This window comes from Modestobacter sp. I12A-02662 (assembly GCF_041028325.1).
GTDB lineage: Bacteria > Actinomycetota > Actinomycetes > Mycobacteriales > Geodermatophilaceae > Modestobacter.
In genome coordinates this window covers 285,830-398,142 of the sequence record NZ_JABGDE010000003.1, presented here as the reverse complement: position 1 = coordinate 398,142, position 112,313 = coordinate 285,830, and the positions used below count along the sequence as shown (strand labels likewise).

112 protein-coding genes, 1 tRNA gene, 1 pseudogene and 1 riboswitch (2 of these 115 running past the window's edge) are annotated in these 112,313 nt (G+C 76.0%); of the genes and pseudogenes, 56 read left to right on the top strand and 58 right to left on the bottom strand.

The window, feature by feature from the left end:
- Positions 1-385, bottom strand: partial view of a dTMP kinase gene (tmk, locus tag HL189_RS04725; protein WP_369132549.1) — the start only. 1,922 nt of this gene lie to the left of the window's left edge; 385 of the gene's 2,307 nt are visible here — the first part of the coding sequence; its start codon is at positions 383-385; its stop codon lies beyond the left edge, outside the window.
- Between the two features lie 198 nt (positions 386-583).
- Here tmk and HL189_RS04720 point away from each other — a divergent pair, with 198 nt between their 5' ends.
- Positions 584-1,387 (top strand): trans-aconitate 2-methyltransferase, encoded by an 804-nt coding sequence (locus HL189_RS04720; protein WP_369132548.1) that lies wholly within the window; start codon positions 584-586, stop codon positions 1,385-1,387.
- Here HL189_RS04720 and HL189_RS04715 read toward each other — a convergent pair.
- The 5 genes from HL189_RS04715 to HL189_RS04695 form a co-directional block, all read right to left on the bottom strand.
- On the bottom strand, positions 1,374-2,117 hold the full coding sequence (locus HL189_RS04715) for a class I SAM-dependent methyltransferase (protein WP_369132547.1): 744 nt from the start codon (positions 2,115-2,117) through the stop codon (positions 1,374-1,376). The genes HL189_RS04720 and HL189_RS04715 overlap by 14 nt on opposite strands.
- Before the next feature lie 13 nt (positions 2,118-2,130).
- Positions 2,131-4,977 (bottom strand): type I DNA topoisomerase, encoded by a 2,847-nt coding sequence (gene topA / locus HL189_RS04710; protein WP_369132546.1) that lies wholly within the window; start codon positions 4,975-4,977, stop codon positions 2,131-2,133.
- 185 nt (positions 4,978-5,162) lie between these two features.
- Positions 5,163-6,710: an alpha/beta hydrolase gene (locus HL189_RS04705; RefSeq protein ID WP_369132545.1), complete on the bottom strand. Its 1,548-nt coding sequence runs from the start codon at positions 6,708-6,710 to the stop codon at positions 5,163-5,165.
- Positions 6,707-7,030, bottom strand: coding sequence for a hypothetical protein (locus HL189_RS04700; protein WP_369132544.1), 324 nt, complete (start codon positions 7,028-7,030; stop codon positions 6,707-6,709). Before HL189_RS04700 ends, HL189_RS04705 begins: the two co-directional genes overlap by 4 nt.
- Before the next feature lie 53 nt (positions 7,031-7,083).
- Positions 7,084-9,438: a sodium-translocating pyrophosphatase gene (locus HL189_RS04695; protein WP_369132543.1), complete on the bottom strand. Its 2,355-nt coding sequence runs from the start codon at positions 9,436-9,438 to the stop codon at positions 7,084-7,086.
- Between the two features lie 194 nt (positions 9,439-9,632).
- On the opposite strand from HL189_RS04695, the gene HL189_RS04690 reads away from it, so the two are divergent.
- Positions 9,633-12,200 carry a DEAD/DEAH box helicase gene (locus HL189_RS04690; RefSeq protein WP_369132542.1) on the top strand — a complete coding sequence of 856 codons (2,568 nt, stop codon included), beginning with the start codon at positions 9,633-9,635 and terminating at the stop codon, positions 12,198-12,200.
- Between the two features lie 41 nt (positions 12,201-12,241).
- Here HL189_RS04690 and HL189_RS04685 read toward each other — a convergent pair.
- The 7 genes and pseudogenes from HL189_RS04685 to ssd all read right to left on the bottom strand — a co-directional run.
- A pseudogene (locus tag HL189_RS04685) lies at positions 12,242-12,595 on the bottom strand (Rv3654c family TadE-like protein); the annotation flags it as partial.
- On the bottom strand, positions 12,592-12,972 hold the full coding sequence (locus HL189_RS04680) for a TadE family type IV pilus minor pilin (protein WP_369132541.1): 381 nt from the start codon (positions 12,970-12,972) through the stop codon (positions 12,592-12,594). The pseudogene HL189_RS04685 and the gene HL189_RS04680, both read right to left, overlap by 4 nt.
- Positions 12,973-12,977: 5 nt before the next feature.
- Positions 12,978-13,223 (bottom strand): DUF4244 domain-containing protein, encoded by a 246-nt coding sequence (locus tag HL189_RS04675; protein WP_369132540.1) that lies wholly within the window; start codon positions 13,221-13,223, stop codon positions 12,978-12,980.
- Positions 13,224-13,367: 144 nt separating this feature from the next.
- Positions 13,368-14,096 carry a type II secretion system F family protein gene (locus tag HL189_RS04670; protein ID WP_369132539.1) on the bottom strand — a complete coding sequence of 243 codons (729 nt, stop codon included), beginning with the start codon at positions 14,094-14,096 and terminating at the stop codon, positions 13,368-13,370.
- On the bottom strand, positions 14,093-14,770 hold the full coding sequence (locus HL189_RS04665; RefSeq protein ID WP_369132538.1) for a type II secretion system F family protein: 678 nt from the start codon (positions 14,768-14,770) through the stop codon (positions 14,093-14,095). Before HL189_RS04665 ends, HL189_RS04670 begins: the two co-directional genes overlap by 4 nt.
- Before the next feature lie 101 nt (positions 14,771-14,871).
- Positions 14,872-16,029: a TadA family conjugal transfer-associated ATPase gene (locus tag HL189_RS04660; protein ID WP_369132537.1), complete on the bottom strand. Its 1,158-nt coding sequence runs from the start codon at positions 16,027-16,029 to the stop codon at positions 14,872-14,874.
- Positions 16,026-17,132: a septum site-determining protein Ssd gene (ssd, locus tag HL189_RS04655; RefSeq protein WP_369132536.1), complete on the bottom strand. Its 1,107-nt coding sequence runs from the start codon at positions 17,130-17,132 to the stop codon at positions 16,026-16,028. Before ssd ends, HL189_RS04660 begins: the two co-directional genes overlap by 4 nt.
- A gap of 125 nt (positions 17,133-17,257) precedes the next feature.
- Between ssd and HL189_RS04650 the strand changes: the two genes are divergently transcribed.
- Positions 17,258-18,103, top strand: coding sequence for an HAD family hydrolase (locus HL189_RS04650; RefSeq protein ID WP_369132535.1), 846 nt, complete (start codon positions 17,258-17,260; stop codon positions 18,101-18,103).
- 38 nt (positions 18,104-18,141) lie between these two features.
- Here HL189_RS04650 and HL189_RS04645 read toward each other — a convergent pair whose 3' ends face one another.
- Positions 18,142-19,131, bottom strand: coding sequence for an aldo/keto reductase (locus HL189_RS04645; RefSeq protein ID WP_369132534.1), 990 nt, complete (start codon positions 19,129-19,131; stop codon positions 18,142-18,144).
- A 60-nt stretch (positions 19,132-19,191) separates the two neighbouring features.
- Complete coding sequence (locus HL189_RS04640) at positions 19,192-19,989, bottom strand: oxidoreductase (RefSeq protein WP_369132533.1); 798 nt, start codon at positions 19,987-19,989, stop codon at positions 19,192-19,194.
- A gap of 76 nt (positions 19,990-20,065) precedes the next feature.
- On the opposite strand from HL189_RS04640, the gene HL189_RS04635 reads away from it, so the two are divergent.
- From HL189_RS04635 to HL189_RS04625, 3 genes are read left to right on the top strand one after another with little or no spacing between them, the layout of a single operon-like run.
- Positions 20,066-20,674, top strand: a complete 609-nt coding sequence (locus tag HL189_RS04635) for a histidine phosphatase family protein (protein ID WP_369132532.1) — start codon at positions 20,066-20,068, stop codon at positions 20,672-20,674.
- A 30-nt stretch (positions 20,675-20,704) separates the two neighbouring features.
- Positions 20,705-21,229, top strand: coding sequence for a bifunctional adenosylcobinamide kinase/adenosylcobinamide-phosphate guanylyltransferase (gene cobU, locus HL189_RS04630; protein ID WP_369132531.1), 525 nt, complete (start codon positions 20,705-20,707; stop codon positions 21,227-21,229).
- Complete coding sequence (locus tag HL189_RS04625) at positions 21,226-22,035, top strand: adenosylcobinamide-GDP ribazoletransferase (RefSeq protein WP_369132530.1); 810 nt, start codon at positions 21,226-21,228, stop codon at positions 22,033-22,035. The genes cobU and HL189_RS04625 overlap by 4 nt, the downstream gene beginning before the upstream one ends.
- Before the next feature lie 24 nt (positions 22,036-22,059).
- Here HL189_RS04625 and HL189_RS04620 read toward each other — a convergent pair whose 3' ends face one another.
- The 6 genes from HL189_RS04620 to HL189_RS04595 form a co-directional block, all read right to left on the bottom strand.
- Complete coding sequence (locus HL189_RS04620; RefSeq protein ID WP_369132529.1) at positions 22,060-22,344, bottom strand: ubiquitin-like small modifier protein 1; 285 nt, start codon at positions 22,342-22,344, stop codon at positions 22,060-22,062.
- Positions 22,341-23,420, bottom strand: coding sequence for a WD40/YVTN/BNR-like repeat-containing protein (locus tag HL189_RS04615; RefSeq protein ID WP_369132528.1), 1,080 nt, complete (start codon positions 23,418-23,420; stop codon positions 22,341-22,343). The genes HL189_RS04620 and HL189_RS04615 overlap by 4 nt, the downstream gene beginning before the upstream one ends.
- Positions 23,421-23,505: 85 nt before the next feature.
- Entirely contained in the window at positions 23,506-23,745 is a 240-nt protein-coding gene (locus HL189_RS04610) for a hypothetical protein (protein ID WP_369132527.1), read from the bottom strand.
- Positions 23,746-23,840: 95 nt separating this feature from the next.
- Positions 23,841-27,509 carry a cobaltochelatase subunit CobN gene (gene cobN / locus HL189_RS04605; protein WP_369132526.1) on the bottom strand — a complete coding sequence of 1,223 codons (3,669 nt, stop codon included), beginning with the start codon at positions 27,507-27,509 and terminating at the stop codon, positions 23,841-23,843.
- A gap of 131 nt (positions 27,510-27,640) precedes the next feature.
- Positions 27,641-28,201, bottom strand: coding sequence for an FKBP-type peptidyl-prolyl cis-trans isomerase (locus HL189_RS04600; protein ID WP_369132525.1), 561 nt, complete (start codon positions 28,199-28,201; stop codon positions 27,641-27,643).
- Positions 28,202-28,235: 34 nt separating this feature from the next.
- Positions 28,236-28,565: a tetratricopeptide repeat protein gene (locus HL189_RS04595; RefSeq protein ID WP_369132524.1), complete on the bottom strand. Its 330-nt coding sequence runs from the start codon at positions 28,563-28,565 to the stop codon at positions 28,236-28,238.
- A 154-nt stretch (positions 28,566-28,719) separates the two neighbouring features.
- On the opposite strand from HL189_RS04595, the gene HL189_RS04590 reads away from it, so the two are divergent.
- From HL189_RS04590 to HL189_RS04570, 5 genes are all read left to right on the top strand, one after another.
- Positions 28,720-29,472 (top strand): DUF4383 domain-containing protein, encoded by a 753-nt coding sequence (locus HL189_RS04590; protein WP_369132523.1) that lies wholly within the window; start codon positions 28,720-28,722, stop codon positions 29,470-29,472.
- Positions 29,473-29,550: 78 nt separating this feature from the next.
- Positions 29,551-30,384 (top strand): DUF4383 domain-containing protein, encoded by an 834-nt coding sequence (locus HL189_RS04585; RefSeq protein WP_369132522.1) that lies wholly within the window; start codon positions 29,551-29,553, stop codon positions 30,382-30,384.
- Positions 30,385-30,397: 13 nt separating this feature from the next.
- Positions 30,398-31,567, top strand: a complete 1,170-nt coding sequence (locus HL189_RS04580) for a precorrin-3B synthase (RefSeq protein WP_369132521.1) — start codon at positions 30,398-30,400, stop codon at positions 31,565-31,567.
- The gene (locus HL189_RS04575; protein ID WP_369132520.1) at positions 31,567-32,187 is read left to right on the top strand and encodes a precorrin-8X methylmutase; all 621 of its coding nucleotides are present in this window, start codon (positions 31,567-31,569) and stop codon (positions 32,185-32,187) included. The genes HL189_RS04580 and HL189_RS04575 overlap by 1 nt, the downstream gene beginning before the upstream one ends.
- Positions 32,184-33,704, top strand: a complete 1,521-nt coding sequence (locus HL189_RS04570) for a precorrin-2 C(20)-methyltransferase (protein ID WP_369132519.1) — start codon at positions 32,184-32,186, stop codon at positions 33,702-33,704. Before HL189_RS04575 ends, HL189_RS04570 begins: the two co-directional genes overlap by 4 nt.
- 10 nt (positions 33,705-33,714) lie before the next feature.
- Here the strand turns inward: HL189_RS04570 and HL189_RS04565 are convergent, their stop codons facing one another.
- A complete protein-coding gene (locus tag HL189_RS04565) occupies positions 33,715-36,825 on the bottom strand; it encodes an Ig-like domain-containing protein (RefSeq protein ID WP_369132518.1) in 3,111 nt (1,036 codons plus the stop codon).
- Between the two features lie 128 nt (positions 36,826-36,953).
- Here HL189_RS04565 and HL189_RS04560 point away from each other — a divergent pair, with 128 nt between their 5' ends.
- Positions 36,954-38,168, top strand: coding sequence for an MFS transporter (locus HL189_RS04560; protein WP_369132517.1), 1,215 nt, complete (start codon positions 36,954-36,956; stop codon positions 38,166-38,168).
- 101 nt (positions 38,169-38,269) lie between these two features.
- Here the strand turns inward: HL189_RS04560 and argG are convergent, their stop codons facing one another.
- The 5 genes from argG to HL189_RS04535 all read right to left on the bottom strand — a co-directional run bounded on the left by argG (position 38,270) and on the right by HL189_RS04535 (position 44,490).
- Positions 38,270-39,718: an argininosuccinate synthase gene (argG, locus tag HL189_RS04555; RefSeq protein WP_369132516.1), complete on the bottom strand. Its 1,449-nt coding sequence runs from the start codon at positions 39,716-39,718 to the stop codon at positions 38,270-38,272.
- 52 nt (positions 39,719-39,770) lie between these two features.
- A complete protein-coding gene (locus tag HL189_RS04550) occupies positions 39,771-41,375 on the bottom strand; it encodes a GTPase (RefSeq protein ID WP_369132515.1) in 1,605 nt (534 codons plus the stop codon).
- A complete protein-coding gene (locus tag HL189_RS04545) occupies positions 41,372-43,072 on the bottom strand; it encodes an ABC transporter (protein ID WP_369132514.1) in 1,701 nt (566 codons plus the stop codon). The genes HL189_RS04550 and HL189_RS04545 overlap by 4 nt, the downstream gene beginning before the upstream one ends.
- Positions 43,073-43,339: 267 nt before the next feature.
- Positions 43,340-43,792 carry an FAD-dependent oxidoreductase gene (locus tag HL189_RS04540; protein WP_369132513.1) on the bottom strand — a complete coding sequence of 151 codons (453 nt, stop codon included), beginning with the start codon at positions 43,790-43,792 and terminating at the stop codon, positions 43,340-43,342.
- A complete protein-coding gene (locus tag HL189_RS04535) occupies positions 43,789-44,490 on the bottom strand; it encodes an HAD hydrolase-like protein (RefSeq protein WP_369132512.1) in 702 nt (233 codons plus the stop codon). The genes HL189_RS04540 and HL189_RS04535 overlap by 4 nt, the downstream gene beginning before the upstream one ends.
- A 30-nt stretch (positions 44,491-44,520) precedes the next feature.
- On the opposite strand from HL189_RS04535, the gene HL189_RS04530 reads away from it, so the two are divergent.
- Positions 44,521-44,910, top strand: coding sequence for a hypothetical protein (locus HL189_RS04530; protein WP_369132511.1), 390 nt, complete (start codon positions 44,521-44,523; stop codon positions 44,908-44,910).
- Here HL189_RS04530 and HL189_RS04525 read toward each other — a convergent pair.
- Positions 44,873-45,637, bottom strand: coding sequence for a cobalt-precorrin-6A reductase (locus HL189_RS04525; RefSeq protein WP_369132510.1), 765 nt, complete (start codon positions 45,635-45,637; stop codon positions 44,873-44,875). The two genes, HL189_RS04530 and HL189_RS04525, sit on opposite strands and share 38 nt — an antisense overlap.
- Before the next feature lie 26 nt (positions 45,638-45,663).
- Here HL189_RS04525 and HL189_RS04520 point away from each other — a divergent pair, with 26 nt between their 5' ends.
- The gene (locus tag HL189_RS04520) at positions 45,664-46,746 is read left to right on the top strand and encodes a cobalt-precorrin-5B (C(1))-methyltransferase (protein ID WP_369132509.1); all 1,083 of its coding nucleotides are present in this window, start codon (positions 45,664-45,666) and stop codon (positions 46,744-46,746) included.
- A 62-nt stretch (positions 46,747-46,808) separates the two neighbouring features.
- Here HL189_RS04520 and cobM read toward each other — a convergent pair whose 3' ends face one another.
- The 3 genes from cobM to def all read right to left on the bottom strand — a co-directional run bounded on the left by cobM (position 46,809) and on the right by def (position 49,391).
- Positions 46,809-47,549, bottom strand: coding sequence for a precorrin-4 C(11)-methyltransferase (cobM, locus tag HL189_RS04515; protein WP_369132508.1), 741 nt, complete (start codon positions 47,547-47,549; stop codon positions 46,809-46,811).
- A gap of 70 nt (positions 47,550-47,619) precedes the next feature.
- The gene (cbiE, locus tag HL189_RS04510; protein ID WP_369132507.1) at positions 47,620-48,837 is read right to left on the bottom strand and encodes a precorrin-6y C5,15-methyltransferase (decarboxylating) subunit CbiE; all 1,218 of its coding nucleotides are present in this window, start codon (positions 48,835-48,837) and stop codon (positions 47,620-47,622) included.
- Positions 48,834-49,391, bottom strand: coding sequence for a peptide deformylase (gene def, locus HL189_RS04505; RefSeq protein ID WP_369132506.1), 558 nt, complete (start codon positions 49,389-49,391; stop codon positions 48,834-48,836). Before def ends, cbiE begins: the two co-directional genes overlap by 4 nt.
- A gap of 45 nt (positions 49,392-49,436) precedes the next feature.
- Here def and HL189_RS04500 point away from each other — a divergent pair, with 45 nt between their 5' ends.
- The 5 genes from HL189_RS04500 (at position 49,437) to HL189_RS04480 (ending at position 55,357) form a co-directional block, all read left to right on the top strand.
- Positions 49,437-50,450: a cobalamin biosynthesis protein gene (locus HL189_RS04500; protein WP_369132505.1), complete on the top strand. Its 1,014-nt coding sequence runs from the start codon at positions 49,437-49,439 to the stop codon at positions 50,448-50,450.
- 248 nt (positions 50,451-50,698) lie between these two features.
- Positions 50,699-52,141 (top strand): PLP-dependent aminotransferase family protein, encoded by a 1,443-nt coding sequence (locus HL189_RS04495; protein WP_369132504.1) that lies wholly within the window; start codon positions 50,699-50,701, stop codon positions 52,139-52,141.
- Between the two features lie 207 nt (positions 52,142-52,348).
- Positions 52,349-53,071, top strand: a complete 723-nt coding sequence (locus HL189_RS04490; protein ID WP_369132503.1) for an ANTAR domain-containing protein — start codon at positions 52,349-52,351, stop codon at positions 53,069-53,071.
- Positions 53,072-53,168: 97 nt separating this feature from the next.
- Positions 53,169-53,834 carry a lysophospholipid acyltransferase family protein gene (locus tag HL189_RS04485; RefSeq protein WP_369132502.1) on the top strand — a complete coding sequence of 222 codons (666 nt, stop codon included), beginning with the start codon at positions 53,169-53,171 and terminating at the stop codon, positions 53,832-53,834.
- Between the two features lie 2 nt (positions 53,835-53,836).
- On the top strand, positions 53,837-55,357 hold the full coding sequence (locus tag HL189_RS04480; RefSeq protein ID WP_369132501.1) for a cobyric acid synthase: 1,521 nt from the start codon (positions 53,837-53,839) through the stop codon (positions 55,355-55,357).
- On the opposite strand, the gene HL189_RS04475 is transcribed toward HL189_RS04480, so the two are convergent.
- Positions 55,344-55,733: an acyl-CoA thioesterase gene (locus HL189_RS04475; protein ID WP_369132500.1), complete on the bottom strand. Its 390-nt coding sequence runs from the start codon at positions 55,731-55,733 to the stop codon at positions 55,344-55,346. The two genes, HL189_RS04480 and HL189_RS04475, sit on opposite strands and share 14 nt — an antisense overlap.
- Positions 55,734-55,783: 50 nt before the next feature.
- On the opposite strand from HL189_RS04475, the gene HL189_RS04470 reads away from it, so the two are divergent.
- Positions 55,784-56,419: an MSMEG_1061 family FMN-dependent PPOX-type flavoprotein gene (locus tag HL189_RS04470; protein ID WP_369132499.1), complete on the top strand. Its 636-nt coding sequence runs from the start codon at positions 55,784-55,786 to the stop codon at positions 56,417-56,419.
- A 32-nt stretch (positions 56,420-56,451) separates the two neighbouring features.
- Entirely contained in the window at positions 56,452-56,877 is a 426-nt protein-coding gene (locus tag HL189_RS04465; RefSeq protein WP_369132498.1) for a VOC family protein, read from the top strand.
- 11 nt (positions 56,878-56,888) lie between these two features.
- On the opposite strand, the gene HL189_RS04460 is transcribed toward HL189_RS04465, so the two are convergent.
- A complete protein-coding gene (locus HL189_RS04460; protein WP_369132497.1) occupies positions 56,889-57,038 on the bottom strand; it encodes a hypothetical protein in 150 nt (49 codons plus the stop codon).
- 274 nt (positions 57,039-57,312) lie between these two features.
- Here HL189_RS04460 and HL189_RS04455 point away from each other — a divergent pair, with 274 nt between their 5' ends.
- Positions 57,313-57,849, top strand: a complete 537-nt coding sequence (locus tag HL189_RS04455; protein WP_369132496.1) for a type II toxin-antitoxin system PemK/MazF family toxin — start codon at positions 57,313-57,315, stop codon at positions 57,847-57,849.
- 98 nt (positions 57,850-57,947) lie between these two features.
- Here HL189_RS04455 and HL189_RS04450 read toward each other — a convergent pair whose 3' ends face one another.
- Genes HL189_RS04450 through HL189_RS04430 form a run of 5 tightly spaced genes read right to left on the bottom strand, consistent with a single transcriptional unit; the run spans position 57,948 to position 61,165 of the window.
- Complete coding sequence (locus HL189_RS04450; RefSeq protein ID WP_369132495.1) at positions 57,948-58,232, bottom strand: hypothetical protein; 285 nt, start codon at positions 58,230-58,232, stop codon at positions 57,948-57,950.
- 31 nt (positions 58,233-58,263) lie between these two features.
- On the bottom strand, positions 58,264-59,310 hold the full coding sequence (locus HL189_RS04445) for an Atu2307/SP_0267 family LLM class monooxygenase (protein WP_369132494.1): 1,047 nt from the start codon (positions 59,308-59,310) through the stop codon (positions 58,264-58,266).
- A 22-nt stretch (positions 59,311-59,332) separates the two neighbouring features.
- Positions 59,333-60,391, bottom strand: a complete 1,059-nt coding sequence (locus tag HL189_RS04440) for an AbrB family transcriptional regulator (RefSeq protein WP_369132493.1) — start codon at positions 60,389-60,391, stop codon at positions 59,333-59,335.
- Between the two features lie 34 nt (positions 60,392-60,425).
- Positions 60,426-60,719, bottom strand: coding sequence for a transcriptional regulator (locus tag HL189_RS04435; RefSeq protein WP_369132492.1), 294 nt, complete (start codon positions 60,717-60,719; stop codon positions 60,426-60,428).
- A complete protein-coding gene (locus HL189_RS04430) occupies positions 60,716-61,165 on the bottom strand; it encodes a hypothetical protein (protein WP_369132491.1) in 450 nt (149 codons plus the stop codon). The genes HL189_RS04435 and HL189_RS04430 overlap by 4 nt, the downstream gene beginning before the upstream one ends.
- 67 nt (positions 61,166-61,232) lie before the next feature.
- Positions 61,233-61,359, top strand: a riboswitch (cobalamin riboswitch).
- A gap of 38 nt (positions 61,360-61,397) precedes the next feature.
- On the opposite strand from HL189_RS04430, the gene HL189_RS04425 reads away from it, so the two are divergent.
- The 14 genes from HL189_RS04425 (at position 61,398) to hflX (ending at position 74,654) form a co-directional block, all read left to right on the top strand.
- On the top strand, positions 61,398-63,428 hold the full coding sequence (locus HL189_RS04425) for a putative cobaltochelatase (RefSeq protein WP_369132490.1): 2,031 nt from the start codon (positions 61,398-61,400) through the stop codon (positions 63,426-63,428).
- Positions 63,428-64,042, top strand: a complete 615-nt coding sequence (gene cobO / locus HL189_RS04420) for a cob(I)yrinic acid a,c-diamide adenosyltransferase (RefSeq protein ID WP_369132489.1) — start codon at positions 63,428-63,430, stop codon at positions 64,040-64,042. Before HL189_RS04425 ends, cobO begins: the two co-directional genes overlap by 1 nt.
- Before the next feature lie 79 nt (positions 64,043-64,121).
- A complete protein-coding gene (locus HL189_RS04415; protein ID WP_369132488.1) occupies positions 64,122-65,498 on the top strand; it encodes a cobyrinate a,c-diamide synthase in 1,377 nt (458 codons plus the stop codon).
- Positions 65,485-66,204 carry an energy-coupling factor ABC transporter permease gene (locus HL189_RS04410; RefSeq protein ID WP_369132487.1) on the top strand — a complete coding sequence of 240 codons (720 nt, stop codon included), beginning with the start codon at positions 65,485-65,487 and terminating at the stop codon, positions 66,202-66,204. Before HL189_RS04415 ends, HL189_RS04410 begins: the two co-directional genes overlap by 14 nt.
- Complete coding sequence (locus HL189_RS04405; RefSeq protein ID WP_369132486.1) at positions 66,201-66,497, top strand: energy-coupling factor ABC transporter substrate-binding protein; 297 nt, start codon at positions 66,201-66,203, stop codon at positions 66,495-66,497. Before HL189_RS04410 ends, HL189_RS04405 begins: the two co-directional genes overlap by 4 nt.
- A complete protein-coding gene (gene cbiQ, locus HL189_RS04400; RefSeq protein ID WP_369132485.1) occupies positions 66,494-67,231 on the top strand; it encodes a cobalt ECF transporter T component CbiQ in 738 nt (245 codons plus the stop codon). The genes HL189_RS04405 and cbiQ overlap by 4 nt, the downstream gene beginning before the upstream one ends.
- Positions 67,228-68,073: an energy-coupling factor ABC transporter ATP-binding protein gene (locus HL189_RS04395; protein ID WP_369132484.1), complete on the top strand. Its 846-nt coding sequence runs from the start codon at positions 67,228-67,230 to the stop codon at positions 68,071-68,073. Before cbiQ ends, HL189_RS04395 begins: the two co-directional genes overlap by 4 nt.
- Positions 68,070-69,458, top strand: a complete 1,389-nt coding sequence (cobC, locus tag HL189_RS04390; protein ID WP_369132483.1) for an Rv2231c family pyridoxal phosphate-dependent protein CobC — start codon at positions 68,070-68,072, stop codon at positions 69,456-69,458. The genes HL189_RS04395 and cobC overlap by 4 nt, the downstream gene beginning before the upstream one ends.
- The gene (gene cobA, locus HL189_RS04385; RefSeq protein ID WP_369132482.1) at positions 69,458-70,696 is read left to right on the top strand and encodes a uroporphyrinogen-III C-methyltransferase; all 1,239 of its coding nucleotides are present in this window, start codon (positions 69,458-69,460) and stop codon (positions 70,694-70,696) included. The genes cobC and cobA overlap by 1 nt, the downstream gene beginning before the upstream one ends.
- A gap of 76 nt (positions 70,697-70,772) precedes the next feature.
- A complete protein-coding gene (locus HL189_RS04380) occupies positions 70,773-71,327 on the top strand; it encodes a dihydrofolate reductase family protein (RefSeq protein WP_369132481.1) in 555 nt (184 codons plus the stop codon).
- A 71-nt stretch (positions 71,328-71,398) separates the two neighbouring features.
- Positions 71,399-72,328 carry an ABC transporter ATP-binding protein gene (locus tag HL189_RS04375; protein ID WP_369132480.1) on the top strand — a complete coding sequence of 310 codons (930 nt, stop codon included), beginning with the start codon at positions 71,399-71,401 and terminating at the stop codon, positions 72,326-72,328.
- Positions 72,325-73,179 carry an ABC transporter permease gene (locus tag HL189_RS04370; RefSeq protein WP_369132479.1) on the top strand — a complete coding sequence of 285 codons (855 nt, stop codon included), beginning with the start codon at positions 72,325-72,327 and terminating at the stop codon, positions 73,177-73,179. Before HL189_RS04375 ends, HL189_RS04370 begins: the two co-directional genes overlap by 4 nt.
- Positions 73,176-73,433, top strand: coding sequence for a helix-turn-helix transcriptional regulator (locus tag HL189_RS04365; protein WP_369132478.1), 258 nt, complete (start codon positions 73,176-73,178; stop codon positions 73,431-73,433). Before HL189_RS04370 ends, HL189_RS04365 begins: the two co-directional genes overlap by 4 nt.
- 102 nt (positions 73,434-73,535) lie before the next feature.
- Positions 73,536-74,654, top strand: a complete 1,119-nt coding sequence (gene hflX, locus HL189_RS04360) for a GTPase HflX (protein WP_369132477.1) — start codon at positions 73,536-73,538, stop codon at positions 74,652-74,654.
- 6 nt (positions 74,655-74,660) lie between these two features.
- Here hflX and soxR read toward each other — a convergent pair whose 3' ends face one another.
- The gene (soxR, locus tag HL189_RS04355; protein ID WP_369132476.1) at positions 74,661-75,128 is read right to left on the bottom strand and encodes a redox-sensitive transcriptional activator SoxR; all 468 of its coding nucleotides are present in this window, start codon (positions 75,126-75,128) and stop codon (positions 74,661-74,663) included.
- Between the two features lie 48 nt (positions 75,129-75,176).
- Between soxR and HL189_RS04350 the strand changes: the two genes are divergently transcribed.
- From HL189_RS04350 to HL189_RS04335, 4 genes are all read left to right on the top strand, one after another.
- The gene (locus HL189_RS04350; RefSeq protein WP_369132475.1) at positions 75,177-75,932 is read left to right on the top strand and encodes an SDR family NAD(P)-dependent oxidoreductase; all 756 of its coding nucleotides are present in this window, start codon (positions 75,177-75,179) and stop codon (positions 75,930-75,932) included.
- Complete coding sequence (locus HL189_RS04345) at positions 75,929-76,957, top strand: S-adenosylmethionine:tRNA ribosyltransferase-isomerase (RefSeq protein WP_369132474.1); 1,029 nt, start codon at positions 75,929-75,931, stop codon at positions 76,955-76,957. Before HL189_RS04350 ends, HL189_RS04345 begins: the two co-directional genes overlap by 4 nt.
- 21 nt (positions 76,958-76,978) lie before the next feature.
- A complete protein-coding gene (locus HL189_RS04340; RefSeq protein ID WP_369132473.1) occupies positions 76,979-77,554 on the top strand; it encodes a hypothetical protein in 576 nt (191 codons plus the stop codon).
- A gap of 134 nt (positions 77,555-77,688) precedes the next feature.
- A complete protein-coding gene (locus HL189_RS04335; RefSeq protein WP_369132472.1) occupies positions 77,689-78,504 on the top strand; it encodes a serine hydrolase domain-containing protein in 816 nt (271 codons plus the stop codon).
- A 174-nt stretch (positions 78,505-78,678) separates the two neighbouring features.
- Here the strand turns inward: HL189_RS04335 and HL189_RS04330 are convergent, their stop codons facing one another.
- Positions 78,679-79,404 carry a (2Fe-2S)-binding protein gene (locus HL189_RS04330; protein ID WP_369132471.1) on the bottom strand — a complete coding sequence of 242 codons (726 nt, stop codon included), beginning with the start codon at positions 79,402-79,404 and terminating at the stop codon, positions 78,679-78,681.
- A gap of 131 nt (positions 79,405-79,535) precedes the next feature.
- Here HL189_RS04330 and acs point away from each other — a divergent pair, with 131 nt between their 5' ends.
- The 3 genes from acs (at position 79,536) to HL189_RS04315 (ending at position 83,199) form a co-directional block, all read left to right on the top strand.
- Positions 79,536-81,515, top strand: a complete 1,980-nt coding sequence (acs, locus tag HL189_RS04325) for an acetate--CoA ligase (protein WP_369132470.1) — start codon at positions 79,536-79,538, stop codon at positions 81,513-81,515.
- Positions 81,516-81,755: 240 nt separating this feature from the next.
- The gene (locus tag HL189_RS04320) at positions 81,756-82,259 is read left to right on the top strand and encodes a phage holin family protein (protein ID WP_369132469.1); all 504 of its coding nucleotides are present in this window, start codon (positions 81,756-81,758) and stop codon (positions 82,257-82,259) included.
- 13 nt (positions 82,260-82,272) lie between these two features.
- Positions 82,273-83,199: an alpha/beta fold hydrolase gene (locus HL189_RS04315; RefSeq protein WP_369132468.1), complete on the top strand. Its 927-nt coding sequence runs from the start codon at positions 82,273-82,275 to the stop codon at positions 83,197-83,199.
- Positions 83,200-83,246: 47 nt separating this feature from the next.
- On the opposite strand, the gene HL189_RS04310 is transcribed toward HL189_RS04315, so the two are convergent.
- Genes HL189_RS04310 through nth form a run of 5 tightly spaced genes read right to left on the bottom strand, consistent with a single transcriptional unit; the run spans position 83,247 to position 87,090 of the window.
- Positions 83,247-84,428 (bottom strand): MarP family serine protease, encoded by a 1,182-nt coding sequence (locus tag HL189_RS04310; protein WP_369132467.1) that lies wholly within the window; start codon positions 84,426-84,428, stop codon positions 83,247-83,249.
- Positions 84,429-84,435: 7 nt separating this feature from the next.
- Positions 84,436-84,915, bottom strand: coding sequence for a plastocyanin/azurin family copper-binding protein (locus tag HL189_RS04305; RefSeq protein WP_369132466.1), 480 nt, complete (start codon positions 84,913-84,915; stop codon positions 84,436-84,438).
- Positions 84,912-85,679, bottom strand: a complete 768-nt coding sequence (locus tag HL189_RS04300) for a CoA pyrophosphatase (RefSeq protein WP_369132465.1) — start codon at positions 85,677-85,679, stop codon at positions 84,912-84,914. The genes HL189_RS04305 and HL189_RS04300 overlap by 4 nt, the downstream gene beginning before the upstream one ends.
- Positions 85,676-86,284: a TlpA family protein disulfide reductase gene (locus tag HL189_RS04295; RefSeq protein ID WP_369132464.1), complete on the bottom strand. Its 609-nt coding sequence runs from the start codon at positions 86,282-86,284 to the stop codon at positions 85,676-85,678. Before HL189_RS04295 ends, HL189_RS04300 begins: the two co-directional genes overlap by 4 nt.
- Entirely contained in the window at positions 86,281-87,090 is an 810-nt protein-coding gene (gene nth, locus HL189_RS04290; RefSeq protein WP_369132463.1) for an endonuclease III, read from the bottom strand. Before nth ends, HL189_RS04295 begins: the two co-directional genes overlap by 4 nt.
- A gap of 158 nt (positions 87,091-87,248) precedes the next feature.
- On the opposite strand from nth, the gene HL189_RS04285 reads away from it, so the two are divergent.
- Positions 87,249-87,533, top strand: a complete 285-nt coding sequence (locus HL189_RS04285) for a hypothetical protein (protein WP_369132462.1) — start codon at positions 87,249-87,251, stop codon at positions 87,531-87,533.
- 164 nt (positions 87,534-87,697) lie between these two features.
- A complete protein-coding gene (locus HL189_RS04280; RefSeq protein WP_369132461.1) occupies positions 87,698-88,372 on the top strand; it encodes a Crp/Fnr family transcriptional regulator in 675 nt (224 codons plus the stop codon).
- A 91-nt stretch (positions 88,373-88,463) separates the two neighbouring features.
- On the opposite strand, the gene HL189_RS04275 is transcribed toward HL189_RS04280, so the two are convergent.
- From HL189_RS04275 to HL189_RS04265, 3 genes are all read right to left on the bottom strand, one after another.
- Positions 88,464-89,282 (bottom strand): NUDIX hydrolase, encoded by an 819-nt coding sequence (locus HL189_RS04275; RefSeq protein ID WP_369132460.1) that lies wholly within the window; start codon positions 89,280-89,282, stop codon positions 88,464-88,466.
- Positions 89,283-89,417: 135 nt separating this feature from the next.
- On the bottom strand, positions 89,418-89,888 hold the full coding sequence (locus HL189_RS04270) for a RidA family protein (protein ID WP_369132459.1): 471 nt from the start codon (positions 89,886-89,888) through the stop codon (positions 89,418-89,420).
- Between the two features lie 10 nt (positions 89,889-89,898).
- A complete protein-coding gene (locus tag HL189_RS04265; protein ID WP_222262339.1) occupies positions 89,899-90,072 on the bottom strand; it encodes a DUF4177 domain-containing protein in 174 nt (57 codons plus the stop codon).
- A gap of 61 nt (positions 90,073-90,133) precedes the next feature.
- On the opposite strand from HL189_RS04265, the gene HL189_RS04260 reads away from it, so the two are divergent.
- The 3 genes from HL189_RS04260 (at position 90,134) to HL189_RS04250 (ending at position 94,694) form a co-directional block, all read left to right on the top strand.
- A complete protein-coding gene (locus tag HL189_RS04260; protein ID WP_369132458.1) occupies positions 90,134-91,141 on the top strand; it encodes an ArsA-related P-loop ATPase in 1,008 nt (335 codons plus the stop codon).
- Entirely contained in the window at positions 91,138-92,346 is a 1,209-nt protein-coding gene (locus HL189_RS04255) for an ArsA family ATPase (protein WP_369132457.1), read from the top strand. Before HL189_RS04260 ends, HL189_RS04255 begins: the two co-directional genes overlap by 4 nt.
- 110 nt (positions 92,347-92,456) lie before the next feature.
- The gene (locus tag HL189_RS04250; protein ID WP_369132456.1) at positions 92,457-94,694 is read left to right on the top strand and encodes a transglycosylase domain-containing protein; all 2,238 of its coding nucleotides are present in this window, start codon (positions 92,457-92,459) and stop codon (positions 94,692-94,694) included.
- 23 nt (positions 94,695-94,717) lie between these two features.
- On the opposite strand, the gene HL189_RS04245 is transcribed toward HL189_RS04250, so the two are convergent.
- Positions 94,718-95,170, bottom strand: coding sequence for a GatB/YqeY domain-containing protein (locus HL189_RS04245; protein WP_369132455.1), 453 nt, complete (start codon positions 95,168-95,170; stop codon positions 94,718-94,720).
- A gap of 69 nt (positions 95,171-95,239) precedes the next feature.
- Here HL189_RS04245 and HL189_RS04240 point away from each other — a divergent pair, with 69 nt between their 5' ends.
- From HL189_RS04240 to HL189_RS04220, 5 genes are all read left to right on the top strand, one after another.
- A complete protein-coding gene (locus HL189_RS04240) occupies positions 95,240-96,151 on the top strand; it encodes a metallophosphoesterase (protein WP_369132454.1) in 912 nt (303 codons plus the stop codon).
- Between the two features lie 183 nt (positions 96,152-96,334).
- Positions 96,335-96,411: transfer RNA gene (locus HL189_RS04235), tRNA-Pro, on the top strand.
- A gap of 85 nt (positions 96,412-96,496) precedes the next feature.
- Entirely contained in the window at positions 96,497-97,852 is a 1,356-nt protein-coding gene (locus HL189_RS04230; protein ID WP_369132453.1) for a hemolysin family protein, read from the top strand.
- Complete coding sequence (locus HL189_RS04225) at positions 97,849-98,931, top strand: hemolysin family protein (protein WP_369132452.1); 1,083 nt, start codon at positions 97,849-97,851, stop codon at positions 98,929-98,931. The genes HL189_RS04230 and HL189_RS04225 overlap by 4 nt, the downstream gene beginning before the upstream one ends.
- Positions 98,932-98,935: 4 nt before the next feature.
- Positions 98,936-100,738, top strand: coding sequence for a prolyl oligopeptidase family serine peptidase (locus HL189_RS04220; RefSeq protein ID WP_369132451.1), 1,803 nt, complete (start codon positions 98,936-98,938; stop codon positions 100,736-100,738).
- 9 nt (positions 100,739-100,747) lie between these two features.
- On the opposite strand, the gene HL189_RS04215 is transcribed toward HL189_RS04220, so the two are convergent.
- Together HL189_RS04215 and HL189_RS04210 are read right to left on the bottom strand one after the other, a co-directional pair.
- Positions 100,748-101,818, bottom strand: a complete 1,071-nt coding sequence (locus HL189_RS04215; RefSeq protein WP_369132450.1) for an aspartate-semialdehyde dehydrogenase — start codon at positions 101,816-101,818, stop codon at positions 100,748-100,750.
- Positions 101,815-103,083: an aspartate kinase gene (locus tag HL189_RS04210; protein WP_369132449.1), complete on the bottom strand. Its 1,269-nt coding sequence runs from the start codon at positions 103,081-103,083 to the stop codon at positions 101,815-101,817. The genes HL189_RS04215 and HL189_RS04210 overlap by 4 nt, the downstream gene beginning before the upstream one ends.
- Before the next feature lie 112 nt (positions 103,084-103,195).
- On the opposite strand from HL189_RS04210, the gene HL189_RS04205 reads away from it, so the two are divergent.
- From HL189_RS04205 to leuA, 3 genes are all read left to right on the top strand, one after another.
- Entirely contained in the window at positions 103,196-104,800 is a 1,605-nt protein-coding gene (locus tag HL189_RS04205) for a phospholipase D family protein (RefSeq protein WP_369132448.1), read from the top strand.
- Positions 104,801-105,008: 208 nt separating this feature from the next.
- Entirely contained in the window at positions 105,009-105,638 is a 630-nt protein-coding gene (locus HL189_RS04200) for a helix-turn-helix domain-containing protein (RefSeq protein ID WP_369132447.1), read from the top strand.
- A gap of 218 nt (positions 105,639-105,856) precedes the next feature.
- A complete protein-coding gene (gene leuA, locus HL189_RS04195) occupies positions 105,857-107,542 on the top strand; it encodes a 2-isopropylmalate synthase (RefSeq protein WP_369132628.1) in 1,686 nt (561 codons plus the stop codon).
- Between the two features lie 18 nt (positions 107,543-107,560).
- Here leuA and HL189_RS04190 read toward each other — a convergent pair whose 3' ends face one another.
- The 7 genes from HL189_RS04190 to HL189_RS04160 form a co-directional block, all read right to left on the bottom strand.
- Entirely contained in the window at positions 107,561-108,496 is a 936-nt protein-coding gene (locus HL189_RS04190; protein WP_369132446.1) for an LppW family protein, read from the bottom strand.
- Positions 108,497-108,562: 66 nt separating this feature from the next.
- A complete protein-coding gene (mnhG, locus tag HL189_RS04185; protein WP_369132445.1) occupies positions 108,563-108,937 on the bottom strand; it encodes a monovalent cation/H(+) antiporter subunit G in 375 nt (124 codons plus the stop codon).
- Positions 108,934-109,260: a monovalent cation/H+ antiporter complex subunit F gene (locus tag HL189_RS04180; protein WP_369132444.1), complete on the bottom strand. Its 327-nt coding sequence runs from the start codon at positions 109,258-109,260 to the stop codon at positions 108,934-108,936. Before HL189_RS04180 ends, mnhG begins: the two co-directional genes overlap by 4 nt.
- Entirely contained in the window at positions 109,257-109,808 is a 552-nt protein-coding gene (locus tag HL189_RS04175; RefSeq protein ID WP_369132443.1) for a Na+/H+ antiporter subunit E, read from the bottom strand. Before HL189_RS04175 ends, HL189_RS04180 begins: the two co-directional genes overlap by 4 nt.
- Complete coding sequence (locus tag HL189_RS04170) at positions 109,805-111,517, bottom strand: Na+/H+ antiporter subunit D (RefSeq protein ID WP_369132442.1); 1,713 nt, start codon at positions 111,515-111,517, stop codon at positions 109,805-109,807. The genes HL189_RS04175 and HL189_RS04170 overlap by 4 nt, the downstream gene beginning before the upstream one ends.
- On the bottom strand, positions 111,514-112,014 hold the full coding sequence (locus HL189_RS04165; protein WP_369132441.1) for a Na(+)/H(+) antiporter subunit C: 501 nt from the start codon (positions 112,012-112,014) through the stop codon (positions 111,514-111,516). Before HL189_RS04165 ends, HL189_RS04170 begins: the two co-directional genes overlap by 4 nt.
- Positions 112,011-112,313 carry the end of a Na+/H+ antiporter subunit A gene (locus tag HL189_RS04160; protein WP_369132440.1) on the bottom strand. The gene runs 2,574 nt beyond the window's last position, so the window shows 303 of its 2,877 coding nt (coding positions 2,575-2,877); its start codon lies beyond the right edge, outside the window; its stop codon occupies positions 112,011-112,013. The genes HL189_RS04165 and HL189_RS04160 overlap by 4 nt, the downstream gene beginning before the upstream one ends.

The window sequence follows — 112,313 nt, the reverse complement described above, 5'->3', positions numbered from 1 at the left end:
GCAGCACCGCGCCGAGGGCGTAGTTCTGCCCGGCGAAGCCGTCCACGAGCGAGGTGGCCGTGGCGGTGATCGCCAGCAGGCCGAGCCAGTCGCCGAAGCTCGACAGCGCCATCGACAGCCAGAGCTTGCGGAAGTCACGGACCCGCAGGACCGCGCGGATCTTCGCGGCGAGGCCGACGCTGCCGTCGGCGTGCGTGTGCTCCTCGCGCTCGTCGACCGCCGGCTCGCCGGGTGCGCGGGACCCGGCCGGATCGGTCAGCGGCACACCGGCGCCACCAGGCGTGGGCGTCCCGGCGGAGGGCAGCCCGTCGGCCGGTACCGCCTGCGACGGCGTCGTCCCGGCCGCGTCAGCCGGGGGACCACCGGACCCGGCACCGGGCAGCACGGCGCCTCCGTCGGCGGAGGACCGGTCCGCTGACGGGCCGTGGCGGGACGGCGGGTCCGTCGGGTCGGAGCTGATCGGAACTCCCGGGTGGTGTTGCGCGGTGCGGTGGAACCGGAAGGGTCACCGTACCGGGCGCCACCGACGGGACGGCGCCATCCGGACCACCCGGGCGGGCGTCGTCGCGGCACGATGACGACCGTGACCGCGGCCGCTGACTGGGATCCCTCCACCTACCTGCGGTTCGCCGGCGAGCGGGCCCGTCCTTTCGCCGACCTGCTCGGCCGGGTCGGAGCCGTGGACCCGCGCGTCGTCGTGGACCTCGGCTGCGGCGACGGCTCGATGACCGCGGCGCTGCACCGGCGGTGGCCGCGGGCCCGCGTCATCGGGGTGGACAGCTCGGCGTCGATGCTGGCGGCCGCCGCGGAGCACGCCGTCCCGGGCCACCTCACGTTCGTCGCCGGCGACGTCCGGGACTGGCGGCCGGAGGAACCGGTCGACGCCATCGTCAGCAACGCGGTGCTGCACTGGGTCCCCGGGCACGCGGCCCTCGTCACCCGCTGGGCGGCGGACCTGACCCCGAACGGGTGGTTGGCCCTGCAGGTGCCCGGCAACCAGGCCGCACCGACCCACGCCCTGCTCGCCGAGCTGACCAGCTCGCCCCGCTGGGCACACCAGCTGGACGGACCGGACGACGTCCTCGACCGGGCGGCCGTCCTCGACCCGGTCGGCTACCTGGACCTCCTGACCGGCGCCGGACTGTCCGCCGACGTCTGGGAGACCACCTACCTGCACGTGCTCACCGGTGAGGACCCCGTGCTGCGCTGGGTCACCGGGACCGTCCTGCGCCCGGTGCTGGCCCGACTGCCCGACGGCGACGCTGCCGCGCTCACCGCCGAGTACGCCGCTGCCTTGCGGGCGAGCTACCCGGCGCGGCCGGACGGGACCACGGTGCTCCCCTTCCGGCGGGTGTTCGCCGTCGGGCACCGGCTCAGTGCGGCGTGAGCCGGTACGCCCGCGTGCGGTAGGGCAGCTCGAGGACGTCCCGGCCGCGGGTGTCCGGGTGCTCGGCCAGCAGCGCCCCGACCCGGCCCAGGAAGTCGGCGCGGCGGGCGTCGTCCATGGTGGCGACGTAGCTGCGGGTGCCGATCCCGCCGACCACCTGCTCCGGGGTGACCCGCTGGGCCACGGCGGAGCCGAGGACGGCCACCTCCGCGCGCAGCTCCGCGGCGAACCGCGCGACGACGCCCTGGTCGGCCTCGTGGTCCCGGGACTCGGCGGCGAGCACCCGCCCCAGCGCCGCGACCCAGGGCACCCGCTCGTCGCGGGTGTTCCAGGCGAACCCCACCACACCCCCGGGCCGCAGCACCCGGCGCAGCTCGACGGCGGCGGGCGCCGGGTCGAACCAGTGCGCGGCCTGGCCGGCGACGACGGCGTCGACACCCGCGTCCGGCAGCGGGATCCGCTCGGCGGCCCCGACCGCCGCCTCGACCCGCGGCAGCCGGGCACGCAGCTGGGCCAGCATCCCCGGGGACGGGTCGACGGCCACCACCTCGTGCCCCGCCGCGAGCAGCGCATCGGTGAGCAGGCCGGTGCCCGCACCGAGGTCGAGCACCCGCCGTGGCCGGTCCCCCAGGAGGAAGGCGACCGCCTCGGCGGGGTAGCCGGGGCGCAGCACGGCGTAGTCGGCCGCGACCGAGCCGAACGACGCCCGGCGCTCCTGCCAGCCCTCCACCGCGCTGCCCGGCTCAGCTGCCCGCGGGCACCGGCTCGGCGACGTCGGCCGCCTCCGTGGTCGCCTTCGTGGTCGCCTTCTTCGCGGTGCCCTTGGTTGCCTTCTTCGCCGGCGCCTTCTTCGCGGCCGTCTTCTTGGCCGCCTTCTTCTTCATCGGCGCCCGCTCCCGGCGGTCGGCCAGCAGCTCGGCCGCCCGCTCCAGGGTGATCGTCTCGACGTCGTCACCCTTGCGCAGGCTGGCGTTGACCTCGCCGTCGGTGACGTACGGACCGAAGCGGCCCTCCCGCACCGTGACCTGGCCCTGGCTGACCGGGTCGGCCCCGAGCTCCTTCAGCGGGGCCTTGGCCGCGGCGCGGCCACGCTGCTTGGGCTGGGCGAAGACCGCGAGCGCCTCGTCGAGGGTGACGGAGAACAGCGCGTCCTCGCTCTCCAGCGAGCGGGAGTCGGTGCCCTTCTTGACGTAGGGCCCGTAGCGGCCGTTGAGCGCCTGCACCTCCTCACCGTCGGGCGCGGTGCCGAGCGTGCGCGGCAGGGTGAGCAGCCGCAGCGCCTGCTCGAGCGTGATGGTCTCCGGGGACATCGACTTGAACAGGCTCGCGGTCCGCGGCTGCTCCTTGCTGTCCTCGGGCACCACCGTGGTGACGTAGGGGCCGTAGCGGCCGGCCTTCACCGCCACCGGGTGCCCGGTCTCCGGGTCGGTGCCCAGGGTCCGGTCGCTCGACGGCGCATCGAGCAGCTCGACGACCCGCTCGCTGGTCAGCTCGTCCGGCGCGATCTCGTCGGGGATGCTGATCCGGGCGCCGTCCTCGCCGCCGGCCTGCAGGTAGGGCCCGTACCGGCCGACCCGCACGACCACCGGCTCGCCGGCCGGGCCGGTGGCGCGCAGCGGGATGGAGTTGATGCCGCGGGCGTCGATCTCCTCCAGCCGTTCCCCGATGACCTGCTTGAGGCCACCGGAGCGGGCGATGGCGCCGGCGTGCCGGCCCTCCCCGCCGAAGTAGAACTCCGTGAGCCAGTCGACCCGGCCCAGCCCGCCGTTGGCGATCTCGTCGAGCTCGTTCTCCAGGGACGCGGTGAAGTCGTAGTCGACCAGCTGGGCGAAGTGCTGCTCCAGCAGGTTGACCACCGCGAAGGCGATGAAGGAGGGCACCAGCGCGGAGCCCTTCTTCCAGACGTACCCGCGGTCCTGGATGGTCTGCATGATCGACGCGTAGGTCGAGGGCCGGCCGATGCCCAGCTCCTCCAGCCGCGCGACGAGGCTCGGCTCGGTGTAGCGGGCCGGCGGGCTGGTGCTGTGACCGCGGGGGTCCAGGGCCACCGTGTCCAGCTGCTGGCCGCGCTCCACCCGGGGCAGCCGGCGCTCGGCGTCGTCGCTGCCGTGGTCGTCGTCCGCACCGGCGGAGCCCTCGTCGCGGGACTCGACGTAGGCCCGCATGAAACCGGGGAAGGTGATCGTGCGACCGCTGGCGGTGAACTCGACGGCCTCGTCGGTGGTCGAGCGGCCGGCCAGCCGGATGCTCACCGTCTGGCCGACCGCGTCGGCCATCTGCGAGGCCACCGTGCGCTGCCAGACCAGCTCGTAGAGCCGGAACTCGTCGCGGCCCAGCTGGCCGGCGAGCTGGCCGGGGGTCCGGAAGGAGTCACCGGCCGGGCGGATCGCCTCGTGCGCCTCCTGCGCGCCCTTCGCCTTGCTCTTGTAGCGCCGCGCCTCGGCGGGCACGTAGGCGTCGCCGTACAGCTCGCGGGCCTGCCGCCGGGCGGCGTTGATCGCCTCGTCGGACAGGTTCGTCGAGTCGGTCCGCATGTAGGTGATGTGACCGTTCTCGTACAACCGCTGCGCGACGCGCATCACCTGGGCGGAGGACCAGCCGAGCTTGCGGCCGGCCTCCATCTGCAGCGTGGAGGTGGTGAACGGCGCGTAGGGACGGCGCCGGTAGGGCTTCTCGTCGACCCGGGTCACCGCGACCTGACGCCCCTCGAGTCGGGCGGCGAGCCCGCGGGCACCGGCCTCGTCGAGGTGCACGACGTCCCCGGTGACGCGGCCGGTGGTCGGCTCGAAGTCCCGGCCGGTCGCCACCCGGCTGTCGTCGACGCTGACCAGGCGCGCCCGGAGCGTCGTCGGCTCGCCCTCGTCCGCACCGGCCGGCCGCGGCACCGCGAAGGTGCCTTCCAGGGACCAGTAGTCGGCGGAGGTGAACGCCATCCGCTCCCGCTCCCGCTCGACGACGATGCGGGTCGCCACCGACTGGACCCGGCCGGCCGAGAGCTTTGGCAGGACCTTCTTCCACAGCACCGGGGAGACCTCGTAGCCGTAGAGCCGGTCGAGGATGCGGCGGGTCTCCTGGGCGTCCACCAGCGCGGTGTCCAGCTCGCGCGGGTTGGCGACCGCGCGGGCGATCGCCTCGGGGGTGATCTCGTGGAAGACCATCCGGCGCACCGGGACCGTCGGCTTGAGGGTGTCGACCAGGTGCCAGGCGATCGCCTCGCCCTCGCGGTCCTCGTCGGTCGCGAGGTACACCTCGCTGGCGTCCTTGACCAGCTGCTTGAGCCGGCTGACCTGCTGCTTGCGGTCGGGGCTGACGACGTACAGCGGCTCGAAGCCGTTGTCCACGTCCACCCCGAGCCGCGCCCAGGACTCGCCTTTGTGCGCGGCCGGCACGTCGGCGGCGTTGCGCGGAAGGTCCCGGATGTGACCCACACTGGCCTCGACGACGTAGCCGCTGCCGAGATAGCCGGCGATCTTGCCCGCCTTGGTGGGCGACTCCACGATGACCAGCGGCCGGGAGCCGGCCGCGGCGGCCCGCTTGCGGGGCGCGGTGGTGCCGGTACGGGTGGCTGACTTCGTGGTCTTCGGCGGCACGGTGCTCCTGTCGGGGTACTGGTGCAGGCGGCCGGGACGGGACCCGGTCGCACGCGGGGCAGGGTCATGTGCACCCGCTCGGCGACGCCACGGTAGGCCACCGCCCGGCGGAGGGGCCGGGTGGCGAGCCGGAACGGGCGCGCCGTCGTCGGCACAACGGCTGGCGGCGGCTGCTGTTCCCGGCCTCACCCGGGCTCCTCCCCGGGCCGCCGTGTCCCCGCCACGACCTCGCCGATCGCGGCCAGCGTCGGCCGGTCCGGGTCCAGGTACTCGACGTGGCCCTGGGTGAGCTCGGTCGGCAGCGGCGCGTCGCCGAACGACTGGTCCATCGGGCTGTCGCCGAACCACTGGACCCAGGACACCGGATCGGCGACGGACCAGGCGCCGTGCACCTCGCCAGCCTCCAGGTCCTCCGCCGCTCCCCCGGTCAGCCCCGGGCTGCCGAGCAGGACCAGCGCGTCGGCGGCGATCCGTCCGGGGGCCTGCACCGCCTCACCGGTGACCACGGTGCCGTAGCTGTGCGCGACCACCGTGGTGCGCGGCCGGGGTGGCGTGCCCGGCGTGCCGCGGGCGGCGGCCAGCCCGTCCAGCGCCCGGTCCAGGTCCACGCCCCCACGCCGGGCCAGCTGGGGAGAGGCCATGCTCGGGACGCGCGGGGTCCGGTAGCCCAGCCAGGCGACCGCGGCGACCGCCGGCCCGGCGCCGGCCGCCGCGGCCACGGCCAGCGCGTCGACGAGGACGTCGTCCAGGTCGTCCTCGGCGGTGGTCAGGATGCCGGGCACCAGGACGGCGACCGCGTCGGCGGTGTCCAGGTCGCCGACCGCCACGGCAACGCGGTCTCCGGCGGGGTCGAACTGCAGCAGCTGGCCGGGCCGGCCGTCGTCCTCCAGGGCCGCCAGCCGGCCGGCGACCGCGACGGCCGTGGCGTGCTCCGCGGAGCCCTCCGGCAGCCGGCGCAGCGCCTCGGCGAGGACCAGCCGGTTGGCCTGATCGCGGGCCCAGGCCGGCAGACCGTCGAGCGCGCCGACCTCCGCCGGGGAACCGCGCACCGCCGCGAGCTGGTCGGCGGCGGAGAGGGCCGACCACCAGGAGGCGGCGGCCCGCGGGTCGACGGCGGGGACCGCGGGGGGCTGCACCGGGCCCGGCGGCGCCCACCGGGCGGCCAGCGCGGCGAAGGTCGGCGCCGTGCCCACCGGGACCCGGACCCCGGCCAGCGGCTCCCCCGCGGCCTCCGCTGCCTGCAGCGCCCGCGCGCCGGCCGCCGCCGCGTCCTCGGCGAACGCGTTTGCGAAGGCGGCTGCGCGCTCCGCGGCCACCCGTCGCGCCAGCACCTCCCCCAACTGGTCGGGCGCCATGCTGCTGACCGGTGCCACCGGGAGCCCGGCGGCCCGGCCGTGCTCGTCCCAGACGAGGCCCGCGGCAGCGGCCACCGCGAGCGCCCGGGCGGCCTCCTCCTGCGCGACAGCGGCCTCGCGGGTGAGCACCTGCAGGCTCTCGAGGGACGCGCTCAGCGCCGCGGATGCGCGGGCGGCGACCGTGGCCAGCTCGACGACCGCCTCGGCCGCCACCTCACCGGCCGGCCCCGACCAGCACTCGGCACCACCCAGCCGCCGGCCCACCGCCTCCACCCGCACCCGCCAGCCGGTCACCCGGTCCGGGGTCCCGGCGCGCGCACCGACCGTGGCCCGCAGCAGGTCGACGTCCCAGCCGGCCACCTGCTCGGGCGCGGTCACCGGGGCACCGCCACGCCGGGCACCCAGGCCCGGGACAGCTGGTCACCCAGGCCCTCGTCGGCGGCCCGGTAGGCCGACAGCGCGGCGTCCAGGGTGGCCGCCACGGCCAGGCAGCGCGCGGCGAGCGCCGCCAGGACGTCGGTCCACCCGGCGACCACCGTCCCCGCCGCGTCGCCGACCGGGCCCGGCAGCGCCGTGCCCGGTGAGGCCCGGCAGGCCGCGGTCCAATCGGCTTCCTCCTGCAGCTCGGCACCGAGAGCGACCAGGTCTTCCAGCAGGACCCGCAGGGCGTCGAGCTGGACCGAGATCAGGTGGGACACGCGGGGCCTCCGTCGCGCGGCAGCGGCCCCCGGGCGGGACCGACGCGGCGACGCTAGGGAGACGGGCGGACCTGCGGCCGCTCGCCGTCCACACCGGCCGACCCCGTCCACAGGGTGGTGGCGTCGGGCGCCTCCTCGGCCGGGCGCGGGGGCGGAGCGGCGGTCAACGCGCCCGCCGTCGTGTCGTCGTCCCCGCCGACGACGGTCGACCGGCGCTTGCTGACCACGACCGCGGCGACGATGACCAGCGTCGCACCCAGCGCGATGAGCACGCGCACCGTGGTGTTCTCGCTGTCCCCGACGGACAGCCCGACCACCGCCGGCGCGATGAGCAGGGCCACGAGGTTCATGACCTTGAGCAGCGGGTTGATGGCCGGGCCGGCGGTGTCCTTGAACGGGTCACCGACCGTGTCGCCGATGACGGTGGCCGCGTGCGCCTCGCTGCCCTTCCCGCCGTAGGCGCCGTCCTCGACCATCTTCTTGGCGTTGTCCCAGGCACCACCGGAGTTGGCGAGGAACACCGCCATCAGCGTGCCGGTCGCGATCGCGCCCACCAGGTAGGCGGCCAGCGGACCGAACCCGAGCCCGAAGCCGACCGCGACCGGCGCCAGGACGGCCAGCAGACCCGGCGTGGCCAGCTCGCGCAGCGAGTCGCGGGTGCAGATGTCCACCACGCGGCTGTAGTCGGGGCGCTCGGTGAAGTCCATGATCCCCGGGTGGGACCGGAACTGTTCCCGGACCTCGAAGACCACCCGGCCGGCGGCCCGCGAGACGGCGTTGATCGCCAGGCCGCTGAACAGGAAGACGACGGCCGCACCGATGACGGCGCCGACCACGTTGTTCGGCGAGACGAGGGTGAAGGCGTCCCCGAGCGTGGCCCCGGCGTCGTCCAGGGCGTCGACGATGCTGGCGTTGTAGGAGCCGAACAGCGCCGTGGCGGCGAGGACCGCGGTGGCGATCGCGATGCCCTTGGTGATCGCCTTGGTGGTGTTGCCGACGGCGTCGAGGTCGGTGAGCACCTGAGCGCCCTCGGCGTCGATGTCCCCGGACATCTCCGCGATGCCCTGCGCGTTGTCGCTGACCGGGCCGAAGGTGTCCATGGCGACGATCACGCCAGCAGTGGTGAGCAGCCCGCACCCGGCGAGGGCGACCGCGTACAGCGCGGCGGCGCCGCCGATGAGGAAGGCGCCGTACACGGCGGCGCCGATCAGCAGCGCGGCGTAGACCGCCGACTCCAGGCCGAGGGAGATCCCGGAGAGGATCACGGTGGCCGGGCCGGTCAGCGAGCTGCGGCCGACGTCCCGGACCGGCCGCCGCGCCGTCTCGGTGAAGTAGCCGGTGAGCTGCTGGATCGCGGCCGCCAGCAGGATGCCGACGAACACCGAGACGAACCCGAGCACCTGGGGGCTGACCGACGCGTCGAGGCCGTCGGAGACCGCCGGGAGGATGGTGAACGCCGCCGCGGCGACGAGCACCAGGGACACCACCGCCGAGGCGAAGAAGCCCCGGTTGATCGGCGCCATCCACGACCGGTCGTTGGAGCCGGGGTTGCTGGCCAGGATGCCGACGACCGAGGAGATCACCCCGATCGCTGCGACGACCAGCGGGAAGACCATGCCGACCGCGCCGAAGAAGACCTGGCCGAGGATCAGCGCCGCGACCAGCGTGACCGCGTAGGACTCGAACAGGTCGGCGGCCATCCCGGCGCAGTCGCCCACGTTGTCGCCCACGTTGTCGGCGATCGTGGCGGCGTTGCGGGGGTCGTCCTCGGGGATGCCGGCCTCGACCTTGCCCACGAGGTCGGCGCCCACGTCGGCGGCCTTGGTGAAGATGCCGCCGCCCACGCGCATGAACATGGCCAGCAGGGCGCCGCCGAAGCCGAATCCCTCCAGGACGATCGGCGCGGTGTCCCGGAACAGCAGCAGCGCGAGCGCGGCGCCGAAGAGGCCGAGCCCCACGGTGATCATCCCGACCACGCCGCCGGTGCGGAACGCGATCCGGAAGGCGGGCCGGTGCCCGCCGGCGGCCGCCGCGGCGGCGACCCGGACGTTCCCGCGGGTCGCCAGCGTCATCCCGATGAACCCGACCGAGGCGGAGAAGCTGGCGCCGACCAGGAAGAACACCGCGCGCCCGAGGCGGGTGCCGAACCCGCCGTCGGTCACCGGCAGGAGCAGGAGGAGCAGGAACACGACGACGGCGAAGACCGCCAACGTGCGGAACTGCCGTCTGAGGTAGGCACCTGCTCCCTCCTGGACCGCCCGCGCGATCTCCTGCATCGACGTCGTCCCCTGGTCGGCCGCGAGGACGGCACGGACCAGCCAGGCGGCGAAGGCGAGGGCGGCGAGCGAGATGAGGAGGACGACGGCCACGAGGGCCAGGTCCCCTCCGGAGAGATCGGTGTCCGGCATGGGTCCTCCGCTGCGAGGTGGGCGCGCACGCGCCGAGCCCCTGCCCCGACTGCGGCGGGGTGGACCCGGCGTGGGTGGCACTGTGCCGTAGGACCGGCCCGCGCACCAGTGCCTGCTGTGATCCCGTTCACACTTCCTGTCATCGCCACCGGTGCCGTGGTGACCGGCTTGCCACGCGGTGTGACAGTGGTGGGGTGACGTCCCTGCCCACCGCCCGAGCGGCGGCCGGAGCACCGGCGGGTGACCCGCTCCCGGGCGCCGACCTGCTCGAGGCACTCCTGGCGCACGCGGACCCGGATGAGGACCCGATCACCCACGTCCACCATCTGGCTGCACGACCGAGCCGGCCGGCCGACTGGCCCGACTGGGTCCCGGCGGGGCTGCGCTCCCGCCTGGCCGAGCGCGGCGTGCTGACTCCGTTCGGTCACCAGGTGACTGCGGCCGAGCTGGCCCGCAGCGGCATGCACGTCGTCGTCGCGACCGGCACCGCGTCGGGGAAGTCGCTGGCCTACCAGCTGCCCGCGCTGACCGCGCTGACCGAGGACCCCCGCGCCTGCGTGCTCTACCTCGCGCCGACCAAGGCCCTGGCCCGCGACCAGCTGGCCTCGGTGTCGGCGCTGGCCGACCCCTCGGTGCGGCCGGCCGCCTACGACGGCGACACCCCGGCCGAGGAGCGGGAGTGGGTGCGGCGGCACTCCCGCTGGATCGTGACCAACCCGGACATGCTCCACCGGGGGATCCTGCCCTCCCACCAGAGGTGGGCGAGCACGCTGCGCCGGGTGGCCTACGTCGTCATCGACGAGTGCCACGCCTACCGGGGCGTCTTCGGCTCGCACGTGGGCCACGTGCTGCGCCGGCTGCGGCGGGTCTGCCGCCGCTACGGCGCCGAGCCGGTGTTCGTGCTCGCCTCGGCCACCGTGGCCGACCCCGCCGGTGCCGCGAGCCGGCTGGTCGGCGCGCCCGTGCAGGCGGTCACGGAGGACGGCTCCCCGCGCCCGGGGGCCACCTTCGCGCTCTGGGAGCCGCCGCTGACCGAGCGGACCGGCGAGCACGGCGCTCCGCTGCGGCGGTCCGCCGCCTCGGACGCCGCGGGGCTGCTCGCCGACCTCGTCGAGCAGCACGCCCGAACGCTGGCGTTCGTGCGGTCCCGCCGCGGAGCGGAGTCGGTGGCCGAGCAGGCCCGGGCCGTCCTGCGGTCGCGGGGACGCGCCGACCTGGCCGCCCGGGTGGACTCCTACCGCGGCGGCTACCTGCCCGAGGAGCGGCGCGAGCTGGAGCGCGCGCTGTCGGCCGGTGACCTGCTGGGCGTCGCGACGACCAACGCCCTCGAGCTCGGCATCGACATCGCCGGCCTGGACGCCGTCGTTCTCGCCGGGTACCCCGGGACCCTCGCGTCGATGTGGCAGCAGGCCGGCCGCGCCGGGCGGGCGCAGCGGGAGTCGCTCGTGGTGTTCGTCGCCCGCGACGACCCGCTGGACCACTACCTGGCGCACCACCCGCGCGCGGTGTTCGGCCGCCCGGTCGAGGCCACCGTGACCGACCCGACGAACCCCTACGTCCTCGGTCCCCAGCTGTGCTGCGCCGCGGCGGAGCTGCCCCTGCGCGCCGAGGAGCTGGCCGACTTCGGCGGCCCGGTCGCCGAGGCGCAGATCGCCGAGCTGGTGGCCTCCGGGGAGCTCCGTGCCCGCCCGACCGGCTGGTACTGGGCGGGGCGGGGCCGGCCGGACGTGGACATCCGGGGGAGCGGCGAGGCACCGGTGGCGATCATCGAGGGAGCCACCGGCCGGCTGCTGGGCACCGTCGACGGCGACTCCGCGCACGCGACCGTGCACGACGGCGCGCTGTACGTGCACCGCGGCGAGACCTACGTCGTCGACGAGTTCGACGTCGAGGAGGCCTGCGCGGTGGTGCACCCGGAGAGCCCGGAGTGGACGACGGTCGCCCGGGACACGGTGGACATCTCGATCGTCTCCATCGAGCGCACCCGGCCGCTGGGGACCGTCACCGCGCACACCGGCGTCGTCGACGTGACCAACCAGGTGGTGGCCTACCAGAGGCGGCGGCTGGGGACCGGCGAGGTGCTGGCCGAGTTCCCGCTGGACCTGCCACCCCGGCAGCTGCGCACGCGCGCGGTGTGGCTGACCCTGGACGACCGGGCGGTGGCCCGCGCCGAGGTGGACGACGCCGCGCTCCCCGGATCGCTGCACGCCGCCGAGCACGCCTCGATCGGGATCCTGCCGCTGCTGTCCACCTGCGACCGGTGGGACCTCGGCGGTGTCTCCACCGCGCTGCACCCGGACACCGGTGCCGCGACGATCGTCGTGTACGACGGTCACCCCGGTGGCGCGGGCTTCGCCGAGCGCGGTTTCGCGGTGCTGCAGGAGTGGCTGCAGGCGACCCGGGCCACGGTGGCCACGTGCGAGTGCGAGTCCGGCTGCCCGTCGTGCGTGCAGTCGCCCAAGTGCGGCAACGGCAACGAGCCGCTGGACAAGGCCGGTGCGGTGCGGGTGCTGGACGTGGTGCTCGACGAGCTCGCCGCCGCCCCGCAGCCGGACCCGGTCGGGGGCTCCACCGAAGGTGACCGCGCGGGGACCGGCGGCCCCGACGTCCCCGAGGTCGGGAGCCGGCGTCCCGGGGACCCGCCCCGGCACGGCCGCTCGGCCCGCCGCACCGCCCCGACCCGGGGCGCCGCTCCGCCGACCCGGCCCGCCGCGCCGGAGCCCGGCCCCGGGGACGACCGCTCGGACGACATCGTCTTCTGAGGCCGGCACTGCGGGGCCCCGGGCGGCACCGGCCCCGCCCGGGCACGCGCCCGGGCCTGCAGGACACCCAGCGGGCCGAGCCGGACCGGCACGGCCACGTGCACCTCGACGACGGTTCCCTCGCCGACCGCGCAGGACTCGACCGCCGCTCCGTTCGCGCCCGCCACCTCCTCCGCGACCGTGCACGCCCCGGGGTCGCCCAGCACGGCCCGCCCGGCAGCGGCAAGGGCGGCGAGATCCGCCGCGGTGGTGGCCCGGTGCCGTGCGACCACCGCCGCGCCGACGAGCACCGCCGCGACCCCGACGGCAGCCAGGAGGCCCGCGAGGGCGAGCAGCCACACCGTCGCCGAGCCCTGCTCGCCGTTCCGGCCAGGCGGCTCCGGCGGACGGCTCACGACGTCGTCCCGTCGCCCGTGCCGGGCTCGCGCAGCCCCGTCGCGCTGGCCGACACCTCGACGTGCCACGGCAGCGGTTCCAACGGCGAGACCGCGGCGGTCACGGTGACGGTGACCCGGTCGCCGTCGGTGGTCAGCCGTGCCTCCGCGCCGGCCGGGGCGGCTCGGCCGGCCAGCTCGTGCACCACGGCCACCGGTTCCCCGCGCGCGGCGGCGCGGGTGCCCTCCCGCGCCGCGTCGACGCACCGCAGCTGGGCGCCCACGACGACCACCGCCGCGACGGCCGCGGCCAGCACCACCAGGAGGACGGGCAGCACCACCGCCGTCTCGGCGGTGACCATGCCGGCCTCCCGGTCGGCGGCGGGGTGGGCGCGCACGGCGGTCAGGACAGCGTGGTCAGCGCGGACTGGACGAGGTCGCCGAGCGCGGCGACCACCGAGCCGCCGGTGACCACCTGGTAGAGGACCGCGGCGAAGGCGCAGGCGGCGACCGTCCCGACGGCGTACTCCGCGGTGCTCATCCCCTCCTCGCCGTCGCCCGCCGCCGACCAGCGACGTGCCACGGCCCGTCGCCACCCGCGCGGCTCCGCTGCGCGGCCGCTGCCGCCGTTCCGTCCCGCTCCGGTCATGAGGCCCTCCTCGTCCATCGGGCCGCCGACCGGCCCGCCACCTCGACCTTCCCGCTGCCCCCGGCCACCGGCGCCGTCGCGGACCAGGATGTGGAGAGGGCCGCCCGCTGTGGACGACCCGGGGCGGCGAGGGTCCGCGTGTGCTCAGAAGACGTCGGCGGCGATGCCCAGGACGAGCGGGACGACGCCGAGGCAGAGGAAGGCCGGGAGGAAGCACAGCCCGAGCGGCGCCAGCACCCACACCCCGGCGCTGCGCACGGCCGCCTCGGTGCGGCTGCGGTCGGTGGCGCGCAGGTCCGCGGCGAGCCGCTGCAGCGCGGGCACGACCGCGGAGCCGGACTCCCCGGCGCGCACCAGCGCGCGGGCGAGGGCGTCGGCCGGCGGCGGCGTCCCCGCCCAGGCGCGCCGCGGCGACGCCCCCAGTCCGTACAGCCCGCCGACGCGGACCAGGTGGTCGCCGAGCGGACCGGCCACCGCATCGGCCACCACCGTGAGGGCGGCGCCCACCGGGGTGCCCGCGGCCAGGCACACGGCCAGCAGGTCGCAGGCCACGGGCAGGTCCCGGTGCAGCCGCGCACCGGTGTCGGGCGCCGCCCCGGTGCGGCGCAGGAGCCGCTCGACGCCGACGACGACGCCTGCGGCCAGCACCGCGGCGGCCGGTCCGGCGTCGAGCAGGCCGAACAGCGCGAGCCCCGCCATCCCGGCCAGGGACCACCGCCGGCGCGGTCCCGGTGGTGGAGGACGATCCGCCGGCACCGGGTCCCCCCGCGGCGGGCGGGGCAGCAGCGAGGCCAGGCGCTGGTGCCGCGCCGCCCCGGGCGGGACCCACAGCAGCAGCGCACCAGCCAGCGCCAGCAGTGCCGGCGCGGTCACCGGTCGACCGCGCGGCGGACGAGCCGGGCGGTCCACGCCAGGCCGGTCAGCTCGAGCAGGACGCCTGCGACCAGCAGCAGCGTGCCGGGCAGGGTGGTGGTGAGCACCCGCCACGGATCGGCGCCCACCCCGCCGCCCATCAGCAGCCCGAGCACCGGCAACGCGGCGAGCACGGCCGCACTGGCGCGGGGGCCGGCGACCGCCGAGCGCAGCTCGTCCTCGGCGTGCAGCCGGGCCCGCAGGTCGTCCTCGACGGCGGTCACCACTCCCGCGAGCGAGCAGCCGGTGGTGCCGCTGAGCCGGACGGCCGCGGCCACCCGGACCAGCGCCCGGCCAGCCTCGTCACCGGGCACGCCGGGCGGGGGCTCGCCGAGCCGGAGCGCCGGCGTGAGCTCCCGGGCCGTCGCCGGGTCGGGGCAGCCGTCGACGGCCGCGCCGGTCGCCTCGGCCAGCGGGCGCCCCGCGCGCACCTCGGCGGCCAGGACACCCAGCGCCTCGACCAGTGCCCTGCTCCGGCTCCGCGCCGCGGACGCCGCCGCGCGACGCCGCAGCACCAGCCCGGCCGCCGCCGCGCAGACTGCGGCCAGCGCGCCGACCACGGGCGTCGCCACCACGGCCGCCACCCCGCCGGCTCCGGCAGCGAGCAGCAGCGGGCCGCTCGCGGCACGACGCACGGCCGGTCGGAGCGGCCACCGGCGTGCTCGGGGTGACGACGGCCGCCTCGACCGGGCCGGCCACACCGCCAGCGCCGCCGCCACGCAGAGCAGGGCCGTGCTCATCCGGGCACCCGGCAGTCCAGCAGCGCGGCGAGCTCGGCCCGGGCCGGGCAGGGACCGCCGTCGGCGCGCCAGCCGGCGACGACCTCGACCAGGTCACCGGTGCGGCGGACCACCCCCAGCTCGGCGACGTGCCGGCCGGCGGCGCCCCGGCGCAGGTGCACGACGACGGCCAGCGCGGCGGCGGCCTGGCTGTGCACCGCGGCCCGGCCCAGCCCCGCGGCGCCGCCCAGCGCCTCCAGCCGAGCGGGCAGGTCCGCGGCCCGGTTGACGTGGACGGTGCCGCAGCCGCCGTCGTGCCCGGTGTTGAGCGCGGCCAGCAGGTCGACCACCTCTGCGCCCCGGACCTCGCCCACGACCAGCCGGTCCGGGCGCATCCGCAGCGCCTGGCGGACGAGGTCCCGCAGCACCACCGCGCCGGCTCCTTCCACGTTGGGCGGCCGGGTGAGCAGCCGGACGACGTGCGGGTGCTCCGGCGCGAGTTCGGGGGCGTCCTCGCACAGCAGCAGCCGCTCCCCCGGGCCGACCAGGCCGAGCAGCGCGGAGAGGACGGTGGTCTTGCCGGTGCCGGTGCCCCCGGTGACCAGGAAGGCCAGCCGGCGTCGCACCAGGGCGGCGAGCAGCTCGGCCGCAGCGCCGGGCAGCGCGCCCCGGTCGGCCAGGTCGGAGAAGGACAGCGCGGCCCGCCGGAGCACGCGGAGGGACAGCGCGGCGCCCGACGCCGACACCGGGGGCAGGACGGCGTGCAGGCGGGTGCCGTCGGGCAGGCCGGCGTCGACCCACGGGGCGGCGTCGTCCAGCCGCCGGCCGGCCGCGGCGGCGAGCCGGACGGCGAGCCGGCGGACCGCGGCCTCGTCGGGGAACCGGACGTCGACCTGCTCCAGCCCCGCCCCACGGTCGATCCAGACCGAGTCCGGGCCGTTGACGAGCACGTCGGTCACTCCGGGGCGGCGCAGGAGGGGTTCGAGGACGCCCGCGCCGGCCAGCTCGTCGGTGGCCGCGCGGACCGCGGCCAGCACCGCCCGGTCACCCAGCAGGCCACCGGACTCCTCCCGGACCAGCGCCGCGACCGCGGCCGGGGTCGGCGCTCCCTGGCCAGTGGCCAGCCGGGCCCGGACGCGCTCGACCAGCGGCTCGGGAGCCGGCTGCCGGCTCACGTGCCGGTCCGGCGGAGCTGGTCCAGGAGCCGGCGGCTGACCTGACCGAGCGGGGACCGGGCGGACACCGTGGGCGGCTCGCCGCGCTCGCTGCGGGCCACCGCCGCCCGGTCGGGGGCCAGCTCCGCCAGGACCGGGCGGCCCACCACGTCGGCGACCTCAGCACGGGAGAGCCCACCGGGCACCGGACGGGTGACCACCTGCGCCACCGACCAGGGCCCCGCCTGCGCCGGGTCCCCGTGCAGCAGGACCCGGGCGGCGGCCGCGGCCCGCAACCGGGCGGGTACCAGCAGCACGGCGAGGTCCGCCTCCGCGAGCAGCGCCTCCGCCGCACCGCTGCTGCGGGGCAGGTCGACGACGACGCCGCAGCCGCTCTCCCGGGCTCCGGTGGCCACGGCGAGCAACGCCTCCGGCGGGACCTCGTGCGCCACCTCGCGCGACGCCGAGAGCACCGGGACGCCGTGGGCCTCGGGCAGCGCGGCGAGCAGCGCCGCTCCGGAGACCCGGCCGCTGAGCCCGGACAGCTCGGGCCAGCGCACCCCCTGCGCACGCTCGGCGCCCAGCAGCAGGTCGAGCCCGGCGGCGCACCCGTCGCCGTCGACCAGCAGCACCCCGTCGGGCATGGCCGGACGGGCGGTGAGGGCCAGCGCCGTCGCCAGTGTGCTCGCCCCGGCGCCGCCGCAGGCGCCGGTGACCACGGCGAGCCATCCCGGCCGCGCCGGTGCCCGGACCGCCGCGGCGACCCGCTCGACGAGCCACGTCTCGTCCCGCGGCAGGACGACCACCCGTTCGGCGCCGACCTCGACGGCCGCCGCCCACACCTCGGTACCCGGCTCGCCGACGGCGGTCACCAGTACCCCGGGACGCCGCGGCAGGCTGCGCACCGGGGCCCGGGCCAGCACGTCGGCGCCCAGCAGCACCAGTGGGGCGTCCCGGTGCGCCCGCCGCAGCGCACCGCTGCCGGAGGTCAGCTCGGCGGTGGCGCCGGCGGCGGCGAGCAGCCGCAAGAGGTCGTCGAGGAGGGCGTCATCGGAGCTGACGACCAGGGGGCGCGGTGGCGTGACCGACGCGGCGGCCGGTGCACGGGAGGTGGGGACGGACACCGCACCAGCGCACCGCGCGCCACCGGCGCCGGCCAGGCCGCGGGGCGATCTGTGGACGACCCGTCCGGGTGTGGACGACGGTGCGCACGACCGCCCGCACTGCCGATCCTCTTACCGTGTGGGACGTGACCCGCGCTGCGGCGTTCTTCGACCTCGACAAGACGGTCATCGCGAAGTCCAGCACCCTGGCCTTCGGTCGGCCGTTCTTCCAGGGTGGCCTGATCAACCGACGGGCGGTGCTCAAGGGCGCCTACGCCCAGTTCGTCTTCTCCCTGGCCGGCGCCGACGCCGCGCAGATGGAGCGGATGCGCAGCCAGATCACCGCGATGACGACCGGCTGGGACGTCGCCGTGGTGCACGACATCGTCCGGGAGACGCTGCACGACATCGTCGACCCGCTGGTCTACGCCGAGGCCGCGGACCTGATCGAGTCGCACCGGGCGGCCGGCCGCGAGGTCGTCATCGTCTCCAGCAGCGGCGCGGAGATGGTGGGGCCGATCGGCGAGATGCTCGGCGCGGACCGGGTGGTCGCCACCCGGATGGTGACCCGGGACGGCCGGTACACCGGCGAGGTCGAGTTCTACGCCTACGGGGAGAACAAGGCCGTCGCGATGCGGGAGGTCGCCGCCGAGCGCGGCTGGGACCTCGCCGACTGCTTCGCCTACAGCGACTCCGTCACCGACCTGCCGATGCTCGAGGCCGTCGGACACCCGACGGCGGTGAACCCCGACCGGGCGCTGCGCAAGGCGGCGACCGAGCGCGGCTGGCCGGTGCTCGCGTTCAGCCGCCCGGTGTCGTTGCGCGCGCGCTTCAGCGGCGCGCGGACGCCGGTGGTCACCAGCGCCGCCGTGGGGGCGGCGGTGGCCGGGCTGGCCTGGTACGCCCGCCGCAGGACGCTGCGGCCGCTGCCCGCGGTCGTCGACGTCCCCGTCGTCCCGTTGTCCGGCCGCCGGCGGCGCCGGGGCGCCTGAGCCCCGCGCCGCCGACCCCGGTCCTGCGGGAACGCGGCTCAGCCGGTGAACCGGCTGCGCAGCCGGTCCACCTGCTCGCGGACCGTGTCGCCGATCGTGCGGACGGCGGACACCGGCGTGAACGCCCGCGCCGCCGCGGTGAGCGCGGCCTGCTCGTCGGCGGCGAGCTCCAGGTCGGCGGCGGCCACGTTGGCCTCCAGCTGCTCGACGCTGGAGGCTCCCGGGATGACGACCACCTGCGGCTGGCCGATCAACCAGGCCAGCGCGACCTGCGCCGGCGGTACCCGGTGCGCGTCGGCCACCTCCCGCAGGGTGGCCAGCAGCGGCTCGACCCGGCGCAGGTTCTCCGTTCCGAACAACGGGTTCGCCGCCCGCACCCCACCCGGCCGGTGGTCGGCCGAGTAGCGGCCGCCGAGCAGTCCCTGGGCCAGCGGGCTGTAGGCGATCACCAGCCGGCCCTCCCGGGCGGCGAACGGAACGAGCTCCTCCAGCGGTCCGGCGTGGGCGAGGGAGAAGTCGACCTGGTTGCTGACGACCGGGCGGCCGAGCGCCGCGTCGGCGTCCCGCCAGCGGCTCAGGGAGTAGTTGGAGACGCCGACGGCGCCGATGCGGTCCTCGTCCAGCAGCGCCCGCAGGCCGGGCATGGTCACCGAGTCCGGCACCACGGGATTGGGCTGGTGCACCTGGTAGAGCGGGATGCGCGGCAGCTGCAGCCGCCGGGCGCTGCCCTCCAGGCTCCGGCGCACGACCGCAGGGAACGGCGCGACCGGGAAGACCTTGGTGGCGACGACGACGTCCCCGCGGTCCTGCCCCAGCGCCTCACCCAGGATCCGTTCGCTCCGGCCGAACCCGTAGACCTCCGCGGTGTCGAAGAGCGTGACGCCGAGCTCGCGCGCACGGCGCACGATGTCGCGGGCCGCCCCCTCGGCGTAGCCCTGCCCGTAGCCCCACTCGCGGGAGCCGAACTGCCACGTGCCCAGCCCGACCCGGCTGACCTGCCCCAGACCGTCGACCTCGAGGAATCTCATGCCGGGAGTCTGGTCCCGCGCCGAAGTCCCCCGGCACCCGGGCACACCGGCCGACTCAGCTCAGCCGCGCAGCAGGCTCTCGCAGACGGCCAGGCCCTCCGCTGCTCCGTGCTCCGCGGCGCGGCAGCAGTGCACCAGCCAGCCGGCCAGCCCAGCCGGCCCGCCCGAGCGGTAGCCCTCCAGCGCGGCGTCGTAGGCTGGCCGGCCCAGCTCGACGAAGCCGACCTCGGGCACCGACACCGCCTTCGGGTCCAGTCCCCGGGTGATGCCGACCAGCCGGCCCGCGGCCCGGGCCACCACACCGTCCTGCGTGCCGAAGGGCGCGAGCGCCGCGAGCTCCCCGTGGACGACGCCGGCCAGCACCACCGCGGGCACGGTGGTCGCACCGGTGATGATCGAGAACAGTGCCCCCAGCCGCGGTCCGGCCGCGCCGGATGGACGCCCCAGGTCGTCCCGCGCGGCGAGGTCGGCGGCCGCCAGCACGTGCAGCCGCGCGAGGACCTGCCCCGGCGCCCGGTCCCACGTCCCCACCATGGACCCGAGGCCCACCGAGACGCGCAGCGCGCCCTGCACCACCGGATCGCCGACCTGCCCGGCACGCAGCTCGGCGAGCGGCACGTCGACGCCCTCCAATGCGGCCGAGGCCCGGGCGCCCCGCAACGCGGACTCGGCGCTGACCCCGGCCGACTCCCGGCGCAGCACCCGGTGCCCGAGGAGCCGGTCGACCGCCGTCCGCGCGCCCTCGGCCGCGTCGGCCACGCCGGGCAGGTCGAGCAGGGGGGCCAACGGGCCCGGTCCGGTCGGGCGCGGAGCCGGCCGGGCGGCTCGGCCGGCGCCGGGGCGCAGCGGGATGGTCACGGCAGCGACGGTACGAGGACGACGGCGGCGCACCTGCGGGAGCCCGCCCTCCGGTTGCGCCTAGGCTGCCGGGACCATGGCCTCCCCGTTGACCCTGCTGCTCGTCCGGCACGGCCAGAGCGAGTGGAACGCCGCCGGCCGCATGCAGGGGCAGACGGCCCACGTGCCGCTCACCGAGCTCGGGCACCGGCAGGCCGCCCAGGCGGCCGCGGAGCTGGCCGCGCTGGCCGAGCAGGGCCGTGGCCCTGGTGCCCTGTTCTCCAGCGACCTGCGACGCGCGCTGCAGACCGCCGAGCACTGCGCGGCGGCGACCGGGCTGCCGGTGCGGACGACGCCCGCGCTGCGCGAGCAGGGCTACGGCGTGCTGGAGGGCCGCCCCTCCCGCGAGCTCTGGGACGTCGTCGACTGGACCGACCCGCACTGGGCCGCCGAGGGTGGGGAGAGCCTGGCCGACCTGCACCTCCGGATCGGCTCGTTCCTCGACGGGCTGCGCGCGGACCCCCCGGCCGAAGTGGTCGCGCTGGTGACCCACGGGGACACCATCCGGGCCGCGCAAGCGGTGGCCGCCGGCCTGGCCCCGGCGGAGATGCCGGCGTTGACGCCGCACAACGGCACGGTGACCGTCCTGGAGCTGGCCGGGTGCCGCGGTGAGCCGGGTGCTGCGGTGAGCCGGGTGCTGCGGTGAGCCGGGTGCTGCGGTGAGCCGGGTGCTGCGGTGAGCCGGGTGCTGGTGCTCGGCGGGTCGCGGTCGGGCAAGTCGGCTCACGCGGAGCAGCTGCTCGCCGGGCGGGACGACGTCGTCTACCTCGCGACCTCGCGGCGTGACGCCGCGGACGCCGAGTGGACGGCGCGGATCGCGGCGCACCGGGCCCGCCGCCCGGCCGGGTGGACGACGCTGGAGAGCACCGCGCCCTCCGAGCTCGTGCGCGGCGGCAGCGTGCTGGTCGACAGCATCACGACCTGGATCGCCGCCCTCATGGACGAGACCGGGGTGTGGGACGAGACCGACCCCGGAGCCCTCGACCGGCTGGCGCGACGGTGCGACGCGCTGGTCGACAACTGGGTGATGACCCCGGCGCACGTGGTCGCGGTCAGCGACGAGGTCGGCCTGGGCGTCGTCCCGGAGACCCGGGCGGGGCGGCTGTTCCGCGACACCCTCGGCACGGTGAACCAGCGGCTGGCCGCCACGTCCGACGAGGTGTGGTTCGTGGTGGCCGGACTCCCCCAGCGGCTCCGGTGAAGGACGAGCTCGACCGGCGACGGTGGTGGTCGGGGCCGGCCGAGTCGTTCGCCTGGCTGACCACGGCCCGGGTGCCGGCGGCCCGGACCGCGCGCGGCGTCCTGCCGTGGGCGCCGCTGGTCGGGGTGGTGCTGGGCACGGTGGCGACGGCCGTCGCGTGGGCGGCCGCCCGCGCCGCGAGCCCGCTGGTCGGCGCCGTGCTGGGCATCGCGGTGCTCGCTGCGCTCACCCGCGGCCTGCACCTCGACGGTCTGGCCGACACCGCCGACGGGCTGGGCCCGCTGCGCGGCCGGGACCGCGCCCTGGAGGTCATGCGGGCCGGGGACGTCGGGCCCTTCGGCGTGGTCACCCTGGTGCTCACCCTGCTGCTCCAGGTCGCCTGCCTGGCGCAGCTGCTGGCCACCGACGGCGGTTGGCCGGTGCTGATCGTCGCCACCGTCGCCGCGCGGGTGGCGATGGCCCGCACCGGGCTGCCCGGGGTGCCGGTGGCCGAGGGGTCGTCGCTGGGCAGCGCCGTCGCGGGCAGCGTCTCCCGGCGCTGGCTGGCCGGCACGGCGGTCCTGCTGCTCGCCGGGAGCGTGGCGGCCGGGCTGTCGATGAGCGGCGGGGACATGAGCGGCGGGGACATCGGGGGCGGGCCGGCGCTGGCGCTGCCGGCTGCGGTCGCGCTCGGACTCCTCGCATCCGAGGCGCTCCACAGCCGCGCCACCCGGCGGCTCGGCGGGGTGAACGGCGACGTCATGGGCGCGATGGGCGAGGTCAGCACCGCCGTCACGCTGCTCGTCGCCGCCCTGTTGCTGGCCTGACGACCAGGGTCGAGCAGTGCCGGATCAGCCGCCCGCCACCGACTGCACCACCATCACCTCCGCGCCCGGCGGCACCGGCGTGGCCAGGCCGTCGAGCCGGCGGACCTCCTCCCCGTCCACGTAGACGTTCACGTGGCGGCGCAGCTCCCCGGTCTCGTCCCGCACCCGCCGGTCGAACACCGGGTGCTCGGTGGCCAGGGCGTCCAGCAGGGCGCGCACGGTCGCCGGGTCGGCCAGGTCGACGTCCACCGTCGTGCGGCCGCCGGTGCAGTCGCTCAGCAGCCGCGGCAGCAGCACCCGCACGCTCACGGCAACACCGCCGCGCGCACGCACAGCACGTCCGGCAGGTGGGAGGCGACCGTGCTGAACGTCCGGCCCTCGTCGGCGCTGGCGTAGACCTCGCCCCCGCGGGTGCCCAGGTACACGCCCACCGGGTCCGCGGTGTCCACGGCCGCGGCGTCGCGGAGCACGGCGTTGTACTCGTGGTCCGGCAGCCCGCCGTCCAGCCGCTGCCAGGTCTCGCCCGCGTCGTCGCTGCGGTGCACGGCCAGCTGCCCGCCCGGCGGGACCCGCTCGCCGTCGGCCACCAGCGGCACCACCCAGATCGTCCCGGCGCGGGAGGGGTGGGCGAGCATCACGAAGCCGAAGTCCGACGGCAGCCCGTCGGCGATCGACGTCCAGCTGTCGCCGTCGTCGTCGGACCGGTACACGCCGTGGTGGTTCTGCGCGTACAGCCGGGTCGGCACGACGGCGTCGCGGGCGATCTTGTGCACGCACTGCCCGAACTCCGGCGCGGGGCCGGGCAGGAAGTACGCGGAGATCCCGGCGTTGCGGGGCTCCCACGACGTCCCGCCGTCCCTCGTCCGGTAGACGCCGCCGGTGCTCATCGCCACGTGCACGGTGGACCCCGGCCCGGGCAGGACGGTGTGCGCGGCGGCGCCGCCGTACCCCGCGCCCCACTCGCTGCGGTGCGGGTGGTCCCACAGCCCGCGGCACAGCCCGAAGTGCTCGCCGCCGTCCTCGGACCGCCAGACGGAGATCGGCTCGCAGCCGGCCCAGACCACGCCCGGCCGGTCGGCGGAGTCCGGGCGCAGCTGCCAGATCCGCTCCACCGCGGCCCCGGTGTCGGCCGGGAACCGGATCGCGCCGCCCTCCGGCTCGGTCCAGGTCGCGCCCAGGTCGTCGGAGTGGACGACGGTCGGGCCGAAGTGCTCCGACCGCACGCCGACCAGCACCCGCGTGCGCCCGCCCCGGGTGTCGATGCCGACCCCCGCCACCTCGGTCATCAGGAAGTGCGGCTGCGACAACGACCAGGTCTGCCGGTCCTCACTGGTCGCCAGCCACAGCCCCTTGCGGGTGCCGATCGCCAGCAGTGTGGTGTCCATGCAGCATGGGACCACCGGGGTGCGACGAACTCATCGGTGCAGGACCGGCCCCGCGGCCGGAGCCGCCCGCCGTTCCGCGCCGGGGTCAGCGGCGACCGGTGAGTGACCCCAGCAGCTTGCCCAGCCCGCCGCCGGCGGCCGGCGTCGCCGCGCCGCGCCCCGACGAGCGACGGCCGGTGGCCCGGGCCGCGCTCCGGCCGGTGCTCCGGCTCAGCCCGCGCCCCGTGCCCCCCGCGCCCCGCGTGCGTCCCGTGCCGCGGCCGGTCCGCGCCCCGCGGGCCGCTGCGCCCTCCGCCGTCCCCATCAGCCTGCTCAGGATGCCCATGGACCGAGCGTCCACCGGCCGCCGCGGACCCGCGCAGCCCCGGATCGCCGCGCCCGCGCGCCGTCACCCAGCGGAACGGACCTCATCGGCCCCGTTCAGCGGCCTACGCCGAGCCGGCGAGGTGCGGGCGGCACGGGGCCCTCGTGCTGCCCGCCCTCCAGGTCACCCTCCGTGTCCAGATAGGCCTGCTGCAGCTCGGCGAGCACCGCTGGGTCCGGCGACGCCCACATCCCCCGGTCCACGGCCTCGAGCAGCCGCTCGGCGATGCCGTGCAGCGCCCACGGGTTGGACTGCGCCATGAACTCCCGGTTCTCCGGGTCGAGCACGTAGGTCTCGGTGAGCTTCTCGTACATCCAGTCCGCGACCACGCCGGTGGTGGCGTCGTAGCCGAACAGGTAGTCGACGGTCGCGGCGAGCTCGAACGCACCCTTGTAGCCGTGCCGGCGCATCGCGGCCAGCCACTTGGGGTTGACCACCCGGGCGCGGAACACCCGCGAGGTCTCCTCGGTCAGCGACCGGGTGCGCACCGACTCCGGCCGGGTCGAGTCGCCGATGTAGGCCTCCGGTGCCCGGCCGGTGAGCGCGCGGACGGTGGCGACCATCCCGCCGTGGTACTGGAAGTAGTCGTCGGAGTCGGCGATGTCGTGCTCGCGGGTGTCGACGTTCTTCGCCGCTACCGCGATCCGCCGGTACGCCGACTCCATGTCCGGGCGCGCCGCCACCCCGTCGAGGTCCCGGCCGTAGGCGTAGCCGCCCCACACCGCGTAGACCTCGGCCAGGTCGGCGTCGCCGCGCCAGTTCCGGGAGTCGATCAGCGGCAGCAGCCCGGCCCCGTACGCCCCGGGCTTGGAGCCGAACACCCGGGTGGTCGCCCGCCGCCGGTCGCCGTGGGTCGCGAGGTCGGCGTCCACGTGCGCCTTCACGAAGTTCTCATCGGGCGGCTCGGGCAACCCCGCCACCAGCGTGACGGCGTCGTCGAGCATCGTCACCACGTGCGGGAACGCGTCCCGGAAGAAGCCGGAGATCCGCACCGTGACGTCGATCCGCGGTCGGCCCAGCTCGTCGACCGGGATCGCCTCCAGCGAGGTCACCCGCCGGGACGCGTCGTCCCACACCGGCCGGACGCCGAGCAGCGCGAGCACCTCGGCGACGTCGTCCCCCGCCGTCCGCATCGCCGACGTGCCCCACACCGACAGCCCCACCGACCGCGGGTGCTCCCCGTCGTGGTCGGCGCGGTACCGGTCGACCAGCGACTCGGCCATCGCCGACCCGGTCTCCCACGCGAGCCGGGAGGGGATCGCGCGCGGGTCCACGGAGTAGAAGTTGCGGCCGGTCGGCAGCACGTTGACCAGCCCGCGCAGCGGGGAGCCCGACGGTCCGGCGGGCACGTACCCGCCGTCGAGGGCGTGCAGGGTCATGTCCAGCTCGTCGGTGGTCCGCGCCAGCCGGGGCACCACCTCGTCGACGGCGAAGCGCAGCACCTCGGCAACGGCCGGGGAGTCCTCCCCCAGCACCTCCCGGACGACGGCGGAGATGGCCGCTCCTGCCCAACCGGCGGCCTCCATGCCGGTCACCAGGGCCTCGGCCAGCGCCTCGACCCGGTCGGTCTCCCGGAGCCCGGCCGACCCGTCCTCGGTCAGCCCGAGCGCCTGGCGCAGGCCGGGCAGCGCGACGGCGCCGCCCCAGATCTGCCGGGCGCGCAGCATCGCCAGCACCAGGTCGACCCGGTCCGAGCCGGTGGGCGGGGCGCCGAGCACGTGCAGGCCGTCGCGGATCTGCGAGTCCTTGACCTCGCAGAGCCAGCCGTCGACGTGCAGGATCAGCTCGTCGAACTCCGCGTCGTGCGGCCGGTCGGCGAGCCCCAGGTCGTGGTCGAGCTTCGCCGCCTGGATGAGCGTCCAGATCTGCTGGCGGACGGCGGGCAGCTTGGCCGGATCCATCGCCGCGATGTTGGCGTGCTCGTCGAGCAGCTGCTCGAGCCGGGCGATGTCGCCGTAGGAGTCGGCCCGGGCCATCGGCGGCACCATGTGGTCGATCAGCGTGGCGTGCGCGCGGCGCTTGGCCTGGGTGCCCTCACCCGGGTCGTTGACCAGGAACGGGTAGACCAGCGGCAGGTCGCCGATCGCGGCGTCCGGCCCGCACGCCGCGGACATGCCCACGGTCTTGCCCGGCAGCCACTCCATGTTGCCGTGCTTGCCGACGTGCACCAGCGCGTGCGCGCCGAACCCGCCGGCATCCCGATCCGAGCGCAGCCACCAGTAGGCGGCCAGGTAGTGGTGGGACGGCGGCAGGTCGGGGTCGTGGTAGATCGCGATCGGGTTCTCCCCGAAGCCGCGCGGCGGCTGCACCATGACCACGACGTTCCCGGCCCGCAGCGCCGCGAAGACGATGGCCTGGTCGTTCCCGGAGTCGTCGACGAACAGCGAGCCGGGCGCCTCGCCCCAGTGCTCGACCACCGCGTCGCGGAGCTCGGCGGGGAGCGTGTCGAAGTGGCGCCGGTACTCGGCCGCCGGGATCCGCACCGGGTTGCCGGCCAGCTGCTCGGCGGTCAGCCAGTCCTCGTCCTGCCCGCCGGCCGCGATCAGCGCGTGCACCAGCGCGTCGCCGTCCAGGTCGGCGACGCCGGGGAGCGCGCCGGGGCCGTCGAACGGCCCGACGTCGTACCCGGCGCCGGCCAGGGCGGCGAGCAGCCGGACGACGGACGCCGGGGTGTCCAGGCCGACCGCGTTGCCGATCCGGGCGTGCTTGGTCGGGTAGGCGCTGAGCATCACGACGATCCGCCGGTCCCCCGGCGGGGTGTGGCGGAGGCGGGCGTGGGCGACCGCCGTCCCGGCGACCCGGGCGGCACGCTCGGGGTCGGCGACGTAGGTGGTCAGCCCCTCGTCGTCGGTCTCCTTGAAGGAGAAGGGCACGCTGATCAGCCGGCCGTCGAACTCCGGGATCGCCACCTGGTTGCCGACGTCCAGCGGGGAGAGCCCGTCGTCGTCGGCGGCCCACTCGGCGCGCGAGCGGGTCAGGCAGAGGCCCTGCACGACCGGGACGTCGAGGGCGGCGAGCTGCCCGACGTCCCAGGCGCCGTCGTCCCCACCGGCCTGGGCCGTCGCGGGCCGCGACCCGCCGGCCGCCAGCACGGTGACCACCAGGGCGTCGGCGCCGCGCAGCGTCCCGATCAGCTCGTCGGGGACGCTGCGCAGCGAGGAGGTGAAGATCGGCAGGGCGCGGCCGCCGGCGTCCTCGATCGCGGCGCAGAGGTCCTCGACGAAGCCGGTGTTGCCGCTCAGCTGGTGCGCCCGGTAGTAGAGGACGGCGATCGTCGGGCCGGTGCCGGTGGACCCGCGGTCCAGCACGCCCCACTCCGGTGCCACGGCGGGCGGCTCGAACCCCTCGCCGTCCAGCAGCACGGTGTCGGCGAGGAAGCGGTGCAGCTGGGCGAGGTTCGCCGGTCCGCCCTGGGCCAGGTAGCCGTGCGCCTCGGTGGCCACGCCCATCGGGACGGTGGAGAGCTCCATCAGCTCGGCGTCGGGGAGCTGCTCACCGCCGAGGACGACGACCGGCACGCCCAGCGCCCGGACCGGGGCGAGCTGCTCCTCGTAGTGCCGGCGGACGCCGAGGATCCGCACCACCACCAGGTCGGTGCCGGCCGCGAGCCCGGCCATCGCGTCGGCGTCGAGCCGGGCCGGGTTGGCCAGCCGCCAGCCGGCACCCGACGAGCGGGCGCTCAGCAGGTCGGTGTCGGAGGTGGACAGGAGGGTGAACGTGCGCACGGATGCCTCCTCGGGACCGCGGCGGGCCGGCACCACCGGCCGCCGCTCCGCTGACCGTGGGTGGCCATGGGTGAGCCCTGCTGCACTGCCGTGGTGTGCCGCGACGGTACCGGGCGCGCCGCGGCGACCCGTCAGCCGACCTGCACCAGGTCCAGCACGAACACCAGCGTGGCCCCACCCGGGATCGGGCCCCGCCCCTGGTCGCCGTAGGCCAGGTCGCTGGGGATGGTGACGATCCGACGGCCGCCCTCGCGCATGCCGGTGATCCCCTGCTCGAAGCCCGGGATCACCTGCCCGGCACCGAGGGTGACCGGCAGGGTCTCCTCGGTGCCGCGGCTCCAGGAGGAGTCGAACTCCTCGCCGGTCTCGTAGAAGGCCCCGACGTACTTGACGGCGACCGTCGACCCGTCGACCGCCTCCGCCCCGACGCCGACCAGGACGTCGCTGACCACCAGGTCGCACGGCGGCGGGGCGTCCGACGCGGGCACCACGGGGGCGAGGGTCTCGTCGGTGGTCACCGACGGCGGGGGCTCCGCCGTCGCCGGCCGGGTCTCGCACGCCTGGGTCGACGACTGCCCGGCCGCCGGCTCCCCCGTGGGGGGAGCCGCCTCACCCGCGTCGCCGCCGCAGGCGGTCAGGGACAGCGAGACGACCAGGGCCAGCAGCAGGCGCGGACCGGTGCGGCGGTTCATGGGACCAGCACAGCACAGGCCGCGCCGGACCGGATCAGTCGGCTCCGAGGGCGTCGGCCACCCGGTGGTGGACGGCGGCCTCGTCGGGGCGGCTCTGCCGTTCCAGCGTGCGGGCGAGCGCGCGGCGGGCCCAGCCGTTCGCCGGGGACAGCTCGACCAGGCGGTTGAGCGCGGCCTCCGCGCGGGCCAGCTGGGCGGAGCCGAAGTAGCTCCGGGCCAGCAGTTCCAGCGCGGCCTGGTTGTCGGGCTCGACGGCGACGACGCCCTCCAGCACGCGGGCGGCCTCGATCGGCTGGCCCATGTTGAAGAACAGGTCGGCCCGCAGGTACTCGGAGTGGACGTCGTTCTCGTACGGCTGGCTCATGTGGCTCCTCCCAGGCGGCCACCAGCATCCCACCGGGCTGCGGAACCAAATCGGTCGCCTGCAACCGGGTAGGGCGCTGCCGAGCCGGGTAGTGACGGTCCGCACGCGCACGACTCCAACCCGCTGTCACCATCCTGCTCACCCGGAGTACGCCATGGCCCTGACCCTGCGCCGCGTCCCGTCCACCACCGCCCCCTCCCCCACCGCCCCCTCCACCACCGCCCGCCCCGCCCCGTCCGGCGACCGCCCGGACCGGCCGCAGGACCCGCCCAAGGGCGGCACCGTGGTCGCCGTCCAGCGGGGCGGTGCCCTCGTCGTCGCCGCCGTCCTGCTCGTCTTCGGCGTCCTCGGCTTCGCCGACGGCCTGGACTACTTCTCCACCGAGGGCGAGCCGATCCTCGGGATGCCGTCCAACGGCCTGCTGTCCACCATCTCGGTGGTCACCGCCGCGGTCCTCGTCGTCGCGGCCGCGCGCAGCGCGCGCACCGTCTCGACGGTGATGATCGGCGTGGGGACGGCGTTCCTGCTCTCGGCCCTGGTGAACCTCGCCGTCCTGGAGACCGACCTCAACCTGCTGGCCTTCTCGATGGCCAACGTCGTGTTCTCCCTCGTCGCCGGGCTGGTGCTGCTGACCCTCGGCGCCTACGGGCGGATCACCGGCAACGTGCCGGCCGACAGCCCCTACCACCGCCCGCACCCGTCCGAGGTGGACGCGGACGTCGACCAGCAGCTGCCGCGCACGGACGCGGAGCGCGCCGCCGAGTCGGCCATGCGGGAGGCGGAGCTCGCCGTCGTCGAGCACCGCGCCACCCCGGACCAGCAGCGGCGGGTGGCCGCGATGGCCCGGGTCCGCACCCGGGCCGACCGGCGCGAGGTGTGGATGTCCTTCGACCGGTCGCCGGCCTGAGCCGGGGACCGGGCGACGCAGGAGGAGACCCAGCTCACGATCGGGCCTAGACTGGAGGTCTCCTCCAGGGGGTGCGCCATGAGCACGAAGCTCCATCTCCCCCACCGGTCCAGCCGGCCCGACGATCTCCGCCCCGACGAACCGGTGGACGAGCACCAGGCCGAGGTGGACCTGGTGTACAACGTCCAGCGCATCGGCGCGATCTGCGTCGGCGCGTTCCTGCTGGTCTTCGGGCTGATCGGGCTCGCCGGCGGGCTGGGCTTCTTCTCCACCGAGGGCGAGCGGATCCTCGGGTTGTCCTCCAACGGCCTGCTGTCCGCGATCTCCATCGTGGTCGGGCTCGTGCTGATCGGTGCCGCGTTCCTCGGCCCTCGGGTCGCCTCGACGGTGATGGCCGTCCTCGGCTGCCTGTTCCTGCTCTCCGCGCTGGCCAACCTCGCGGTGCTCAACAGCGACCTGAACATCCTGGCCTTCGAGATGCGGAACGTGCTGTTCTCGATCGGCGTCGGCCTGCTGCTGCTGGTGCTGGGTCTGTACGGCCGGGTCAGCGGCAACCTGCCGCCGGACAGCCCGTACGCGCACGAGCGGCCGGAGGACCCCCGGCCTCCGGAGTCCTATCCGCACACCCCGGAGGAGTTCGCCGCCGAGGCCGCCATGCGGGAGGCGGAGATCGCCGTCGCCATGCACGCCGGCACCGAGGACCAGCGCCGCCGGGTGCACGCCATGGCGGCGGTGCACACCCGTGGCGACCGGCGCCGGGTCTGGATGGAGTTCGACGCCGCACAGGCCGCCTCCGCCCCGCCGACGCCGATCGCTCCGGAGGCGCCACCGGAGCACCGCCCGGTCCTCGCCCGGGCGCTGAGCCTGGCCCGCGGGCGGCAGCACGGAGGGGCGCGGCGGACCGGGAAGTAGCCTCGCGGATGCCATGACATCCGCCGTCCCGACCCGCGACCGGCCCGACGCCTGCCCGGGTGCGCTGCAGACCCACGCGGCCGCCGACGGCGCGCTGGCCCGGGTCCGCGTGCCCGGCGGCACGCTGACCGCCGCCCAGCTGCGCGCGCTGGCCGCTGCGACCCGGGAGCTCGGCGACGGGCACCTGGAGCTGACCAGCCGCGCCAACCTGCAGCTGCGCGGGCTGGCCGCCGGCGCGGAGGCGGCGCTGGGCGCCCGCCTGGCCGGTGCCGGGCTGCTGCCCAGCGCCACCCACGAGCGGGTCCGGAACCTGCTGGCCAGCACCCTCTCCGGCCGGGCGCCCGGTGGGCACCTCGACGTCCGGCCGTGGGTCCACGCGCTCGACACCGGGCTGCGGGCCGACCCCGCGCTCGCCGGGCTGCCCGGCCGCTTCCTCGCCGCCCTGGACGACGGCCGCGGCGACGTCGCCGGTCTCGGGAGCGACGTCGGGCTGCTCGCCCTCGCCCCCGGCACGGTGGCGCTGCTGCTCGGCGGCGCGGACTCCGGCCTGCGGGCGCGCCCCGAGGACGCCGTCGCCCTGGCGCTGGACGCGGCGCGGGCGTTCCTCGCCGAGCGCGCCGCGCAGGGCGGCACCGCCTGGCGGCTGGCCGAGCTGACCGACGGCCCCACGCGGGTCGCCGCCCGCCTGTCCGGCCATGTTGGCCGACATGGCCGCGTCGAGGTGCCGGCGGCGGTCCCGGTCGGGCCCGTGGGGGCGGTGACCCAGCTCGACGGGCGCACCGCGCTGGTCGGCGTCCTCCGGCTCGGCCGGCTGAGCGCCGAGCAGGCCGAGCTGCTGGCCGGCCTCGCGGACGAGGTGCAGCTGACGCCCTGGCGGACCGTCGTCGTCCCGGACCTCGCCGAGGACGCCGTCGACGACGCCGCGGTCGACCTGCACCGCACCGGCGTCGTCTTCGACGAGGCCAGCCCCTGGGCGCTGGTGACCGCCTGCGCCGGACGGCCCGGGTGCGCGCGGTCGCTGGCCGACGTCCGCGCCGACGTCACCGCCGCCATCGCCACCGGGACGCTGCCCGGCGGCGTCCGCCAGCACTGGGCCGGCTGCGAGCGGCGGTGCGGCCGCCCGCGGGGCGACGTGGTCGACGTCGTCGCGACCCCGGCCGGCTACCGGATCGAGAAGGGCTGATGTACGACTACGAGCACGACGGCGCCGAGATCTACCGGCGGTCCTTCGCCACGATCCGCGCCGAGGCCGACCTGTCCCGGCTGCCGGCGGACGTCGCCCAGGTCGCGGTGCGGATGATCCACGCCTGCGGCCAGGTCGACCTGGTCGAGGACATCGCCTTCTCCCCCGACGTCGTCCTCCGGGCCCGTGACGCGCTGCACGCCGGCGCCCCGGTGCTGTGCGACGCGCAGATGGTCGCCTCCGGGGTGACCCGGCGCCGGCTGCCGAAGGACAACGACGTCGTCTGCACGCTCAACGACCCGCGCACCCCGGGCCTGGCCCGGGAGCTGGGCACCACGCGCACGGCGGCGGCGCTGGAGCTGTGGGGCGACCGCCTGGACGGCGCCGTCGTCGCGATCGGCAACGCCCCCACCGCGCTCTTCCACCTGCTCGAGATGGTCGCCGCCGGCGCGCCCCGCCCGGCCGCCGTGCTCGGCATCCCGGTGGGCTTCATCGGCGCGGTCGAGTCCAAGCAGGCGCTGGCCGCCAGCGACCTGGACTCCCTGGTCGTGCACGGCCGCCGCGGCGGGTCGGCGATCACCGCCGCGGCCGTGAACGCGATCGCGAGTGAGGCCGAGTGACCGGCCATGTTGGCCAACATGGCCGCACCGGGCGGTTGTTCGGGGTCGGGCTGGGGCCCGGCGATCCTGAGCTGGTCACGGTCAAGGCCGCGCGGCTGATCGGGGCGGCCGACGTCGTCGCCTTCCACGCCGCCCAGCACGGCCGCTCGGTGGCCCGGGCGCTGGCCGCGCCCTACCTGCGGGAGGGCCAGGTCGAGGAGCTGCTGGTCTACCCGGTCACCACCGAGGCCACCGACCACCCCGGCGGCTACCAGGGCGCGATCGACGAGTTCTACGAGTCCGCCGCCGCGCGCCTGGCCGCGCACCTGGACGCCGGCCGGGACGTCGTCGTCCTCGCCGAGGGCGACCCGTTCTTCTACGGCTCGTACATGCACATGCACAAGCGGCTGGCCGGCCGGTACCCGACCGAGGTGGTGCCCGGCGTCACCAGCGTGAGCGGCGCCGCGGCGGTGCTGGGCCGGCCGCTGGTCGAGCGGGACGAGGTGCTCACCGTCCTGCCCGGCACGCTGCCCGCCGACGAGCTGGCCGAGTGGCTGGCCACCGCCGACTCGGCCGCGGTGGTGAAGCTCGGCCGCACGTTCGGCGGAGTCCGGGAGGCGTTCGACGCCGCCGGGGTGCTCGACCGGGCCTGGTACGTCGAGCGGGCCACCACCGACCGGCAGCGGGTCGCGCCGCTGGCCGACGTCGACCCGGAGACCGTCCCCTACTTCTCCCTCGCGCTGCTGCCCAGCCCGCTCACCGGGCCGGGGAACTCACCCGAGCGGGCGGACGACGGGCCCCGCGCCGGCGAGGTCGTCGTCGTCGGGCTCGGTCCGGGGAAGCGCTCCTGGACCACGCCGGAGGTCGCGGAGGCGCTCGCCGGCGCCGACGACCTGGTCGGCTACGGCCCCTACCTGGCCCGGGTGCCGGCCAACCCGCGGCAGACCCGGCACGCGAGCGACAACCGGGTGGAGGCCGAGCGCGCGGCGCACGCCCTGCGGCTGGCGCAGTCCGGACGGCGGGTGGCGGTGGTCTCCAGCGGCGACCCGGGCGTGTTCGCGATGGCCGCCGCGGTGCTCGAGGTGGCCGACCGGCCGGAGTTCGCCGACGTCGAGGTCCGGGTGCTGCCCGGGCTCACCGCGGCCCAGGCGGTCGCCTCCCGGGTGGGGGCGCCGCTGGGGCACGACTTCGCGGTGATCAGCCTCTCCGACGTCCTCAAGCCGTGGGACGTCGTCGTCGACCGGCTGCGGCACGCGGCCGCCGCGGACCTGGTGCTCGCGTTGTACAACCCCCGGTCCAAGGCCCGGCCGCACCAGCTCGGCGAGGCGCTCGAGGCGCTGCTCGAGGTGCGGAAGCCGGGGACCGTGGTGGTCGTCGGCCGGGACGTCGGCGGGCCGGAGGAGCGGGTCACCGTGACCACCCTCGGCGACCTCGACCCGGACACCGTGGACATGCGCTGCCTGGTGCTGGTCGGGTCCACGCAGACCCGGGTGACGCCCTCGGGTCGCGTCTTCACCTCCCGCCGCTACCCCGGCTGAGCCGCCGGGGTCAGGGCTCCCCGCGCCGGCGCCGCACCCATGCCCACGCCAGGAGGGCGAGGCCCACCGCCGTCCCGACCGACAGCAGGCCGACGGCGACCGACGTGCCGCTCACCGTGAACAGCGAGGACTCGGCTCCGCCGTCGGCGGGCACCGCCTCCGGCGCCGCGGCAGGAGCTCCGGAGGCCCCGCTGCCGCCGCGGCCGGACGAGGACGTCGGCGCGGCCGCAGCCGTCGGCGCCGGTGGCGACGTCGGCGCGGCGGAGGACGTCGGCTCCGCCGGGAGCGCCGGCGCCACGGTCGGCGGAGCCAGGGCCTCGGTCGGCCGGACGGCGTCCCGCTCGGGCGTCGGGTCCGCGGGGGTAGCCGGGCTGGCCGGCAGCGCTGCGTCCACCCGGGGAGCCGCGGGGGCCGGGGTGGGAGGAGCCGCCGTGCTGGGCGTGGGCTCGGCCGGCGCGGGAGTCGCGGTCGGAGCCGGGGGCTCCGGGTCCACCGGCGGCGGGGCCAGGAGCCGGGGGAAGAACACGGACACGGTCGCGGTGGCCGTCGCCCCGGTGGAGTCCTCGACGACGTAGTCGATCGCCACCGTCCCGACCAACCCCGCGACCGGCGTGAACGACACCTCGTCGTCCGCGGTGACCCGCCACGTCCCCTTGCCGGGGACGGGGAGCTCCCGCACCGGCGAGCCGGTGCCGGGGTCCACCAGTCCGAGCGACGCACGGTCCCAGCTCCGCCCGGACGGCGGGGCGTCGTTGTGCAGCACGTCGACGGTCTCGGGCTCACCGACGACGCCGGTGGCCTCGTCGTCGAGGGCTCCGCCGCCCACGCCGCCGCCGGTCACCGTCAGGCTCAAGCGGGCGGTGCCGGTGACGCCGGAGGCGTCGGTCACCGTGTAGGCGACCTCGTCGCTGCCGACGAACCCGGGGTCGGGGGTGTAGGTGAAGCCTCCGTCCGCGTCGACCGTGAGGGTCCCGTGCGCGGGGTCGTCCGCGTCGGTCACCTCGAGGCCGGTGCCGGTGTCGTTGGCGAGCAGGCCCGCGGCGGCGGAGACGGTGAGCGCGGTGTCCGCGGGGGTGGTGCCGGTGTCGTCGACGGCGTCCGGGCGCACGGTGACCGTGACCGTGGCGGTGTCCGTGCGGCCGAGGTCGTCGGTGACCGTGTAGGTGAAGGTGTCCGTGCCGGAGGAGCCCGCGGCGGGCACGTAGGTGAGGGCGCCGTCGGCGTCCACCGTGGCGGTGCCGTGGGTGGCCGCGGTCGAGCCGGTCACGTGCAGGCCGGAGCCGGTGTCGTCGCCGAGCAGTTCGCTGCCGGGGAGCGTCAGCGTTTGACCGGCGCGGGTCTCCACGGCGTCGTCCCCGGCGACGGGAGCAGCGGGCAGCGCGACGACGTCGACTGTCGTCGTGCGCACCGGGCTGTGCACGTAGGTCCAGGTGTCGAGGCCCTTGACGTCGCCGAAGGTGCCTCCGGCGCTGGAGGACGACGTCCCGAAGGCACGCTGGGTGCTCGTGCTGTCGAACCCCGAGAACCCGTCGCTGAACAGGACGCCGGGTTGGGTGCCGTTCGTCGTGTCGGCCAGCCGGCCGTCCGCGGTGCCGACCAGGACGCCGGAACTGGTGACGTAGCCGCGGTCGTCGTAGAAGGCCCGTGAGCAGTTCGTCCCGGTGCTCATCACGCCGCTGAGGGGGCAGGTGCCGCCGGGCGGGTTGGTCAGCAGGATCGAGGGGCCGCCACGCAGCGACGACTCCACGTCGAGCATGGACACGTGGTACTCGCCGGTCCGCTGGAACGCGCGCACGGCATAGTCCTGGCCGGCCGGGAAGGCGGCGCCGGAGTTGTCCGAGCCGTCCCAGGCCACAGTGTGTGTGCCCACCCCCACGGTGCCGCGCAGCACCCGGTTCGCCGGCCCGGCGGGGTCGAAGTCGGTGCCGTCCCGGGAGATGACGATCTGGTACGGGCCCGGCGTGGCGGTGGTGAACGTGAACCCGCCTCCCCGGGCCACGTAGCTCTCGTTCGCCGCGGTCTGACCGGCGAAGGTGAGGCCGTCGAGGGTCGGGGCCACCGGCGCGAAGGGGATGCCGAGCGCGGTCATCGTCTCGGCCGCCAGCGGCTCGAGCGACAGGGGGAACGCGGGCCGGCCCAGGTGCGTCCCGCCCACCAGGGAGGCCATCTTCTCCAGGTCCGCGCTGCTGGACACCACGTCGTGGTGCAGCGGCGTCCCGTCGGCGTCGAGGAACCCCGTGTCGTTGGCGTAGAGGAGGAAGCCACTGGGGTCGAACCCGTTGGTGTCCACCACGTAGCGGAACCCGTCCGGGGTCGTCATGTTGAGCGCGACGTCGACGGGCAGTCCGTTCAGCCCCGAGAAGCCGGCCAGGGAGTACGTGAACACCCGGCCGGGCAGGTCCGTGGCGTTCGACGGGCCGGCGGCCCGGACGGTGACGTCCCAGGCCATGACGGCGGTTGCCGGACCGGTTTGCAGTGGCGTGAACGTCGAGCGCGGCGTGACGGTGCCGATCTCACGCGCCTGCCGCTGCTGGGCGTCGGAGTTCCCACCGGCCGTGCCGTGGAAGGCCACCCGGTAGATCCCGGTCGTCGGAGCGGTGTACACGCACGGCAGGTAGCCGGCGGGGTTGCCCGTCCCGTCGGCGGAACGCGCGCCGGCCACCTCCTGGCTGCGGTAGGTGATCACGCCGCGGGTCATGTCCCCCATCGCCGTGCGCTGCGCAGAGCAGGAGAAGCCGTTGATCGACGTGACGGCCGGCAGGGCGGCGGCCTCGGGATCCGGGACGACGCCCGGGTTCCAGATGACGACGTCCGCCGTCCCCGCGTCGTCCAGCGAGGAGGAGCCGGTGAGGATCTGCTCTCCCGCCTCCGCGTAGACCGAGAGCATCGTGCGCCGGCGCAGTGGTGTGTCCCCCGCCCCGGAGGGACCGTAGGTGCTCGTCCGCCACTCGATCGACAGCCGACAGGCGGTGTCCACCTCGCACCGGACGTCGGTGGGCATGAGGTCACCGCTGCCCGATGCCCGCGCCGGGCTGCCATCGGTGACGAAGGCGAGCGTGCCGACGACGACGAGGGCCGCCAGGACGGCCAACAGACGACGCAGCAGCAGCACGGCGGACACCCCTCTCTCCGGTGGGGTATCGGCAGGCGTTCCGCCGTACTGCACCCGACGGTGGTATCGGTTCCATCCATCCGGGCGCGGACCCGCGCTGGTCAGCGAGCCGGGGAACAGTTCCGGGACCCAACTGCTTGGCTGACACCGTGCGCCGCACCACGCTGTCCCGCCCCGCCGCGTTCTGGGCGGTCGCCGTCCTGCTGGTGCTGATGCTCGCCGCCTCCGGGGTGCCCTCGCCGCTCTACCGGGTCTACGCGGCGCAGTTCGGCTTCGGCTCCGGGATGCTGACCGTGGTCTTCGCGGTCTACGCCTTCGCACTGCTGCTGTCGCTGCTGGTCGTCGGCGGGCTCTCCGACCACGTGGGCCGACGGCCCGTGCTCGCGGTGGCGCTGGTGGTCGAGGCGGCGGCGATGGCGATGTTCCTGCTCGCCGACGGCGTCGGGTGGCTGCTCGCCGCCCGCGTCGTGCAGGGCCTGGCCACCGGCGCGATGACCGGCACGTTCGGCGCCGCGCTGCTGGACACCCAGCGCTCCGAACGGCCGCTCGGCCCGCTGGTCAACGCCGCCGCGCCGGGGCTGGGGCTCTCGCTCGGCGCGGTGGGCGCCGGCCTCGCCGTGGAGTTCCTGCCCGCGGCCACCGACTGGGTGTTCGGGTCGCTCACCGTGCTGTGCCTGCTGGCCGCCGCCGGGGTGCTGGCCCTGCCCGAGACCTCACCCCGGCTGGCAGGAGCGGCGGCGTCGCTGCGGCCGAGCGTGCACGTGCCGGTCCCGCAGCGCCGCGCGTTCCTCGTCGTCCTCCCCGGCCTGGTGGCCACCTGGGCACTCGGCGGGCTCTACGCGTCGCTGGGCCCGTCCCTGGTCGTCGACGTCTTCGGGGTGGACGACCACGTCGTGGGCAGCCTCGTGGTGCTCGCGCTCAACGGCACCGGTCTCGTCGGCTCGCTGGCCGGGCGCGGCCTCGCGCCGGACCGCGCCATGACCCGGGGCGCGCTGGTGTTCGTGGTCGGCGTGGGCGGCACCGTCGTCACCCTCGCGGCCGGGTCGCTGGCCGGCTTCTTCGTCGCCGCCGTCGTCTCCGGTGCCGGGTTCGGGGCGGCATTCCTCGGGGCGATGGACACCGTGACCGACGGGGTGGCGCCGGGCCGGCGGGCGGGGCTGCTGTCGGCGGTGTTCACCGTCAGCTACCTGGCCTTCAGCGTGCCGGCGATCGCGGCCGGCGTCGCCGCCGGGTACGTCGGGCTGACGGCGACCGCGCAGGTCTACGGCGCGGTGGTCATCGTGCTGACCGTGCTGGCCGTCGCCGGGCTCGCAGTGCACCGCCGCCGCGCGCCCGCACCCGCGCCCGCCTGACCCGGCGGACCCGGGCTCGGCTCAGATCTCGGCAGACGGCCCTCCTGCAGGGGCCCGCCGCGAGCGTGCGAGCGTGCGAGCGGTGGAGGGCAGGAGGGTCCTCAATCGGTGCCGGACTCCATCGCGGCGCGGTCGAGCAGCTCGTCGTGCGCGGACACCCGCCCGCGGGACGCGATCGCCTGGGCCCCGCCCTGCTCGGAGGCGTCGATCAGCCCGGTCGAGGCGGCCTGTGCCGCACCGATGGCCGCCGGCGTCGAGCCGCCCACCATGCCGATCCGGGCGTACTGCTCCAGCCGGGCCCGCGAGTCGGCGATGTCGAGGTTGCGCATGGTCAGCTGGCCGATCCGGTCGACCGGGCCGAACGCGGAGTCCTCGGTGCGCTCCATCGACAGCTTGTCCGGGTGGTAGCTGAAGGCCGGCCCGGAGGTGTCCAGGATCGAGTAGTCCTCGCCGCGCCGCAGCCGCAGGGTCACCTCGCCGGAGACGGCCATGCCGACCCACCGCTGCAGCGACTCGCGCAGCATCAGGGACTGCGGGTCCAGCCACCGGCCCTCGTACATCAGCCGGCCGAGCCGCCGGCCCTCGGAGTGGTAGGTGGCCAGCGTGTCCTCGTTGTGGATCGCGTTGACCAGCCGCTCGTAGGCGGCGTGCAGCAGGGCCATCCCCGGCGCCTCGTAGATGCCCCGGCTCTTGGCCTCGATGATCCGGTTCTCGATCTGGTCGGACATGCCCAGCCCGTGCCGGCCGCCGATCGCGTTGGCCTCCAGCACCAGGTCGACGGCGGAGGCGAACTCCTTGCCGTTGATCGTGACCGGCCGGCCGAGCTCGAAGCCGATGGTGACGTCCTCGGGCGCGATCTCGACCTCGGGGTCCCAGAACCGGACGCCCATGATCGGCTCGACGGTCTCGATCCCGGTGTCGAGGTGCTCGAGGGTCTTCGCCTCGTGCGTGGCGCCCCAGATGTTTGCGTCGGTCGAGTACGCCTTCTCGGCGCTGTCCCGGTAGGGCAGGCCGTGCGCGACCAGCCACTCGGACATCTCCTTGCGGCCGCCGAGCTCGGTGACGAAGTCGGCGTCCAGCCACGGCTTGTAGATCCGCAGCGCGGGGTTGGCCAGCAGGCCGTAGCGGTAGAACCGCTCGATGTCGTTGCCCTTGTAGGTGGAGCCGTCGCCCCAGATCTGCACGCCGTCCTCGAGCATGGCGCGGACCAGCAGGGTCCCGGTGACCGCCCGGCCGAGCGGGGTGGTGTTGAAGTAGCTGCGCCCACCGGACCGGACGTGGAACGCCCCGCAGGTCAGCGCGGCGAGCCCCTCCTCGACGAGGGCCGCGCGGCAGTCGACCAGCCGGGCGATCTCCGCCCCGTACGCGGTGGCCCGCCCGGGCACCGAGCCGATGTCGGGCTCGTCGTACTGGCCGATGTCGGCGGTGTAGGTGCAGGGCACCGCGCCCTTGTCCCGCATCCACGCGACCGCCACGGAGGTGTCGAGGCCGCCGGAGAAGGCGATGCCGACGCGCTCGCCGACGGGCAGGGAGGTGAGCACCTTGGACATGAGAAGAAGTATGCATTGCAATGCATGGTCATGCAAAGCTGGGTGTGCCGGCTCACCGGTCGGCGCCCGCCCGGCCGACCGCCGCGCAGAACCGGTCGTGGTCGGCCCGCGCCGCGCAGAGCGGGTCGAGCACCTCGTCGTCGGCGACCTCGGCGATCCGCTCGGCGAGCCGCCGGTAGGCCAGCCGCCCGCGCCGCCGGGCCCCCGCGGCCACCAGCGGCCGGGCCACCAGGGCCAGCAGCAGCCCGGCGAGCAGTCCGCCGACGAGCAGCAGCGTGGGCAGCGGGATGCCCTCGACCCGGGGCAGGGGGACGACGTCGTCCAGCTGCAGCAGCCCCAGCCCGACCAGCGCCAGCAGCCACAGCGCCCCGGCCAGCGCGGTCACGGCGAGCAGCCACTGCAGCCCGCCGACCGCCCGCTGCCACAGCGGCGTGCGGTCGGGGCCGAGGTCGGTGCCGGCGACGGCCCGGTCCAGCCGGTCGGCCAGCCGCTCCTCCGACAGCTCGGCGGTGCGGCGGAGCTCGTCCCGCCACGCCTGCGGGAGCCCCTGCCCCGCGTCGTCCCGGGCCCGGCGCAGCGCCGCGCCCAGCGCCGCCTGCTGAACGGCCCCCGCCCCGGGCAGCGAGGTGCGGGCCCGCTCGTCGCCCAGGTGCAGCCGGCCCAGCGGGTCACCCCGCAGCTTCGAGGTCCAGCGGAGCACCGGCCAGCCGGTGTGCGCGGCGCCCCGGCGGCGGGCCGAGCGCTCCACCGCCGCCACCACGGCCGGCACCCCGGCCGCGTCGGCGAGGGCGTCGACCAGCCCCTCGCGCTCGTCCTGCTCCCGGCTCCGGTCGGGCCCGGCCCCCGGCGCGCAGTGCTGCGCCAGCGCGGCCGCCGCGCCCCGCGCGTCGGCGGCCAGCCGGTCGGTGGCCGCCCGGCGGGCGCTCACCCGGCGGGCGAGCTCCGCGCGCAGCTCCGCCAGCCCCGCCCCGGTGCGGGCCGAGGTGGCGACGATCGGCGTCGCCCCGAGCCCCTCGCGGTCGAGCAGCCCGCGCAGGTCCGTCAGGCACTCCTTCGCCGCCGCCTCGTCGAGCCGGTCGACCTGGTTGAGCACCACCACGAGCACGCCGGCGTGGCCGGCCAGCGGCTCGAGGTAGCGGGAGTGGACGGCGGCGTCGGCGTACTTCTGCGGGTCCAGCACCCAGACCAGGACGTCGACCAGCTGCACCAGCCGGTCCACCTCGAGCCGGTGCTCCAGCCGAACGCTGTCGTGGTCGGGCAGGTCCAGCAGCACCAGCCCGTCCAGCGCCGGGTCGGCCGGCACCACCCGGTGACGGCGCGGCACCTCCAGCCAGTCGAGCAACCGGTCAGCAGCTCCGTGGTCGGCAGAGGGCTCGCCCCACACGCTGGCGTGCGCCACCCCGGTGGTCGGCCGCCGGACGCCCGGTGTGCTCACCTCGGCCCCGGAGAGCGCGTTGAACAGCGTGGACTTGCCGCTGCCGGTCGCCCCGGCCAGCGCCACGACGGTCGCGTCGCCGAGCGCCTCGCGGGCTCCGGCCTTGGCCAGAAGCGACCGCGCGGCGCCCACCTCGGGCACCTCCAGCCGGTCCTCGGCGACCTCGACGGCCTCCCGCAGGGCGGCGAGCCGGTCGGTCAGCGACAGCTCCCGGCGCCTCACGCGCGGGCTCCGCGGGCGACGTCCAGCCCGGCGACGGCGGCGCGCAGCCGCTCGGCCGCGTCCGGTGCCGGGGCGACCTCGTCGAGGAGCTCGTCGAACCGGTCCTGCTCCATGCCCAGCAGGCGGTCGGCCCGGGCGTCGAGGTCGGCGCGCGCCCGGGCGGCGAGCTCCCGGACGGCGGCGTCCCCGAAGACCGCCTCCAGCACCCGCTGCCCGATCGCCGTGGTGCCGCCGGCGATGGCGACCTCGGCCCCGGTCAGCCCCGCGGTGGAGGCGAAGACGGCGACCATCACGACCGCTCCCGCCCCGTTGACGCCCCAGGACATCAGCCGCGCCCGCGACCGCTTGCCCGCGCCCTCGTCGCGGACCAGCTCGAGCACGTACCCCTGCCAGTCGCGCACCTCGTCCGACGCCACGCCGGTGAAGCCGGGCGACACGCCCTCCAGCTCCTCCTCCCGGCCGGCCAGCAGGGCGATGCCGCCGGGCAGCGCGCGCCAGCTGGTCACCGTGGCCTCCGCGGCGCGGTCCGCCTCCGCGCGGAGCAGCACCTCCACCCCGGACTCGAGGGCGCCCTGCAGGTCGGCGGCCGGGGTGGGGCGGCCGGTCAGCGCGGCGGTGACCCGGTCGCGCAGCCGCCCGACCTGGCCTTGCAGCGAGCGCATCCACTCCCCCGTGCCGACGAACTCCTGCCAGCGGGCGAGCACCTCCCCGCGCAGCAGGGTCCCGTTGCCCACCGCCTCGCCGACCTCGGCCCGGGCCCGGGCGTAGGCCGCGTCGGCCGCGGCGTCGAGCGCGTCGGCCGCGGTGACCTGCTCCTCCACCGCCGCGACCACGGAGGCCACCCGGTCGTCGAGGCTCCCCAGCGCGCCGGCCAGGGTCTGGCGCACCACGGCGGCCCGCTGCTCCTGGTCGGCGGCGAGCGCGTGCAACCACGACCGCAGCGGGCCGGCCTGGTCGTCGGGCAGGAACCCGTCGTGCAGCGGGCGTTCCTCGACCACGAACAGGTGCGCACCGCCGAGCCCGCCGCTGCGGAGCATCGCGGCCAGGTCGGCGGCCACCTCGCGGACGGCCTCGGGGGGCACCCGGTCGAGGACGACGGCGAGCGCGGTGCCCCGCTCCTGCGCCGTCCGCAGCAGGTCCCAGGGGACGGCGTCGGCGTAGCGGGCCGCCGTCGTCACGAAGACCCACAGGTCGGCGGCGGCGAGCAGCTGCCCGGCGAGGTCCCGGTTGGCCTCCACCACCGAGTCGACGTCCGGGGCGTCGATGAGCGCCAGCCCCGCCGGCAGGCCGTCGTGGGTCACCAGCTGCAGGCCACCCGGTCCGGCCTGCCCGCCCGTGGTGCGGGTCAGCCCGGGCAGCACCCGGTCCCCGGCGAACGCCGCCCGGTCGGCGGGAGCGCAGACCAGCACCGGCGCCCGGGTGGTCGGCCGGAGCACCCCGGGTGTGGTCACGTGCGCCCGCAGGAGGCTGTTGACCAGCGTGGACTTGCCGGCGCCGGTGGAACCGCCGACGACGGCGAGCAGCGGGGCGTCCAGGTCGCGCAGCCGGGGCAGCAGGTAGTCGTCGACCTGGTGGACCACCTCGGCGGCGGTCCGGGCCGCGGCGTCCCGGCCGAGGGTGGCCAAGCCGAGGGGCGCGGCGGCGACCTCGTCGCGCAGTGCCTGCAGCGCGTCGGGCAGCGTGGCTGGGCTCGTCACGGGTGCTTCCTGCCCGCACCGGCGGTTCCTCACCCGTGGATGCCGCGCGCGCCCCTCGGAGGTCGGCGACCAGCCCGGCGACGGCCTCGGCGCAGCCCCAGGACAGCGTGACCCCCGAGCCGCCGCGCCCGTAGCAGGCGACCACCGGGACGGCGTGCCCAAGACCCGCTCCAGCCGGATGCTCCGCCGGCCCGTCCGCAGCCCCGCGGCCCGGCCGAGGACCGGCTGCCCGGCGAGCGCCGGGACCAGGGCAGCGGTGCGTGCGGGTCAGGAACCGGGCCCCTTCGCGGTCGCAGCGCGCCAGCAGCCAGGGCAGGTGGGTCGGGACGGTGAGCACCGGGACGGTCGCCCGGACGCCGGCCAGCGCCCCGGGCGGCAGCTCCTCCGGCGTGGCCTCCCGGTGACCGGGGACCGGCGCCGACCACGACCGGTCGGCGCCGCCCGGGTGCCGCTCCACGACCAGGCCCGAGCGCAGGTCCACGCCGGTGTCCGGGTCGGCGCGAGCTCGGTGGAGCGGAGCAGGCTGCGCGCCAGCCAGGTGCCGAGCGACGGTTGCCCGGAGCGGTAGGGGAACCACAGCGCCGCCGCGGCGGCGGAGACGCTGTCCTCGGCGGTCCGGTCGGCCAGCACGGTCACCGGCGTCCCGGCCAGCGCGAGCTCCGCCGCGATGGTCAGGCCGATCACCCCGCCGCCGACGACGGCCACCCGCGGGCCGCTCACCGGGGCACCTCCAGCCCGGCCAGCGCGGCCGGGACGTCGGCGGGGGTCGCGGCGACGACGGCCGCCCCGGCCGCGGCGAGCTCCCCCGGGGGCGCCGGGCCCCAGCCGGCGCCGATGCACGGCAGCCCGTGGGCGCGGGCGCCCAGGACGTCGTGCGCCCGGTCCCCCACGAGCACCGGGCGCTCGCCGTCCGGGTGGGCGGTCAGCGCGGCGGCGACCACCTGGTCCTTGTGCCGCACCGTGCCGTCGAACGTCGCGCCGTGCACGCTCGCGAACTGGGCGAGCAACCCGACGTGGTCCAGCACCCGGAGGGCGAACTCCTCGGGCTTGCTGGTCGCCACCGCCAGCGTGGTGCCGTCCGCCCGCAGGCCGGCGAGCAGGTCGGGGATGCCGGGGTGGACGTCGGCGTCCAGCAGCGGCCCACGGGCGTAGTGCGCGCGGTAGGCGAGCACCGCTCGGTCGACGTCGTCCCCGGCGAGACCGAAGGCCCCGGCGAAGCCGTCCTGCAGCGGTGGCCCGACCATCGACCGGAGCTGTGCCTCGGTCGGCTCGGGCAGCCCCAGCTCGGCCGCGGCGGCCCGGGTCGACGTCCAGATGCCCTGCGTCGAGTCGACCAGCGTGCCGTCGAGGTCGAAGAGGACCAATCGCCGGTCGCCCCCTTCCCCGTGCGCCGCCGAGGTGTTTACATGAACTCTCAAGGAACCGTTTCCTTCCCGAGGGGCGTCGCGATGACCCGCACCCAGCCCGTACCGACCGCCCGGAGCACGTCGAGCGTCCGGGCCGTCCAGGCCGCAGCGGCGCTGTCGGTGCTGGTGCTGCTCTGGCAGTTCGTCACGGCGGGCCGGCTGATGTCCGGCGACCAGGCCCCCCACGGCGCCGGGGCGATCGGCCTGCACGTCGCGACCTTCCTGCTCGTGGCGGCGACGCTGCTGCACGCCCGCGCCGGCGGCGCCCGTTGGCCGGTCGCCGTGTCCGCCGCGGTCTTCGTCGCCAGCTTCCTGCAGGCCGCCCTCGGCAGCGGCGGGAACATGGCCGCGCACGTGCCCGGCGCGCTCGTGCTGACCGTCGGGACGGTGTGGGTCACCGCGTGGGCCTTCCGGAGCTCGACCCGGGGCTGACCCGCGCCAGCCAGGCAAGCGCCTCCTCGACGGTCGCGGCGGTCGGCACCCCGGGCGGCAGCGGTGGCCGGCGGACCAGCACCACCGGGATGCCCAGTTCGCGGGCCGCGGCCAGCTTCGCCCCGGTCATGTGCCCGCCGGAGTCCTTGGTGACCACGACGTCGACCGCGTGCTCGCGCAGCAGCGCCAGCTCGCCGGCGAGGCTGAACGGCCCGCGGGCCAGCAGCAGCGTCGCGCCGGCCGGCAGCGGCTCGTCCGGCGGGTCCACCGAGCGCACGAGGACCCGGCCGGGCAGCCCGGCGAACGCGCCCACGCCCTGACGGCCGGTGGTCAGGAAGACGCTGCGGGAGCCGGCGACCGCCCGGGCCGCCTCGGTCAGCGAGTCGACGAACCGCCAGCTGTCCCCCGGCTGCGGCGTCCACCCCGGGCGCTGCAGCCGCAGCAGCGGAGTGCCCAGGGTCGCCGCGGCGGTAGCCGCCGAGGCGGTGATGCGGGCCGCGAACGGGTGGGTCGCGTCGACGACGGCCCGCGGCCGGTGCTCGGCCAGCCAGCCGGCCAGGCCCTCCGCGCCACCGAACCCGCCGATCCGCACCGCTCCCTCCGGCAGCGCCGGGTCGGCCACCCGCCCGGCCAGGCTGGACAGCACGTCGACGCCCCGCTCGACCAGGGCCGCGGCCAGCCGCCGGGCCTCCCCGGTGCCGCCGAGCACGAGCACCTGGTCGCTCATCCGCGGCGGCCAGGCACGATGAGGCCGTGAGCAGGGACGGTGCCGGCGGGCTGCGGCACGGCTGGACGACGGGCGCCTGCGCGACCGCCGCCACCACCGCGGCCTACACCGCGCTGCTCACCGGCGAGTTCCCCGACCCGGTCCGGATCGACCTGCCCCACGACCGGCACCCGGCGTTCGCGCTGGCCCGGGAGCTGCTCGAGCCGGGCGCGGCCACCGTCGGCATCGTCAAGGACGCCGGCGACGACCCCGACGTCACCCACGGGGCGCTCGTCTCCGCGCGCGTCACCCTCGGCGGGCCGGGCAGCGGCGTGCTGTTCCGGGCCGGTCCGGGCGTGGGCACGGTGACCAAGCCGGGCCTGCCGCTGGCGGTGGGCGAGCCGGCGATCAACCCGATGCCGCGCAGGTTCATCACCGAGCACGTGGCCGCGGTGGCCGCCCGGCACGGCGGCACCGGGGACGTCGTCGTCGAGGTGTCGGTGGAGCACGGCGAGGAGCTGGCCCGGAGGACGTGGAACCCGCGGCTGGGCATCCTCGGCGGGCTCTCCATCCTCGGGACGACGGGCGTCGTCGTCCCCTACTCCTGCTCGTCGTGGATCGACTCGATCCGCCGCGGCATCGACGTGGCCCGCGCCGCGGGGCGCACCCACGTCGCCGGGTGCACCGGGTCGACGAGCGAGCAGACCGTGCAGCGCCTCCACGACCTGCCCGAGGACGCGCTGCTGGACATGGGCGACTTCGCCGGCGCCGTGCTCAAGTACCTGCGCCGGCACCCGGTGCCGCGGCTGACGATCGCCGGCGGGATCGGCAAGCTCGCCAAGCTCGCCGAAGGTCACCTGGACCTGCACTCGGCGCGCTCCCAGGTGTCCTTCGCCGCGCTGGCCGCGCTGGTCGCCGACGCCGGTGCACCGCCCGAGCTGGTCACGGGCGTGCGCGGGGCGAACACCGCGCTCGACGCGCTGCGCCAGTGCCAGGCCGCCGGGCTGCCGCTCGGCGACCTGGTGGCCGCCGGGGCCCGCCGGACCGCCGAGGGGGTGCTGCGCGGGGCGCCGGTGGAGGTCGACGTGGTCGTGATCGACCGCGCCGGGACCATCGTGGGTCGCGCCTAGCAGGAGGACCCCACTGCCCCCCACCACTCGCAGGCTCGCGGCGGGCCCCTGCAGTGCGGCCGTCATCTGGGGCGGGTGGTCGAGTAGAGGTGGCTGTCGGGGAACTGCCCCGCCGCCAGCGCGCGGCCGACGATCACCACCGCGGTGCGCCGGACGCCGGCGGCGGTGACCTGCGCCGCGATGTCGGCGAGCGTGCCGCGCAGGGTGAGCTCGTCGTCCCGGCTGGCCCGGGCCACCACCGCGACCGGGCAGTCCGCGCCGTAGTGCGCGGCGAGCTCCGGAGCCAGCTCGGTCATCCGCTGCACCGCGAGGTGCAGCACCAGCGTGGCGCCGGTCGCGGCGTAGGCGGCCAGCTGCTCCCCGGGCGGCATCGGGGTGGAGCGGGCGCTGGTCCGGGTGAGGACGACGGTCTGCGCGACCCCGGGCACGGTCAGCTCCCGCTTGAGCGTGGCCGCGGCGGCCGCGAACGCCGGCACCCCGGGGACCACCTCGTAGGGCACGCCGGCCGCGTCGAGCCGGCGCATCTGCTCGGCCATCGCGCTGTACACCGACGGGTCGCCGGAGTGCAGGCGGGCGACGTCCAGGCCCGCGGCGTGCGCGGCGACCAGCTCGGCGGTGATCCGGTCGAGGTCCAGGTCGGCGGTGTCGACCAGCCGGGCGCCGTCGGGGGCGGTGTCCAGCAGCTCGCGCGGCACCAGCGCACCGGCGTAGAGGCAGACCCGGCAGGTGGCGATCAGCCGGGCCGCCCGGACGGTGACGAGGTCCGCGGCCCCCGGCCCCGCCCCGATGAAGTGCACCGTCATGCGCCCCTCCCCCGGGCTTCGGGGCGGTAAGGGCCGCCCCTGGGTGTGGCCACTACCGCCCCAGAGCCCGTCATCGGGTGACCGACCAGATGGTGACGGGGAGGGCGGGCTTGAAGCTGGTGAAGCTGCCGACCGGCTGGGCGTGCGCGACGGACAGCCGGGTCAGCTCGCCCCCCACCCGGGTCCGCCACTGCGCCAGCAGCGCCTCGCTCTCCACCGTCACCGCGTTCACCACCAGCCGGCCGCCCGGGGCGAGCGCCGACCAGCACGTCTCCAGCAGGCCGGGCACCGTGGCGCCGCCGCCGACGAACACCGCGTCCGGGGGCGGCAGCCCGGCGAGCGCCCCGGGGGCCCGGCCCTCGACCACCCGCAGCCCGGGGACGCCGAGCCGGCTGGCGTTGGCGGTGGTCCGCGCCGCGCGCTCCGGGGACGACTCGACGGCCACCGCCCGGCAGGACGGGTGCACGCGCATCCACTCGATGCCGATCGAGCCCGCGCCGGCGCCGACGTCCCACAGCAGCTGGCCGGGCAGCGGCGCGAGCCGCGCGAGGGTCACCGCGCGGACGTCCCGCTTGGTGAGCTGCCCGTCGTGGGCGTAGGCGTCGTCGGGCAGCCCGGGCGTGGTCGGCAGCGGCACGGTGCCCGGATCGGCCACCACCTCGACGGCGGTGACCACCAGCGGGTCGGCCTCCGGGTGGGGCCAGCCGGCGGCGGTGCCGGAGACGCGCCGCTCCCCCGGCCCGCCGAGCTGCGCGAGCACGGTCAGCCGGCTCGCGCCGTACCCCCAATCGCGGAGCCGGGACGCCAGCTCGGCGGGCGTGCGGCCGTCGGAGCCGAGCACCAGCAGCCGTCGTCCGGGAGTCGCGTGCGGGGCGACCAGCTCGACCGGCCTCCCCACCACGCTGACCACCGCGGTCTCCTCCACCGCCCAGCCCAGCCGCGCGCAGGCCAGGCTCACCGACGACGGGTGCGGCACCACCGCGACGGCGCCGGGCCCGAACAGCCGGACCAGCGACGTGCCGACGCCGGAGAGCATCGGGTCCCCGCTGGCGAGCACGACGACCCGGCGGCCGGGGTGCGCGTCGCGCAGCCCGGCCAGCGCGGAGGCCATCGGCGACGGCCAGGGCACCCGCTCCGCCGTCACCGCGGACGGCAGCAGGCCCAGCTGCCGGGCGCTCCCGCGCAGCACCTCGGCGCCCTCGACCGCGCGCCGGGCCGCCGGGGAGAGCCCGTCCCAGCCGTCGGCACCGATCCCGACCACGGTCACCGACCAGCGTGCCGTCGTCACGCGGGCAGCTCGCCCTCCGGGCCGGCCGCCTCGGCGAGCAGGCGTCCGCGCTGCTCCTCGGGCAGCAGGTCGACGTAGACCAGGCCGTTGAGGTGGTCGACCTCGTGCTGCAGGCAGCGGGCGGCCATGCCGGTGGCCTCGATCGACGTCGCCTGGCCGGTGACGTCGACGCCGTCCACCCGCGCGCGGAACGCCCGCTCGAGCTCGGCGTAGGGACCGGGCACCGACAGGCAGCCCTCCTCGGTGACCTCCGCCGCCGGCTCGTCGCCGACCGGGTCCAGGATCGTGAGCACCGGGTTCACCACGTAGCCGAGGACGTCCTCGCCGTCGGCGTCCGGGCACTCGATGACGAACACCCGGGCGTCGACGCCGATCTGGTTGGCCGCCAGCCCCACGCCGTCGGCGGCGACCATGCTGGCGAACATGTCCAGGACCAGGTGCCGGAGCGCGCGGTCGAAGACGGTCACCTCCGCGCAGGGGCGGTGCAGCACCGGGTTGCTGCCGTAGGTGACGATCGGCCGGGCGACGCCGTCGTAACGGCCGGGCAGGCGCATGACCGTCGATCCTAGGGACGCCCCGGCTCTCTACAGTCACCGGCGATGTCCTCCGCCGATGCTCGTGCTCTGAGTCGCCCACCGACTCAGAGCACAGGCTCTCGGGGAGAGCTCTCCTCCTCCCTCGGACTGGCGCTCGGCGCCGCGGCCGACCTGCTGTTCGCCGACCCCCGCCACCGGCACCCGGTCGCCGGCTTCGGCCAGGCCGCCGCGGCTCTGGAACGGCGGATGTGGCGCGACTCCCGCACGGCCGGCGCCGGATTCGTGGCGGTGTCCGTCGGGACCGCGGCCGCCCTGGGGACGGCGGCGCACCGGCTGACCGCCGGCTCACCGGTCGCCCGCACGGTGGTGACCGCGCTGGCCACCTGGGCCGTGCTCGGCGGCACCTCGCTGGCCCGGGCGGCGACGACGATGGCCGACCACCTCGCGGCCGGCGACCTCCCGGCCGCCCGGGCGCACCTGTCCTCCCTGGCCGGCCGGGACCCCCGCGACCTCGGTGAGCCGGAACTCGTGCGGGCCACGGTCGAGTCCGTCGCCGAGAACACCTCCGACGCCGCGGTGGCCCCGTTGTTCTGGGGCGCGGTGGCCGGGCTGCCGGGGCTGCTGGCCTACCGGGCGGCCAACACCCTGGACGCGATGGTCGGGTACCGGTCGGCGCGGTACGAGCGGTTCGGCTGGGCGGCCGCGCGGCTCGACGACGTCTTCAACTGGGCGCCGGCCCGGCTGACCGCGCTGCTCACCGTCGCCACCGCCCCGCTGGCCGGCGGCTCGCCCGCCGGTGCGTGGCGGGCGTGGCGGCGGGACGGCGCCGCCCATCCCAGCCCGAACGCCGGCCGGTGCGAGGCGGCCCTGGCCGGCGCCCTGGGCCTGCGGCTGGGCGGCCGCAACGTGTACGGCGCCCGGGTCGAGCAGCGGCCGCACCTGGGCGACGGTCAGCCGCCGGTGCGCGGCGACATCGGCCGCGCGACGCGGCTGTCCCGCGCCGTGTGGACGACCGCGGCGGCCGTGGCGGTCCTCCACCGGCCGGTCCGGCGCGGTCCCCGCACCCGCCGGGGCTGAGCCCGGTGCCGGGGCAGCACGCCCCGCGGCTCGGACGGCACCGGGAACCCGCCGGGGTCGATCCGGAGGTGGCTGGCCGGCGGGTCGTCCGGGCCGAGCCCGCCCCGGACGGCGACGACCAGGGTCGTGACGGTCAGGGCAGCCAGACCGACGAGGAACAGCAGGGCGAGGAGTCCACCAGGAGTCATGGGACGACAGTGGCACCATCGCGACTGGTGCGGAGCAGGCCAATCCGGCATGGTGGACCCATGCCACCGTCGACCGAGCAGTCCACTCCGGCACGTCAACTGGCCACCCTCGTCGGCCCGCTCGACGCGCACCCCGGCCCGCGGTACGCCGGGCTGGCCCGGCGGGTCAGGGAGTTGGTCGAGACCGGGCAGCTGCCACCCGGGACCCGGCTGCCCGCCGAGCGGGACCTGGCGGCCGAGCTGGCCACCAGCCGGGTGACGATCACCTCGGCCTACCGGGTGCTGCGCGAGCAGGGCTGGGCCCGGACCAGGCACGGCTCGGGGACCGTCACCGAGCTGCCCGGCGACCGGGCCGACTTCGCCTGGCCACCCCGGCCCGCGCCCGGCGTCATCGACCTGGCCCACGCCGCCCCCGCCGCCACCTCCCAGCTGGAGCCGGCCTACCGTGCCGCCCTCGAGCAGCTCCCGGCGCACACCGGCGCCCACGGCTACGCGCCCTCCGGGCTGCCGGAGCTGCGCGAGGCGATCGCCGACCGGTTCACCGCCCGCGGCCTGCCCACCGACCCCGAGCAGGTGGTGGTGACCGTCGGGGTGGGCGACGCCGCCGCCGTCGTCGTCGAGGCGCTGCTGGGTCCCGGCGACCGGGTGCTGCTCGAGCACCCGAGCTATCCGGGGGCCCTGAGGGTGGCGGAGGACCGCGGCGCCCGGGTCGTCCCGGTGGCGGTCGACGCGACCGATCCGGACGCCCTCGTGCAGGCCGCCCACCTGGCGGCCCGGCAGAGCAGCCCGCGGATGGCGTACCTGATGCCGGACTTCTCCAACCCCACGGGCGCGCGCCTGTCCGCCGCCGGCCGGCGCCGGCTCGCCGCCACCCTGTGGCAGCAGGGGGTGGTCACCGTCGTCGACGAGGTGTGCGCGGAGCTCCACCTGGACGACGGCCCGCTGCCGCCCTTCGCCGCCGGGTTGCCCGACGCGGCCACCGTGACCGTCGGGGGGCTGGCCAAGGCGGTGTGGGGCGGGTTGCGGATCGGCTGGCTCCGGACCGACGCAGCCCTGGCCGACCGCCTCGGCACGGTGCTCGGCCACCGCCAGCTGTCGGTCGGCATGCTCGACCAGCTGGCCGCGACGCTGCTGGTCCGCGACCTGGACGCGGTGCTGGCCGAGCGGCGCGAGCAGCTGCGCCGACAGCGGGACGCCCTCCTCGACGCCCTGGCGGCGCAGCTGCCCGAGTGGCGGGTGCACCCACCGTCGGGCGGCCTGTCGCTCTGGTGCGGGCTCCCGCCGGGACTCAGCTCCGCCGCGCTCAGCGCGGCGGCGGCGCAGCACGGCCTGCTGCTCGCGGAGGGGCGGGTGTTCGGCACCGGCCACGCGTTCGACGACCACCTCCGGCTGCCGTTCACCCGCCCGGCGGAGGAGCTGCGGGCAGCGGTGGACGTGCTGGTGCGCTTGGCCGGGCAGCAACGGGGTGAGGGGCCCTCCGCGGCGCCCCGCACCGTGGTCTGAGAAGAGTGCGTCCAACCGACCGCACTGCGTCACGGCGCGTACGCCGGGCTTAGGCAGCCCTTCGTTGGCCCATGCACACCCTGGAGGCGCGCGGTAGCTTGCCCGCACTGGAGCGGTCGGCTCAGGCCGACGAGTGGGTCCGCGTCGAGCGCACGGCGGGACCGACGCCACCGGCGTACCGGTGCGCCAGCACAGATCGGCCTCGACATGTCCGTCCCGACCACCGCCACGTCGGCCAGCAGCCCCCGCGCGACCAGTCGGACGCGCCCCCCGCGCACCACGCCGCAGGCCCCCCAGCCGCGCCCCGGCCACTGGCGCGGGGACCTGCTCACCGGCGAGTGGTGGTGGTCCCCCGAGGTGGTCGACCTCCTCGGCCTGCAGTCCCGCACCGCCACCCCGTCGGTGCAGCTGCTGCTGTCCCACGTCCACCCCGAGGACCGCCCGGCGCTGCGCAACGACCTCGGCCTCGCCTGCACCACCGGCATGCCGTTCACCCGCGAGTTCCGGCTGCTGCGTGCGGACGGCCGGCAGCGCTGCGTGCTCTTGGTCTGCGAACCCGCGGTCGACGGGAACGTCACCGTCGTCGCGCTCTCCGGGCTGGCGATCGACGTCACCGACCAGGTGCGGCCGGGCACGGCGCGCGACCGGGACGAGCAGGTGCGCCACCTGGAGACCGAGATCGAGCAGCTGCGCACGGCGATGGCCAGCCGGGCCGCCATCGAGCAGGCCAAGGGCATCCTGATGCTGCTGATGTCGTGCGGCGACCAGGTGGCGTTCGACCTGCTCGCGCACATCTCCAGCCACACCCACCGCAAGGTGCGCGAGGTCGCGGTCTCGATCATCGACTCGGCCACCGGCCGGGGCACCCTGCCCGCCGACGTGCGGACGATCCTGCGCGACGCCTGCCCACCGGGCCGCGCCACCGGGTAGTCCCCGCCGACCCGCCCGCCCCGGTACCGCTCCCGTCCGGGAGGATGCCGGGGCCGCCCCCGGCATCGGGGCCGGGACGAGCGAGGGAGGTCGGCGCGTGTTCTACCTGTTCGTCCGGTTGGTGCTGCGCCCCCTGTTCCGGCTGGCCTTCCGACCCACGGTGGTCGGCCGGGAGAACGTGCCGCTGTCCGGGCCGGTCATCCTGGCCAGCAACCACCTCTCCTTCATCGACAGCATCGCCATCCCGCTGATGGCCCCCCGCCGGGTGTCCTACCTGGCCAAGGCCGAGTACTGGCAGGGCACGGGGCTGAAGGGCTGGTTCACCCGGACGGTGTTCACCGCGCTGCAGGCGCAGCCGGTCGAGCGCCAGACCCAGCGCGCGGCCACCGCCGCCCTGGACACGGCTCTGGCCGTGCTCCAGGCCGGCGGGGCCTTCGGCATCTACCCCGAGGGCACCCGCTCGCGCGACGGCCGGCTGGCCCGCGGCAAGACCGGGGTCGCCTGGCTCGCGCTCACCGCCAACTGCCCCGTCGTCCCGGTGGCCGTGCACGGCACCGACCAGGTGCAGCCGATCGGTGCGCGCTGGCCCCGGCCGGCCCGGATCAGGGTGACCTTCGGGGAGCCGCTCACCTTCCCCGAGCACCGCGGGATGGCCGGCAAGGGCCGGGCCCGCCGCGAGGTCACCGACCGGGTGATGGAGGCGATCGCCGAGCTGTCCGGTCAGGAGCGGGCCGGCTGGGGCACGCCGTCGGCCGCCGGCTGAGGATGAGCGGCGCGCTGCTGGTCGCCGGCACCACCTCCGACGCCGGCAAGTCCGTCGTCACCGCCGGCATCTGCCGCTGGCTGGTGCGCCAGGGCATCAGCGTGGCTCCGTTCAAGGCCCAGAACATGAGCAACAACTCGATGGTCACCGCCGAGGGGGCGGAGATCGGCCGGGCGCAGGTCATGCAGGCCGCCGCGTCGCGGGTCGAGCCCGAGGCGGCGATGAACCCGGTCCTGCTGAAGCCGGGTGGCGAGAACGCCAGCCAGGTCGTCGTCCTGGGCCGGCCGGTCGCCGACGTGACGGCGCTGTCCTACCGGCCGATGAAGGCGGCGCTGCTGGAGCAGGCGCTGGCCTGCCTGGCCGACCTGCGGTCCCGCTTCGACGTCGTCGTCTGCGAGGGCGCGGGCTCACCCACCGAGATCAACCTGCGCGCCGACGACATCGCCAACATGGGGCTGGCCACCGCGGCGGACCTCCCCGTGGTGGTGGTGGGCGACATCGACCGCGGCGGGGTGTTCGCCGCGCTCTACGGCACCGTCGCGCTCATGCCGCCGGCCGACCAGCGCCTGGTCGCGGGGTTCCTGGTCAACAAGTTCCGCGGCGACGCCCGGCTGCTCGCCCCCGGCCTGGCGCAGCTGCACGAGCTCACCGGCCGGCCCACGCTGGGCGTGCTGCCCTGGCGGCAGGGCCTCCACCTGGACGTCGAGGACTCCCTCGGCATCGGCACCGCCCGCGGGCCCGCACTGCCCCCGCACGGCGAGGACGTGCTGCGGGTGTCGGTCGCCCGGCTGCCCCGGCTGTCCAACGTCACCGACCTCGACGCGCTGGCCGCCGAGCCGGGCGTGCTGGTCCGGTACGCCACGCGGCCCGAGGAGCTCGCCGACGCCGACCTGGTCGTGCTGCCCGGCAGCCGGTCCACGGTGGCCGACCTGCGCTGGCTCCGCGAGACCGGGCTGGCCGACGCGGTGTCCCGCCGGACCGCCGAGGGCCGGCCGGTGCTCGGCATCTGCGGCGGCCACCAGATGCTCGCCCGCACGATCACCGACGAGGTGGAGTCCCGGGCCGGCGCCGTCCCCGGGCTCGGGCTGCTGCCGACCCACGTCCGGTTCGCCGCCGGCAAGGTCCTCGGCCGGCCCACCGGCTCGGCCTTCGGCGAGCCGGTGCGCGGGTACGAGATCCACCACGGGGTGGTCACCGTCGACAGCTCCCCCGCCTTCCCGGACGCCGAGCCGTTCCTCGACGGCGTGCGCGCCGGGTCGGTGTGGGGGACGACGTGGCACGGGGCGCTGGAGAACGACGGGTTCCGCCGGGCGTTCCTCACCGAGGTCGCCCGGGTCAGCGGACGGCGGTTCACCGTCGCGCCGGACACCGACTTCGCCGCCGTCCGGGAGGCCCGGCTGGACGCCCTCGGCGACCTGGTCGCCGAGCACGCCGACACCGGCGCCCTGTGGCGGCTGCTCGAGTCCGGTCCACCGGCCGGGCTGCCCGTGCTCCCGCCCGGCTCCGGGTTCAGTCCGCCGTGATCCGGACGCGGACGTCGTCCGGCCAGGGCGTCGACCGCCCGTCGGCGACGCAGACGTAGGTGTTGCGGACGACGCAGCAGGTCCGCTCCCCCACCCGCACCGTGTACCGGACCGTGGCGCTGGTGCGGCCGACCGCGTCGGTCTCGGCGTCGACGGTGACGGTGTCACCGAACCGGGCCGAGGAGCTCCACTCCAGCGTGCTGGCCTTGACCACCGGGGCGATCCCCCGGTCCACCAGCTCGTCCCACGGCAGGCCCAGCGACGCCCACCAGACGTTCGACGTCTCGTCGGCCCAGACCAGGTAGTGGGCGTTGAAGACCACGCCCTGCTGGTCGCACTCCACGTAGCGGACGGGGGCGCTCCACTCTGCCGGCACGGGATCGCACGCTACCCAGGCCGTGTCCTGCGGCCGGTTACGGTTCCCCCGTGGACGACGCACCCCACCCCGCCGCCGTTGCCCCCGCAGGACCCGACGGCGAGGTGCTGTCCGCCTACCGCGACCCGAACAAGCTGGTGCTGGACAAGGTGATCCACCGGCTGGACGCGCACTGCCGGGAGTTCATCGCGCTGTCCCCGTTCGCGACGCTGGCGACCGCCGACGCCGAGGGCTGGCCCGACGTCTCGCCGCGCGGCGGGGACCCGGGGTTCGTGCACGTCCTCGACGAGCACCGCCTCGTCCTGCCCGACCGCCCGGGGAACAACCGGGCCGACAGCCTGCGCAACCTCGCGGTGAACCCGCGGGCCGCGCTGATGTTCCTCGTCCCCGGCGTCGAGCAGACGCTCCGGGTGTTCGGGACGACGTCCCTCGTCCGGCCCGAGGACCTCGACGTCGACCTGACCGAGTTCGGCCGCGCACCGCTGTCGGTCCTGGTGCTGCAGGTGACCCGGGCCTACTTCCAGTGCCCGAAGTCCGTGATGCGCTCGGGGCTCTGGGACCCGGCCAAGCGGGTCGACCGCTCGGCGCTGACCCCGTTCGGGCGGGTGCTCAAGGACCACTGCGCGCTGGAGGACGACCTCCCCGACGACGCGACGATCCGGGCCGAGCTGGCGCACGAGCTCTGAGCCCTGTCGGTGCCGGGCCGTAGCGTGCCGCCATGGCGTACGACTTCCAGGTGACGATCGACTCCGCCGCGCCGCACCCGCTCGCCGACTGGTGGGCCGAGGCGCTGGGCTGGGAGCGGGAACCGACCGACGAGGCCTTCATCCGCCGGATGGTCCAGGAGGGCCAGGCGTCGGAGGAGGACACGATGCGGCACAACGGCGAGCTGGTGTGGGTGGTGGGCGCCGCCATCCGGCACCCGGCCGGCACCGCTCCCCGGGTGCTGTTCCAGCTCGTCCCGGAGCCCAAGACGGTCAAGAACCGGGTGCACCTCGACGTGCGGGTCGGCGCGGGCGCCGTCCAGGCCGAGGTCGAGCGGCTCACCGCGCGGGGCGCGACCGTGCTGCACACCGGCCGGCAGGGCCCCCACTCGTGGGTGACGATCGCCGACCCCGAGGGCAACGAGCTCTGCCTGACCTGACCCGGCCGGGGTCAGCCGTCGGGCAGTTCCCGCTCGGCCCGGCGGTCCGCGACCGCGCGCTGGGCCAGCAGCCGCCGGCGGGCGAGGTGCGGCGGGCGTCCGGCCACGCGGTAGCGGGCGTCCTCGACCAGTTGCCAGGCGGCCAGGGTGCTGGCCCTCACCCGGCCCGGCGTCGGGCCCCCGACGGGTTGCGCCGGCTCACTGGCGGCCATGCCGACCCCTTCCCCCATGACGGCTGCCCTCAGCCGTTCCCCGAGTGTGACTCGCCGCCACGCCTCAGACCTGCGGTTGTGACCAGTCGGTCCCTCGGAGGAGTGTCGTGTCGGCAGGATCACACGACGGTGATCATCACGCCCATCGGACGCGCCGGTTCCGGAACGTGCCCGGCGTGTTGTCAGGCGGCGCGCCGGTCCGGCCGTCCCCTACCGTGTCGGGATGGCGCGCGGCAGCTGGCGGGAGTCCCTGGGCCGACTGGTCACCGCGGTGCTCCGGGAGGGCATCCGCCCGGCGCGCGCAGGACGCCCGGCGGCGGCCCGCCGCCGGATCCGGTCGGCCGCGCCCCGCAGCACCCCGGTCCCCCCGGCGGCCGGCGCACCGGACCTCGACTACGCCCCCCGGGACGACGGCCACCCCGACCCCGGCGAGATCGTCTGGGCCTGGGTCCCGTTCGAGGAGGGCGACGGCCGCGGCAAGGACCGCCCGGTCCTGGTCGTCGGCCGGGACGGGGAAACGCTGCTCGGTCTCATGCTGAGCAGCCAGGACCACGACCTCGACGCCGCCGACGAGGCCCGGCACGGCCGCTACTGGGTCGACGTGGGCACCGGCGCCTGGGACCGGCGGGGCCGCCCGAGCGAGGCGCGGGTGGACCGGCTGCTCCGGCTCGACCCGGCCGACGTCCGGCGCGAGGGCGCCGTGCTGGCCCGGGAGCGGTTCGACGAGGTCGCCGCGGAGGTGCGGCGGCACCACGGCTGACCCGCCCGGGACGAGCGGCGGCCACGCCCCGGGCCCTGCCGGCCCCGTCCAGGGCACCGCCCTGAGCCTGCGGAGGGCGGCGAGGACGGGGTCCTCCCTCACTCCGCCGCGGTGCCGCTCTGCTGCGGGCTGTGCACCGTCGGGCGCAGGTGGTAGACGCCGGCCCGTCCCGCCAGCGACTGCAGGTCGTACCGGTGCACCACCTTGGGCCCGCCGTGCAGGTGGACGTGCGTGATCGTCGGCAGCGGCTCCCCGTGCCGGGCCTCGCGGATCTGCACCCGGCCGTCGAGGGGGCCACCGACGAAGAGCAGCACGGCGTCCTCGTCGCTCGTGCCGGCGGCGGCGTCCTCGGTCAGTGCTCCTCCTCGGCTCGACTGGCACACCCGGTCCAGGGTAGGCGTGACCGGTGCCCGGTCAGGCCGTCGCCGCCGTCCGCCCGGCGACCTCCGCCCGGACCACCGGCGCGACCTCCGTGCCCAGCAGCTCGATGGACCGCATCGCCTCGGCGTGCGGCACGGCGCCCATCGAGGTCTGCATCAGGAAGCGCTGGTGACCGAACACCTCGTGCTGGAACAGCAGCTTCTCCACGACCTGCTGCGGGCTGCCGACCACGAGCGCGCCGTGCAGCCCGGTCAGCCCGGCGAACTGGTCCCGGCTCATCGGCCCCCAGCCGCGCTCCCGCCCGAGGGCGTCCATCACCTCGGCATAGGTCGGGTAGAAGACGTCGTCGGCGGCCTGCGAGGTGTCGGCGACGAAGCCCATCGAGTTGACCGACACGGGCAACGGTCCGTGCCCGTACTGCGCGGCGGCCCGCCGGTGCAGCTCGGCCAGCGGCGCGAACCGGGCCGGCTCGCCGCCGATGATCGCCAGCGCCAGCGGCAGGCCCAGCGCGCCGGCCCGCACCACCGACTGCGGGTTGCCGCCGACGGCGACCCACAGCGGCAGCGGGTCCTGGTCCGGGCGCGGGAGGACCGGCTGGTCGACGAGCGCCGCGCGGTGCCGGCCCGACCAGGTGACCCGGGTCCGTTCGCGGAGCTCGAGCAGCAGCTCCAGCTTCTCGGCGAACAGCTCGTCGTAGTCGTCGAGGTCGTACCCGAACAACGGGAAGGACTCGATGAAGGAGCCGCGGCCCGCCATCACCTCGGCCCGGCCGCCGGAGATCAGGTCGATGGTGGCGTACTGCTGGAACACCCGGACCGGGTCCTCCGACGACAGCACCGTGACCGCGCTGGTGAGCCGGATCCGCTCGGTGCGGGCCGCCGCCGCGGCGAGCACCACCGCGGGTGCGGACACCGCGTAGTCCTGCCGGTGGTGCTCGCCGACGCCGAAGACGTCCAGACCCACCTGCTCGGCGAGCTCCACCTCCTCGAGCAGGTCGGCCAGCCGCTGCCGCGGGCTGACGGTGGTGCCGGTGCGCGGGTCGCGCACGACGTCGCCGAAGGTGTAGACGCCGAGTTCCATGCAGGTGCCTCCGGGGGCGTGGTCAGGTCGCGCGCGGTCGTAGGAGCCGGGCCAGCAGCGGTGCGGACAAGAGCATGACGAACAGCCGCAACACCTGGACGGCGAGCACGAAGGTCGCGTCGGCGCCGCTGTCGGTCGCGGTGGCCAGCACCGCGTACAGCCCGCCCGGGGTCGTGGCGAGGTACCCGTCGAGGAGGCTGACGCCGGCCGCGCGGGACAGCAGCACCCCGAGCCCGGCGCAGGCGACCACCGCGCCGACGATGAGCAGCGTGGCCAGCGGCAGGGCCCGGCCGACCAGCCGCAGGCCGGCCCGGGTGAAGCCGAGCCCCACCTGCAGCCCGATCGCCAGGAAGCCGCCCTGCTCGACGAGCGCCGGCACGTCCGCGCCCCGGGACGCCCCGGTCAGGTCCAGGACGGCGGCCACGACGAGCGGGCCGAGCAGCGCGCCGACCGGGATCCGGGCCACCCGCCCGACCAGCATCCCGGCGACGACGCAGACGACGGTGAACAGCAGCCCGGCCGGCCATCCCGGGCCCGTCTCCGCAGGCGCCGTCCCCCCGCCCGCCGTGGCGCCGTAGACCGTCGTCGCCACCACCGGCATGGCGACCACGATGAGCAGGACCCGCAGGTACTGGAGGACCGCGACCACCTGCTCGTCGGCGCCGAGGTCGCGGGCCATCGCGGTGATCCCCGAGGCACCGCCGGCGATCATGGCGAACGCACCGGTCACCGGGTCGATCCCCCGCTGCAACCGCATCAGCTGCCCGGCGGCCAGGCTGACCAGCAGGGTGGCCACGGTCGCCCCCAGGACCGTTGGCCAGTTCTCGGCGATCCGGCGCAGGGTGTCGGTCTGCACCAGGGCGCCGATGCTGACGCCGACGACCGCCTGGGCGACCGTCCCCGCCGGACGGGCCAGGACGAGGGTGGTGCGGCCGAGCAGCGCCCGGCCGAGGCCGGCGACCAGCCCGCCGAAGAGCGCGGGCGAGGGGATCCCCAGCAGCCCGAACCCGGTCGCTGCCGCGGCGCCCACGACGAGGACGACGGCCCAGTCGAGCGCGGCCCGCCGCCGTCCGTCCGTCACAGAGGCCCCCTACCCGGCGGGAGGGGGCCCCTGGTCACGCGCCGACGATCCGGCGGAGCTCGGCGACGTGCGCGTCGAACGCCGTCCGCCCCGCCTTGGTGAGCGCCAGGCTGGTGCGCTGCCGGGAGGCGATGGTCGCCTTGCGCAGCTGCACGTAGCCGGCCTCCTCGAGCTGCTTGACGTGCTTGGAGAGCACCGAGTCGCTCACCCCGACGGCGTCCCGGACGGCGGCGAACTCCATCGTCTCGACCGCCGCGAGGAGCCCGCAGATCTGCAGCCGGGGCGGCGGGTGGATGACCGCGTCGAAGTGCGGCGCCACGGCGGTCACAACGCGCCGCCGCGCAGGTGGTCGGCGTAGGCCCGGCCCCACACCCGTCCCATCACCATGACCGCGAGGCCGAGGACCGCCCCGGCGGGCACCATCACCCAGTGGTGGCCGTGGCCCTCCGCCAGCACGAACGCCGGCACGAGGACGAGCAGGACCAGGGCGGCCCACGGGACCAGGACCCGGGCGCCGGCGGTGACCCAGACCCCGGTGATCCGCTTGTAGGCCGCGACCAGGGCACCGAGCCCGGCGAAGAAGACGACCATCGCCGGGAAGGTCACCCAGAGCGAGTCGAAGGCGTAGGACGCCACGAACCCGAAGAGCAGCAGCCCCAGCGCGACGTCGTACCACCACGGCTGCACGACGCGCTCGGCCAGCGCCACCCGGTCGGCCTGCAGGGCGGCCAGCTGGGCGGCCGCGTCGTCCCGATCGATCCCGTTGCTTTCCATGCCGGAAAGTGTGGCGCATGACTTTCCAATCCGTCAAGAGACACCGCCCCTGTCCCTCGCCGGGGTGTCGTGGTCTGATGTGCGACGAACTGCGACGGCAGTGGAGGAAGCCCGGTGCGACTCCGGCGCGGTCCCGCCACTGTGAGCCGGTGACCCCGGCGAGCCAGGAACTCCCGCCGTCGCCTCCTGCCACCTCCGGGCGCGGACACCCGGGGAGAGGACCTGTGGTCGCGTGACCTACCCCTTCGGCGCCGTCGTCGGCATGGACGACATGCGCCTGGCCCTGCTCCTGAACGCGGTCTCCCCCGCCGTCGGCGGCGTGCTCGTGCGCGGCGAGAAGGGGACGGCGAAGTCGACGGCGGTGCGCGCGCTGGCCGCCGTCCTGCCCTCCGTGGACGTCGTGACCGGCTGCCGGTTCGCCTGCGACCCGGCCGCCCCCGACCCCGAGTGCCCGGACGGCCCGCACGATCCGGCGTCCCCGGCGACCACCCGCCCGGCCCGGCTGGTCGAGCTGCCGGTGGGCGCGTCCGAGGACCGGGTCGTCGGCGCGCTGGACCTGGAGCGGGCCCTCACCGAGGGCGTGAAGGCCTTCGAGCCGGGCCTGCTCGCCGCCGCGCACCGCGGCCTGCTCTACGTCGACGAGGTCAACCTGCTGCACGACCACCTGGTCGACCTCCTGCTGGACGCCGCCGCGATGGGACGCGCCTACGTCGAGCGCGAGGGCGTGTCGGTGCGGCACGCGGCCCGGTTCCTGCTGGTCGGGACGATGAACCCCGAGGAGGGTGAGCTCCGGCCGCAGCTGCTGGACCGCTTCGGGCTCACCGTCGAGGTGGCCGCCCCGCGGGAGGCCGCCGAGCGCGCCGAGGTGGTGCGCCGCCGGTTCGCCCACGACGCCGACCCGGCCGGGTTCGCCGCCACCTGGGCCGCGGAGGAGGCCGCGCTCGCCGCGCGGATCGCCGACGCCCGGGCCCGGCTGCCCCGGGTCGTCCTCTCGGACGCCGCGCTGCGCCAGGTGACCACCGTCTGCGCCGCCTTCGACGTCGACGGCCTGCGGGCCGACCTGGTCACCGCCCGCGCCGCGATCGCGCACGCCGCGTGGTCCGGCCGCGAGGAGGTCACCGAGGACGACGTCCGGGTCGCCGCCCGGCTCGCCCTCCCCCACCGCCGCCGGCGCAACCCCTTCGACGCCCCGGGCCTGGACGAGGAGACGCTGGACCAGGCGCTGGCCGACTCCCGCCCCGACTCCCCCGACGACGAGCCCCCACCCGACGGCGGCCCGGACGGCGGTGGCACTCCCCCGCCGAGCGGCCCCACCGAGGAGGGCCCCCCGGAGGACGGCCATGTTGGCCAACATGGCCCCGACGGGCGGCCGCCGACGACGGCGCCGCGGGGCGAGGGAGGGCCGCACACCGACGCCGCCCCCGCGCGGGAGAAGGCGGCCGTCGCGCCGTCCGACCCGTTCCGCACCCGCCGGCTGGAGGTGCCCGGCATCGGCGCCGGCGCGGCCGGGCGGCGGTCCCGGGCCCGCAGCGACCGCGGCCGGGTGGTCGGTTCCCGCCGTCCGGCGGGGCCGGTGACCCGGCTGCACCTGGTGGACACGGTGGTCGCCGCGGCGCCGCACCAGCGGGCCCGCGGCCGCACCGGCCCCGGCCTGCACGTGGACCGGGCGGACCTGCGGCAGGCCACGCTCGAGGGCCGCGAGGGCAACCTCGTGCTGTTCGTGGTCGACGCCAGCGGGTCGATGGGGGCCCGCTCGCGGATGGCCGCGGTGAAGGGCGCCGTCCTCTCCCTGCTGCTGGACGCCTACCAGCGCCGGGACAAGGTCGGCCTGGTCACCTTCCGCGGCGGCGACGCCGAGCTCGCCCTGCCACCGACCTGGTCGGTCGAGGCAGCCGCGGCCCGGCTCACCGGCCTGCCCACCGGCGGGCGGACCCCGCTCGCGGCCGGGCTGCTCAAGGCGCACCAGACGCTGACCCTGGAGCGGGTGCGGGACCCGCGGCGCCGTCCGCTGCTCGTCGTCGTCACCGACGGCCGGGCCACCGGCGCCCGCGGCGGCGACCACCTCGGGGACGCCCGCCGGGCGGCGGGGCTGCTGGCCGCCGCGGACGTGGCCAGCGTGGTGGTCGACTGCGAGTCCGGACCAGTGCGCCTGGGCCTGGCCGCCACCCTCGGGACGGCGCTGCGCGGGCAGACCCTGCGGCTGGAGGAGCTCGGCGCAGAGTCGCTCGCCGGCACGGTGCGCTCGATGCGGGGGGCCGCCTGATGCCGCAGGGCCAGGTCACCACGGTCCCCGACGACGGGCTGACCACGAGGCAGCGCCGCAACCGCCCGCTGCTCGTCGTGCACACCGGCGAGATGAAGGGCAAGTCGACCGCCGCGTTCGGCATGGCGCTGCGGGCGTGGAACCAGGGCTGGTCGGTGGCGGTCTACCAGTTCGTCAAGAGCGCCAAGTGGAAGGTCGGCGAGGAGAACGCGCTGACCGCGCTGGGCCGGCTGCACGCCGAGACCGGCGAGGGCGGCCCGGTGGTCTGGCACAAGATGGGCTCGGGCTGGAGCTGGTCGCGCCGGCAGGGCACCGAGGTCGACCACGCCGCCGACGCCGCCGAGGGCTGGGCGCAGATCAAGCGCGACCTCGCCGCCGAGGCGCACCGCTTCTACGTGCTCGACGAGTTCACCTACCCCCTGACGTGGGGCTGGGTGGACGCGGACGACGTGGTGCGGACGCTGGTCGACCGGCCGGGCAGCCAGCACGTGGTGATCACCGGGCGCGACGCCCACCCCGCGCTCGTCGAGGCCGCGGACCTGGTCGTGGAGATGACCAAGGTCAAGCACCCGATGGACGCCGGGCAGAAGGGCCAGCGGGGGATCGAGTGGTGACCCCTTTCCCGGCCATGTTGGCCGACATGGCCACTCGAGGTGGCGAAGTCGCGATCGTGGCCGGATCCGGGGCCGGGCGATGAGGATCCCGCGGATCGTGCTCGCCGCGCCGTCCTCCGGTGCCGGCAAGACCTCGATCGCCACCGGCCTGATCGCCGCCCTCACCGCCCGCGGCCTGCGGGTGAGCCCGCACAAGGTCGGCCCCGACTACATCGACCCCGGCTACCACGCGCTCGCCGCCGGCCGGCCCGGGCGCAACCTCGACCCGTGGCTGGTCGGCGACGACCGGATCACCCCGCTGTTCCTGCACGGGGCCCGCGGCGCCGACGTCGCCGTCGTCGAGGGCGTGATGGGCCTCTTCGACGGGGCCGCGCACCCCAGCGTCGAGCCGGGGTACGGCTCCACCGCCCAGCTCGCCGCGCACCTGCAGGCCCCCGTGGTGCTCGTGGTCGACGCGGCGGCGCAGGCCCGCAGCGTGGCCGCGCTGGTGCACGGCTTCGCCACCTTCGACCCGTCGGTGCGGATCGGCGGGGTGGTGCTCAACCGGGTCGGCACCGACCGGCACGAGACGATCCTGCGCGAGGCGCTCGGCGCGGCCGGCGTCCCGGTGCTCGGCGCGGTGCGGCGGATCGAGGAGCTGCACACGCCGTCCCGGCACCTGGGCCTGGTGCCCGCCGCGGAACGCTCCGCCGAGGCGGTGCGGACGGTGCGGGCGCTGGGCGCGGTGGTCGGGTCCTCGATCGACCTGGACGCCGTCCTCCGGCTGGCCCGCACGGCGCCCGACCTCGGCGGCGAGCCCTGGGACCCGGTGGCCGAGGTGACCCAGGTCGAGGGCCGGCCGGTGGTCGCCGTCGCCGGTGGTCCCGCGTTCACCTTCGGCTACCCGGAGACCACCGAGCTGCTGGCCGCGGCGGGCGCCGACGTCCGCACCGTCGACCCGCTGCGGGACGACGCCCTGCCGGCCGGCACCACCGCCCTGGTGGTCGGCGGTGGCTTCCCCGAGGTGCACGTCGGCGCGCTGGCCGCCAACGTCGGACTGCGGTCGGCGATCGCCCGGCTGGCCGGCGCCGGCGGCCCGGTCGCCGCCGAGTGCGCCGGCCTGCTGTACCTGTCCCGGGAGCTGGACGGCGAGCCGATGTGCGGCGTCCTGCCCACGACGACGGCGATGCACCCGCGGCTCACCCTGGGCTACCGGGCCGCCGTCGCGCTGTCGGACAGCGTCCTCGCCCCCGCCGGCACCCGGGTCCGCGGGCACGAGTTCCACCGCACCACCGCCTCCCCCGCCGCCGGGGCCACCCCGGCCTGGCAGTGGAGCGCCGACGGACCGGAGGGTTTCGTGACACCGAACGTCCACGCGTCGTACCTGCACCTGCACTGGGCCGGGTCGCCGGCGATGGCGTCCCGCTTCGTGGCCGCCGCTGTCCGGGCGGAGGTGGCCGCCGGTGCACATCGCTGAGGGGTTCCTGCCGCCGGCGCACGCCATCGGCTGGACCGTCGCCGCCGCCCCGTTCGTGGTCCACGGCGCCCGCGCGGTGGTGAAGGAGGTCCGCGAGCACCCGGAGTCGACCCTCCTGCTGGGCGCCGCCGGGGCCTTCACCTTCGTGCTCAGCGCGATCAAGCTGCCCTCGGTCACCGGCAGCTCCAGCCACCCCACGGGCACGGGGGCCGGCGCGATCCTGTTCCGGCCACCGGTGATGGCGCTGCTGGGCACCGTCGTGCTGCTGTTCCAGGCGCTGCTGCTGGCCCACGGCGGGCTGACCACGCTGGGCGCGAACGCCTTCTCCATGGCGGTGGTGGGCCCCTGGACCGGCTACGCCGCGTACCGGCTGACCCGCCGGCTCGGGAGCGGGCTGCTGGGCGGGGTGTTCGCCGGCATGGCCGTGGCGGACCTGGCCACGTACGTCACCACGGCGCTGCAGCTGGCGCTGGCGTTCCCCGATGCGGAGAGCGGGTTCGCCGGGGCGGCGGGGAAGTTCCTCGGGGTCTTCGCGGTCACCCAGGTGCCGTTGGCGATCGGCGAGGGGCTGCTCGGCGTCCTGCTGTTCCGGGTGCTCACCACCAGCGCCCGCCCGGAGCTCGAGCGGCTCGGCGTGCTGCCCCCTCGCCCCGAGGGGCCATCACCGCCCCGAAGTCCGGTCGGGGAGCGGGAGGGGCGGCGATGAGGCGGCACCTGGTCACCGCGCTGCTCGTCCTCCTCGTCGTCGCGCTCTTCGCCGTCCCGCTGCTGCTCGGCGGGGAGAGCGAGTACGCCGGCACCGACAGCCGGGCGACCGAGCTGATCGAGGACTCCGGGTACCGGCCGTGGTTCGAGTCGGTGTTCTCACCGGGCTCCAGCGAGATCGAGTCGGGCCTGTTCGCGCTGCAGGCGGCCGTGGGCGGCGGCGTGCTCGGCTACGTGCTGGGCCGCCTGCGCGGGCGCCACGTGGCCAGGCAGCAAGCCCCGGACCAGCCGTGACCGGCCTGGCGATCGACGACGCCGCGTGGGCCAGCGCGTGGCGGGTCCGGTCGCCGGCCGACAAGCTGCTGCTGAGCCTCGGGCTGGTCGTCTGCGCCCTGGTGCTGCCCGCCTGGCCGGGCAGCGTGCTGGTCGGGCTGACCGCGGTGCTGCTGGCGCTGGGCCCGGCCCGGGTCCCCGCGCGCACCTTCGGCCGCGCCGTCCGTCTGCCGCTCGCGTTCATCCTGGTCGGCGCGGCGACCGCGGTGGTCGAGGTGGGCGGGGACGGGATCGGCTGGGCCCCGGACGCCGCGGCCCGCGCCGGCGGCCTGGTCGGCCACGCGCTGGCCGGCAGCGCGGCGGTGCTGCTGCTGGCCACCACCACCCCGCTGTCCGACCTGCTCCCGGCCCTGCAGCGGCTGCGGGTGCCGGCGGCCGTGGTGGAGGTCGCCTCGGTGACCTACCGGCTGCTGTTCGTGCTGCTCACCAGCCTGACCACCATCCGGGAGGCGCAGGCCGCCCGGATGGGCTACGCCTCCGTCCGCGGCTCCTACCGGTCGGCCGGGGCGCTGACCGCCGCCGTGCTCACCCGCTCCTGGGACCGCGCCCGGCGGCTGCAGGACGGGCTGGCCGGCCGCGGCATGGACGTCGGGCTGCGGGTGCTGCCGGAGGCACGGCCGTCGTCCCGCCGGTTCGTCGCCGCGACGGTCGCGGGCCTGGCCGTGCTCGTCACGGTCGGGGTGACGGCGGGATGAGCCACCTCACGCTCGCCGCCGAGGGCCTGGTGGTCGGCTACGACCGCGGCGCGCCCGTGCTGGACGGCGCGTCCCTCACCGTCCCGGCCGGACGGCGGCTGGCGGTGCTCGGCGCGAACGGCTCGGGCAAGACCACGCTGCTGCGCTGCCTGTCCGGGGCGCTGCGGCCGGCGCGCGGGCGGGTGACCCTGGACGGCGGGGAGCTGCGGCACACCCGGGCCGGCCTGCGGGCGCACCGGCAGGAGGTGCAGCTGGTCCTGCAGGACCCCGACGACCAGCTGTTCAGCGCCTCGGTGGCCCAGGACGTCTCGTTCGGCCCGGTGAACCTCGGCCTGCCCGACGACGAGGTGCGGGCCCGGGTCGCCGAGGCCCTCGACCTGCTCGGCGTCGCGCCGCTGGCCGGCCGCCCCACCCACCAGCTGTCCTACGGCGAGCGCAAGCGGGTGGCGATCGCCGGCGCGGTCGCGATGCGCCCCTGCGTGCTGCTGCTCGACGAGCCCACCGCCGGGCTCGACCCGACCGCGGTCGGCGAGGCGCTGGCCGCGCTCGCCCGGCTGCAGGAGGCCGACTCCACGGTGGTCATGAGCACCCACGACGTCGACCTGGCCCTGCGCTGGGCCGACGAGGTCGCCGTCGTCGTCGGCGGGCGGGTGGTGCAGGGCGCGCCGGACGTCGTCCTCGGGGACGACGCGCTCCTCGCCGGCGCCCGGCTGGACCGGCCCTGGGCGCTGACCGTCGGCGCGCGGCTGCGCGAGCTGGGCCTGCTGCCCGGCGGCGCGCTCCCCCGTGACGCCGACGCCCTGCTGGCCGCGCTGCCCGACTCACGCGAGGTCCGGGCGTGATCACGGTGGGCGTCGGCGCCTGCCGCGGGGTGGCCGCCGACGAGGTGCTGGCCGCGGTCGACGCCGTCCTGCCGGCCGGGGCGGACGGCGTCACCCTGGCCACCCTCGACGCGCGGGCCGCCGAGGCGGGGCTGCGGGCGGCCGCCCGGCAGCGCGGCTGGCAGCTGACCGGGCACCCCGCGGCGACGCTGGCCGCGGTCGCCGTCCCCACCCCCTCGGGCCTGGTCGCCGCCGCGGTGGGCACGCCCTCGGTGGCCGAGGCGGCGGCCCTGCTCGGCGGCGGGGAGCTCCTCGTGGGCAAGACGGCCGTCGGCCGGGTCACCGTGGCCCTGGCCCGGCACGTCGACCTCCGGCACCACGGGGACGCCGAGGTAGCGCCCGGCCTCACCGACCTCGCGGTGAACGTCCGCGCCGGCGCACCGCCGGACTGGCTCCGCGCGGTGCTGCACCGGGCGCTGGACGACAGCGCCGCCTACCCCGACGACCGCTCCGCCCGGGCCGCGGTCGCCGCGGCGCACGGGCGCCCGACCGACGAGGTGCTGCTCACCGCCGGCGCCGCGGAGACGTTCACCCTCGTCGCCCGGGCGCTCACCCCGCGCCGCGCGGTCGTCGTCCACCCGTCGTTCACCGAGCCGGAGGCCGCGCTGCGCGCCGCCGGCCACCCGGTGGAGCGGCTGCCGCTGGCTCCGCCCGGGTACCGGCTGCGCAGCGTGCCGGACGACGCCGACCTGGTCGTGCTCGGCAACCCGACCAACCCCACCTCGGTGCTGCACCCCGCGGCGGACGTCGCCGCCCTCGCCCGCCCGGGCCGGGTGCTGCTGGTCGACGAGGCGTTCGCCGACACCGTGCCGGGCGAGCCGGAGTCGCTGGCCGGACGGCGGGACCTCCCGGGCCTGCTCGTGGTGCGCAGCCTCACCAAGACCTGGGGGCTGGCCGGGCTGCGGGTCGGCTACGCCCTCGGCCCGGCCGACCTGGTCGCCCGGCTCGCCGCCCGGCAGCCGCACTGGCCGGTGTCCACCCCCGCCCTGGCCGCGCTGGCCGCCTGCACCTCCCCCGCCGCGCGGGCCGAGGCGGAGACCTGGGCCCGGGAGCTGGCCGGGCACCGGGCCGCGCTGCTCGACGCCCTGCCGGCACAGGTGGCGGTGGTCGGCGAGCCCCGGTCGTCGTTCGTGCTGCTCCGGGTCCCCGGCGGGGCGCAGGTCCGGGAGCGGCTGCGCGCGGCGGGCTGGGCGGTGCGCCGCGGCGACACCTTCCCCGGCCTGACCGCGGACCACCTGCGCGTCGCCGTCCGGGACCCGGCGACCTCCCGTGCGTTCGCCGCGGACCTGGCTGCGATCCTTGACCGGTCCGGCACCGCGCCGGCCGGTGCACCAGGAAAGAGCTGATGACCCCGCCCGACCCCCGCTCGGCAGCCGTCTACCCGGTCGGCCTGCGGCTCTCCGGGCGCCGGGTCGTCGTCGTGGGCGGCGGCCAGGTCGCCCACCGGCGGGTCGCCGGCCTGCTCGAGGCCGGCGCCGACATCACCGTGGTCAGCCCCCAGGTGACCCCGGCCCTGGAGGCGCTGGTCGGCCCGCGCGCGGTCACCTGGCACGCCCGCCGATACGCCGACGGGGACCTGGCCGGCGCCTGGTACGCCGTCGCCGCCACCGACGACCCGGCGGTCAACGCCTCGGTCGCCGCCGAGGCCGAGCGGTCCCGGGTGTTCTGCGCGCGCGCCGACGACCGCGCCGCCTCCAGCGTGTGGACCCCCGCCGTCGGCCGCCAGGGCGACCTCGTGGTGGGCGTGCACGGCGGTGGCGACCCGCAGCGGGCGGTCGGCGTCCGGGACGCGGTGCTCGCCGGGCTGACCGACGGCTCGATCGCCGACCGGACCTCCCGCGCCCCGGCCGACGCGCCGGGCAGCGTCGTGCTCGTCGGCGGCGGCCCGGGCGACCCCGGGCTGGTCACCGTCCGCGGCCGGCAGGCGGTCGCCACCGCCGACGTCGTCGTCGCCGACCACCTCGCCCCGCAGGCGCTGCTGGCCTCGCTCCCGGCCGGGGTGGAGGTCATCGACGCCTCCAAGCTGCCGCGCGGCCGGTCGATGGCGCAGGAGCAGATCAACGAGCTGCTGGTCGCGCACGCGCAGGCCGGGCGCCGGGTGGTGCGGCTCAAGGGCGGTGACCCGTTCGTCTTCGGCCGCGGCTGGGAGGAGGTCGAGGCCTGCGCGGCCGCCGGCGTCCCGGTCGAGGTGGTGCCCGGCGTGACCAGCGCGATCGGCGTCCCCGGGCTGGCCGGCATCCCGGTCACCCACCGCGGGATGACCCACGAGTTCGTCGTCGTGTCCGGGCACGTGCCACCGGGGCACCCGCAGTCGCTGGTGGACTGGGCGGCGCTCGGCCGGCTGCGCGGGACCGTCGTGGTGCTCATGGGGGTCGACACCGCCGCCGCGATCGCCGCGTCCCTGGTCGAGCACGGCCGGGACCCGCGGACGCCGGTCGCCGTGGTCACCGACGGGGCGATGCCCACCCAGCGCACGCTGCGCACCACGCTCGCCGAGCTGCCCCGGACGATCGCCGACGAGGGCGTCCGCCCGCCGGCGGTCTGGGTGGTCGGGGACGTCGTCTCCCTGGGCGCCGCGCGCTGACCCACCGATGACTCCGGCTCCCCCGGCCGGTCCCTGCTCCAGACGCCCCGCCGGGGTGCGGACCGCAGGAGGACCCGTGGCGAAGGTGATCGCCGGGATGACGATCTCGCTGGACGGCTTCATCGCCGACGAGCGGGGGGACCACGGGATGCTGTACTCGGACTTCGAGGAGCTGGACGGGCCGTACCTGGACGAGGTCCGGGAGGTGACCGGCGCGGCGCTCATGGGCCGCACCACCTTCGACGGCGCCGAGGACCCGGACGGCTACGCGGACGGCTACGAGTTCCAGGTGCCGATCGTCGTGCTCACGCACGACCCGCCGGCGGTGGAGCCGAAGCGGAACGACCGGCTCTTCTTCAGCTTCGTCACCGCGGGCGTGGAGGCGGCCGTGGCCCGGGCCGCCGAGCTGGCCGGCGACCGGGCGGTCACCGTGATCGGCGGCGCCGACCTGAACCAGCAGCTGCTCGCCGCGGGCCTGGTCGACGAGCTGTGGGTCGACGTGATGCCGGTGCTGCTCGGTGACGGCCTGCGGTTGTTCGAGCGCGCTCCCCGCCTCGCGCTGGAGAAGCTGGGCGTCGTCGACATGGGCGCACGGACCAGCCTCCGCTTCCGGGTGTTGCGGCCGGGCTGACAGCACTGGTGCTACGGGATGTAGCACTCCTACTATGTCGGGCGTCCCCGCCGCGGCGACAGGAGTGCCCGATGCCGACGATCCCCCCGTCCACCGAGCCGGTGGTCGCCGTCCGCGACCTGCGGATGAGCTACGGGACGCACGAGGTCCTCACCGGGGTCCACTTCGACGTCCACCCCGGTGAGGTCGTCTGCCTGCTCGGGCCCAACGGCGCCGGCAAGACGACGACGATCGAGGTGCTGGAGGGCTTCCGGCTGCCCTCCGCCGGCACCGTCCGGGTGCTGGGCGCCGACCCGGCCACCGGCGACGACGCCTGGCGGGCCCGGGTCGGCGTGGTGCTCCAGTCCTGGCGGGACCACCCGCGGTGGACCCCCCGCCGCCTGCTCGGCTACCTGGGCGGCTACTACGTGCCGTACGCGACGGCCGACCACCCGCGCCCCTACGACGTGGAGTGGCTGCTGGACACCGTCGGCCTGGCCGACGGCGCCGACCGCAGGATCGCGACGCTCTCCGGTGGGCAGCGGCGGCGCCTCGACGTCGCCGTGGGCATCGTCGGCCGCCCGGAGCTGCTGTTCCTCGACGAGCCCACCGCCGGCTTCGACCCGCAGGCCCGCCGGGACTTCCACGACCTGGTGCACCGGCTGTCGGACCTGGAGGGCACCACCATCCTGCTCACCACGCACGACCTCGCCGAGGCCGAGCGGCTGGCCGACCGCATCCTGATCCTCACCGACGGCCGGATCGTCGCCGACGGCAGTCCCGACGCGCTGGCCCGTGAGGTCGCCGGGCGCGCCGAGGTGCGCTGGACCTGCGACGGCGAGGTGTTCGTGCACCCGACCGCCGAGCCGGTGCCCTTCGTCCGGCAGCTGCTGGCCCAGCACGGCGAGGAGCTCACCGACCTGGAGGTGCGGCGGGCCGGCCTGGAGGACACCTACCTGGCGATGGTCCAGCGGTTCGAGTCCGCAGCCCGCCCGGCCGAGCTCGCGGAGGTGACCCGGTGAACCCCACCCGGAACGCGTTCCGGCAGGGCCTGCGGCGTGGCTGGGCCGAGTTCGCGCAGAGCCTGCGCAGCCCGCAGGACCAGGGCTTCTACCTGTTCACCGGGCTGGTCACGGTGGCCTGGCTGTGGTTCAACCGGAACGACGAGGTCGGGGACAGCGGCCTGCTGTACCCGAGCTTCGCGCTGCCCAGCATCCTCGGCGGCTTCCTCACCTTCGGCGTGGTCATCGGGCCGGCGTACGCGCTCGCGATGGAGCGGGAGGACGGCACGCTGCTCCGCCACAAGGCACTCCCGCACGGGATGCCCGGCTACGTCACCGGCCAGCTGACCCTCCAGTCGCTGTCCCTCGCGCCGGCCCTGCTGGTCGTGCTCCTCCCCGCGCTGTTGCTGTTCGACGACCTGATGCACCGCGGGGCGGCCGGCTGGGCGACCGTGCTGGGGCTGGTCCTGCTGGGCCTGCTCGCGACGCTGCCCTGGGGGATGGTCCTCGGCGCGGTCGTGCCCGGCGTCCAGAAGATGGGCACCTGGGGGATGCTCCCGGTGCTGGTCCTCGTGGGCATCTCCGGGATCGTGGCGCCGGTGCAGGCGCTGTGGGGCTGGCTGCAGGCGGTGGCGCAGGTCTTCCCGGTCTACTGGCTGGGCCACGGCCTGCGCTGGGCGTTCCTGCCCGACGCGGCGGCTGCGGCCGAGCTCGGCGGGGTCTGGCGGCCGGGGACCGCCGTGCTGGTGCTCGTCGCGTGGGGCGTGGTGGGCTGCCTCGTCGCGCCGCGGGTGCTGCGCCGGATGGCCCGGCGGCAATCGGGTTCCCAGGTGCAGGCCGCGCGGGAGGCGGCGCTGCAGTGGGTGAGGTGACCGACGGCGTCCACAACCGGATCGCGGTGCTCCGCGCCGAGCAGGGCGTGACCCGGCGGGAGCTGGCCGACGCCCTGGGGGTCCACTACCAGACGGTCGGCTACCTGGAGCGCGGCGAGTACAACCCGAGCCTGCACCTCGCGCTGCGGATCGCGACGTTCTTCGGCGTCCCGGTGGAGGCGGTCTTCTCCACCACCCCCTTCCCCCGCGTCGCCGACCAGCACCGCCGGCCACCGGGTTCCGCCTCGGCCTGAGCCCTCGGGTGGCGCCCCGGGCTCCCCACGGCGACGCTGATGCCACCCGGGCGACGGTGAGCACAGCCGCCTCCCCGGTCCGCCGGCGCAGAGGGGGCAGTGATGCCCGGTTCGTGGCTCGTCCGCTCCGGCGGCGCCGGCCTGCCGGACACCGGCTCCCCGGCGGCCCGGCAGGACGGGGAGGACCCGGCGCGCGCCGTCCTGCTCGGCCTGGACGCCGACGCGAGCGGGCCCGGTGGCCTGGACGAGCTGGAGCGGCTGGCCGAGACCGACGGGGTGGCCGTCGTCGGCCGGATCACCCGGCCCCAGGACGCGCCCGACCCCGCGACGTACCTCGGCGCCGGTGAGGTGGACCGGCTGGCCGACCTGGTGCGCGACCGGGACGCCGCGATGGTCATCGCGGACGGCGAGCTGAGCCCCGACCAGGCGCGCAACCTCGAGGACCGGATCGGTGCCCGGGTGGTGGACCGGGTGGCGCTGATCCTGGACATCTTCGCCCAGCACGCCCGCAGCCGTGAGGGCCGGGCGCAGGTGGAGCTCGCGCAGCTCGCCTACGAGCTGCCGCGGTTGCGCGGCCAGGGCACCGCCCGCGCCACCGGTGAGCAGCGCCTGGAGACCCAGCTCCGGCACCTGCGCCGGCGCATGGCGCTGCTGCGCCGGCAGGTCGCCGACACCGGCCGGCGCCGGCAGCGGTCCCGGTTCGGCCGCCGCCGCTCGCGGGTCCCCTCGGTCGCGCTGACCGGGTACACCAACGCCGGCAAGTCCGCGCTGCTCAACCGGCTGACCGGTGCCGACGTCCCGGTCGGGGAGGCGCTGTTCGCCACCGTCGACCCGACCCTGCGGCGCACCCGGCTCCCCGACGACCGGACGGTGACGGTCACCGACACGGTGGGCCTGGTCCGGCGCCTGCCGCACGAGCTCGTCGACGCGTTCCGGCCCACGCTGGAGGAGGTCGTCGACGCCGACCTGGTGCTGCACGTCGTCGACGCCTCCGCGCCCGACGCGGCGGCCCAGGTGGCCACGGTGCGCGGGGTGCTCGGCGAGCTCGGCGTGCAGGGCCACCCCGAGCTGCTGGCGCTCAACAAGGTCGACGCCGCGCCGCCGGAGTGCCTGGCCGCGCTGCGCCGAGCCCACCCCGGCGCGGTGCCGGTCTCGGCCCGGACCGGCGAGGGCCTCGACGAGCTGCGCGCGGCGATCGCCGCGCGGCTGCCGCGCGGCTGAGGCCGCTCAGCCCGCGTTCGAGGTGGGCGGGACCCGGCGCAGCAGCGGGGACAGCCACCGGGCGCCGGAGCCCTCCCGGCTCGCGACGTCCCCCGGGTTGGACAGCGCGCACCGGTCCAGCGACAGGCACCCGCAGCCGATGCAGGAGTCCAGGCCGTCGCGGAGCTGGGTGAGCGCGGCGATCTGCGCGTCGAGCCGGTCGCGCCAGCCGCGGGAGAGCCGGGCCCAGTCCGCCGCCGTGGGTGGCCGCTCCCCGGGGAGCGTGTCCAGCGCGGCGCGGATCTCGGTGAGCGACAGCCCGACGTTCTGCGCGGCGCGCACGAACGCCAGCCGGCGGAGCACGCTGCGGGGGAACCGCCGGGCCCCGCCGCTGGTGCGGGTGGCCGTGACCAGCCCCTGCTGCTCGTAGTAGCGCAGCGCCGAGGGCGCCACGCCGGAGCGCGCGGACACCTGACCGATCGTCAGCAGCTCCACGGCCGACCCCCTTGACCTCAAGTCGACTTCACGTCCGAGCCTAGCCCCATGCAGACCTCCACCGCACTCGTCACCGGTGCCTCCCGCGGCCTCGGCCGCGCCCTCGCCACCGAGCTCGCCGCCCGCGGGTGGCGCCTCGTCCTCGACGCCCGGGACGGCGACCGGCTGGCCGCCGCCGTCACCGGCCTCCCCTCGTCCGACCTGGTCACCGCGCTGCCCGGCGACGTCGCCGACCCCGCCCACCGGGCCGCCCTCGCGGACGCCGTGGGCGACCGGCTGGACCTGCTGGTGCACAACGCCAGCGACCTCGGGCCCAGCCCCCTCCCACCGCTCGCCGACCTCCCCCTCGACGCGTTCACCCGCGTGCTGCAGGTCAACGTGGTGGCCCCGCTCGGGCTGACCCAGCTGCTGCTCCCGGCTCTCACCCGGGCCGGCGGCCGCGTGCTGGCGGTCAGCTCCGACGCCGCCGTCGAGGCGTATCCCGGCTGGGGCGGCTACGGCAGCAGCAAGGCCGCCCTCGACCACCTCGCCGCCGTCCTGGCCGCCGAGCACCCGGACCTGCGGGTGTGGGCGGTCGATCCCGGCGACATGGCCACCGACATGCAGCAGGCCGCGTTCCCCGGCGAGGACGTCAGCGACCGGCCGGCTCCGGAGACCGTCGTCCCCGCCCTCCTCCGGCTGGTCGAGGAGCGGCTGCCCAGCGATCGATACCGGGCGGCCTCCCTGCAGGGGCCCGCCGCGAGCTCGCGAGCGGTGGGGGGCAGGGAGGTCCTCCCACTCGCGCCGGCCGGAGCGGCCCGATGACCCCGCGGTTCACCCTCCCCCCGGACCGGGAGGCGACCGCGCCGGCCGAGTGGTCCGGCCGCAGCCGGGACGAGGTGCGCCTCATGGCGGTCTCCCCCGGCGAGGTCCGGCACACGCTGTTCCGCGACCTCCCGCTGCTGCTCCGGCCCGGCGACCTCGTCGTGGTCAACACCTCCGGCACGCTGCCCGCGCGGCTGGACGCCCGGCGGGCCGACGGCGTCGTCGTGCCGCTGCACGTCTCGACCGAGCTGGACGACGGCGGCTGGGTCGTCGAGGTGCGCCGGCCGGACAACTCCGGGCCCGACCTCGGCGGCGAGCCCGGCGCCGCCCTGGGCCTGCCCGGCGGGCACCGGCTGACGCTGCGGGCCGGGTTCCCGGACCCGGCCCGCCCGGGGCGGCTGTGGCGGGCGGAGGTCACGCCCCGGACGCCGGCCGCGGCGTTCCTCGCCCGGCACGGCCGGCCGGTCCGCTACGGGTACGTGACCGGCGACGTCCCCCTGCAGGCCTACCAGAACGTCTACGCCACCGAGCTCGGCAGCGCCGAGATGGCCAGCGCCGGCCGCCCCTTCAGCGAGCGGCTGCTGGTCCGGCTGGTGGCCCGCGGCGTCGTCGTGGCGCCGCTGACCCTGCACACCGGGGTCAGCAGCCCGGAGGCGCACGAGCCGCCGGCCCCGGAGCGGTTCGCCGTCCCCGAGGTCACCGCCCGGCTGGTGGGCACGACCCGCCGCGCGGGCGGCCGGGTGGTCGCGGTGGGCACCACGGTCACCCGGGCGCTGGAGAGCGCCACCGGCGAGGACGGCGGGACCCGCCCGGCCGCCGGCTGGACCGACCTCGTGCTCGGCGCCGAGCGCCCGGCCCGGGTGGTCACCGGCCTGGTCACCGGGCTGCACGCCCCCGAGGCGAGCCACCTGGAGCTGCTCGAGGCGGTGGCCGGGGCCGGCCTGGTCGAGCGCGCCTACGCGGAGGCGGTGCGCGGCGGCTACCTGTGGCACGAGTTCGGCGACGCGATGCTCTTCCTGCCCTGACCACCCGTCATGCTGCAGGGGATGAGCACCCACGACGAACCCGCGGCCGCGACGCTCGAGGACCGGCTGCGCCTGCTGACCGAGGCGTCGGGACTGCCGGTCCCGCGGCTGGTGGTCGACCAGCCGCGGGGGCAGGAGCGGCTGCCCCAGTCCCGCGAGGCCGACGGCGAGCGGGTCGTGTCCGTGCCGCGGTCGCTGCTGACCGCCGGCCCGGCGCGGCAGTTCTGGCACCTCGCGGCCTGCCTGGGGCGCTGGGTATCGCCGGAGCCGGCGCGGCGCCACCGGCTGGGCGGCATCGGCCTGGTCGTCCTGCTCGTGGTGTACGTGGTCCTGCTGTTCGCGCTCGCGTCGGCCGTGCCGTGGCTGTGGATCACCGTGCTGCTGGCCTATCCGATCGGCGCGTGGACGATCCGCTGGGAGCGGCAGGCGATGGAGGCCGCCGGGCGCACCGTCCTCGCCGCGGCGGGGCACCCGCCGGTCGAGGTCGCCCGGGCGGCCTTCGGCGACGAGCCGGACCCGCCGTTCCTCAAGGCCCTGCTCGCCGGCGAGCCGACGCCGAGCCGGCGGATCCGGGCCGCGGAGCTCGACGCGGTCTGACGCCCACCTCCTCGGGGCGTGCGACCTGCCGGGTTCCGGCCAGCTGGAACCCGGGTCGGCCGGGCAGCGGGATGGTCCTCGGGCGAGCGGGTGGCGAGGCTCGAGCGGCCGGACCACCCGACCCCGGGAGTCCCGTGACCGGTCCGCACCCCCGCTCCTCGTCGTCCCGCCGGCTGGCCCGCGCCGCCGGCACCACCGCGCTGTGCGCCGCGCTCGGCATCGGCCTGCTCGCCCCCGCGGCCGCTTCCGCCGCGCCCCCGGAGGACGCGCCGCCCTCCGCGTCCGCGTTGCAGGCCGACCTCGACCGGCTGACCGGCCCCGGCGGGTTCCCCGGCGCGCTGGCCGCGGTGCGCGGGGCCGACGGCGAGGTGCACGACCTGACCGCCGGCGTCGGCGACCTGGCCACCCGCGCCCCCGTCCCGGTCGACGGCGAGGTGCGGATCGCCAGCAACACCAAGACGTTCGTGTCCGCCGTCGTCCTGCAGCTGGTGGGCGAGGGCCGGGTGCAGCTCGACTCCCCGGTCGAGACGTACCTGCCCGGGCTGCTCCGCGGAGAGGGCATCGATGGCCACGCGATCACCGTCCGCCAGCTGCTGCAGCACACCAGCGGCCTGCCCGAGTACGTCGACCAGCTCGTCCCGGACCTGGTCGACGGCGCCCCGCACCGCTTCGTCGAACCGCACCAGCTCCTGGCCGTCGCGCTGAGCCGGCCCGCGGTGTTCGCGCCCGGCACGGCGTGGCAGGACAGCAACACCAACTACGTGGTCGCCGGCCTGCTGGTGCAGGAGGTCACCGGCCGGCCGGTCGGCGAGGAGGTCACCCGCCGGGTGGTCGAGCCGCTGGAGCTGGCCGGCACGTACTGGCCGGCCGAGGGCGAGGTGTCGCTGCGCGGGGAGCACCCGCACGGGTACTTCGCCGCCGCGCCCGGCGACCGCTGGCCACCACGCTGAGCTGCGGGGTCGTGGCCTGGGGCCACGGGGACGACATCCCCGGCTACTCGACCCGCAACGCGGTGACCGCCGACGGCCGCGGCGCGGTGGTCGCGGTGACCGCCACCCCCACCTCGCTCGAGCAGTACGTGCAGGTCGAGGACGCCGTCGACGCCGCGATCTGCGGCTGGACCCTCAGGCCCGGAGCCGGGCGGCGGTGTCCTCGAGCAGGACCCGCCGCTCGGCCGGGTGGCGGCGCGGGCAGGAGGTGCACAGCGCCTCGTGCGGCACCCGGTACAGCAGGCAGCAGGAGGCCCGGCGGGTGAACCGCGCCCCGGCGACGTCCTCGTACCGCGGCGCGGGCAGCGGCGCGCCCACGGCCGCCGCGAGCGGCCCGGCCAGCGCGGCCGCGGTGGGCACGTCCCCGAGCGCGCGGCCCAGCGCGAGCAGCCGGTTGGCCAGCGAGTCGGTCGCGACGGCCCACAGCGGTCGCTCCCGCACGCCGCCGGCCCCGGCCACCGCGGCGACCACGGCGGCGAGGGTCCCGCGCAGCTCCCCGGCCAGGTCGCCGCGGCCGGCGGTCGCCGTCGCGGCCACCGGCGCGGCGCCCGCCCGCAGGTGCACGGCGGTGTCGTCGAGGCGCCCCGACAGCGGCCGGCCGGTGACCAGCCCGGCGAGCGCCGGGGTCAGCAGCACGCTGGACAGCGAGTACCACCACACGGTCGCCAGCACCCGCCGGTCGCCGGTGCCCGCCCGGACGGCGCGGACCGCCAGGACCTCCGCCGTCCAGCCCGGATCGGCGAGCAGGGTGCCGGGGACGGCAGCCGCACCCGGCGGGGGCAGCAGCCCGAGCGCGGCCGCCCCGGGCACCCGGGCCACGACCGCCGCCGCGGCGCCGTCGTCGCGCGCTGCGCCGTCCACCCGGCCAGTCTGCCGGGGGCCGCCGGCAGACCGCACGCTGCCTGGAGGGGACGCGGACGTGACCGGGGTCATAGGGTCAGGACCGAGTCGGTGTCGCCTCGGGGGCGGCGCCCGGACGGCGGAGGTGGCGCATGAGCGATACAGAGGCCGGCACCCAGGCGCAGGGCCTGACCCACGAGTTGCCCGAGGGCGGGTTCCCGCCACCGGAGGCGTTCGCGGCGGCCGCGAACGCGGGTCCCGACGTCTACGAGCGTGCGGCCGCGGACCGGGTGGGCTTCTGGGAGGAGCAGGCCCGCCGGCTGGACTGGGCGCAGGAGTGGGACCAGGCGCTGGACTGGAGCAACCCGCCGTTCGCGAAGTGGTTCGTCGGCGGGAAGCTGAACGTCGCGGTCAACTGCGTGGACCGGCACGTCGACGCGGGGCACGGCGAGCAGGTGGCCTACCACTGGATCGGTGAGCCCGGGGACACCCGCACGATCACCTACGCCCAGCTCAAGGACGAGGTCTGCAAGGCGGCGAACGCGCTGGTGGAGCTCGGCGTGCAGGCCGGGGACCGGGTGGCGCTGTACATGCCGATGATCCCCGAGGCCGTCGTCTCGATGCTGGCCTGCGCCCGGATCGGCGCGGTCCACATGGTGGTCTTCGGCGGCTTCTCCCCCGACGCGCTGGCCAGCCGGATCACCGACGCCGACGCCAAGGTGGTCATCACCGCCGACGGGGGCTACCGGCGGGGCGCACCCAGCGGGCTCAAGCCCAACGTCGACGAGGCGCTCACCAAGACCGAGGGCGTGCGCACCGTGCTCGTCGTCCGGCGCACCGGGCAGGACGTCGAGATGTCCGAGGGCCGCGACGTCTGGTGGTCCGACCTCGTGGACCGCCAGTCGACCGAGCACGCCGCGGAGGCGTTCGACGCCGAGCACCCGCTCTACATCATGTACACGTCCGGGACGACGGCGCAGCCCAAGGGCATCCTGCACACCTCGGGCGGCTACCTGACCCAGGTCAGCTACACCCACTGGGCGAGCTTCGACATCAAGCCCGACACCGACGTCTTCTGGACGGCGGCCGACGTCGGCTGGGTCACCGGCCACAGCTACATCGTCTACGGGCCGCTCTCCAACCGGGCCACCTCGGTCATGTACGAGGGCACCCCGGAGACCCCGCACCGCGGCCGCTGGTGGGAGATCGTGCAGGAGTACGGCGTCACGATCCTGTACACCGCCCCGACCACGATCCGCACCTTCATGAAGTGGGGCGAGGACGTCCCGGCCGGCTTCGACCTCTCCTCGCTGCGGCTGCTCGGCTCGGTCGGTGAGCCGATCAACCCCGAGGCGTGGCTCTGGTACCACAAGAACATCGGCGGCGGTCGCTGCCCGGTCGTGGACACCTGGTGGCAGACCGAGACCGGCGCCCACATGGTCAACCCGCTGCCGGGCGTGACCACGCTCAAGCCCGGTTCGGCGCAGCGGCCGTTCCCCGGCATCGGCGTGAAGGTGGTCGACGAGGAGGGCAACCCGATCGAGCCCGGCGCCACCGGGTACCTGGTGCTGACCGACCCGTGGCCGTCGATGCTGCGCACGATCTGGGGCGACGACGAGCGGTACAAGGACACCTACTGGTCGCGCTACGGCCAGGGCATCTACTTCGCCGGCGACGGGGCCAAGCTCGACGAGGACGGCGACATCTGGCTGCTCGGCCGGGTCGACGACGTCATGAACGTCTCCGGCCACCGGATCTCCACCACCGAGGTGGAGTCGGCGCTGGTCAGCCACCCGACCGTCGCCGAGGCAGCGGTGGTGGGCGCCACCGACCCCACCACCGGGCAGGGCATCGTCGCGTTCGTGATCCTCCGCGGGGACGCCGTCGACTCCGGCGAGGACCTGGTCAAGGCGCTGCGGCAGCACGTCCGCAAGGAGATCGGCCCGATCGCCTCGCCCCGGCAGATCATGGTGGTCGCCGAGCTGCCGAAGACCCGCTCGGGCAAGATCATGCGCCGCCTGCTGCGCGACGTGGCCGAGAACCGCGACCTCGGCGACGTCACCACGCTCACCGACTCCTCGGTGATGGACCTGATCAGCGCCAACCTGCCGGCCGCGTCGTCGGAGGACTGAGAAAGGACCCCCTCCCCCCCACCCCTCGCAAGCTCGGGGCGGTGCCCTGGAGGGGGCCGCCTCGGACCGCCTCCACGACGCTCGTGCTCTGAGTGCACAGACGACTCAGAGCACGAGCGTCGCCGCGCGTCCCTCCGCCGGGTGGTCCTGGATCGGCGGCCGGAGCCGTCATGCGGCACGATCATCCCCAGTCCACCGAGCCGGGTCGCCGACCTGCGCCGACCAGGGAGGAGCCCATCCGTGGCCCACAGCGCACCGCTGCACCGGCTGGCGGGATCGTCCGCCGCTTCCGCCGAACCCTCCGTCGGTGCCCTCGCGCAGAGCGCGATGGCCGACGTCTCCACCCTCATCCGGTCGGAGATCGAGCTGGCGAAGGCCGAGATCGGCAGCTCGGCGAAGCGGGCGGGGGTGAGCGTCGGCTCGTTCGCCGTCGCCGGGGTCATGGCCGCCTTCGCCGCGGTCTTCTTCTTCATCGCGCTGGCCGAGTTCCTGACCTGGCTGGGCCTGGCCCGCTGGGTCTCCTACCTGATCGTCTTCTTCCTGCTCCTGCTGATCGCCGGGGTCGCCGGGCTGATCGGCCTGCGCATGCTCAAGAAGATCGAGAAGCCGGCGCGGACGCTGGAGACGCTGCACGACCTGCCCGACGTCGTCCGCCGGGAGCAGCCCGGCCAGCGGAAGCGCGACCTCCCCACCGTGCGCGACGGCCAGGTCGTCCGGCAGGACCCGCACGCCCGCCTCACCTGACCCCCGGACGCCGGTGACGAGCCCCGAGGACGGACCGCCCGACGCCACCAGCGTCCTGCTGCCCGGTCCCTGGACCCACCGGGACGTCTCGGCCAACGGGGTGCGCCTGCACGCCGCCGAGGCCGGGGAGGGCCCGCTCGTGCTGCTGCTGCACGGGTTCCCCGAGTTCTGGTGGGCCTGGCGGTCGCAGCTGACCGGCCTGGCCGCGGCCGGGCTCCGGGTCGTCGCCCCCGACCTGCGGGGCTACGGCGCGAGCGACAAGCCGCCGCGCGGCTACGACCTGCCGACCGCGGCCGCCGACGCCGCCGCCGTGGTGCGCGCGCTCGGGGAGCAGGACGCCGTCGTCGTCGGCGCCGACTGGGGCGGTCTGGTGGCCTGGACGATGGCCGCGCTGCACCCGCGCAGCGTGCGCCGGCTGGTGGTCGTCGGCACCGCCCACCCCCGCCAGCTGCGCAGCTCGATGGCGGACCGCCGGCAGCGCCGGGCGCTGGCCCACGCCCTCCGCTTCCAGCTCCCCCGGCTGCCCGAACGCCGGCTCACCCGCGCCGACGACGACCCGGTCGCCGAGCTCATGCGCCGGTGGGCCGGGCCGTCGTGGGTGCACACCGCCGACTTCGCCGAGGCGGTGCAGCGGTACCGCTCCGCCACGCGGATCCCGCAGGCCGCCTACGGCGCGATGGAGTACTACCGCTGGGCGGGCCGCTCCCAGCTGCGCCCCGACGGGCTCCGCTTCGCCCGGCGGATGGCCGCGCCGATCACCGCGCCGACCCTGCAGCTGCACGGCGCCGCGGATCCGTACGTCCTCCCGCGCACCGCACAGGGCTCGGGCCGCTACGTGGCCGGCGCCTACGAGTGGCGCGAGCTGGCGGGGATCGGCCACTTCCCCCACGAGGAGGCCGCCGAGGAGGTCACCACCGCCATCACCACCTGGGCGAGGTGACGGACTGGAAAGGCCCCCGTGCAGGGACCCGCTGCGGCGGGGTCCGCTTACTCGCAGGCGCCGGTGTCGACCAGCGCGGTGGCGCCGATCCCGGTGTCCGCCGCGACGGCGACCTCGGCCCGGGTCAGCGCGTAGCCGGTGTCCGGGTCGTCGATGGCAGAGGCGAAGACCACGCCGAGGACGGTGCCGTCGGCGGCGAACAGCGGACCGCCCGAGTTGCCGGCGCGCACCTGCCCGTGCAGGGCGTACACCTCGCGCTCGACGGTCCCGGTCGCCCGGAAGTCGGGCCCGCTGATCTCCCCGCGGTCACGGACCCGGGCCGGCCCGACGTACAGCCCGCCACCGCCGGGGTAGCCCATGACGATCGCGTCGGCACCGGTGTCGACCGGTGCCGGTGTCCAGGTCAGCGGCACCTGCGGCAACCCGGGGACGGCGAGCACCGCGACGTCGGTCGCCTCGTCGACGAAGACCGGGACGGCGTCGTAGGTCTCGCCCTCGGCGGTGACCACCGCCTCGTCCACGCCGGCCAGCACGTGCGCGTTGGTCATCACCCGCTGCGGGGCGTAGACGAAGCCGGACCCGTCGATCTGCCGGGAGCAGGAGGTGGCGATGCCGCGGATCTGCACCACCGATCCCTGCACCCGGCCGACGATCGGGCTGGCCTGCAGCGCCGGGTCGGGCGCGGGGACCTCGCGGGCCTGGGTGGGCGTCAGCGGGTCCAGCACGTCGGGCAGGCCCCGCCGGTCGATCGCCTCGCGCAGCGAGTCGTACAGCGTGCGCACCTTGCCGGGGACGGCATGGTCGACCGCCTGCACCAGCGCCGACTGCCGCACCTGCCCGGACACCCCCGGGAACGGCGAGCTGGCCAGCGGCGTGGCCACCATCCACGCGACGAGCAGGACGGCGACCGAGGACAGCACCGCCCCGGCCACGGCGTCGACCATCCGGGCCGGCTCCCAGGTGACCCGCCGGCGCACCGCCCGGCCGACCAGCCCCGCGACCAGCTGCCCCAGCAGGGCCCCGGCGAGCACCACGACGAGGGCCACGAACACCCGGGTCACCGACGACTCGGCGAGCTGGTCGGCCAGCGGGCCGGAGAGCTGGGCGCCGAGCACCGCGCCCCCGAAGAAGCCGACGAACGACGTCGCGGCGATGATCAGCCCTTGCCGGAAGCCGGACAGGGCGAACAGCAGGGCCAGCGCGATGAGCGCCACGTCCACCAGGGACATCGCCCGGTCAGCCCGTGACCGTCATCGTGCCCACCTGACCGAGCCGGAGGTGGAAGGTGCACTCGAACTGGTAGTCCCCCGGTGCCGTCACGGTGAACTCGATGGTCTCGCTCTGGCCGGGGCCGAGCACCGGGATGCGCTCGGCGATGGGGGCGGGCCCCTGCCCCTCGCTGAACTCGAAGTTGTGGGTCATCTGCTCGGCGATGTTGCGGACCGTCACGCGCACCGTCCCCGGCGCCACGGTGAACGTCGCCGGCGTGAAGACGTAGTCGTCGCCGGTCTCGAGGGTGACCTCCTGGACGCCGGCGTCGTCGGTGGTGACCGTGCCGACGTCCGCGGCGGTGGCGCGGGTCGGCTCGGGCAAGGTGGGTTCCCGGTTGGTGCAGCCGCTCAGGACCGCCAGCAGCAGGACCAGCGCCCCGAGGCGGGCACGGCGGGACGCGGACGGGGGCCGGCCGGACCGGGTCCCGGGGGGAGCTGCGCTCATCGCCCCGGAACCGTACGCGCGGTACCTGGCTGTCCGGCGTCGTCGGCCACCGTCGGCGCGGCGCGGTCGGCCAGGTCGTCGTCCAGCGGCTCGTCGTCCGGCGTGCTCTCCAGCGGCCCGGCCGGCAGCAGCTCCAGCGGCCGGACGTCGCGCTGGTCCCACGGGCGGTTGAGCCCGGCGGCCTCCAGGACGGCGTCGAGCAGGCCCGCGGTGAACCCCCACACGACCATGTCGGCCACGCCGAACGCCGGACCCACGTAGCCCGACGGGTGCCGCACGCGGAACCTGTTGGCCGGCTCGACCAGTTCGGCGAGCGGGACCCGGGCCACCCGGGCGACCTCCCGGGGGTCGCCGACGGTGACGTCGCGCGGGTCGTCCCACCAGCCGACGACCGGCACGACCAGGTTGTCCGACGGCCCGAGGAACAGCTCGGGCAGCGTGACCAGCACCCGGACCCCCGCCGGGTCGATGCCGGCCTCCTCCTCCGCCTCGCGCAGCGCGGTGCCCACCGGGTAGTCGTCCCCGGGGTCGGCGCCGCCGCCGGGGAACGCGGGCTGGCCGGCGTGGCTGCGCAGGTGCGGCGACTTCTCGATCAGCAGCACGTCCGGCCCGGCCGGGCCCTCACCGAGCAGGATGAGCACCGCCGAACGGCGGGCGCTGGCCGAGGGCCGGCCGTGCCGGTGCTGCAGCGGCAGGTCGGCCGCGGCGGCGACCAGCCGCCGGACGTGCTCGGGGAGCCCGGTGAGCTCCTCGGCGGGCCTCACAGCTGCACGTCCAGGTGCTCGCCGACGAGCTGCTCGAACTCCGCCAGCGACTCCACCTGACCGACCTCGACGTGGGCGATCGACCCGTCGGCGGCGAGGAAGAGGGTGTAGGGCAGCGCCGCGAACCCGAGCGCGGTCATCGCCGTCCCGTCGCCGTCGAAGGCGCTCGGGAAGGTCACGTCGGCGTCCGCGGCGAAGGAGGTCGACTGCGGGACGCCGTCCTGGCTGGCCACACCGACGACCCGCAGCCGGTCGCCGGCGGCGTCGGCCAGCTGCTGGACCAGCGGCAGCTCCTCGCGGCACGGGCCGCACCAGCTCGCCCAGAGGTTCACCACCGTGGGCGTCCCCTGGGCGCGGTCGAAGTCCAGGGTGCCGCCGCTGAAGCAGGGCAGCGCGATGCCGGACAGGTCGGTGGTCGCGGCGGGCTGGTCGGGCTGCTCGGCGCAGGCGGTGAGGCCGGTGTCGACGTCGGCGACCGCCGTGCTCGCCGGCGCGGCGTCCGGCCCGCCGGCGGCGGTGGACGTGCAGCCGGCGAGCAGCGCCGGGACACCGGTCACCAGGGCGCCGGTCAGCAGGGCGGCGCGGGCCCGGGGGCGGCGGCTCACTCGGTGTCCGAGGCGGCCGGGGACCTCACCAGCTTCGCCGCGGCCTCCGGGTCGAGCGGCCCGATGCCGAAGCTCGGGCACCAGGCGGCCAGCCCGCACGCCCCGCAGGCGGGCTTCTTGGCGTGGCACACGCGGCGGCCGTGGAAGATCACCCGGTGGGAGAAGATCGTCCACTCCTTCTTCGGGATGATCTCGGCGATCTGCGCCTCGACCTTGACCGGGTCCTCCTCCGCCGTCCAGCCGAACCGGCGCACCAGCCGGCCGAAGTGGGTGTCGACGGTGAGGCCCGGGACGCCGAAGGCGTTGCCCAGCACCACGTTGGCGGTCTTGCGCCCCACGCCGGGCAGCGTGACCAGGTCCGCCAGCCGGCCGGGGACCTCCCCGTCGAACCGCTCGACCAGCGCCTGCCCCAGCCCGATCACCGAGTTGGCCTTGGCCCGGAAGAACCCGGTGGGCTTGAGGATCTGCTCGAGCTCGGCGCGGTCGGCGCCGGCGTAGTCGGCGGCGGTCGGGTACCGGGCGAACAGCCGCGGGGTGACCTTGTTGACCATCTTGTCCGTGGTCTGCGCGGACAGCACGGTGGCCACCAGCAGCTCCAGCGGGGTGGTGAAGTCCAGTTCGCAGTGCGCGTCCGGGTGGATGACCGCCAGCTCGCGGGCCATCCGGCGGGCCCGCCGGGTGCGGGCGAGCGGGCTCTCCGCGGGGTCGAAGGCACCCACGCCGAGGCGGGCCACCGGGCCGGGACGGCGGGCGCGCACCGGCCGCGCGTAGGGCGAGGTGCCGGCGGGCTCGGCGGACTGGGACACGCACTGCAGGGTAGGCGTCGGCACCGACGCCCACTGCCGGTCATACTCGTCGGTGGTGCACGGTCCGGCTCCGCGCTGGGTACGTCCCCCACCGAACGACGGACGTCGTCTCTCCCCCCGGGCCGCCCAGCCCGGAAGACGCCGCCGAGGAGGTTCCCGTGGTCGCCCTCGTCGTCATCCTGTTCCCTCCGCTGCTGATCGCGTTCCTGCTGGTCATGGAGCGGGTGGAGGAGCCCCTGCGGCGCCCCACCTCACAGCGCGAGGTCGAGGACTTCCTCGACTCCGCGACCGCCGGCGAGGTCGGCACGCTCGCCACCTCCGGCATCCGCCGGGCCATGAGCCGGTGGCGGGACCGCCGCCGCGGACGCGCCCGCCGCTCACCCGAGCCGGCGCTCACCGACTGGGAGCACAAGCACCCGGAGCACAGCCGCCAGTCAGGGTGATCGAGATCTCACATCCGGTCCCTCAGGACCACCCTCCGGCCAGGGGCTACCACTCAGAGTGGGCACCCCGGTGACGCACCGCACCGGTGAGTCTGGCCACAGGCCCTAGACTCTCCGAGGACGCGGGTCGCCATCGCACCCGTGAGGACGTTCGAGAGGTGCACGTGGACGAGGTACTTGCCCAGTCCGGTCTCTTCCAGGGGCTGTCGGAGGAGTCCGTCGAGCCGGTGGCCAGCTCCCTCGAGACGGTGACGCTGCCACGCGGCCGAGTGGTCTTCAACGAGGGCGAGTCGGGCGACAGCCTCTACGTCGTGCTCTCCGGCAAGATCAAGCTGTCCCGGCGGGCGCCGGACGGCCGGGAGAACGTGCTGGCCGTCATGGGTCCGTCCGACCAGTTCGGTGAGCTGTCGGTGTTCGACCCCGGTCCCCGCACGGCGACGGCGACGGCGGTGACCGACGTGCGGCTGGCGAAGATGCCGCAGTCGATGCTGCGGCCGTGGATCGAGGCCCACCCCGAGATCGGTGAGCGCCTGCTGCAGGTGCTGGCCCGGCGGCTGCGGCGCACCAACGACTCCGTCGCCGACCTCATCTTCACCGACGTGCCGGGCCGGGTCGCCAAGGCGCTGCTGCAGATGGCCGACCGGTTCGGCAGCCGGGAGAGCGACGGCCTGCGGGTCAAGCACGACCTCACGCAGGAGGAGCTGGCCCAGCTGGTCGGCGCCTCGCGGGAGACGGTCAACAAGGCGCTGGCCGACTTCGTGCACCGCGGCTGGATCCAGCTGCAGGGCAAGTCGGTCGTCGTCCTCGACGAGGAGCGCCTGCGCCGCCGCGCGCGCTGACGTCCCGACAGCCGGCGAAGGGCCCCACTCCACCCGGAGCGGGGCCCTTCGCCGTGTCGTGCTGCAGCGGGGACCGCCTCGCATGCGCTCCTCACGCAGGGAGCGGCAGGACCATCCGGATCCGGGTGCCGTCGGGCAGGACGGCGAACAGGCCGCCGGGCTCCTCGGCGAAGGCCGGCATGATCGGCTCCAGCGGCGCCGGCGGGGACCCGGCCAGCGCGGACGCGGCGTCCGGGAACGCCGTCAGCTGCTCCAGGGTGTGGATCGTGGGCGGCAGCATCGGCCGGGTGCCGGCACGGTGCTCGGTCAGCGCGGCGGCCGGCGTCGTCCAGACTGCCTCGTCGGCCTCCCCCGAGACGTCCCGCGCCTCCTGCCCGGCCGGCATCAGCGCCGCGAAGAACCGGGTGTCGTAGCGCCGCGCCTCCCCGGGCGGGGTGATCCAGTGCGCGAACGGGCGCAGCAGGTCCGCGCGCAGCGCGAGGTCCCGGCGGGCCAGCAGCTCGCTGAGGGAGAGCTCGTGGGCGAGCAGCGCGCGGCGCTCGCGCTCCCACTCCTCGCTGGAGACGTCGTCCACCAGGCCCGTCGTCCCCCCGCCGTCCGCCGCCGGACCGGCCAGCAGGACGCCGGCCTCCTCGAAGGTCTCCCGGACGGCGGCGCACACCAGTTCGCGGGCCAGCCGCTCGTCGCCCCCCAGGGAGTCCGCCCACTCCGCCGGTGCCGGCCCCACCCAGGCGAGCGGCGTGTTCCCGTCCCGCTCGTCGACCCCGCCCCCGGGGTACGCGCTCATCCCACCGGCGAACGGCATGCCCCGGGTGCGGCGCAGGAGGTAGACCTCCAGGCCCGCGGCGCCGTCGCGGAGCAGCAGGACCGTGGCGGCCGGCCGGACCGCCTCCGGGGCCGGATGGCTCATGCCACGCCGACGAAGGAGGCGGTGGACCCGGCACGGGGGCCGGAGGCCTCCCGCCGAGGACACGGCGCCACGCTCGGCGCAACGGACACCGCTCCCTGGCCGCGGTGCGGCCCGGAGGGTCGCGGCGTCATGTGCTCACCTCAGCTCGACGACCAGCTCGACCTCGACGGGGGCGTTCATCGGCAGCTCCGCGACGCCCACGGCACTGCGGGCGTGCTGCCCGGCGTCCCCGAACACCCGCCCGAGGAACTCGCTGGCGCCGTTGACCACCCGCGGCTGGCCACCGAAGCCCTCCGCGCTGGCCACGTACCCGACCACCCGCACGACCCGCGCCACGGCGTCCAGCCCGACCAGTTCGTCGACCGCGGCGAGCGCGTTGAGCGCGCACACCTTGGCGTCGGCGGCGGCCTCCTCCGGGTCGACCGAGCCGCCCACCTTGCCGGTGCGGCGCAGGCCGCCGTCGACGAAGGGCAGCTGGCCGGAGGTGTAGACCAGCTGGCCGCTGCGCACCGCGGGCACGTAGGAGGCGACCGGGGTGGCCACCGGGGGGAGCCGGACGCCGAGCTCGGCGAGGCGGGCGTGCCAGCTGACGGGAGCTTCGCTCATCGTGGCCGCCTCAGTTGGTGGGTCGCTTGAGGTAGGCGACCAGCTGGTCCCCGCCGCCCGGTCCCTGCAGGACGGTCACCAGCTCCCACCCGTCGACGCCCCACGAGTCCAGGATCGCCTTGGTGTTGTGGATCAGCAGCGGGATGGTCGCGTACTCCCAGGTACGGCGGGCCGGTGAGCTCATGCCGCGACGCTAGCGCAGCCGGGACAGGCCGGAGTCGGCCGCCGCTCGTAGGCTTCCAGGGGTGAGCGTCGCGTCCCCGACCGGAGAGCCGTCCGCCCCCCGCCTGCACGTGGTCACCGGCAAGGGCGGGACGGGCAAGACCACGGTCGCCGCCGCCCTGGCCCTGGCCCTGGCCGCCGACGGCGGCCACGTGCTGCTGGTCGAGACCGAGGGCCGCCAGGGCATCGCCCAGCTCTTCGACACCCCTCCCCTGCCCTACGAGGAGCGGCGGGTGGCGGTCGCACGCGGCGGCGGCGAGGTGAAGGCGCTGGCGATCGACGTCGAGGCGGCGTTCCTCGAGTACCTCGACATGTTCTACAACCTCAAGCGGGCCGGCCGGGCCCTGCGGAAGATGGGCGCGGTCGACTTCGCCACCGCGATCGCCCCGGGCCTGCGCGACGTGCTGCTCACCGGCAAGATCAAGGAGGCGGTGACCCGGCGCGCCGGCGGCCGGCCGGTGTACGACGCCGTGGTCGTCGACGCCCCCCCGACCGGCCGGATCACCCGCTTCCTCAACGTCACCAACGAGGTCGCCGGACTGGCCCGGTCGGGTCCGATCAAGTCGCAGAGCGACGGGGTCATGGCGGTGCTCCGCTCCCCGCGGACGGCGGTGCACCTGGTGACCCTGCTGGAGGACATGCCGGTGCAGGAGACCGCCGACGCCATCGCGGAGCTCACCGCGGCCGGCCTCCCGGTCGGCTCGGTGATCGTGAACATGGCGACCGAGCCGCTGCTGCCGGCGGCCAGCCTGGGGCGCGCGGCCGAGGGCCGGCTCACCGGCCGGGACCTGCTCCCCGCGCTGACCTCCGCGGGCGTGCCCGGCGGCCTGGAGCTGGCCGACGCGCTGGCCGCCGAGGCGGTCGAGCACGCGCGGCGGTGGTCGTCGCAGGACGCGCTGCGCGAGCAGGTGGCGGCCCTGCACCGGCCCACCGTGGAGCTGCCGCTGACCGTGGGGCCGATGGACGTCGGCTGCCTGTTCGACCTCTCCGAGCGGCTGGAGACGCACCTGCGCGACGAGGTGGCCGCGTGACGCGACCGCCGCACCTCGCGCCCCCGCTCGACCTCGCCGGGCTGGTCGCCGACCCGGCCACCCGGATCGTCGTCTGCTGCGGGTCCGGCGGGGTGGGCAAGACCACGACGTCGGCCGCGCTCGCGCTCGCCGCGGCGGAGGCCGGCCGGCACGTCGTCGTCCTCACCATCGACCCGGCCCGCCGGCTGGCCCAGTCCCTGGGGCTGCAGGAGCTGGACAACGAGCCGCGGCTGGTCGAGACGCCGGGGTTGGCCGGCTCGCTGCACGCGATGATGCTGGACATGAAGCGGACGTTCGACGACGTCGTCGCCGCGCACTCGACCCCGGACCGGGCCGAGCAGATCTTCGCCAACCCCTTCTACCAGGCGCTGTCCTCCTCCTTCGCCGGCACGCAGGAGTACATGGCGATGGAGAAGCTCGGCCAGCTTCGGGCCACCGACCGGTGGGACCTGATCATCGTGGACACCCCGCCGTCCCGTTCGGCGCTGGACTTCCTCGACGCCCCCAACCGGCTCTCCCGGTTCCTCGACGGCACGATGATCCGGCTGCTCACCGCGCCCGCCCGGGCCGGTGGGCGGGCCGGGGTGAGGCTGGTCGGCGCGGGTTTCATGATCTTCAGCCGGATCATCAGCAAGGTGCTCGGCGGCCAGCTGCTGGCCGACATCTCCACCTTCATCACCGCGCTGGACACCATGTTCGGCGGGTTCCGCGAGCGGGCGACGGCCACCTACGAGCTGCTGCGCCAGCCGGGGACGTCGTTCCTCGTCGTCGCCGCCCCGGAGCCCGACGCGCTGCGCGAGGCCTCCTACTTCGTCGACCGGCTCTCCACCGAGGGGATGCCGCTGGCCGGGCTGGTGCTCAACCGCACCCACCCCCCGGCGACGACGGCGCTGTCGGCGACCCGGGCCGACGCCGCGGCGGAGGCGGTCGCCGAGGCCGGCGGCCCGGGCGCGAAGCTCGCCGCGGGGGCGCTGCGGGTGCACGCCGAGCGGCTGACCCAGGCCACCCGCGAGCAGCGGCTGGCCGACCGGTTCACCAGCGCCCACCCCGGGGTGCCGATCCGGACGGTGCCCGCGACCGGCGGCGACATCCACGACCTCGACGGCCTGCGGGTCATGGGCGAGGCGCTGATGGCGGAGGAGACCGCGACCGGCACCGGGACGCCGCGCAGCCGGGTGCTGCCGGCCCGGCCGCCGGCCGCCTGAGGCCCGGTCCGACCGCGGGCTGACCTGGCGGTCCGGCGGCGCGCCGGTGCCCGCGCGTCGCCACGCCGGGCCCGCCGCCGGCGTGCTCCGGACCGGTACCTTGGCGGGCGATGTCCGAGTCTGCACGCCTCCGTCTGGGCACCCTCGCGAAGCTGGCCACGGCGATCGTCGCCGCCGGCCTCCTGGTCGCCGCCCTCCTGCTGCCCTGGGTGGGCGGGACCGGGCTCGTCGCCCGCAACTCCACCAGCCTCCTCGACGCCCTGCCGGTCGAGCTCACCGACAAGACGCCGAACGGCAACACCACCGTGCTCGCCGCGGACGGCCAGGTGATCACGCAGTTCTACGAGAACAACCGCACGCCGGTCACCGCGGACCAGATCTCGCCGGTCATGAAGCAGGCGATCGTCGACATCGAGGACTCCCGGTTCTACGAGCACCGGGGCGTCGACGTGCAGGGCACCATGCGCGCCCTGGTCACCAACGTGGCCGCGGGCAGCGTGCAGGAGGGTGGCTCCACGCTCACCCAGCAGCTGGTGAAGCAGACCCTGCTGCAGACCGCGGACAGCCCGGAGGAGCGGCAGGCCGCCACCGAGCAGACGCCCGGCCGCAAGCTGCGTGAGGCCCGGCTGGCCCTCGCCCTGGAGAAGACCTACTCCAAGGACGAGATCCTCACCCGGTACCTGAACATCGCCTACTTCGGGCACGGCGCGTACGGCATCCAGGCCGCGTCCCAGACCTACTTCAGCGTCAACGCCTGGGACCTCACCCTCCCCCAGGCCTCGGTGCTGGCCGGCCTGGTGCAGAGCCCGGCCGCCGACGACCCGCTGAACAACCCGGACGCGGCCGCGGCCCGGCGCAACCAGGTGCTCAACCGCATGTTCCAGCTCGGCCACATCAGCGAGCAGGAGCTGACCGAGATCTCGGCGAGCCCCATCCCGACCGTCGAGGGCGCCAGCCCGCCCAACGGCTGCGCCTCGGCCTCCGTCGGCGGGTTCTTCTGCGACTACCTGCAGAGCTACCTGATCCGCACCCTGGGGCTGACCCAGACCGAGCTCGACAACGGCGGCTACACGATCCAGACCACCCTGCGGCCGGACGTGCAGATCGCCGGGGACCAGGCGGTGGTCGCCACCCTGCCGATGGGCAACTCGCTGGCCGGGATCTTCACCGCGGTCGAGCCGGGCACCGGGAAGGTGCTCGCGATGAGCGTCAACCGGCAGTTCGGGTGCGACGTCACGGTGAACGCCGCGTGCGAGTCGGTGAACCTCAACGTGGCCGCCAGCCAGGGCTCCGGGTCGACCTACAAGGTGTTCACCGCCGCCGCCGCCCTCGAGCAGGGCTTCGGCGTGAACTACCACATCACCACCAGCGACCCGTACTACTCCCGCGTGTACAAGAAGAACGGCGGCACCCGCGGCGCCCCCTACGGCCCGATCGGGAACGTGGGCACGCTGCCGAACCGGCTGAACATGCACGACGCGCTGGTGCGGTCGTCGAACACCTACTTCGTCGCGCTCCAGGACGCCCTCGGCAGCGTCGAGGGGCCGGTGCGGATGGCCCAGCGGATGGGCCTGAAGTCGATCGACGAGCAGGCGCAGTCGATCATCGACGGGCGGATGGGCTCGTTCACCCTCGGCCCGTTCGCGACCAGCCCGCTGTACCTGGCCAGCGCCTACTCGACGCTGGGCGCCAGCGGCACGCAGTGCGACCCGACCCCGGTGGTGCAGGTCCTGGACCGCAGCGGCCAGCCGCTCACCGGTGACGACGGCCAGCCGCTGGTCAAGAACGACAACTGCACGGCCGAGGCCATCCCGCCCGGGGTCGCCAACACCCTCGCGAACGTGCTGGTCGACGACGTGACCAGCGGTACCGGGCAGCGGGCCAACGTCCCCGGGCACCAGATCGCGGGCAAGACCGGGACGTCGCAGAACCAGTTCTCCGCCGCCTTCGTGGGCTTCACGCCCGAGTACGCGGCCAGCGTGATGGTGCTCAACCCCAAGGAGAACCAGAACGTCGGCGGCTACGGCGGCAACAAGCCGGCCCAGATCTGGCACGACGCGATGGCGCCGGTCCTGAACCAGGGTCCGACCGGGACCTTCCCGCCCGCCGACCCGGCCGTGGCCGCCGGCACGCGGGGCAGCGGCAGCGCGCCCGCGCCCGCCCCACGCAACGACGACGACGACGACGACCGTCGGCGCGGTGGCACCACTCCGGCCCCGGGTTCCCCGGCCCCGAGCGCCCCGGCGCCGGCCCCGCCCGCGGAACCGGCGCCGAGCGAGCCGGCCCCGAGCGCCCCGGAGGACCCGGGCGTCCCGGACACCAACGACGGCGCCCAGCCCACCGGCTGACGGCCCTGCAGCAGGGTCCTTTCTCAGCCGAGCTGGCGGCGGACCTCCGCGGCCACCCGGCCGCCCTCGGCGCGGCCGGCCACCTGGCCCTGCACGGCACCCATCACCTTGCCCATGTCCTTCATCCCGGCGGCGCCGGTGCGGGTGATGACGTCGGCCACCAGCGCGGTGAGGTCGGCGTCCTCCAGCTGCGCCGGCAGGTAACCGGCGACCACGCCCTCCTCCGCCCGCTCCCGGTCGGCCTGCTCCGCCCGGCCGGCACCGGCGTAGGCCTCGGCGGCCTCCCGACGCTTCTTCGCCTCGCGGCGGAGCACCGCCTGCACCTCGTCGTCGGACAGCTGGCGAGCCTCCTTGCCGGACACCTCCTCGGCGGAGACGGCGGCGAGCACCATGCGCAGCGTCGCGGTGCGCAGCTCGTCGCGCCCCTTCATCGCGGTGGTCAGGTCGGCGCGCAGTCGGTCCTTCAGTTCAGCCACGGGGCCGAGCCTGCCACCTGCCGCCCGGCCGCGACGACGCAGTTCCGCGGGCGGCCCTAGGCTCGGGGGATGCGCGCGAGCACCGCCGTCCCCACCGCCGTCCTGGCCACCGGGGCCGCCACCGTGGCCTACGCGAGCCTGGTCGAGCGCACCCGCTGGACGCTGCGCCGCTTCGACGTGCCGGTGCTGCCGCCCGGGCAGGCGCCGCTGCGGGTGCTGCAGCTGTCGGACCTGCACATGACCGCGGGCCAGCGCAGCAAGCAGGAGTGGGTGGCCGGCCTCGCCGACCTCGCCCCGGACCTCGTGGTCACCACCGGGGACAACCTGGCCGGCATGGACGCCGTCCCGCCCACGCTGCGCGCGCTCGACCCGCTGATGGAGCTGCCCGGCGTCTTCGTGCTGGCCAGCAACGACTACTACGCCCCGCGCGCGAAGAACCCGCTGAAGTACTTCAAGACCGACCACAAGCGGGTGCTCGGGGACCCCCTGCCCTGGCACGAGCTGCGCGACGGCATGACCGCCCGCGGCTGGCTGGACCTGACCAACGCCCGGGGCACGCTGACCGTCGACGGACGGCGGATCGCCTTCGCCGGGCTGGACGACCCGCACCTGAAGCGGGACCGGTACGACGACGTCGCGGGCCCCGCCGACCCGGACGCCGACGTCCGGATCGGGCTGGTGCACTCCCCCGAGCCGCGGGTGCTCGACCGGTTCGCCGCCGACGGCTACGACCTGCTCCTGTGCGGCCACACCCACGGCGGGCAGCTGCGGGTGCCCTTCTACGGCGCGCTGGTCACCAACTGCGGCATCGACCGGCAGCACGTCCGCTGGCTGCACCGGTGGGCCGAGCCGACGCCGCAGCACCCGACCGGCACCTGGCTGCACGTCTCGGCCGGGCTCGGCACCAGCCCGTACGCGCCGGTGCGGTTCGCCTGCCCGCCGGAGGCGACGCTGCTGACGCTGACCCCGAGGCCCGCCTGACGGCAGCCCCGGGAGCATCGCAGCGAGGAACGAGCGAGGAGCGGACCGGGGCGCGGAGTCAGGCCAGAGGGCACCGCCTCCCGAAGGACCCCCTGCCCCCCGGGAAGGACCCCGTCCATCCGACGCTCGCGGCGGGCCCCTGCAGGGGGCCACCCGGCGTCGAGTAGAGTTCTGTCCGCACCTCGGGGTGTGGCGCAGCTTGGTAGCGCGCGTCGTTCGGGACGACGAGGCCGCAGGTTCAAATCCTGTCACCCCGACCAGTCCGCTCAGGGACCGCCGCGAGGCGGTCCCTGAGTGCTTCGGGGCCGCTGTTTCCCGTCCACCGCCCCCGGGCAGGGGGGACGGGTGACGCCCTGGCTGCTCCTGCTGGCGGCCGTGGTGCTGACCGCGCTGACCGGCTTCTTCGTCGCGGCCGAGTTCTCCCTCACCACCGTGGACCGCGGGCAGGCCGAGCAGGCCGCCCAGCGCGAGGACCGTGGTGCCTCCTCCGTGGTGGCCGCGCTGCGCGAGCTGTCCACCCAGCTGTCGACGGCTCAGCTGGGCATCACGCTGACCACCCTGGTCGTCGGCTACCTCGCCGAGCCCGCGCTGGGCCGGCTCCTGGAGGGCCCGCTGGAGTCGGTGGGCCTGCCCGCGGCCGCGGCGGGCGGCACCGCCGTCGGCCTGGCCATCGCGCTGGCCACCGTGCTGCAGATGCTGCTCGGCGAGCTCGGCCCCAAGAACCTGGCCATCGCCCGGCCGCTGCCGGTCGCCCGGGCCGTGGCCCCGGGCCTGCGCGCCTTCACCTGGGTCACCGGCCCGGTCGTGCGCACGCTGCAGCGGCTGGCCAACGCGATCGTGCGCCGGCTGGGCATCGAGCCGCGTGAGGAGCTGGACGACGTCCGGGGCGCCGACGAGCTGGCCGCCGTCGCCCGGCGGTCGGCCGAGGAGGGCGACCTCTCCCCCGTGGCGGCCCGCCTGCTCACCCGGTCGCTGGGCCTGCGGGACAAGTACGCCACCGACGTGATGACCCCGCGCACCCGGCTGTGGACCCTCCCGGCGAGCGCGTCGGCGGCCGCGGTGATCGACGCGGCGATCCGGTCGGGCAACTCGCGCTTCCCGGTGTACGGCGAGGACCTGGACGAGGTGACCGGGGTCGTGCACGTGAAGCAGGCGGTCGCCGTCCCGGAGGCCGAGCGGGAGCGGCGGACGGCGGGCGAGCTGGCCGCGCCGGTGCTCGCCGTCCCCTCGTCGATGCGGCTGGACCCGCTGCTGGACCGGCTGCGCGACCAGGGCCTGCAGCTGGCCCTCGTGGTCGACGAGTGGGGCGCCACCCACGGGATCGTGACCCTGGAGGACATCGTCGAGGAACTGGTCGGCGAGATCACCGACGAGACCGACCGGCCGCTGCGCCAGCTGCGCCGGCAGGGCGCGGAGTGGACGCTGTCGGGGCTGCTGCGACCCGACGAGGTCCGTGAGCGCACCGAGATCCCGGTGCCCGAGGGGCGCTACGAGACGGTCGCCGGTTTCGTGCTCGAGCGGCTGGGCCGGCTGCCGGAGGAAGGCGCCTCGGTGGAGGTCGAGGGCTGGCGGCTGACCGTGACCGGCGTCGAGGGACGGCGGATCGCGCGGCTGGAGGCCGTCCCCGTGGCCGGGGAGCCCGACCGGGGGACCGCGGAACCGGTCGCCCGCGACCGGCAGCCCGAGGCGGCCCAGGCATGACCGACGTCCTGAGCCTGCTGGTCCTCATCGCGCTGCTGCTGGGCAACGCCTTCTTCGTCGCCGCCGAGTTCGCGCTGGTCTCCGCGCGCGCCGACCAGCTGGAGCCCCGCGCCGCGGCGGGGTCGGCCCGGGCCCGCCGGGCGCTGGCCGCGATGCGCAACGTGTCGCAGATGATGGCCGGCGCCCAGCTGGGCATCACGCTGTGCTCGCTCGGCCTGGGCGCGGTCGGTGAGCCGGCGATCGCGCACCTGATCGAGGCGCCGCTGCACGCGGCCGGCGTGCCGGACGGGCTGCTGCACCCGATCGCCCTGGTCGTCGCGCTGTCGCTGGTCACCGTGCTGCACATGGTGCTCGGCGAGATGGTGCCCAAGAACATCACCATCGCCGGGCCCGACCGGGCCGCGATGGTGCTCGGGCCGCCGCTGGCCACGGTCGTGCGCGTGCTCAAGCCCTTCATCTGGTTCTTCAACACCACCGCCAACGCCTTCGTGCGGCTGTTCGGCGTGCAGCCCACCGACGAGGTGCACGCCGGCTTCGACGAGTCGGAGATCCGCTCGATGGTCGCCCAGTCCCGCCGGGAGGGGCTGCTGGGCTCCGAGGTGAGCGAGCTGGCCGCCGGCGCGCTGGCGTTCGAGCAGCACGACGTCCGCTCGGTCCTGCTGCCGCTGGACGCCGTGGTGACCGTGCCCCGGGAGGCGACGCCGCGGCAGCTGGAGTCGGTCGTCGCCCGGCACGGGCACAGCCGGTACCCGGTGCGGCTGCCGGACGGCTCGCTGGCCGGCTACGTGCACGTCAAGGACGTGCTGGGCAGCGGCCCCTCGTCCCGCGACCAGCCGGTCCCGGACCAGGCGATCACGTCGTTCGTGGAGCTGGCGGCGGACGAGCCGCTCCCGGAGGTCCTGCAGGAGATGCGGCGCAGCGGCGCGCACCTGGGCCGGGTCGTGGAGGACGGCCGGATCGTCGGGATCGTGGCTCTGGAGGACGTGCTCGAGCAGCTGATCGGCGACGTCCGCGGTGCCGACGTGCGGCTGGCTCCTCCCACCGCGCCGCCGGCCGGTGCGGGGGCCGGGGGAAGATGACCGGGTGAGTGCCGAGCCGACGACCAGCCCCACCCCCGCCCTCCCCCCGGAGGTCACCGCCCGCTGGCAGGCCCGCTTCCGCGCGCCCCGGATCAGCCTCCCCGAGTGGGCCGAGGACGCCCCGCACCGCAACGTCTACGCCTCCGACGTCAGCGGGGTCGTCGAGCAGTACGCCTGGGACCGGGAGACCGACACGCACCGCCAGGTCACCGACCGGCCCAACGGCACGCTCGCGGCCACGCTCAGCCCGGACGGCGAGACCATCTGGTGGTTCGCCGACACCGACGGCGACGAGTTCGGCGTGTGGCGCACCCAGCCGTTCGCCGGCGGGCGGGACCAGGTCGCCGTCCCCGAGGTGGGCCCGGCCTACCCGGCCGGACTGGAGATCGGGCACCGGGTCGTGGCGATCGGCCGGTCGACCGACGACGGCAGCGAGCTGTGGATCGCGGGCACCGACCGGACGCCGGAGGTCTTCTACTCGTCCCCCGACACGGCCGGGGTGGAGGCGCTGTCCCGGGACGACGGCCTGCTGGTCTACTCGCACTCCGAGCACGGCGACCCCCGCTACCCCGCGCTGCGGGTGCTGCGCACCGGCGACCTGTCGGTCGTCGCCGACAAGTGGGACGGCGAGGGCCGCGGGCTGCACGCGCTCGCGTTCTCGCCGGTGGAGGGCGACCAGCGGCTGCTCGTGGGTCACGAGCGCCGGGGCCGGGAGGAGCTGCTGCTCTGGGACGTCACCGCGGGCACCGAGACCGAGCTGGTCCTGGACCTGCCCGGGGACGTGACCGCCGGCTGGTACCCCGACGGCTCCGCGCTGCTGGTGGGCCACGACCACGCCGCCCGCAGCGAGCTGTACCGCTACGACCTCGCCACCGGGACGCTGGAGCAGCTGGAGACCCCGCGGGGCGTCGTCCGGGGCGCCACCGCCCGGCCGGACGGCACCGTGGAGCTGGCCTGGTCCTCAGCCGAGCGGCCGCCGGTGATCCGCCGCGCCGACGGGCCGGTGGTGCTGGCCGCCCCCGGGGAGGAGCCCCCGGCCGCCTACCCGGTCGAGGACCGCTGGGTGCCCGGACCGGGTGGGGACGTGCACGCGCTCGTGGTGCGCCCGGCGGGTCCCGCGCCGTACGCGACGGCGTTCCTGGTGCACGGCGGCCCCGAGGCGTTGGACGACGACTCCTACCGCGCGCGGCGGGCGGCCTACGTCGATGCCGGGTACGCGGTGGTGCACGTGAACTACCGCGGGTCCACCGGCTACGGCAGCCAGTGGCGGGACGCGCTGACCGGCCGGCCGGGGCTCACCGAGCTGGAGGACGTCGGCGCGGTCCACGACGCGCTGGTCGCCGAGGGGTTCGTCGACCCGGCCCGGACCATCCTCTCCGGCGGCTCCTGGGGCGGGTTCCTCACCCTGCTCGGCCTGGGCACCCAGCCGGAGCGGTGGACGGCGGGCATCGCCGAGGTGCCGGTCGCCGACTACCTGGCCGCCTACGAGGACGAGATGGAGGGGCTGCGGGCCTACGACCGGGCGCTGTTCGGCGGCTCACCCGACGAGGTGCACGACCGGTACGTGCGGTCCTCCCCGATCACCTACGTCGACGCGGTCGCCGCGCCGGTGCTCGTGGTGGCCGGGGCGAACGACCCGCGCTGCCCCATCCGGCAGATCGACAACTACCTGGCCGAGCTCGACCGGCTGGGCAAGCCGCACGAGGTGTACCGGTTCGACGCCGGCCACGGCTCGCTGGTGATCGAGGAGACCATCCGCCAGGTCGAGGCCGCGCTCTCCTTCGCCCTGCGCCACGTCACGCCCTGAGGTGGCCGGTCAGCCGCGCTGGGCGAGGAGGAGCTCGGCGATCTGCACGGTGTTCAGGGCGGCGCCCTTGCGCAGGTTGTCGTTGCTGATGAACAGCGCCAGCCCGCGGCCGCCGTCGACGCCCGGGTCCTGCCGGATCCGGCCGACGTAGCTCGGGTCGCTGCCGGCGGCCTGCAGCGGGGTGGGGACGCCGGTCAGCTGCACCCCCGGCGCCTGCTCGAGCAGCTCGGTGGCGCGCTCGACCGACAGCGGCCGCTCGAACTCGACGTTCAGCGACAGCGAGTGCCCGGTGAAGACCGGGACGCGGACGCAGGTCCCGGAGACCCGCAGGTCGGGGACCTCGAGGATCTTGCGGCTCTCGTTGCGGAGCTTCTGCTCCTCGTCGGTCTCGAAGCTGCCGTCGTCGACGATCGAGCCGGCGAGCGGCAGGACGTTGAAGGCGATCGGGCGGACGAACTTCACCGGGTCGGGGAACGTCACCGCCGACCCGTCGTGGGTCAGCTCGGCGGCCTTCTCCACGACCGCCTGGGCCTGCCCGGCCAGCTCGTCGACGCCGGCCAGCCCCGCACCGCTCACCGCCTGGTAGGTGCTGGCGACGATGCGGACCAGCCCGGCCTCGGCGTGCAGCGGCTTGAGCACCGGCATCGCGGCCATGGTGGTGCAGTTCGGGTTGGCGATGATGCCCTTGCGCACCTCGGCCAGGGCGTGCGGGTTCACCTCGCTGACGATCAGCGGGACGTCGGGGTCCCGCCGCCAGGCCGAGCTGTTGTCGATGACCGTCACGCCGGCGGCGGCGAACCGCGGTGCCTGCGCCTTGGAGGTGGCGCCGCCCGCGCTGAAGATGGCGATGTCCAGGCCGGTGGGGTCGGCGGTGGCGGCGTCCTCGACGGTGAGCTCGCGACCGCCCCACGGCAGGGTGCGGCCGGCCGAGCGGGCCGAGGCGAACAGGCGCAGCTCGCTGACCGGGAAGTCGCGCTCGGCGAGGATCCGCAGCACCACGCCGCCGACCTGGCCGGTGGCGCCGACGATGCCGACCCGCAGGCCGTCACCGGAGCCCTGCCCACTCAACAGCTCGCTCATCGTCCGGTCCCTCCGTAGACGACCGCCTCGGCCTGGTCGGAGCCGAGGTCGAAGGCATCGTGCACCGCGCGGACGGCGAGGTCGACGTCGGTGTCCCGGCACACCACGGAGATGCGGATCTCCGAGGTGCTGATCAGCTCGAGGTTCACGCCCGCGTCGGCGAGCGCGCCGAAGAACCTGGCCGAGACCCCGGGGTGCGAGCGCATCCCCGCGCCCACCAGCGACACCTTGCCGATGTGCTGGTCGAACCGGACGTCGGTGTAGCCCACGGTGTGCTTCACCTTCTCCAGGGCGGCGAGCGCGGCGGGGCCGTCGCTGACCGGCAGGGTGAAGGAGATGTCGGCGAGCTTGCTGGCCTCGGCCGAGACGTTCTGCACGATCATGTCGATGTTGACCTCGGCGTCGGCGAGCACCCGGAACAGCTGAGCCGCCTCACCCGGGCGGTCGGGCACGCCGTAGACGGTGATCTTGCCCTCGCTGCGGTCGTGCGCGACGCCGGTGATGATGGCCTGTTCCACGCTGAGGTCCTCCATCGAGCCGGTCACGATCGTGCCGGCGAGTTGTGAGTAGGAGCTGCGGACGTGCACGGGGATGCCGTAGCGGCGGGCGTACTCGACGCAGCGGAGCATGAGCACCTTCGCGCCGGACGCGGCCAGCTCCAGCATCTCCTCGTAGGTGACCGTCTCCAGCCGCTTGGCGTTGGGGACGATCCGCGGGTCGGCGCTGAAGACGCCGTCCACGTCGGTGTAGATCTCGCAGACGTCGGCCTCCAGCGCGGCGGCCACCGCGACGGCCGTGGTGTCCGACCCGCCCCGGCCGAGGGTCGTGACGTCCTTGGTGTCCTGGCTGACACCCTGGAACCCGGCCACGATGACGATCGACCCCTCGTCCAGGGCCTGCCGCAGCCGGCCCGGGGTGACGTCGATGATCCGCGCCCGGCCGTGGCTGGACGTGGTGATCACCCCGGCCTGCGACCCGGTGAAGGACCGGGCCTCGTAGCCGTGCGTGGAGATGGCGATGGCCAGCAGCGCCATGGAGATGCGCTCGCCGGCCGTGAGCAGCATGTCGAGCTCGCGGCCGGGCGGATCGTCGGTGATCTGGCTCGCCTGGTCGAGGAGCTCGTCGGTGGTGTCGCCCATGGCGGAGACGACCACGACCACGTCGTCGCCGTTCTTCTTCGCCTCGACGATCCGCTCGGCCACACGCTTCACGCGCTCGGGGTTGGCGACGGACGAACCGCCGTACTTCTGCACGACCAGGGCCACGCCCTCAGGCTACCGGCGCGGGCCGGCCGGCCCGCGCCGGCTGAGGCAACTGGCAGGACCGCGCGGCCGCGAGGGGTGCCCGAGCGCGCTCCGGACGGGTTTGATCACTGCCGTGACCGGACCCGAGGACTGGCTGCTCACCGAGGACGAGCGGGGCAACCCCGCGACGGCGCTGCCGGCCTGGGTCGCGGGCAACCTCGCCGAGCCGCTGGTGCACGGGTCGGCCTACTTCGACCGGCTGGTGGCGGCCGTGGACGGGCTCGGGGCCGGGGACCACCTGCTGTTCACCGACTGGCGCGGTGACCCGGACGAGCGGCTGCGGGAGGACGGGCCGACCGTCGCCGAGCTCTTCGGCGCGGCGGCGCGGCGGGGGGTGTGCGTGCGCGGGCTGGTCTGGCGGTCGCACTGGGACGGGCTCAGTTTCAGCAAGGAGGAGAACGCGGCGCTGGACCGGGAGCTGGAGGAGGCCGGCGCGGTGGTCGTCCGGGACGAGCGCGTGCGGCGGTGGGGCAGCCACCACCAGAAGTTCATCGTCCTGCGTCACCCGGACGACCCGTCGCGCGACGTCGCCTTCGCCGGCGGCATCGACCTCGGCCACTCGCGCCGGGACGACGACCGGCACCTCGGGGACCCGCAGCCGCAGTCGATGTCCTCCGCCTACGGGGACCGGCCGCCGTGGCACGACGTGCAACTGCAGCTGCGCGGCCCGGTGGTCGGCGTGCTGGACACGGTGTTCCGCGAGCGCTGGGACGACCCCACCAGCCCCGACTCGGAGAACCCGGTGGCCTGGGTGCACGACAAGGTGCTGGCGCTGCTCAAGCGCTCGCAGATGGACGCCACGCCGCTCCCGCCCCAGCCTCCCGCGCCCCCGGAGTGCGGCCCGCACGTGGTGCAGACCCTGCGCACCTACCCGGCGGTGTGGCCGGCGTACGACTTCGCGCCGCGCGGCGAGCGGTCGGTGGCCCGGGGGTACTCGAAGGCGATCCGCCGGGCCCGCCGGCTGGTGTACCTGGAGGACCAGTACCTGTGGTCCCGGGAGGTCGCCCAGCTGTTCGCCCGGGCCCTGGAGGTGCATCCGGAGCTGCACCTGGTGGTCGTCGTCCCGCGCGTGCCCGACCAGGAGGGGGCCGTGTCGGAGCGGCCGCAGTACGTCGGGCGGGCCCAGGCGCTGGAGGCCTGCCGGCGCGCCGGACCGGACCGCGTGCACGTCTTCGACGTGGAGAACCACGAGGGGACGCCGGTCTACGTGCACGCGAAGGTCTGCGTGGTGGACGACGTGTGGGCCAGCGTCGGCAGCGACAACTTCAACCGCCGGTCGTGGACCCACGACAGCGAGCTCTCCAGCGCGGTGCTCGACACCACGCTGGACCCCCGCGAGCCCCGTGACCCGGCCGGCACCGGGGACGGCGCACGCACGTTCGCCCGGGACCTGCGCCTGCGGCTGGCCCGCGAGCACCTGGACCGCGCACCGGACGGCAGCGCGGACGACGACCTGCTCGACCCCGACGACTTCGTGGCGGCCGTCGAGCGCAGCGCCGAGCAGCTGCAGGCCTGGCACGACGGTGACCGGGTCGGGCCCCGACCACCGGGCCGGCTGAGGCCGCACCGCACCGAGGAGCTGTCCCGCGTCACGCGCCTGTGGGCGGCGCCGGTGTACCGGCTGTCCGTCGACCCCGACGGCCGCCCCTTCCGCCTGCGCCGGGCGCACGAGTTCTGACGTGACCCGCCCGGCCGACACGGCCCGCTCTCCCGCGGTCCTGACTCGGTTCTCGCATGCTTGTGCTCTGAGTCGCCGTCCGACCCAGAGCACGAGCATCCGCGGAGAAGGGTGCCGCCGGTCCGTCGGAGTCCAGCGCGACATGCCGCTGTCCACAGCCCGCCGTCCACCGCCCCGCCGCCTCGGGAGCTGGCCGAGGATGTGGCGCGTGGCCCGGCTGGACGTCGCCAACGCGGTACGCCGGATCCGGCGCACGGCCGACGTGTCCCAGCGGCAGCTCGCCGAGGCCTGCGGGGTCTCACAGTCGCTCGTGGCGCGGGTGGAGGCCGGCAAGCAGGACGTCCCGGTCGCGCTCTTCGCCCGGCTGGCGGCCGTGGCCGGCCTCCGGGTCGCGCTGCTGGACGAGACGGGCGTCGGGGTCGGCCCCATGGCCGGGGGCGCCGTGCGCGACGGAGCCGGTCGGCGGTTCCCCGCGCACCTGGACACCCGGTACGGGGACCTGGACTGGTGGCACGGCGTCCAGCGGTACAGCCGGGAGCAGCCCTGGTACACGTTCGACCGGTCCCGGGACCTGCGCGACGGATGGCGCGGTCGGTCGGGCACCCCGGATGACCACCAGCTGCCGCAGCCGGGCGACTCGCCGCAGGACCGCGCCGCCGCCCGCCGCCTCGAGGCCGAGCGGCGGCGGCGCGCTGAGCACCGGCGGCGGTGGGAGGCCGGTGAGCTGCGCCGATGCCCGGAGTGGGTCTGCGACTGCCCGCCGGAGTGCGCGGACCAGGACACCGGCGAACTGCCGGCCCACGTCCCGGAGTGCCCCTGTGAGTGCGACGTCGACTGATCCCTTGCTACCGTTGTGCCGTGCGCGGCAGCCTCCTGCTTACCGGCCGCGGCGAGGCCCTCTCCTAGGTCGGCCCCCTCGCCGCGGAGTCCGCGCGTTCCCGGCGCACGCTGACCGTCACCCGGAGCTGTGTGCAGCCCGCGCACGGCAGCCCGCCCCAGGAGCCCCCCATGAGCGACACCCACCCGCACGCCCGCAATCCCCAGCGACCCTCGGGGATGCCGATCCACAAGTACGCGCCGTTCACCCCGATCGCGCTGCCCGACCGCACCTGGCCGGAGACGGTGACCACCGTCGCCCCGCGCTGGTGCGCCGTCGACCTCCGGGACGGCAACCAGGCGCTGATCGACCCGATGACCCCCGAGCGCAAGCGCCGCATGTTCGAGCTGCTCGTACGCATGGGCTACAAGGAGATCGAGGTCGGCTTCCCCGCTGCCAGCCAGACCGACTACGACTTCATCCGGCAACTGGTCGAGGACGACCTCATCCCCGACGACGTCACCGTCCAGGTGCTGACCCAGGCCCGGGACGAGCTGATCGAGCGCACCTACGAGTCGCTGCGCGGGGCCAAGCAGGCGATCGTCCACCTGTACAACTCCACCTCCACGCTGCAGCGGCGGGTGGTGTTCAACTCCGACCGCGCCGGCATCGTCGACATCGCCGTCCACGGCGCCCAGCTGGTGCGCAAGCTGGCCGAGCAGGCCAACGACACCGAGATCCGCTTCGAGTACTCCCCGGAGTCCTTCACGGGCACCGAGCTCGACTTCGCCGTCGAGGTCTGCAACGCCGTCACCGACGTGTGGGAGCCGACGCCGGACCGGCCGACGATCCTCAACCTGCCGGCCACCGTCGAGATGGCCCAGCCCACGGTGTACGCCGACCAGGTCGAGTGGATGCACCGCAACCTGGGGCGCCGGGACGCCGTCGTCCTCAGCCTGCACCCGCACAACGACCGCGGTACCGCCGTCGCCGCCGCCGAGCTGGGCTACCGCGCCGGCGCGGACCGGATCGAGGGCTGCCTGTTCGGCAACGGTGAGCGCACCGGCAACGTCGACCTGGTCACCCTCGGCCTGAACCTGTTCAGCCAGGGCATCGACCCGCAGATCGACTTCTCCGACATCGACGAGATCCGGCGCACGGTCGAGTACTGCAACCAGCTGGGCGTCCACGAGCGGCACCCGTACGGCGGCGACCTGGTCTACACCGCCTTCTCCGGCTCCCACCAGGACGCCATCAACAAGGGCTTCAAGGCGCTGCAGGCCGACGCCGAGGCCGCCGGCAAGGGCGTCGACGAGCTCCCCTGGGCCGTCCCCTACCTGCCGATCGACCCCAAGGACGTCGGCCGCAGCTACGAGGCCGTGATCCGGGTCAACAGCCAGTCCGGCAAGGGCGGCGTCGCCTACATCATGAAGACCGAGAACCAGCTCGACCTCCCGCGCCGGCTGCAGATCGAGTTCAGCGCGGTCGTCCAGCGCCACACCGACAACGAGGGCGGCGAGGTCACCGCCCAGCAGATGTGGGCCGCCTTCAGCAACGAGTACCTGCCCGACCCGGACGCCCCGTGGGGCCGGTTCTCCCTGGCCGGGCACGAGCACACCGCGCACGGCAACGGCCCGGACGAGATCACCGTCGAGCTCGTCGACGCCGGGGTGCCGACCACCGTCCGCGGGCAGGGCAACGGCCCGATCGCGGCCTTCGTCGACGCGCTGGCCGGGCTGGACGTCGACGTCCGGGTGCTCGACTACGCGGAGCACGCCCTCTCGGCCGGCGGCGACGCACGCGCCGCCTCCTACGTCGAGTGCGCGGTCGGCGAGCGGGTGCTCTGGGGCGTGGGGATCGACGAGAACATCGTCACCGCGTCGCTGCGGGCGATCGTCTCCGCGGTGAACCGGGCCCAGCGCTGAGGCGTGGCCGGCACGGCCTCAGGCCGTGCCGGCCACCAGCGCCGCGGTCGCGCTGTCCAGCGTCCGCCGAAACGCCGGCCAGCCGGTCGAGGACGACGCGTCGCCGAGCACCACGACCACCCTGCCGTCGGCCAGCACGCCCGCCGAGTGCAGCTGACGCCGTCCGTCGATGCAGCACATCCAGCCCTGCTTGACCGCCACCCCGGGTGCCGCGCCGAACAACCCGAACCGCTGGTCGAAACCGTCGCCCGCGGTCGGCGCGACCGAGCGCATCCAGCCCAGCAGGGTCTCCGCGCCCGGCGCCGTGTCCATCCGGGACAGGAACCGGGCGAGGTCCGTGGCGGTCGTCGTCGCCTCCCCCCACTGACCGGGCCGCTCCGGCGGTGCGGTGGCGGTCAGGCCGAACGCCGCGACGGCGTTCCGCAGCAGCGCCTCGCCGTCGTACCGGCTCCACAGCGCGCTCATCGCCTCGTCGCCGGACACGGTCACGGCGCGCTCCATCAGCTGCCGCGTGCGCTCGTCCAGGGCCACGGTACCGTCCGCCGACCGCGCGAGCAGTTGCTGCACCACCAGCAGCTTCACCAGCGAGGCCGTGGGCACGGTCCGCTCCGCGTCCGCGCTCGCCACCAGCGTCCGGCCCCACTCGTCCAGCACGACGGCGCCCACCCAGCTCCGGGACTGCGCCGCCGCACCGTCCAGCTGGGCCAGCACCGCCCCGGCGTCGACAGCGCGCGGCGGCGGTGGCTCCCCGCCCTCCCGGAGCGCACGTGGCACCGCGTCCGCGACCACCGTCCGGTCGGCGGCCGACTGCCCGGCAGCGGCCACCGCGACGGGGTCCCCGGCCGAGCGTGCCCAGTTCAGCACAGGCCGCACCAGCAGGGCGCTGAGCAGGAGGCCGGCGAGGACGAGGAAGGCCACCCGGCGCCGCGTCGACCGGGACGCGGGCGGGGCCATGGTCCGATGGTGCGCGATCAGACCGCGCTCGACCAGGGGGAGCATCCCCGGACGAGGTAACTCACATCAGGGATCCGCGGGGCTGTCGTCCCCTGGGGGGCCCGGTGCCGCGTCGGCCGTGCCCAGCTCGTCCACCAGCAGCAGGTCCCGCCGCACGTGCCGGCGGCGGTGCGCCACCCGGCTGATCATGTGCGCGCTGACCGGCGCGGTGAGCAGCTGGAACACCGCCACGAGCAGCAGCATCCAGGTGGCCGACCAGCCCTGCAGCCGGATCGCGCCGCCGACCATGACCAGCAGCACGCCCAGCACCTGCGGCTTGGTGCCGGCGTGCATCCGGGAGAGCACGTCCGGGAACCGCACCAGCCCGAGCCCGGCCGTCAGGCAGAGGAACGCGCCGGCGAGCAGGCACGCCCCCGCGATGGCGTCGGCGACGGCGCTCACCGCCCCACCTCCTGCTCCGCGGCGGGCAGCGCGCCGCCGTCCGACGCGTCTGCGTGCTCCGACTGCTGCGGCATGCCACCGACGTACCGGGCGATCGACACCGACCCGACGAACGCCAGCAGGGACACCACCACCAGCACCGGGATCACGGTCGGGTCCTGCTCGAGCGCCGCGTGCACGGCCAGGCCGGCCGAGATGATGACCAGCAGGGTGTCCGTGGCCACCACCCGGTCCAGCAACGACGGGCCCAGCGCGAGGCGGGTCAGGGCGAGCAGCGCCCCGGTGCCCAGCAGCACGTAGGCCACCACACCGACGACGGTCACGTCCGGCTCCCCTCGAGGTCCCGCTCCAGGGCCGCGACGTCGGCCGCCGACCCGAAGGCGCGGGTCAGCCGCCCCTCCACCGCCAGCACGTCGCGCTTCTGCCGCGCCACGTCCGCCAGGTCGCGGACGTGCAGCACGTGGATGGACAGCACCGAGTGCTCGCGGTCCATGTCGATCACAACGGACCCCGGCACCAGGGTCACCGACTCGGCGACCATCGTCAGCAGCAGGTCGGAGTCCGTGCGCAGCCGCACCCGGACGATCGCACCGCACCGGGGAGGGCCCGGGCGCAACGCCAGCCAGGAGACCTGCGCCGCCGAGGTCACCAGGTCGGCGGCGAAGTGCCCCAGGAAGACCAGCATCGGCAGCAACCGCACCCGGGTGCCACCCTCGACCGGCGGCAGGGGCAGCGCGGTCATCACGACGGCGGCGACCAGCAGCCCGGACAGCAGGTTCGCCCACGACCAGGTGCCCCACAGCAGCATCCAGACCAGCACGAGCCAGGCCGCCAGGGGCAGCTGCGCGCCCATCCGCCGGGCCGGGCTCACCGCAGCACCGCCACGTCGGCCACCGACTCCAGGTAGGGCGTGCGCTCCCGCAGGTCGTCGGCTGCGCGCGAGGCCAGCCCGTACAGCGGCCCGGCGATGACGGTCAGGGCCACGGTGAGGGCGACCAGGGCACCGGTGGTGGCCAGCATGACCCCCGGCAGCGGGTGGACCTCGTCGTCGTCGTCCCGTTCCTCGGCCCGGTCGTCGTCGGCCTCGGAGGCCGTGGCGACCTGGGTGTGCCGCACCCACGCGGCCTGCCGCGCCGCGCGGCGCGCCGACTGGCCGACCAGGACGGGCGCGGAACCGTTCCCGTCGGTGACCTCGCCGTCCGGTGTGTCCGGACCGGCGTCCGACGCTGCGGCGCGAGCGGTGTCCCGGCCCGGCTGCTGGGTGCGCGGCCGCCAGAAAGCGCGGGTCCAGACCCGGGCGACGGCGATGAGGGTGAGCAGGCTGGTGACGACCCCGCCGGCCACCAGCACCAGCGCCAGCGGGCTGCCCTCGGCGACGCCGGCGCGCAGCAGCCCCAGCTTGCCGATGAACCCCGAGAACGGCGGGATGCCGGCGAGGTTCATGGCGGGGACGAAGAACAGCACCGCGAGCAGCGGGGACGCCTTCGCCAGCCCGCCCAGGCGGTCGACCGCCGTCGACCCGCCCTGCCGCTCGACGAGCCCGGCGACCAGGAACAGCGTGGTCTGGATGGCGATGTGGTGGGCCACGTAGAAGATCGCGCCGGCCAGCCCGGCCGACGTCGCCAGGCCGATGCCGAACACCATGTAGCCGATGTGGCTGACGAGGGTGAACGACAGGATCCGCCGGATGTCGGTCTGCGCGATCGCGCCGAGGATGCCGATCAGCATCGTCGCCAGGGCCGCGCACATGAGCACCGTGTCCAGCGCGCCGCCGGGGAACAGCAGCGTCTGGGTGCGGATGATCGCGTAGACACCAACCTTGGTGAGCAGGCCGGCGAACACCGCGGTCACCGGTGCCGGTGCGGTCGGGTAGCTGTCCGGCAGCCAGGCGGACAGCGGGAAGACCGCCGCCTTGATGCAGAAGGCGACCAGCAGCATCGACTGCAGGAGGACCTGGGTGCCCGCGGGCAGCTCGCCCAGCCGGACCGCCAGCTGCGCGAGGTTCACCGTCCCGGTCGCGGCGTAGACCAGGCCGATCGCGGCGAGGAACACCAGGGAGCTCATCAGGCTCACCACCACGTAGGTGATGCCGCCCCGGATCCGGGGCGCGGTGCCCCCCAGGGTGAGCAGCACGTAGCTGGCCATGAGCAGGATCTCGAAACCGACGTAGAGGTTGAACAGGTCCCCCGCGAGGAAGGCGTTGCTCACCCCGGCGACCAGCACCAGGAACGTCGGGTGGAACACCGACAGCGGGGTCTGCTCCGAGCCGTCGGTCGCGCCCTGGCCGACGGCGAACACCAGCACCCCGAGGGCGACGGCGGAGGCGACGACCAGCATCAGCGCCGAGAGCCGGTCGACGACGAGCACGATGCCCAGCGGCACCGGCCACCCGCCGACCGACACCGCGGTGGCGCCGAGCGCGTCGGCGCGCAGCAGCAGGACGACCGAGACCGAGAGCACCGCGATCAGGACGACCACGCTGAGCACCCGCTGGACCGCCGGGTGCCGGCCGACCAGCAGGGTGCCGGCCGCTCCCAGCAGCGGCAGCAGGACCGGGAGCGGGGCGAGGACGCCGGTCACCGGGCGCTCGCGGACGGCAGGTCGACGTCGTCGGACGGGATGCCCCGGACCGCGCCGGCGCGGATCCGCAGGCTGTCCGCGTGACCGGCGGGCCGGTCCTCGGGGGCCAGGTCGTCGGGATCCAGCTCGTCGGCGTCCGTGTCCGAGCGCGCCGCGACCCGCCGGTCCTCCTCGTCGGTGCCCACGTTCTCCTCGTTCACCAGCCGCCAGGAGCGGTGGATCATCGCCAGCATGAACGCCGCGACGCCGAAGGTGATCACGATGGCGGTGAGGATCAGCGCCTGCGGCAGCGGGTCGCTCATCTCCTCCGCCTCCGCGTAGCCCAAGATCGGGGCCAGCCCACCCGGCCCGCCGACCGACAGCAGGAGCAGGTTGGTGGCGTTGCCCAGCAGCAGGAACCCGAGCAGCACCCGGGTCAGGCTGCGGTCGAGCAGCAGGTACACGCCCGCCGCGTAGAGGCCGCCGATGATGACCGGCAGCACGATCGTGGGGGTCATCGCACGACCACCTCTCCGGGCTGGAGCCCGATCGGGTCGTCCTCGTCGTCCTGGCGGTCCAGCTCCGCGCCCAGGCTGCGGAGCACGTCGAGGACCAGCCCGACGACGATCAGGTAGACGCCCATGTCGAAGAACAACGAGGTCACGAGCTTCACGTCGCCGAGCACGGGCAGCGTGACCTGGAGGATCGCGGACTGGAGCACGTCCTCGCCGGCCAGCAGCCCGGCGGCGCCGCTGCCGCCGGCCACCAGCAGGCCGGAGCCGAGCAGCAGCCCGGGGGCGACCCGGGCGGCCTCACC

What these genes read in the sequence shown, in the direction of transcription:
- HL189_RS04695 (WP_369132543.1), bottom strand. Translation starts at nt 9,438, where the DNA reads ATGCCGGACACCGATCTCTCCGGAGGGGACCTGGCCCTCGTGGCCGTC.
- HL189_RS04675 (WP_369132540.1), bottom strand. Translation starts at nt 13,223, where the DNA reads ATGACCGGAGCGGGACGGAACGGCGGCAGCGGCCGCGCAGCGGAGCCG.
- HL189_RS04645 (WP_369132534.1), bottom strand. Translation starts at nt 19,131, where the DNA reads ATGAGATTCCTCGAGGTCGACGGTCTGGGGCAGGTCAGCCGGGTCGGG.
- HL189_RS04635 (WP_369132532.1), top strand. Translation starts at nt 20,066, where the DNA reads ATGGCCTCCCCGTTGACCCTGCTGCTCGTCCGGCACGGCCAGAGCGAG.
- HL189_RS04615 (WP_369132528.1), bottom strand. Translation starts at nt 23,420, where the DNA reads ATGGACACCACACTGCTGGCGATCGGCACCCGCAAGGGGCTGTGGCTG.
- HL189_RS04610 (WP_369132527.1), bottom strand. Translation starts at nt 23,745, where the DNA reads ATGGGCATCCTGAGCAGGCTGATGGGGACGGCGGAGGGCGCAGCGGCC.
- HL189_RS04600 (WP_369132525.1), bottom strand. Translation starts at nt 28,201, where the DNA reads ATGAACCGCCGCACCGGTCCGCGCCTGCTGCTGGCCCTGGTCGTCTCG.
- HL189_RS04595 (WP_369132524.1), bottom strand. Translation starts at nt 28,565, where the DNA reads ATGAGCCAGCCGTACGAGAACGACGTCCACTCCGAGTACCTGCGGGCC.
- HL189_RS04590 (WP_369132523.1), top strand. Translation starts at nt 28,720, where the DNA reads ATGGCCCTGACCCTGCGCCGCGTCCCGTCCACCACCGCCCCCTCCCCC.
- HL189_RS04585 (WP_369132522.1), top strand. Translation starts at nt 29,551, where the DNA reads ATGAGCACGAAGCTCCATCTCCCCCACCGGTCCAGCCGGCCCGACGAT.
- HL189_RS04580 (WP_369132521.1), top strand. Translation starts at nt 30,398, where the DNA reads ATGACATCCGCCGTCCCGACCCGCGACCGGCCCGACGCCTGCCCGGGT.
- HL189_RS04575 (WP_369132520.1), top strand. Translation starts at nt 31,567, where the DNA reads ATGTACGACTACGAGCACGACGGCGCCGAGATCTACCGGCGGTCCTTC.
- argG (WP_369132516.1), bottom strand. Translation starts at nt 39,718, where the DNA reads ATGTCCAAGGTGCTCACCTCCCTGCCCGTCGGCGAGCGCGTCGGCATC.
- HL189_RS04530 (WP_369132511.1), top strand. Translation starts at nt 44,521, where the DNA reads ATGACCCGCACCCAGCCCGTACCGACCGCCCGGAGCACGTCGAGCGTC.
- HL189_RS04525 (WP_369132510.1), bottom strand. Translation starts at nt 45,637, where the DNA reads ATGAGCGACCAGGTGCTCGTGCTCGGCGGCACCGGGGAGGCCCGGCGG.
- cobM (WP_369132508.1), bottom strand. Translation starts at nt 47,549, where the DNA reads ATGACGGTGCACTTCATCGGGGCGGGGCCGGGGGCCGCGGACCTCGTC.
- def (WP_369132506.1), bottom strand. Translation starts at nt 49,391, where the DNA reads ATGCGCCTGCCCGGCCGTTACGACGGCGTCGCCCGGCCGATCGTCACC.
- HL189_RS04500 (WP_369132505.1), top strand. Translation starts at nt 49,437, where the DNA reads ATGTCCTCCGCCGATGCTCGTGCTCTGAGTCGCCCACCGACTCAGAGC.
- HL189_RS04495 (WP_369132504.1), top strand. Translation starts at nt 50,699, where the DNA reads ATGCCACCGTCGACCGAGCAGTCCACTCCGGCACGTCAACTGGCCACC.
- HL189_RS04490 (WP_369132503.1), top strand. Translation starts at nt 52,349, where the DNA reads ATGTCCGTCCCGACCACCGCCACGTCGGCCAGCAGCCCCCGCGCGACC.
- HL189_RS04480 (WP_369132501.1), top strand. Translation starts at nt 53,837, where the DNA reads ATGAGCGGCGCGCTGCTGGTCGCCGGCACCACCTCCGACGCCGGCAAG.
- HL189_RS04465 (WP_369132498.1), top strand. Translation starts at nt 56,452, where the DNA reads ATGGCGTACGACTTCCAGGTGACGATCGACTCCGCCGCGCCGCACCCG.
- HL189_RS04455 (WP_369132496.1), top strand. Translation starts at nt 57,313, where the DNA reads ATGGCGCGCGGCAGCTGGCGGGAGTCCCTGGGCCGACTGGTCACCGCG.
- HL189_RS04445 (WP_369132494.1), bottom strand. Translation starts at nt 59,310, where the DNA reads ATGGAACTCGGCGTCTACACCTTCGGCGACGTCGTGCGCGACCCGCGC.
- HL189_RS04430 (WP_369132491.1), bottom strand. Translation starts at nt 61,165, where the DNA reads ATGGAAAGCAACGGGATCGATCGGGACGACGCGGCCGCCCAGCTGGCC.
- cobO (WP_369132489.1), top strand. Translation starts at nt 63,428, where the DNA reads ATGCCGCAGGGCCAGGTCACCACGGTCCCCGACGACGGGCTGACCACG.
- HL189_RS04415 (WP_369132488.1), top strand. Translation starts at nt 64,122, where the DNA reads ATGAGGATCCCGCGGATCGTGCTCGCCGCGCCGTCCTCCGGTGCCGGC.
- HL189_RS04405 (WP_369132486.1), top strand. Translation starts at nt 66,201, where the DNA reads ATGAGGCGGCACCTGGTCACCGCGCTGCTCGTCCTCCTCGTCGTCGCG.
- HL189_RS04395 (WP_369132484.1), top strand. Translation starts at nt 67,228, where the DNA reads ATGAGCCACCTCACGCTCGCCGCCGAGGGCCTGGTGGTCGGCTACGAC.
- cobA (WP_369132482.1), top strand. Translation starts at nt 69,458, where the DNA reads ATGACCCCGCCCGACCCCCGCTCGGCAGCCGTCTACCCGGTCGGCCTG.
- HL189_RS04375 (WP_369132480.1), top strand. Translation starts at nt 71,399, where the DNA reads ATGCCGACGATCCCCCCGTCCACCGAGCCGGTGGTCGCCGTCCGCGAC.
- hflX (WP_369132477.1), top strand. Translation starts at nt 73,536, where the DNA reads ATGCCCGGTTCGTGGCTCGTCCGCTCCGGCGGCGCCGGCCTGCCGGAC.
- HL189_RS04350 (WP_369132475.1), top strand. Translation starts at nt 75,177, where the DNA reads ATGCAGACCTCCACCGCACTCGTCACCGGTGCCTCCCGCGGCCTCGGC.
- HL189_RS04345 (WP_369132474.1), top strand. Translation starts at nt 75,929, where the DNA reads ATGACCCCGCGGTTCACCCTCCCCCCGGACCGGGAGGCGACCGCGCCG.
- HL189_RS04340 (WP_369132473.1), top strand. Translation starts at nt 76,979, where the DNA reads ATGAGCACCCACGACGAACCCGCGGCCGCGACGCTCGAGGACCGGCTG.
- acs (WP_369132470.1), top strand. Translation starts at nt 79,536, where the DNA reads ATGAGCGATACAGAGGCCGGCACCCAGGCGCAGGGCCTGACCCACGAG.
- HL189_RS04310 (WP_369132467.1), bottom strand. Translation starts at nt 84,428, where the DNA reads ATGTCCCTGGTGGACGTGGCGCTCATCGCGCTGGCCCTGCTGTTCGCC.
- HL189_RS04305 (WP_369132466.1), bottom strand. Translation starts at nt 84,915, where the DNA reads ATGAGCGCAGCTCCCCCCGGGACCCGGTCCGGCCGGCCCCCGTCCGCG.
- HL189_RS04275 (WP_369132460.1), bottom strand. Translation starts at nt 89,282, where the DNA reads ATGAGCCATCCGGCCCCGGAGGCGGTCCGGCCGGCCGCCACGGTCCTG.
- HL189_RS04270 (WP_369132459.1), bottom strand. Translation starts at nt 89,888, where the DNA reads ATGAGCGAAGCTCCCGTCAGCTGGCACGCCCGCCTCGCCGAGCTCGGC.
- HL189_RS04265 (WP_222262339.1), bottom strand. Translation starts at nt 90,072, where the DNA reads ATGAGCTCACCGGCCCGCCGTACCTGGGAGTACGCGACCATCCCGCTG.
- HL189_RS04250 (WP_369132456.1), top strand. Translation starts at nt 92,457, where the DNA reads ATGTCCGAGTCTGCACGCCTCCGTCTGGGCACCCTCGCGAAGCTGGCC.
- HL189_RS04240 (WP_369132454.1), top strand. Translation starts at nt 95,240, where the DNA reads ATGCGCGCGAGCACCGCCGTCCCCACCGCCGTCCTGGCCACCGGGGCC.
- HL189_RS04225 (WP_369132452.1), top strand. Translation starts at nt 97,849, where the DNA reads ATGACCGACGTCCTGAGCCTGCTGGTCCTCATCGCGCTGCTGCTGGGC.
- HL189_RS04215 (WP_369132450.1), bottom strand. Translation starts at nt 101,818, where the DNA reads ATGAGCGAGCTGTTGAGTGGGCAGGGCTCCGGTGACGGCCTGCGGGTC.
- leuA (WP_369132628.1), top strand. Translation starts at nt 105,857, where the DNA reads ATGCCGATCCACAAGTACGCGCCGTTCACCCCGATCGCGCTGCCCGAC.
- HL189_RS04190 (WP_369132446.1), bottom strand. Translation starts at nt 108,496, where the DNA reads ATGGCCCCGCCCGCGTCCCGGTCGACGCGGCGCCGGGTGGCCTTCCTC.
- HL189_RS04165 (WP_369132441.1), bottom strand. Translation starts at nt 112,014, where the DNA reads ATGACCCCCACGATCGTGCTGCCGGTCATCATCGGCGGCCTCTACGCG.